Below are 113,953 nucleotides of genomic sequence, written 5' to 3' on the forward strand. Positions count from 1 at the left end.
GAGAAACCCGCGTGCGGCTCGGTTCCCCGGGCAGGGCCCTCTCGGCCAGCAGATGCCCGCCGATGCTGTAGACGGTCGAATCGTAGCTGGTGTTCATGTCGCGCAAGGCGCTGAGGCAGGAGAGCATTCCGCCGGTGCGGTACACCCGGTCGCAGGACAGCCCCGTGTCGGTACGTGACCCGTTGGGGCTGTCCAGGGGCGCCCAGGCGACCTTCCCGTAGTTATCGGTGGCTCTGGTGTCTCGGAAGACCACGGCGCCCTCCAGCGGGATTTGGGCGATGCCCTCCGGGTTTTGTTGCGCCACGATGGCGGGGGCCTGGGTTCGTTCCTGGAACCCCATGAACGAGTTCACCGCGAAGCCCCCGGCAATCAGGACGGCGACCACGACCAAGGCAGCGAGGATGTACTGTCGCTTGGATTTCACGTCGATTACTTCCCGACCACGTAGGAACCGAATGCGGCGACCGTCGTGGCACCCGTGGGTGCAGTGCGGACGGTGGCAACCATGCTGTCGTCCCCGAAGCCCAGCGATATGCTCTTGGCCCCGTCTGCCGCCGTCCCCCGGGTGGCAACCCAGCCACGCTTGGCCGCCTGGGCCTCGTAGTACTTCAGGACGGCCTCGACGCTCAGCGAGGTGCGGTAATTGACAGCGACCTGGACGTTGCGTCCCTGCGTATTCACGGAGGAATCAACGATGTGGGCGCCCTCCGGGATCGGCATGGCCTTGGTGGGGAATCCAGAAGTAAGTTTCCCCTTGGCTGTTCCCTCCTTGGGAACCGTTCCGGAAAGCACCGGGGCCTTTTTCACGGATTTCGGCAACGTGGTCACGCTGGGCTTGGTACTGGCCGGAACCTCGAGCCTTGGTGATTCGATCGCCGAGCCGGGCGCCGAGGTACTCGGCGCCTTCGAAGATTTGGGTGCTTTGGTCGAAGATGCTGGCGGCTGGGACGAGGGGTCCTTTTCGGTGGCCGCGATCGACGCGGAGGCACTTTCGCTGCCGGGAACCGTCACACTTGGACTTGCCGAATCGGTGGGTCCTGCTGCGCTGTTGGACGCACTGGGACTGGGTTGTACACCGGCTTGCGTTGCTGCCGGAGTACGCGCCGCAACATTGAACGCGAACGAAGCCCCCACGAGCACGACGATGACGGCGAGCGCCCAAGCCAGCCACTTTTTGTTCTGCATCATTCCCCACCAATGCGATTGGCCGCATTCGGTTTGCCACGGCCCCAAGCCCAATGTTCCCTGTGGTTAGCGTACAACCCGGCGCTTGCGTACGCCATGGCTGGTGCGCAATGGCGAAGCCCAAGCTACTTCACGACTGCGAAGAATGCACGACTGTCGTACTTCCCACCTCGGAGCGGATGACGCAATACTCGGTGGCGTCCAATGCTTGGTCCAGTACCTGATGGAGATATGGGAATCCAGCATTTGGAGACGTAAATCCCGTGATGGCGATTCGCAGCTGAGTCCCGACATCGCTGAGTTTCATGCCCGCTGTACCCCTTGCCCTGACTCTGTGGCCGAGGGTACCAGTCGTGAACTCTTTGCGGACCGCTTCCAGAAAGAATCTTGGAGTGGGTACCAGCGCTGGTTCGGTCGTGGTCGGCGTTGGAATCCTCGCTGAGCTGGGCAATACGTCTGACGGTCCAGGCGTTTGAGCTGCAACGGGCTTGATGACTCCCAGCGCACAGTAAGTGTTCAAGAAATCGCTCAAGGTCTTGGAACCGCAAGCCTTGTAGCTGAGCTGCGGATACTCGCTGCGCAGTTTGCTGCCCAAGGCCGCGGCATTGACCCTATGTGCAACTACGAGTTCAGGGGTTTGCTTGATGATTGCCAGAATCGCTCTGCGCAATTCTGATACGGCATCGATCTTCGTCTGTTGCACTGTGGAAGCCGGCTGAGCGTTCTTTTCATTTGGTTTTGACGCGCACTGCTTCTGCTTCGCAGTTTCGGCAATGTTCGAATGTTCTTTGGCTGACGGAGTGTTTACTGGTGGGTCCTCATTCATTGGCTGCCGTGGGTCCGTCATTGACTCCTGCGACATCTGTATCTGGTGGTATTCATCGGCGACCGATCTAAGCAGCGCGTTGACTCCACCGGATCTCGGGGCATTTGTTGACACCACGATCACATACTTGTTCATGGCATGTAGCCGCCGGACAAGAGGCACAAACCCGCCATCCCCGGTGGCGATCACGAACACATCTATCCATGGCGATTCATAGGCCACCGAGAGGACATCGACGCACAATTCGATGTCAGCAGCGTTTTTGATGTTCTTGTCGAATGAGAAAATCTGTACCGGTTCGACGCCATGCTCGAGTATCTCGCGTTGAAAGCCTGCCATCACAGGTCGCCCCCAATGCGCATAGGCTCGAACCATCGCTGAGCATGAGCCCATTCCGGATTCCCAAACAAGGTTTTCGATGCCCCAGACGAGCTCACCCAATTTCAGCCCGCTGGCACCAGTTGGAGTTCCTCCAACAAGGTTTTCCATGTCAAGAAAAACAGCGACATTGCGACGCGTTCGTCTGGCATCCCCCATGCCCAGCACCTAATTCCTCTTGTAGTCAAGTAATGAGTTTCTTACCCCAAGAACCCGTGTTAATGACTGATCGTTCCATTCATCTTGGCAGAGAACTACCAATAATTGGGCAGTCGGGACGAATTGAATCTGACGGGCCGTCGAGATTGAACGCTTAAGGCCTGCATGGGGAAATAGCAAAAACTGCTCGTCACTGGCGAATGTTCCAGCGCCGATCCAGGCTTTCTCAGCCGCGTCATACTGAATGCTGCGGAGCCGTTGAATCTGCCAACTCCCAGCCGGAGGTCAGTACGACGAACTAATGGAGCGAGCACATCTGGTGCTTTGACAAGGAAACGTCCCGTGGAGAAGTGTAATTTCCCAAGTCAGGGTACCTTTACCTTAAAGCGAAGCGCCACCGTGCGATGGTCAGTGAGTACCGATCAAAGAACTCACAAAGGACACACCACACGATGGCACCAGGCCAGTCTGCCCTGCTTGACCTCCTGCACCAACTCCGGGACACCGACGTGTCGGACCGGATCCGCACAGCGACCGAAACCCCCTGCCAGCAGCTCATCGACGCCGAGGCCACCGCGTTCATCGGCGCCGAGGCCACCGCGTTCATCGGCGCCGAGCCGTTCCAGCGTTCCGGGGACCGCACCGCCCAGCGCAACGGCACCCGCCCCAGGACGCTGAGCACCACCGCCGGGGACCTGAACCTGAAGATCCCCAAGCTGCGCACCGGCACGTTCTTCCCGTCCCTGCCGAGCGGCGCCGGCGGGTAGACTAGGCGCTCTACGCGGTGGTGATGGAGGCCCTACCCGCACGGGGTCTCCACCCGCAAGGTCGAGACCAAAGTCAAGGCCCTGGGCGCCGACACCGGCATCTCCAAGTCCGAGGTCTCGCGGATCTGCGAGGACCTGGACCACGAGGTTTCCGCGTTCCGCGCCCGGGACCTCTCGGCGATGGACTACCCGTACGTGTTCCTGGTGTTGAGCGCCGCGTTATTTGACGATGAAGCCGCCCCCGGGTTTGACGATGATCCGGTGATTGAAACGCCCCGCCAGGATGATCCCGGCGGGGCGTTCATGGTCATGGCGACGGCGTGATCCTCAGCAGTGCCGGACGGGTTATTCGCTGAATTCACTCACCGCCGACTGCGCCGCGGACTGATCTACGATCGCGTTTTGTGCCGCACGGGTCGCCATCAACGCGGCCAGCGCTAAATTGTTCACGGTCCGCGGATAGCCACGTGATGCTTGATGGATGACGGTGACGGCGTCCTCGGAAAACAACGGATCGGTGCGACCGGCGAATCCCAGATGCCCCTTGATGTAATCGGCAGTGTCCTCCATATTCATTGGATTGATCGTGTATCGGGTCCCGATACGTTGATCCAGGGCAGCGAGCACCGCCAGCTTCAACCGCCTGCGCAGCGTGGGTTGCCCGATGAGCAACAACGCGAAATGCGACTCCGTATCAAGGTTCACGTTGCTAAGCATCCTGAGCGCTTCGAGGTCCTCATTGGAAAGCAGATGCGCCTCATCAACGACGATCACCGGCAGGCGGGAACGCTCATCAAGTTCTCCGGCGAGCAGGGACGCTGCCTGGGCGGCCAACGCCCCGGAGAAGAACGAGGGCGTGGCACCCAGGGCGGTGACGATCGCCGAACGGATCCCGCGAATGCCGATCGTTGGATCAGGAATATAGATGATCTGGTGGCGTGAGGGTTCCAACTGGGCCAGGGCCGCGCGGGCCGCCACCGTCTTCCCGGCACCGACTTCCCCGGCGATCACTCCCATGCGGCGTTCCTGGATGCACCAACGGATACGGGCCACCGCTTCGCGGTGCCCGGGATGCTGGGTCAGCGACGCCGGCGGGATGTCCCGACCAAAAGGCAGGCGGGTGAACCCAAAGTGGGTTTGCAGGGTGGAAATCGAACTCATGGCTGGTCCTCTGTTTCCGGTGTCGTTTCGGGGATTTCCGGGGTGCTGCCCGGAGTCGGGTTCTGGGTGTCTGGGGTGGGGGTGTCGGCGAAGCTGATGGGTGCGCCCGTGAGCGATTCGAGGTGCCTGGTGGAGACCAAATCCAGGTAGTTGATGCCGGTGGTGATCAACGTGGCCGGGTCCTGATCTTTCACGGCGTTCAAGACCTTGGCGTGCACGTGACGCCCGATATCCAACGCCTTGGCGGTGCCGGCGGGTAGGCCCTGGTGATTGTTCACGGCGATGTCCCCGTCCAGGTCGAAGGGGTCATAGACCAGCTCGACCTTGGTGCCGGCCAGCAGCGGATCGACCTCGTAGGTGTTTGAATGCAAGGACACCGTCCCGGTCTTGGTGACCGTGCGGGTATCTGACCAGAGGAATGCCGCCCGGATCTCCTCCAGGGACTTGCGGACCGGTTCCCGGTGCTCCCAGGACGCATCCCAGCGGGCCAAGGGTGTTTGCCCGGTGGTGGTGTGTTGCTGGTGGTGATAGACCATGTTCACCCACGCGGTGAACAGCGTGTTCAGTTCCTCCAAGGAACTGATTTGGGAGCCAGTGGCCGGGTCGGTGCCCGGAAGCATGGGCGTGTCGGTGACGGTGATTTCCCCCAGGAACTGACTGGTGACCGTGTTGAAGATGCGCTCAATTTTTCCCCTTCCCTGGGGCCGGTACGGGGCGGAGTGAATCAGGCGGATGCCGAGTTTCGCGCAGGTCCGCTCCAAAGACTTGTCGATCATTGCGGCCCCGTTGTCGAGGTAGCAATTTTTGGGTATGCCGTAGGTCTCGAAGGCCGGGCGCAGGACCGCGCTCAGCCTGATGGCATCCTCGGCATAGGCCCAACGCGCGGCGGTGATCATCCGGGAATGATCATCCAGGAACGCGAACAAATACGTTTTCCGCCCATTGATCTTCGGCCCGTGCAGGGCATCTCCCACCCAGATTTCGTTGGAATGCTCCGCTTCAAAGCGGCCGGTGGCCACCGGCCGAACACCGGTGGAAATGTTCCTGGACCGAAAGTGGCGCAGCAACGTCGTCTCCGAGGGTGCCTGGCCCATGGTTTCGGTGATGATTCGTTTGACTTGGGCGGCGGTGCGGTTCGGTTTCTCGCGTTTGAGGGATTCGGCCAGCGCCAGCACCGTCGAATCGGTGACCGGGGTGCTGGCTCGTTCATCGGGTTTCAGCCCGTCGAAGCCGCGTAGTTGCCAGGCCTTGACCCAGCGGTCCAGGGTTTCGCGGGAGTAGCGGCGGGTGCCGCCGAAAGGCCACGGATGATCCAAGTCCGCCAGGGCGCGGACCATGGGCCCGCGTTGGCGGGTGCTCAGCGACGGATCTGCCGCACCGCGGATGAGTTGGTATCTGAAGAGGGCGATCTTCTCTCGGTGTTCCTTGCGCATCAACGGGGTGCCGGCTCGTGGGGCGGGGTTGGTCGGCACCGGGGAAACCCTCGGGCCTGCCTCCGGCAGGGAATGGTCCTCGAAAGTCGGAACCAGCGCGACCGGTGGTGTTGGCGGGGCAGGGTCGGGCTCGTGGGGCAGGTGGGCTGAGGCACTACTCATCGAAAAATCCTTCCGGCGGGGTGAAACATGGACCCGTGCCGCCGCCGGGAACCCGGAAACGACACGTATTGCCCACCTTCGCCCAGTTAGACTTCCGGCGGCAGGGCGGGTTGGTGTTGCACCCGATCGGGCCATCCCACGGTGCTGAAGAGCCACGGGCCATGGGCCATGAGTGCGCCGTGGTGCCACGTCACGTTGAGAACGGCGCCCGGCGCCCGGAGTTGGTGCACGTGGGCCAGGACCCGGGCGTGGGCCATCAGCATCCCCAACGCATTGGCGCCGACCGTATCCGCCGGGGCCGGCCAGAATCCCAGGGCCTCGGCGGTGGCCCGATGCACGCGGGCGGCGAATGCCGACAACATGTCCGTGGCCTTGGCTTTCACGACGCGTAACCAGTCCCTGACGGTGGTGGCCGGGCGATCCAGGTTCGCGGCGATCTTCTGGAACCCGAGCCCCGCAGCAATGTTCAGTTCCACGGCATGGGCGATCACGGCCGCCTCATCGGCCCGGCGGGCAGCAAACAGCGCGGGCAACAGGATGTGGGTGGTGGCGCACTCGTTGCAACGTCCCCGGCGCGGGGTGAAGCGTTGGTTTTTTACCGGGGTTCCGCACCGGATGGTTCGTTGGGTCCCGAAGCCCCACGGTTTCAGGACTCCGGGGCATAGGGGGCAGATAAGTTCACGGCCCAGGAGGCTGGATTCGACAGCGGTGGGATCGTGGCTTACGGTGAGCACAGCGCGACTCGTTTCGCGTTAGAGCGACCTGGTGCGGCCTTAGAAACTGGCACCGGGTCGTTCGTCTTTAAGATCCGGATCAAAAATCCGGGATCAAGGGTCTGTCGTCAGCCTGACGCCGCCAATGAAGAACGTCAAGAGCCGTGCAGGGAATTCCGGTGCGGGAAGCCTCGTCGTCAGGCACCGTGACTACCCACGGTCATCCACTGCGACGCGTAACACCTGGACGCCACCTACGTCCAAGGCGCGGGTGAACCGCCGCGTGGTTTCCCAGGCGATCGTGGTCGCCTTCGGGGTGGCCGCCGACGGGCGGCGGGAGGTGCTGGGATTCGACGTCGGGGACTTACGAGTTCGAGGCCTTCTGGACCGCGTTCCTGCGCTCCCTCAAAGCCCGCGGGCTCGGCGGGGTGAAGCTGGTGATCACCGATGCCCACACGGGCCTGAAAAAGGCCATTGCCACCGCGTTCCAGGGCGCCGCGTGGCAGCGCTGCCGGGTGCATTTCATGCGCAACGTGCTCGCCAACGTGCCCAAGGGCTCCGGAGGAAATGGTCGCCTCCATCATCCGCACCGCCTTCACCCTGCCCACCGCGCAGGAGGTCAATGAACAGTACTCGGAGGTCATCAAGATGCTCGGCTCCTCGCATCCCAAGGTCGTGGCGATGCTCCGGGATGCCCGCGAGGACGTGCTGGCCTTCGCCGGCTTCCCTCCGCGTCATTGGCGCAAGATCTGGTCCACGAATCCCATGGAGCGGGTCAACAAGAAGATCAAGTGGCGGACCAATGTCGTGGGTGTTTTCCCGAATCCCGAGGCCCTGCTGCGGCTGGCCGGCGCGGTCCTGGTGGAGCAGCATGACGAGTGGGAGGCCGGGGATCGGCGCTACCTTTCGGAGGGCTCCATGGCCGAGCTGATGGCCGTGGACCAGCAGGTCAGCGACTTGATTGGGGAAAAGATTTTGCTTCCCGAGCTCACGGCTGCATAATCAAATTACTGGCCCGCATGGTGTTGAGGAAACTCCACCACTCCAGGGGACGCAGCCATTCCTACTCGACATGCCGCTCCACCACCCAGTAACAATGCACGGGGTAGTTGCCCTACTAGGGGACAATGGCCAAATCATCAACGCATTTTTATCTGGGGGTATAAAGCATGACAGAACACAACGGTTTCCCAGCAGGGGATCCAATACGCGGTGCCAAGGCACAGGCAAAAGCGGACAAGGCGTACAAGAAGGCCATGCGCCCCTGGTTCAAGAAGAAGCGGGTCATCCTGCCGTTAGCGTTGGTGGCCGTCATCGGCATCGCTAATCTCGCTAACGGGGGCGGCGACAAAGAAACCGACGCAAACGGTTCTTCCGTGGGATCCACCGTCCAGCAGGCGGAGGCTGCGACTCCTTCAAAGAAGACGGAGGATGCTGCCCCTTCAAAGAAGGCAGAGAAGAAGGCTCCCGCGTTCCCGGGTGCCGAGGAATCCGATGTCATCGGTAATGCCGGTGCAGCGCTCAAGATGGGAGATATCACCGTTACCTCTGCCGCCTTGGAACAGGGGAAATCCATACTAGGCGCGACGTTGTGTACCGCCGTGAGTGTGAAAAACGGTTCGGACGAGACCATCGATTTCAACTCGATGGATTGGAAGCTGCAGTCTCCTGGCGGCACGATCAAGAACATCACGTTCGGGGGCAGTGATGACACGATCGGCGGAGGTGAGATCGCACCCGGGGGAAGCACCAAGGGCGATGTTTGCTTCGAAGCAAAAAACGAAAAAGGCCAGTACATAGTCCTTTACGAGCCGGTCTTCAAGTTCTTCTCTGACCGGGCTGCCTGGATCAACAAATAACCGCTTGGCACTTCCGATCAGGCGCAGTCTCCGGCATCCCGGGACTGCGCCTTTTGGGGTCGATATGGGAACTGTTCAGGAGGTGGCGGGGAGCCAGGGCTCCCCGCCAACAGGTCCCCGAGAGTCTCGAGGGCCTCGAGGACGTTCTTGCCCTGTTTGCGTGCGGCTGCCATGTAGGAGCGGGTGGCCAGGAAGTTGCTGGCTCCGTCCCACGAGCGCCAGGAACCGGAGAACTTCTGCTGCATCTTGACCATGCGGATGTCTCGCTCGGCCTGGTTGTTGTCCCACGGGCCCCTGAAGTCGGTCGCGAAGCGCAGGACCTCCTCCCGGTAGTCATCCAGACGCCTGAGCAGGGAGCGGACCGCGCCCTGGGTGGGTCGCCCGCGTTTGCCGGTCGGCGGCGGCAAGGGGTTGAGGCTGATGCCCTCGCTGATGAGTCGGTCGTAGCGGCGCCGGTAGCCGCGCAGCATCCTCTTGTTCAGGCCGGACGCGCCGGCGGCCTTGGCCTGGTTGACGGCCACCAGCATGTGAACCAGCAACTCCGACAACCCGGTGGGCCATTGCTGCCCGGTGGCCTCGGCGATCCCGGCCAGCTCTCGGACGATTTGGGCATTGCATAATCCGTGCCTGACCGGGAATTTCCGGCAGGCCGGCAACCCGTCGTTGACCGCGACGCCGTTGAATTCGTGCCCCAGGATCCCACCTGCCTCAATGGAATCATTGCTGCGCCCGGGTGCCAGGTATAGCAGCGTCAACCCGGGCGTGCAGGCGCCGTGCACCCAGCGCAGGGCCCCCTCCACGCGGCCGCCGGTCTCGTCGAAGTGCACCACCGGTGCGTGCCGCACCTGGTGCCGGAGGGTCTCGAGAAACGGTTCGAGCAGTTTCTCCGCCCGCGTTTGCAGGGAGGCGAGCCACCCGGTGGAGACTGGTGCGCCGAAGGCGTCGGCGAGCAGCTCGACAGTGCGTGCCACCGACAGCATGGCAGCATGGCAGCAGCCAGGATTCAGCATGGGCGCCAGGATGTCGAGGAACTTGACTGACTGATCGTATGTTCCAGCGAAAGTCACAGCCTGTTGCAGCTAGATCGACAATGGATGTTCCGGCTCTGCTCCAAGCCTTCCCGAATGCTCGGAATGGAAAGCTTCCAGGCCCCGCTCCAGTAGTGGTCCCCGGCGTAGATCCCCACGCACTTCTCTTCGCGTGTGAAAATCAGATATTCCAAGCACACGATGCTCAGCTCTACCCCACCATGGCATTGGCTGAAATCTGGGCATCACCCAATCGACGGTGGCTCAACAGGTCCAGTCAGGTAATGACGAGGCCCTCGGCGCACTCAAGACGTGGAGCAGTATCGGCCAAATGCGCGACGTCGATGTGCCAGTAGATGGCTTTGTTGAAGCAAGAAACTGCGCGAAAACAATTAATCTGGCTACCAACACACCAAGCAAAACGGATGCTTCTGCGGGTCAAGGTACACGCGGTAACTTTTGGACCCTACTCCCATCGAAGTCGCGCCCATCGAAAGCACCTCTATTTCAGCGATGTCAAGATCCTTGACCCTGACATCGATGTGGGCCTGTTGCGGATGCACATGCCCCGGCCATTCCGGTGCCACATAGGGATCCACCCTTTGAAATGCAATGGCCGGCCTGTTTGGAGCATCTCCGATACCAACCCAGTCAACATCATTCTCTACGCGAACCATACCCAACAGTTCCTCATAGAAGATGGCCAGTGTATCGGGGTTCTCACAGTCAATAACCAATGCTTGCCACGAGCCAACCATGACCGCATGTCCTTCCGGATTCTGGTGTGTGTAGGTTCTCTTGCCCCACCATTATGCGCCGGCGAATAGGTATCAGCCAGAGAAAGACGTGAGGGACGCCCTTGAATCGGGACTAATTATCAAGTCTCGGAATTCGCAAGGCGGCAACAACAAATCAATCTCGGCGGCGGATGTTGCCAGCCCGAACATCTTGGCCTTCAGCCAACAACGAGACTCTTTCGGACCAGCACCACAAACCCACCATTAAGTGAATCACTTCACAGTTGAATACCACTCGCCGTATGATTTGACGAAACTGCAGGCAACAAAAAACAATTCCGTCGGGGTCTTTACAGATTCCAGGATCTCTCCTAGACTCCAAACTAGATGCCAACGGTTGGGGAACCGTTTGGGGGGTCGTTACGGCGACGGGCATCGGATGGGGTCTAGAAACTTGGGGACCACTTCATTCCTCCATAATTTCTCATCAAGAATGATTCGCTGGGGGGCGATAAATTTCGCACCTTCTTGACGTAGAAACTGGAGAAACAACATGAACACCTTGCTCGCAAACATCTTCCTTGCCCTTCAGACCGTCGGTGACAAGCTTCGCCGCGAGGAAAAGGGAGCCACCGCCGTTGAATATGGCATCATGGTTGCCGGCATCGCCGTGGCAGTCATCGCAGTCGTATTCCTCTTGGGCAGCACGCTTGACGGAATGTTCGAAGGCGTCGAAGCATGTGTGGCGGCACCCGGGACAGTCTGCGTACCGTAAGGTCCGCAGGTCGCTTCCTATGGAGGCCTAGGGTGGGTGGGGCACGTCGCTGTGCCCCACCCCCCCACACACGCACACCAACTGAAATGACTTCAGTACCCACCTGGGGAGGGTAGGAGAATGTCAAAAACGGATCAAAGAGGAGCTTCGGCGGTCGAATTCGCCATTGTCCTGCCACTATTACTTACTCTATTGCTAGGGATAATCGAATTCGGATTTCTGTTTAATCAGCAGATATCGTTGACACAGGCAGCCAGGGAAGGAGCCCGGGCCTACGCTATCCACCACGGCGAACTAGGTTTCAATCTGACAACAGCCGCGCAGAACGCAGCGCCCTCGCTGGGGCCAGTCAATGCGGACGCGGGTGCGGGCTGTGATTCAGACAACATTGTTAGAGTCACCGTATCTCGTTCATACTCTTCAATTACGGGCTGGTTTGATTTCCTGAGCATCACGAAGCTCGAGGGCAAGGGAGCCATGAGATGCGGCGGCTAAACATGAAGTTTGAGCAAAAAATGTCTTCCAAAGAAGATGGTATTTCCAGCGTTCTCGTGGCCATCATGTTGGTAGTATTGCTGGGATTCGCTGCGATATCGATTGATGTTGGCAAACTCTATTGGGAAAAAGCCCAACTCCAAAACGGTGCTGATACCAGCGCGCTGTCCATTGCCGCGATTTGTGCAAAAGACTTCGCCGACCCATTGTGCGTTCCGGAATCCACAGTTGCGCAATTGCTCGCGAACAGAAACGCCAATGACGTTGCATCCACCGTTGAGTCCGTTTCAATCCTAAGTAACGAAGTAACGGTCACTACTGCTGCTTCAGAGGAGGGGGCTCCGGCCAATTCGATCTCCACCTGGTTCGCGAAGATCCTTGATCCAACTTTTGCAAGTTCGGAAGTTAGGGCCAGCGCAACCGCCATCTGGGGACCTCCAAAATTCCTTGGAACCAAATTCCCGTTAGCCTTCTCACAGTGCGAAATCGATTCATCGCCAACTTTCGACGGAAACTTGCAGTTTCTCATGAGTCACGGTGTCGATGACAAGGACAGTAAGAAGAATCCCGACGCTTGCCACAGCACCTCATCTGGGCATGAAATTCCTGGCGGCTTCGGTTGGCTCACACAGGAACCCTTGGATAGTTGCTCGGTTGATACGATCATCGGCGAGTGGGAATTTACCGATGTTGGCAACGATTTCAAGGACGGATGCATGCTGACCCTAAGCAAATGGAAGGACATGCTTGAGGCGGGCGAAACAGTCATTGCATTCCTACCGGTCTTCGATGATGTCAGAGGCACCGGTGCCGGCGGTGAGTTCAAGATCTACTCCTACGCGGCAATCGAGATTCACGGTTGGCATTTCAAGAATGACAAAAAGCCTGAAGCGGTGCTGGATTACCAGCCCCCTGCGGTAGCGAAAGTCATTAAGGACGGCGATTACAAGAACTCGGATCTGGGATTCGTTGGTCGATTCATCAGATACGTCTTCGACGATGAAGACGCATCGGGAGGAGGCGGCACGGATCACTACGGTGCTGGAGTTGTCAGACTCAGCAACTAGGGTAATAAGAAATTAAGCGACGGCTTCTTCCCGCCGCAAATAACGAATCATGACTGGGGGCAATTCATGAAAACACGGCTGCTGGGGGGCATTGCCGCACTAGTGTTGGCTGTAGTTGGTGCCGTACTCCTTTACACATATGTTAACGCCGCTGATGCACGCGCACAGGCCGCACTGGAACCTGTTCAAGTCTTGGTTGTCACCAAAGACGTACCTGCAGGAACGCTGGTAAAAGACTTGGGTCAATCCTTGACGGTAACGAGCCTGCCAGCTGCAGCAGTTTCGGACAGCGCGTTAAACTCGCTCAACGACCAAGACGGAAAGGTCGTCGCTCAAGACATGGTTGTTGGTGAACACCTGCTCGCGGCAAAACTTGTTCCCGCAGATTCGCTTCTGATTCCTGGAACTGTCGCTGTTCCCAAGGGCCTTCAAGAGGTGACCGTACTTCTGGATCCTGCACGTGTGGTCGGTTCGATGCTTCGGGCAGGAGATACTGTTGGAATTTTTGGTAGTTTCTCCGATGCCAAAGCCGAAGGTGAGACGACAGAATCGAGCAAGGTCACTAAGCTGCTCTACGACAAGGTCCTAGTCACAGCAATCCAGGTTGCTCCACAGACTCAGGACCCGCAGAGCAAGGATGTCGCGGCGTTGCCTTCAGGGTCCGCGTATGTGACCTTCGGAGTTGATTCGAACCAAGCTGCAAAGATTGTCTACAGTCAAGAGTTTGCAAGTATCTGGCTGACCAAACAAAATGAAGATACACCGGCCGGGAACACTAGTGCGGTCACTATTAAAGAGGTGCTCAAATGAGTCGCTTTCTCTTGCTCACCGATCTGCCTGACTTCGAAAAGGTTGTTGAACTGGCTATTCGTGGCGCGTTGCCAGGCAACCTGCAGAGGATACCAGCTGCAGCAGTGCAACTCACACCGGAAGAACTGCTCACCCGTAGTCTCGGTGAGATAACCGATGTCTTGTTGCTCGGGCCCGACGTAAATACAGCTGCGGCATTGGACTTGGCTACGGCAATGGACCTGCTCCATCCCGATATTTCGGTGGTTTTGACCGCGTCGGGAGACTCAGAATTGGTCATGACGGCCATGCGCGCCGGTATCCGCGACATTGCCGATCCGGGCGCCGAACCGGAACAATTGCGTGTCCTTCTGGAACGTAACTGCCTGATCACGGAAAGCCGACGTCGCCAAACCGGTGACGGCATCCATGAACGCCAACGCGGACGAGTCATCGCTGTCATGTCGCCAAAGGGCGGGGTAGGAAAAACCACGATTGCGACCAATCTAGCCGTTGGTTTGTCAAAGATCGCGCCTATGGGCGTGGTCATCCTAGATCTCGATCTACAGTTCGGGGATGTTTCTAGCGCACTCAATCTTGATCCTGAACATACGATTACAGATGCAGTGTTTGGAGCCGCAGCCCAGGATTCGATGGTTCTTAAAGCCTATCTCAGCGTCGGTGAAAGCGGCGTCTATGCGCTTTGCGGGCCCAAGAACCCTGCGGATGCCGATCTCATTACAGCTGAGCAGGTTGCCATCTTGGTGAGCCAGCTTGCGGCCGAATTCCAATACGTTGTCCTGGATACTGCGCCCGGGCTTGGTGAACACCTATTGGCTGCGCTGGAGCTGACAACTGATGCAGTTTGGGTATGCGGCATGGACGTACCAAGTATCCGCGGTCTAAACAACGGTCTTGCAGTTCTACGTGAACTCCAGTTGATCCCCGAAGGTCGCCATGTCGTATTGAACTTCGCCGACAAACGAAACGGGCTGACCGTTCAGGACATAGAGCTATCAATCGGTTTGCCGGTTGATGCCGTCATTCCAGTCTCGCGATCAGTCTCGTTGAGCACCAACAAGGGGATTCCGCTTCTCGCCGAGAAGACGAGGGGCCCAGCCTGGAGAAACCTCCATCGTTTTGCGCTTCGTTTCGATCCGAGTTCAAAGGATTCCCAGCGCAAAAGCGTGCATCGGCGGGAGGTGCTCCAGTGAACCTCTCGGATCGGCTTAATGCCATACGCAATGAAATCAATCCACCCTCAGAAGTTCCTGTTCCTTTGGCTGTGGACGAGGTTTCTATCGACCAAAATACAGTAGTGCAAGAGGCAACATCCGATGATACTCCCTTTGCGGAGCCGGTCGCTGACCCAACGCATCCCGAGACAGTTAAGCCAAACAGTATGATGGCTCGAATGAGCGGTACCGCAACCACGCCTACCCAACCACGCAACCACGTTGACGGCTTAGCCGCGCTCAAGTCACGTGCAGGTGAAGAGCTGTTCAGGCGGCTTGGTTCGCGTATCACTGATCCGTCCATGACCGAAGAATCTCTTAGGAAGATGGCGCGCGAAGAGCTTAGTCAGGTCATTGATGCAGAGAACGTTCCGCTGTCTCCTGAGGAACGCCGGCGGCTTATTCGGGACATCGGCGACGAGGTCTTGGGTATGGGACCCTTGCAGAGGCTGCTAGATGACCCGGAAATCACCGAAATCATGGTGAACCATTTCCAACAGATCTACATCGAGCGGAACGGCCAGTTGGAGCTGGTGGACGCCAGGTTCAGTTCCGAACAACAATTGCGCCGAATCATTGAGCGAATAGTTTCGCGCGTAGGCCGGCGTATTGACGAGTCTTCGCCACTTGTTGATGCGCGTTTGGAGGATGGTAGCCGTGTCAATGCCATAATTCCTCCCCTTGCAGTCAACGGTCCCAGCCTAACCATTCGAAAATTTGGCCGTGATCCATTGACCGTTCGAAATCTCATCGATTTAGGGACGTTAAGCACGGACATGGCTCACCTCCTTGACGCCTGCGTGAAGGCACGGTTGAACATCATTGTTTCTGGTGGAACGGGAACTGGGAAGACCACTTTGTTGAATGTACTCTCGGGCTTCATCCCCAATAACGAGCGTATCGTTACCATCGAGGACGCCGTTGAACTTCAGCTACAGCAGGAACACGTGGTTCGCCTCGAAAGCAGGCCGCCGAACATTGAGGGGAAGGGCGCCGTTAATATTCGTGACCTGGTCCGAAATTCACTTCGAATGCGACCAGACCGGATTGTCGTTGGTGAGGTTCGCGGTGGGGAAGCATTAGATATGCTCCAGGCGATGAACACCGGCCACGACGGTTCGGTGTCTACCGTCCACGCGAATACCCCTAGGGATGCGATAGCTCGGTTGGAAACCTTGGTGCTCATGGCTGGCTTCGACCTTCCGTTACGTGCCATACGTGAGCAGGTTGCTTCCGCAGTCGACCTGATTGTGCACCTGACTCGTATGAGGGATGGTACCCGAAGAGTCACCCATGTAACCGAAGTCCAAGGGATGGAGGGGGATGTCGTCACACTGCAGGACGCGTTTGTCTTCGACTACAGTGCCGGTGTGGATGCCCACGGAAGATTCCTCGGTAAACCAATTCCAACTGGTGTCCGTCCTCGATTCATAGAACATTTCCACAACGTTGGAATCTCGGTCCCGGCAGGTATCTTTGGAACGACGTTCACCGGTGGTAATGCCAACGCTATGGGGAGGCGATGACAATGCAGATATGGTTAGCCGTCGGCGGAATGGTTTCGGCTTTAGGTGCCGTCCTCTTGGTTGTATTCCTAGTCTTTCGGCCGGCCAGCGCCGGTATCTCGTTGAAGCGCCGCCGCCAAGGCAACGTGGATCAACGATACTCAATGCTGACCCGTTTTAGTGGTGCAGCTGTGGGCGCTGTTGAACGTGGTGTCGGTTACCAGGGTGGACGTCTCTTTAATCGTGCCGCGTTGGAGGAAGCCGGATTGAAAATGGCACCGGCAGAGTTCCTAGTGCTCTTGATATCCGGCTCTGTCGTTGCAAGCTTGCTTGGCTTCGTCGGAATGGGACCCGTAGGTGCAATTTTTCTTGCACTGTTGGTTCCTGTTATCGGCTGGGCCGTGTTGAACATACGAACTTCGAAGAGACGCAGTGCCTTCGATATCCAATTACCAGACCTCCTCATGACTCTTTCGGGTAGCCTCCGAGCAGGGCACTCTGTAATGCGTGCGCTGGATTCCGCGATTGCGGAGTTTGAGCCACCTATGTCAGAGGAGCTCAGCCGAATAGTTAATGAGGCCCGTGTTGGACGGGACCCTGAATCAACCATGATGGATATCGCTCAACGCATGGAATCCGAAGACTTTTCTTGGATTGCAGAAGCTATCTTGATCAACCGAGAAGTTGGTGGGGATCTCGCTCAAGTACTCGACCAAGTCGGCGAAACCATCGGCGAACGTGCCCAAATCAAGGGACAGGTTAGGGCCCTTGCAGCAGAAGGCAAGCTTTCGGCCTACATCTTGATTGCTTTGCCGATCGGGGTGTCGTTGATGCTTGGGCTGATCAATCCTACGTACATCGGTACACTCTTCATTCATCCCGTTGGAATCGTGATGCTTGTCGTAGGAGTGGTCATGCTGATCATCGGGTCCTTTTGGATGAGCCGCACTATTCAAATCAAGTTCTAAGTGGGGGACAATATGGGACTCGAAGTTATTGGTTGGGCAGCAATTGCACTTTTGGTGTTTCCAATGGCCTTTCTAGTTTGGGGCTTTGTCTCGGTGGACCGAAACCAACTTGTTCTCATCAAGAAAAACCTAAGTAGAACATTGCAGGGACCCGGCGAGGAAATCGAGCGTAAATCCGACTTTACGGCGCTGGCGCGCCATCTGACCTCCGGCTCGTATGCGGCCAAGCTGGATCGTCTGCTTGCCATGGCAGGCCGCCCAGCTTCATGGCCGTTGGATCGCGTGATTGTTGCCAAACCGATCACAGCCTTGGCACTGGGGGGAATCGGGATACTGTTGTTTTTAGCCAACCCAGTGCCGCAGCTATTTGTCATGGCAGTCGCTCTGCTTGTCCTTGGCTTTTTCCTGCCTGACCTGTTGGTCTACAATCAGGGAATCAAACGCCAGGAAACCATCCAGCTCGAACTGCCAAACGTCTTGGACCAATTGCTCATTTCCGTTGAAGCAGGGCTTGGGTTCGAGTCGGCTATGGCCCGTGTTGCGGCAACCAATCCTGGTCCAATGGCCCAAGAAATGAGTAGGGCGCTTCAGGAGATGCAGCTCGGACGGTCACGAGCAGATGCATACGCCGCTTTGGCCCATCGATCCTCAGTTGCAGATTTGAAGTCCTTCGTTCGGGCAGTGATCCAAGCAGATAGATACGGAATTGGCGTCGTGAGAGTATTGAAAGTACAAGCCTCACAAATGCGAATTAAGCGGCGTCAGCGGGCCGAAGAGAAGGCTATGAAACTACCCGTCAAGATCCTCTTCCCACTGCTATCATTTATCTTCCCAGTGTTGTTCATTGTCATTCTAGGACCCGCTGTTATCAACATTATTGAAAGCGGTTTTTTCGGTAAATAAGCAAATTTACTAACAATTATCCAATGAAGTTTCATGGTTCCGGAAACGACCGCATTAGAATGCTCGAGGGGTGCCTCCGATGAGATCCTAGCTCGTGGGTTTGTGAACATTCGACAACCCCTGAGCTGGGTTTCATTGACGTCCCAGCAATGTGGTTGACGTGGCGCTTTGACTTTATATCACGATTTCCCTGCCTATTTGATCACGTGATTTCTCGTCGGCAGTTTCAGGCGTAATCGGAATTCCAGATAAAGAGCATCGTATTACTAGTGGTCATCTTTCCGCTCTCGTGAAAGGCTAGGACAATTTTCCTGCCAGGTTCTCTACCGGCATCTAGTGCTCAGTCTCGTCAGCCGGGGACTGACACAGAATCTCCCCGCCGATCAGCGCCACACTAACACAGGCCCCCGAAAAGCGATCGATGTCTCCGGTGACTTGTTATTCAAGGCATCGGTATGACGCGCCGCGATTACTTATCACGTGGCGTGAACGGCGTCGATTCATCGATCCTAGATTCGGTGAAACAGGAAATTCGGGCAATCGACTTCAACAGGCTCATTATGAGCCTTGAAAAGTAGGCTGAGAAACCCCGCTCGAAATCTGCACTCGGTGTTGGTCCGCTGGCTTGTCACTCGTCCAGCGTCAAGCAATGTTCGGTACCTTCCCTAATTCACGGCCTTCTCAGCTGGGAAAGCAACTCCCTCACCGATGACTCGAAGGTTCAATTCCATGCCGGGGCGCGCCATCGACGCGTTCCAGTGGCGGATGGTGATGACCTCCCCGCCGCCAACCAGGCCTGGCACCGGGGAGAGCTTGATTCGCACCGTGGTCTCCGGCCCGAAGAACACCGTGTCCACCACGGTCCCCCTAATCGGTCCGTCCGCTGTGATCCGGATCTGCTCCGGGCGCAGCATCAGCCGCACCTGGCCCTGAACCGTTGCATGCCGCACGGGAATGCCACCCAGCGAACATGTGGCCAACGAACCTTGAAGCAGCGCGTCAAGCATGACCGCATCGCCCAGGAACTCGGCCGTGTCGAGGTCCGCCGGGCGGGTGTAGACGGAGAACGGCGTGCCGGTCTGGGCCAGCCTTCCCCCGCGCATGACCGCCACCTGGTCGGCGAACGACAGTGCCTCGCCCTGGTCGTGGGTGACCAGGATCGTGGTGATTTCCGCCGCATGCAGGACATCTGCCACGGCCTTGCGCGTGGCCACGCGCAGCCCGGCATCCAGGGCCGAGAACGGTTCATCCAGCAGCATCAGCTTGGGCTTGCGGGCCAGGGCGCGGGCCAGGGCCACACGCTGCTGTTGGCCGCCGGAGATCTCGTGCGGGCGCCGCTCCCCCATGGAAGCCTCCAGGGAGACCATCTCCAACAACTCGGCCACGCGCCGGGTATTCGCCCTGCGACCGGCAACGTTCCAGGAGCGATCCAGCCCAAAGGCAATGTTCTGGGCCACGCTCAGGTGCGGGAAGAGAGCCCCGTCCTGGGCTACGTACCCGATCTCCCGCTTGTGGGCAGGCACCCACGCGTCCCCGGCCACCGGGCGGTTGTTCAGTTCGATGGTTCCGGAATCCGGGTTCTCGAAGCCTGCGATCAGTCGCAGCAGAGTGGTCTTGCCGGATCCAGAGGGTCCGACGATGGCGGTGGTTCCGCCCTCGTTCAGGGCGAGGTCGACCCCCTTGAGGACTTCCTTGTTGCCAAAGCTCTTGACCAGGTTGCTGGTGCGCAGGAACTTGACGGCTGGCATGAGCCCGTAGAACTTGTGGGCCTGGGGAATTTGGGTGGTCACTGTCCGGCTGCTTTCTTTGACTGTTGGAACAGCAGGTAGGTCATGGGCAAGGAAATGAGGATCATCAACAAGGCATAGGGTGCGGCGCCCGCGTAGTCGATCTCGCTGCTCTTGGCCCAAAACGCGGTTGCCAAAGTGCGGGTGCCGTTGGGTGCCAGCAACAAGGTTGCCGTCAATTCATTGACGATGGCCAGGAACACCAGCGCCACTCCTCCGGCCGCCGCCGGGGCGCTCAATCGGAGGGTCACCCGGAAGAAGGCCAAGGCCGGGGACCTGCCCAGCGAGCGGGCCGCTTCTTCGAGTTCGCGCGGTGCCTGGGAGAGCCCTGCGCGCAGGTTCACCAGCGCACGCGGGAGGAACAGCAACACGTAGGCGGCCAGCAATACGTAGGCGCTTTGGTAGATCCCGGGGACCAAGCGGATGGCAACGGTGACAAAGGCCAAGCCGACCACGATCCCGGGCATCGAGCTGGTGATGTAGTTGGACAGCTCCAAGAGCTTGCTGAACCAGTTGGGGTGGCGCACGGCAAGGAACGCCATGGGGAAGGCCACGACGCAGGTGATCAGGGCGCCGGTGAGGCCGTATCCCATGGTCTGGGCCAGCGCCGGGAAGAACTCTGTCGGGTCCCAGATTGCCGCTCCCCCGGCGACCAGCCAGCGAACCACCGAATACAGCGGCACGCCCAGGGAGAGCACGAACAGCGCGAGCAATGCCAACTGGGCGGCAATCTCGTGGCGTCCCAGCCGCAAGCGTGTGGCCAGTCTCTGTGCCCCGACCCCGACGCGTGAGTACCTCGCGTTGCCGCGGGTCTTGGCCTCGGCCAGCAGGAGCAACATGCACAGCAGGACCAACACGCTGGCGAGCATGTTGCCTGCGGCACCGTTGAAGGTGGACTGGAACTGGATCATGATCGCAGTGGTGAAGGTGTCAAAACGGATCATGGCAAAGGCACCGTATTCCGAGAGCAGGTGCAGGGCCACCAGGAGCGAGCCGCCGGCCATGGCAATGCGAAGCTGTGGGAGCACCACGCGGAAGAACACGGCCCAGGGGCCCAGTCCCAGCGAGGCCGCGGATTGCTCAATGGCCGGGTCCAGCCGTCCCAGGGTTGCCGCGACGGGGATGTACACCAGCGGGAAATAGGACAGCGTGGCAATCAGCGTGCCGGCGCTAAGCCCGGCCAGCGAAGGAATGGTCGAGGCCCAGGCGTAGCTGTTGACGAACGCAGGAATCGCCAGCGGGGCGGCCAGTGCCAGCGCCCACCAGCGGTGGCCCTGCAGGTTGGTGCGTTCCACCAGCCAGGCACCGCCCACGCCCAGCACGAGGCACAGCGGCAGCGTGACGAGCACCAGCAAGATGGTGTTGAGCAGCAGCTCACCGACACGCGGGCGGACGATGAGTTCGACGACGGTGTCCCAGCCGGTGGCCACCGTCATGTAGATGACGTAGCCCAGGGGAACCAGGGAGAACAAGGCAATCAATGTTGCCAAGATGACGAGCGTTGAAACGCCCAATGGCGGGCGGGGCTTGGTGCCCCCGCCCGCCATCTTCGGTTCCCGGTATTTCGCGGGAACCAATTGAGTCTTGCTCATCTGGGTTACAGCAGTCCTGCCTTGGTCATGAGGTCGGTGACCTTGGCCGAGTCGAGCTTGGCCGGGTCAACGGTCGGAGCCTGGAGCTCGTTCAGTGGTACCAGTTTCTCATTGGAAGCCACCTCGGACCCAACGGCGTACTCAAACGAAGTGCCGTCCTTGAGGATTTCCTGGCCCTTCTTGCCGGTGACGAACTTCAGGAATTCCTGGGCCTGCTCAGAGTGCTTCGAGGAGGCGAGGACGCCGCCGCCGGAAACCGAGACGAATGCTCCCGGATCCTGGTTCTTGAAGTAGTACGAGGTGACGTTCTTTGAGTTTTCGCCGGTCTTGGCCTGGTCGCCATAGTAGTAGTAGTGGTAGATCAGCGCGGCGTCGATTTCACCGGCGTTGACTGCCTTCATGGCGGTGGAGTTGCCCTTGTAGGCGGTGAAGTTTTCCTTCATGCCCGCAAGCCACTGCGTGGTAGCTTCTTCGCCCTTGAGTTCCAGCAGTGCTGCAACGATGGCCTGGAAGTCGGCGCCGGTCGGTGAAGCTGCCCACTTGCCCTTCCACTCCGGCTTGGCCAGGTCCAGCATGGACTTGGGCAGCTGGTCTGCGCTGATCTTCTTGGGGTCGTAGACGAACACGGTCGAGCGTGCTGCGATACCGGTCCACTTGTTGGTGGACGGGCGGAACTCGGCGGGCACCTGGTCGATGGTGGCCTTGTCGATGTCTGAGAAGAGACCGGCATTCTCAACCTGCGTCATTGCGGGAGAATTCTCGGTCAGGAAGACGTCGGCCGGCGAGGCCTTGCCTTCCTGGATGATCTGGTTGGACATTTCGGTGTCCGAGCCGTTGCGTACGGTGACCTTGATGCCGGTCTCGGCGGTGAAGGCGTCAACCCATTCCTGGGTCAGGCTTTCGTGCTGTGCGTTGTAGACCGTGATTCCTCCGGCATCCGATTCTCCGGCGGCCGGTGCGTTTGCGGAGCATGCGGTCAAGCTGAGGGCGGCGGTGGCAATGAGGGCCATGCCAGCCAGCACATTTTTACGAATCGTCATGGATCGGCGCTTTCTTATGGAGTGAAGGTATCCGGCGGGTCAGAAAGATTCTTGAGCGAGCCCGCCCACCTAGCTTAGGTATGACTTACCTAATTCACCAAACAAAACAGGGGCCAATGCCCGTCGCGCAGGGAAGCCTGAGCCTAACCTAACGCGACAGGCTCGAAAACCCTTGCAGTGCGCTGAATTTGAGGAAGATTCCCATGCCTGAATTCAGCCTACTGAGCAGACCTTTTATACGAACCCCAAGGCCGCACTCCGAACACTTTGATTCACCAGCGAGCCAGCCTGTGAGGTGCACCACGCAACTTTTCGCGCTGTCACAATTTGCCGCAAACCACCGCTCAGGGCTGTTTGGCCCCTGAACGAACATAGCCCCCGGTGCCGAAAAGGCACCGAGGGCTATGTTCAATATGTGGTTTTCAGCGGTCGTCCGCCTGGCCGAGGCTTAGTGCTGGCGGAACTCGGTGATCATCGGGCAGTCAAACGGGTCGCGGGCCGAAAGGCCGACCTTGTTCAAGTACGTGATGACCTGCGCGTAGGACTGGGTTACGGAGGTGACCGTGTACGGGACCTTGAGCTCCAGGCAGTACTCGCGCACGATCTCGGCGACACCGGCGAGGTTGGCGCGGGGCATCGAGGGGAACAGGTGGTGCTCGACCTGGTAGTTCAATCCGCCGAAGACGTGTGAGAGAACGCGGTTGCCGAAGGTGGAGCGGGCCATGACGTTGCGGCTGGTCAGCACCTGGCGGGAGAAGAAGTCAATGCGCGACTCCTTGGGGATCAGCGGCATGCCCTTGTGGTTGGGGGCGAACGAGGCACCCATGTACACGCCGAAGACCGCGAGCTGCACGCCCAGGAAAGCCGAGCCGATGCCTACCGGCAGGAAGATGTAGATGGCCGCCACGTACAGGGACAACCGAATGATGATGGAGATGATCTCGCGCCGGCGGTCCTTGACCCGGTCGCCGGTGAACAGGTAGATCATCGACCGCATGTGCAGGTTGAATCCCTCGAGTGTCAGCAACGGGAAGAACATGTAGCCCTGGCGCTCGGTGAGCCACTTCAGGAAACCCTTTTGCCTTTGGGCATCCTCGGTCTGGAACGAAATGGTGTCCCACTCGATGTCCGGATCCTTGCCCACCGTGTTGGGCATCGCGTGGTGCTTGTTGTGCTTGTTCATCCACCACTGGTAGCTGATGCCGACCACGAAGTTGGCCAAGAAACGGCCGATCCTGTCGTTTGCCGGACCCGATGTCAGGATCTGGCGGTGCGAGGCCTCGTGGGCGAGGAACGCGAACTGGGTAAGAATGATGCCAATGGCAGCGGCAATAAGTAGCTGGAACCAGCTGTGCCCCAACAGAACAAAGCCTGTGACAGCACCACCAAGCAGGACCACCAGAACACTGACAAGCCCAAGGTAGTGGCCCTTGCGACGGCCCAGCAAACCGGCGTCGCGGACGCGGATTTTCAGGTGGCGGTAATTGTTGGCTCCGGCCGAACCACGCGATACACGTTGCTCCGGGGCCGAGGGGGACAAAGTGGAACTCATACTGCTCAAGGGTCACTCCCGATAAGCGAGTAGGGCGACGATTTCAGTCGAAAGAACTGAAAGTCTCGGTTCCTATGTGTATGAGCTTACGTGCTACGCATGTGAAGCACCTGATCGTTGCATGTTGATACAAAATATTTGGATTCAATTCGGGGTATGAACCCCGCACCAATATGGTCCAATAGGCGCTTTCGCCCGTGATTCAGGGATTTTTCGCAATCGCTTTGAATGCGCGACATATAACACCTGGGGCATTTGTTGCCTGGGTCACGTAACTGGAAATTGCTCCGCAACGAACCGAAGCACGGGTTGAATCCACCCGTGGTCCGGTTCCGATCAGCGGTATTCGAAAGACTTATTTTCGATTAGCGCGCAACACTTCCAAGCGCTGCCGGTACTCGGTCTCATCGATCTCTCCGCGTGCGTAGCGCTCGCGCAGCACGCCCTCTGCGCTCGTGGGATCGCCCTGGATGCGGTGGCGCCAATACATGCGCCGGCTGAAGAAGATAAAGAAGCCAATGAGCAGGATCCAGAAGATCGGGATCAGGATGAACCAGCCCGGTCCGTATCCCGGTCCCCAGGCATGTGCCGGCATGGCTGCCAGTGCGGGAAGAATCGTGGTTGTCATTTTGGGTTGCTCCTCAAAGCATCGATTGCGGATTGCGAGGCCATTTGCCTCATGTATCCACTTTCGTTCCTTGGGGTCCTTTGCCGCATCGGCCCGGTGGAGGCACCTTGGACTGCGCGGCGTACTCCACCCGGTGCAGTTGCCGGTGCCACCCGGATTACGGTCGGTCGCGTCGAGGCGCCTGCGTGGCCGGCAGCGCGCCGGGCGTGATCAGTCCGCTTTCGTAGGCGATCACCACAAGCCCCGTCCGGTCACGCACGCCCATTTTCCCGATGATCCGGGAGACATGGGTCTTGGCCGTGAGCGGGGTGATGAAAAGTTGCTCGGCGATTTCGGCGTTGCTCTTCCCGGTGCCAACGAGCAGCAACACCTCGCGCTCGCGTTCCGTCAGCACGTCCATGGCCGCAGGTCTCTTGGTGGTCGGCGGGGGCTGGGTGGCGGCAACCTGGGCCAGGAGCTTGCGGGTCACCGAGGGCGAGAGCAGCGAGTCCCCCGCCGCGACGATCCGCACGGCCTGGATCAGTTCCTCCGGTTCGGTGTCCTTGACCAGGAATCCGGAGGCCCCGGCACGGATGGAATCGAGGATGTAGTCGTCGAGTTCGAAGGTGGTGAGCATGATGATCCGGGTCTTGGCCAATGCCGGGTCCGCGGTGATTGCTGCCGCGGCCGTGATGCCGTCCCCCTGGGGCATGCGGATGTCCATGAGCACGATGTCGGGTTTCAGGGCGCGGGCCTGGGCCAGGGCCTGTAGGCCGTTGGAAGCCTGGCCGAGCACCTGCATGTCGTCCTCGGCGCCCAGCAGCGCGGAGAAGCCTGCCCGGATCAACGATTGGTCATCAACAATGAGAAGGCCGATCATGGGACTCCTTGGCTTCGTATCGTGGCGTGCCCAGGTTTCAGGCACGCGTCGTTCCCGGTGCCGGCAGCCAGGCGCTGATCCTGGTTCCGGGAGTCGGAGCCCCCGGGGCATTTGCCGCATCGATCGTCAATGTGCCGCCGTGTGCACCCAGACGTTCGCGCATGCCGCCGATTCCGTTTCCCTCGTTGCCAATGCCAAGACCAACTCCGTCGTCGGTTACGGTGACCGCGGCGTGCGCATCATCCAGGTGCACGGCGACCACCACGCGGCTCGCCTTGGCGTGCCGCACGACATTGGTCAGGGATTCCTGCACCACCCGGTAGAGGATGTTCTCCACTCGCTCATCGACCCACCCGGGCGGCGGCAACGCCGGCGGAGTGAAGATGATTGCCACGTTGGCGCCGCGGACCCGCTGCACCAGCTCGTCGAGTTGTTCAAGCCGCTGGCTGGGAACCCGTGGCGCGTCCTGGCGCAGGACGGCCAACACCTCACGCACCTCGGAGAGGGCTTCCTTGGAACCGGTCTTGATGTTTTCCAGGGCCTCGTACATGCCTTGGGTGTCGCCGCCATTCTTGGCCAAGTGAAGGGCCACGGAGGCTTGCACGTTGATCATCGACAGTGAATGCGCCACGACATCATGGATGTCTCGTGCCAGCACCAATCTTTCCTCGTCACGCTGGTGTTTTGCGCGTTCCATGGACGCCCTGCGGTACTCGTCCCGCCGAGTCTTGGCGCTACGCCCCAGCTCACCCACCAGCAATACGACTATGAGCCACACCAGCACAAAGAAGACCCGTGTGCTTTCACCATGCTGCATGGCCAGCAACAGGAATCCGACACCGGCAGCCGCAGCACTCCCCCACGCCCACCACCGGGCACCGGCAAGGACTGCCAGGACGAGCCCCACGGCAAAGGAAAGGGGGAAAGGCCCCCAGGGGAAACCTGCCGCTACGTAGCCGACGGTCACCAAGCCGATGCCGGCGACCATGGGGCCGGGGGCGCGTCGGCGCAAAAGCAGCAGGGCCGGACCCGCCAGCAGCAAAAGAACAGCGAACCAGGGAAGCGATTCGTTGAATCGCTGCGCTGCAAAGTGGGTGCCCACGACCTGGACAACCGCCACGGCCACCGGCAGGATGCCCAGCGGCGGACGGCGTCGATTGATCATGAGACGAGACTACTCGCAGTCGCTATCGGTCTTCATCCGGCTACGGCCGTAGCGGGACATACAACATGGGGAGTACATGCCACAGTGGATTTGGAAACCTTTCATGCATGGTTCCACGGACCGTTTCAACATCACGGCATCACGGGTCCCGCTGCTTGTTTCCGTTTCCGCTGACGCAATCGGATTTACGAGACGAGTTTCGCCATGCAGCGCCGGATCGCCAACCACATATCGTGGAAGGAATTACCTTCAGGCCCCGAAGCGGCAATAGAAGCACAGCGAAACCTTCTCAGGAATGCTGGCGGCGAAGCACCGATGGAGTCTTCACCGCGTGAGAGCGGTTCATTGGATCATGCGCGTGCCGAAGCAGGGAAGGCAGCTGAGTACGTCGGTCTTACTCAAGCAACACTCGAATTCCCTGGCAGGAAAGGACCCACGGTTCGGAATCTGTTTTCAGGGTGCAGTCTTCGCTCTGGACATATCTTCCCGTCCGGAAGCTGCTGTCGGGCAGTTCCGCATACATGAACCGCGAATGCGGAACCCAGATGGAGAGGACGTCTCCATCGACCGCACTGCGGTCCAGGAGTACCCGTTTGCCATCCGTTGCGGTGACCGGATCCATCGAACCCATCCCGGCACCCATCATGATGAGAAGGCACGCCACCGCCCAGATCAGCAACGCCACGATGCCCACGGCAAAGAGCAACAGCTGAACAATGACAAAGACTGCGGTGTTGCGTATTCGTGCGACTGGTGGCCCGACCAGCAGCAGCAACACCGTCCCGACGGCCAGTCCCCCGAGTACGAAAGCCAGTGCCGCGAAGTCCCCATCTTGCCAACCCAGGTAAAAGACCAGCCGGTTGCCCGACTCGTCGTGGATCCTTCGGTCAAACAACCAGCCGAAGACCGTGTAGCAAACCGCTGCGAACGCCAGCAGCCCGATGACCCACCGAAGGCGTTCCGGCGCGATCCGTCGAGGGGCCCGCGCGGTCTCGGTGGTCATGGAGCAATCCTATGCAAGGATCCTCGGCGTCGTTTCCATGAAAGTGCCCGGAGGGTGCCTCTCGGGTGTGCAGCGGCTACCGGTAGGTCGCCGTGTACGTTCCACTTGCCCCGGTGAAGATTACGTAGTCGACGCCCTTGATCGTTTCCCTGTCTAGGTCGATTGCCAGTCCCTCGGACCGGATACCGGTGAGCGTGCCTTGGTTCGACTCGATAGGCAGCATCGTCTTGAGCATGCCGTGCGTCTTTCCGGTGATATCCAGTTCGAACGACAACTCGCCATCTTCCCAATTCAGGGTCTTGAAGCTCGAAGCATTCCTGGCATCCGTCCATTCCAGGAGCTGCTTGGCGGAGATCATGGGTATGGAATGGCGGATGGCCATGTCCATCAGGTCGATATCGAAACCCGTGCTGAAATCCACGTGCGTTCCGAATGCTCCGTAGAAGCCCTCGGGACCCGTGGCACGTTCCAGCAGCTGTTCCACCGCCTCGGGATGATCCGCAAAAACCTCATCCACCAGGTGAGTCTCTTGCTGGTACACGTTGATGAGGTTTCCTTCCGGGTCGCTGAAACGCATCGGGAATCCCGATCCGGTCATGAATCCGGCCCGCTGCCGGATCCAGTCGCCCGGCCAGTAGTAGTAATTCATGTCGATGCGCATGCCCCAGCTACGCTCGGTGCTGGCTTGCGTCGACCACTGGCTCCAGGCGATGCAATGCAGCCGGTTTCCCGTTTGGGCAGGAAGTCCGGGGTACTTCTTCCTGAACTCCCCCAGGGATTGGGAGAACGCCAGTGTCAGCGACTTCGCGTCCCAGTCCTCACACCCCGTCGTCACATGTGCACCGACATCGAATCCACTATCGGAGTAAGACTCGGCGTTTGCGGGAGTCAGCCCCGATTCCGGATACAGCCACGATGTTGCCCGCAGGCATTCCCACTGTTCGACGGAACAGTCCTTCGGGCTCAGCTCGCTGAGCCGCTCAAACATCCTGCGCGTTCCATCTACTGTGCCATGGTCGTCCGCGGCCATGACCAATGCCGCCTTGGAAAAATTCGGGAGGTACCAGAATTTCGGCATGGGCCCGTTGCCCTGATTCACATATCCAATGAGGTTGGCGAGCAACCGCAGATGCTCGTCAGCCTGCGGGATGTGCACCTTCTCCAAGTCCAGGTAGTCGCTCTCATCGCCACCAAAGAACAAATCGTCAGGGCGTATGGGCGCGATGCCGTCCCGTTCCTGGCCGGCCCATTCGGGGTTCCCCTGCCGGGTCAGGACCGTTGACTTGGCCAGGTTGAAGGAATACGCGGCGACGGTGCCTCGCCCGTCGATCCCCGGCTTCACCGTGACCGCCGGGCGGCCGCCGGTACTCCACGCGGTGGAACCTTGCGAAGCGATGGCACGTGTGCCGCTCTTGAGCTCCAACCGCGAAGAGTCGCCGTGGAATTGGAGGGAATCGGATGCTATGCCCTTGCCCGGTGCTTGTGACGTGTCGATGTGGATGTATCCGTCGGAGACATCCGGTCCGTGGTTCACGACCCCGGCGAGCTCTGCGATCTGTCCGGTTGGTTCCATGGCAATGAGGTTGCCGTTTTCGTGTTCGACCCAGTCCGAGAACATCTTGGCCGTTCCCGCGCCCACCGTGCCGGTGGCCAGGATTACCAGCTCATGGGCATCCAGCAACTGCGGTGTGAGGTCCTCAACCGTGGTGGTTTCGAAGCTGTTCAGTCCCTCCATGCGGAGTATCTCGGCGTAATGTGCCGAGAATTCACTGGATTCGTCGACGACCAGCAAGATCGAGCCACCGGGCCCTTGGTCGAGGGAGGGTTTTTCCGGCACGGAAAAAGTCCATGTACCGAGCTCAGCGCCGCTTGCGGACGGTGCTGCCGTGGCATTCAGCGAGGCGAGGTAGCTTCCGGGGGCCAGTGCCGAGGCCGGTTCGAAGATGATCGATTCCCGATCGGCACCGACTTCGAGCGCACCATCAATCGCGTTCCCCTGCTGGTCCTGCAGCTGCAGGCCCAAATCACCGCTAACCTCATCAATCGGCCGGTCCATCCACGCCACCACATGGGCTGTCCGGGAAACGGACTTTGCCCCGTCACGGGGGAAATGCGACACAATCTGTGCTTCTCGCGGCTCTTTGGGGTACCCCGCGGTCCCGGCAATGACCGCCACGAATCCCAGGCACGCGACGATCAACAGCACAATGCGCTTTGTTGTTCCATGCAAATGCAGACTCATGACGTAATTTCCCCAAATTCACGACAAGCCCCGTCCCCCAAGGAACCGAGTCCCCTAGAGATTATCCACCGAACGCACAATTATCAACGTTGCGGCCAAGCTCATGAACGGATTCCGTCGATGCTTCGACCATCCCGGGAAGCTTAGGAACGGCGGAAAGCAAGCGGCCCGTGTGTGGTCCCCTTCAATTGAAGGGGACCACACACGGGCCGTTGTCGTTCCGTGGCGGACTTGTCTACAGTCCGGCCGCGCGCTCCGCGGACTCGACCACGTTGGCCAGCAGCATGGCACGGGTCATCGGGCCCACGCCGCCCGGGTTCGGGGAGATCCAGGAAGCCACCTCGTGGGCTGCCGGTTCCACGTCTCCGGTGACAACGGCCTTGCCGTTCTCGTCGTTGACGCGCGAGACGCCCACGTCCAGCACGATCGCGCCGGGCTTGAGGTCCTTGGCCTTGATCATGTGCGGTTGTCCCGCGGCGGCAACCACCACGTCGGCCTCGGCGAGGTGCTTGGCCAGGTCCTTGGTGCCGGTGTGCGCCAGGGTGACCGTCGCATTGATGTCGCGGCGGGTCAGCAGCAGCCCGATCGGGCGGCCAATGGTCACCCCGCGGCCCACGACCAGCACGTTCTTGCCGTTCAGGTCGATGCCGTGGCGCTCCAGGAGCACCACGCAGCCCTTGGGCGTGCAGGGCAGCGGCGAGGTCATCGGGCGGTTGACGTTGGCGACCAGGCGGCCCAGGTTCATCGGGTGCAGGCCGTCGGCGTCCTTGGCCGGGTCCATGGCCTCGAGGATGACGTCCGTATCGATGTGCGCCGGCAGCGGCAGCTGGACGATGTAGCCGGTGCATTCCGGGTTCTCGTTCAGCTCGCGGACCTTTGCCAGTAGGTCTTCCTGGGTGGTGTCCTCGGGCAGGTCCACGCGGATCGACTTGATGCCGACCTCCGCGCAGTCCTTGTGCTTGCCGCCGACGTACCAGGTGGATCCGGGGTCGGATCCGACCAGGATGGTGCCCAGGCCGGGGGTGACGCCGCGTGCGGCCAGGGCCGCGACGCGTTCGGTCAGTTCGGCCTTGATGGCCTTTGCGGTTGCCTTGCCGTCAAGGATCTGTGCAGTCATGGGTGGTGGTGCTCCGTTCGGGAAAGTGGTTGCGGGCGCACGCTGTAGCGGCGGCCGTGCCGGGTTGGGGGCCGGTGGCCGATTACCAGTCTTCGAGGCCCTCGTAGAGCGGGAAGGCCTTGGCCAGGGTGTCCACGCGTGCGGCCAGTGCGGCTTTGTCGGCGTTCTGCCCGTCGCGCAGTGCGACACCGATGATGTCGGCGACCTCGGTGAAGGCCGCGGCGTCGAAGCCGCGGGTGGCCAGCGCCGGGGTGCCGATGCGCAGTCCCGAGGTGGTCATCGGCGGGCGCGGGTCGAAGGGCACCGAGTTGCGGTTCACGGTGATCCCGATTTCATGCAGCAGGTCTTCGGCCTGCTTGCCGTCGAGTTCCGAGTTGCGCAGGTCCACCAGGACCAGGTGCACATCGGTGCCTCCGGTCAGCACCGAGACGCCCGCGTCGGTGACATCGCTGGCGGTGAGGCGCTCGGCCAGGATCTTGGCGCCCTCGAGGGTCAGGACCTGGCGCTGCTTGAATTCCTCGCCGGCGGCGATCTTGAAGGCCACGGCCTTGCCGGCGATCGCGTGCATCAGCGGTCCGCCCTGGTGGCCGGGGAAGACGTTGGAGTTGATCTTCTTGGCCAGGTCCGGATCGTTGGTCAGGATCAGGCCCGAGCGCGGACCTGCAAGGGTCTTGTGCACGGTGGAGGTGACCACGTCGGCGTACGGGACCGGGTTCGGGTGCAATCCGGCAGCGACCAGCCCGGCGAAGTGGGCCATGTCGACCCAGAGCTTGGCGCCAACCTCGTCGGCAATGGCGCGGAATTCGGCGAAGTCGAGCTGGCGCGGGTAGGCGGACCAGCCGGCGATGATGACCTGCGGCTTCTCGGCGATGGCCTGGGCACGGAGCTTGACCATGTCCACGCGGAAGGTTTCCGGATCGACCTCGTAGGCGGCGACCTTGTAGAGCTTGCCGGAGAAGTTCAGCTTCATGCCGTGGGTCAGGTGTCCGCCGTGGGCCAGGGACAGGCCCAGGATCTTGTCGCCCGGTTCGATCATGGCCGAGAGGGCAGCGGCGTTTGCCGAGGCGCCGGAGTGCGGCTGGACGTTGGCGAACTTGGAGCCAAAGAGGGTCTTCACGCGCTCGATGGCCAGGTTCTCGGCCACGTCGACGTGCTCGCAGCCGCCGTAGTAGCGGCGTCCCGGGTAGCCCTCGGCGTACTTGTTGGTCAGGACCGAGCCCTGGGCCTCGAGGACGGCGCGCGGGGCGAAGTTCTCGGAGGCGATCATTTCCAGGGTGTCGCGCTGGCGGCCCAGCTCAAGCTTGAGGACCTCGGCGATTTCCGGATCGATCTCTGCGAGGGACTGGTTGGTCACGGGATTCTTGCTCATTGTGTTGAACTCCAGTGGGTGAGGGTTGGTCTTCGGGCAGGTACACATTGCGAAACATTCAACCCCCGGACCCAGGCGCGCGGTCCGTGGTTAGCTCATGTGCCGCTCCCCGGTGGTTCATCCCACCCAACGCCAGTCGCGACACCATTCAATATTAGTCGGAATAGTCCCGCGGTTGGGACTGTTACACACTAAGAACGTTGAATCTTCAACTGATACGTCCTTGTAGGAGGGACCCGGGAATGCAGTCCACGAGCAAGCAAATGCGCACGGTAGTCATCGGTGCCGGGCAGGCAGGGCTCTCGGCGGCCCACCATTTGCGGCGCAAGGGCCTTGTTCCCCATGAGGACTTCGTGGTGCTTGACGCCAATGACGGGCCCGGCGGGGCTTGGCGCCACCGCTGGGATTCATTGACTTTTGACCGCGCCCACGGGCTGCACTCCCTTCCCGGCATGGACCTAGCCACCCCGGACCCACGCGAGCCGGCCGCGGCGGTGGTTGCCCGCTACTACGGGGCCTACGAATCGGCCTTCGCACTGCCGGTGATCCGGCCCTTCAAGGTGCGCAACGTCACCGGTTCCCTCGAAGACGGATTCACGATCATTTCCACCGGCGGACGCGTCATCCGGGCGGCCACGGTCATCAACGCCACCGGAACCTGGGACAAGCCGTACTGGCCGTTTTATCCCGGACAACGCGAATTCACCGGGCGCCAGCTGCACACCCACGACTTTGTGGCGCCGGAGCAATTCCTGGGACAACGCGTGCTGGTGGTGGGCGGCGGCACCAGTGCCGCCCAGTTCCTGCTGCAGCTTTCCACGCATGGCATTGACACCCTATGGTCCACCCGGCGAGCGCCGCAGTGGCGGGAAGCACCTATGGACAAGTCTTGGGGCATAGAGATCGAGGCGAGCGTCAACGCCCGCACCCATGTGGGCCTGCCGCCGCTGTCGGTGGTCGGGGCCACCGGACTGCCGCTGACCGACTTCTACCAGGAGGGTATCGATTCCGGGGTGTTGGTTTCCCATGGCGGCATCGACTCGTTCTCCGCCCAATCGGTCACCTTCACCGACGGCAGCACCGAGGAGATCGATGTGATCCTCTGGGCCACCGGGTTCCGGGCATCCCTTGACCACCTGGCGCCATTGGGCCTGCGCGAACCCGGCGGCGGGATCCTCATGGGCGAGGATTCGGTGAGCGTTCCCAAGGTGCCGGGCCTGTTCCTGGTGGGCTACGGAGCCTCGGCATCCACCATCGGGGCGACCCGTGGCGGGCGTGCCGCCGCGGTTGCCGCCGGCAGGCTCCAGGAAGCTGCGGCCGCCGAACACGCGACGGTCGATTCCCTGTAGTTGTGTCCGCATTCCCTTCGCCGGATTCAGCCGCGGCGATACCTGCATGTAGCGTGAATACGTGACCACCAACGAATTCATTGTCTCCCTGTCTTGTCCCGACCGTCCGGGCATCGTCCACGCCGTTTCCGGAGCCTTGCTGAGCGCGGGTTGCAACATCACCGAGTCGCAGCAATTCGAAAGTCCCGAGACCCACAACTTCTTCATGCGCGTCGCAGTGGCCACGGCCCAGGACCTCGATGCGGTGCGCAACGCATTGGGTCCGGTTCGCGAGGAATTCGGCATGGAACTGGGCATCACGGCGGCCGGTTCCCGGGTGCGGACATTGATCATGGTGTCCAAGGAAGGCCACGCGCTCAACGACCTGCTCTTTGCCCAGCGTGCCGGGACCTTGCCGGTGGAGATTCCGGTCATCGTCTCCAACCACTTGGACTTGAAGCCCATGGCCGACTTCCATGGCATCGAATTCATCCACATCCCGGTCACCGCTGCGACCAAGGCACAGGCCGAGGCACAGCTGCTGGCGCTGGTGGACGAGCACGACATCGAGCTGGTGGTGCTGGCCCGCTACATGCAGATCCTGTCGGACGATTTGTGCCGCGCGTTGAGCGGGCGGGCCATCAACATCCACCACTCGTTCCTTCCCTCTTTCAAGGGGGCCAAGCCCTACCACCAGGCCCACGCCCGCGGCGTGAAGCTCATTGGCGCGACCGCCCACTACGTCACCGCGGATCTGGACGAGGGGCCGATCATCGAGCAGGAGGTCATCCGGGTGGACCATGCCCGCACCGCCGGTCAGTTCGTGGCCATGGGTCGCGACGTGGAGGGTCGCACGCTCACCCGCGCCGTGGCCTGGCATGCCGAGCGCCGGGTCATGCTCGACGGCTACCGCACCGTGGTGTTCTCCTAAGTACCTTGGGTCCTCCAAAAGGCACGGGCCGACAACAAGATTTCTTCCTGCTGCCCGCTCATGCTTGCGCTGCATCTGGGTAGCGTTCATCTTCACCGACAACTCGCAATTATCCGGAAGGCGGGTCCCCGCCGTTTTCTCTGGTTCCCAGGCCGCCAGGAAATTCCGCAGACAACATGCCGATGGTTGTGACCAGCGTCTGCTTGTTCCCCGCGTTCAAAGGGCCCAACGGCCATGGACGGGGATCTCGTTCAAAGGAGCCCCAAACGACCCTCCAACCCGACCCACAAAACGTCCCAGCAAATCTCACTTCACTTGAGCCAGAAACTTCGCCCAAGTTAGACACCTGATCCGGAACAGGCGAAACCGCCGGTTTCACCGCAGCCAACGCCAACGCGCGGATTCAAATCCCAATCGAACCGCGCTCGCCGGTGGGCATGTCGCGAAGGTTGCTTTCGCAAGCGTCCTGCGAGACAGCGTTGTCAATAAGTTTGAGGGCAAGGGTACCGAGTCTGACTGCGACCTTGAAAAGGCTTCGCTCCATGGCAGGTAGCTAATTGTTGCAGGAGGGTGCTGTACTGGCCGGGCTTCGTGGCCATATCCGTGTCGTTGCTTATGCCCCGACACGGCGGTTTCTGTATGCGCGGCCAAGACGGCACCGCTCTATTTAGGGGTCATAGGGCTGAAGATTCTATGCACAGATAAATCGTGAGATGTGGACTTTGCTTTTTGCATGGCCGCACGTCCTGCATTCGCACTGGTAGCAGCACATGAGATAGGGCAGGAAGCACATGGAAATTTTGCCCGGTTGGGTGGTGAGCCAAGATTGGAGTGAGGATAGTGTGGTGCATTTTTGTGCCTCGGCCCAAGCCATGTCGATTCAACTCAGTCTTCATCTCCGATGCCATCCCTGACGCGTTCCACCTGTATCGGCACAGGTGACAACCCTAAATTCAAATCACGATCGAAAATAGGAGTGTCGTTGATGGGAGTACCCACTCATAACAGCGTGACCGGACACTCGCGAACCGGCCCGATGCGACCGGCGCCAGATACTCGCGCTGGATGGACGCACTTCCGGATTCCGCACCGAATAGTACAAATGGCACGACTCCACCAGTGTCTACGACATCAAGTGGCTGGCCAGCCAAGCAAACTGTAGCAAACGTATAAGGATCCGGTTGGATAAAATCCAACCGTAGCCTCACTTCGACTCACTGCAGAAAATACAAATGTTTCACTGTGTACAAGAGAATCCTCGGTGGCCTCTGACTCCAGTGACCGCTCTGATAACATGTGCAACTTTGCTAAAAGTCTGGTGGCTCTGATAAGGATCGTTAGGATTTGCTCGCTTACTGCTGTTAGATGGATAGAAGCGGTCTCTCCGCGCGGTAATTCTTTTAGCGCGCGGATCGTTGAGGGAATGGTGAATTTATGGGGAGTAGTGATTTTCCCTCCATGGATGCAAAGAAACTGCTACGGATCGTACGGAAGCTCGGTTACGCTTCAAATGGGAATGGTAAAGGTTCCCATGACGTTATGTCTTGTACAGGACGGCCAAATATTACGTGGGCGTTTCATGCAAGCAAAGAAGTCACCGGGGGACTTGTAAAAAAGGTCCTTATGAAGGAAATTGGTCTCACTAGAGAAGAAGCGAAGGAGGCACTTCGTGGTAAATAATGCGCAGATGATCATCACCCTATGGGGAAGTGATGTCGCATGTTCTGTTTCAAGCCCCCAGCTGCCTGGCATTGTGGCAGCCTATGATGAGCAGCCTGGCCCTTTGGAGCTCCATACTCTTGCTGTAACCGCCGGACTCAACCCCGGTGGAACTTTTGACGTACACGTTGAGTGCGCCATTGAAGTTGATGACGTTACTTACTTTGTCCGCTCTCGTAGCGATTACTATTCTAGGCAGCGTGCGAAAGTTGCCGAGTCGATTGCCACTGCCGTAAGAAATAACGCTGGCCTTCGTAAATATGCCGATGCGGATGACTTGGATGACGTATTGTTCATTGCTGCCTTACCGAGTGATCGGATCAAGGACGTCATGGCTACACGCTCCGAAGGGCAGCCCCTGACTGTCGGAATGGTCGATGACCAAGGCGTTTGGTCGTTCGTCGGGCTTTCCAGTGGCAATGACGAAACCGGACGTAGAAGCATGTCCGATTTTGGTCTTGGGCCGGAATCCACTGTTGGCGATCTTTTTGACCGCATTGAGGGTAAAGAAAATGGTCCGCTTGTGGACCGCGCCCGAGTAAGAGAGCACCTTTTAGTTTCAGCCTAAGAGCATTTGAACTACATGTGTCGGCGCTTCTTCGAAACATCGAAGAAGCGCCGACTTTGTTGCTCCTAGTGGCAGCCAGAACAAGAAGTACATGCACTCGGACACTTGACGTGCTCATCGACTTTCCTCTGCCTGCCGCGTAGCGGTCCGGTTCACAGCACCAGGTCAGTGCTCCACGTGCACGTATCCGCTGCCAAGCATTGCAAGCAGCCTTGCCTGTCCTACTTTTGGGTTTGCCCGGCGTCGCCGAGCACCACATGGACCTCGTTCGTGACGGGAGTACCACGTTCCACGGTCCGTGACACCGTGCAGTACTTCTCGTGCGAGAGGTCCACCAGTCGCTCGACCATGCCGGCGGCTTTGCGTCCCTCGGCGGTGTCCGGGAATGCCACGTTGAAGGACAAGTGCAGCCCGTCCACGCGGCTGGCACCGTCCTCAACCACCTTGCGGCCGGTGGCCGCCACCCGGAAGTCCGTGGGCTCGGCACTGCGGGCCGTCACGGTGTCGACGTCGATGGACGAACAGCCGACGATCGCCGCCAGCAGCAACTCCATCGGGTTCAGCAGCCCCTCGCCCTGGCCAAATTCGATTTCCGCGCCCGCGGCATTGCGCACCGTGTAACGGCCGGTGGCCGTGCGGGTCAGCTCGACGGAACGCAGCATGGGATCTTCGTTTTCGCTCATGGGTTCATCATGCCACCAGCGAACCGGGCGATTCCGTATGCGACATGCGGGGTGTGGTGCAGAATGACCCCATGGACGAACAGGCATCCGCACCGGCAACCGGAACATTGCGGCGCAGCATCTCGCTGGGCCAGCTCATTTTCTTCGGGCTCGTCTTCATCGGGCCCGCGGCCGCCGTGGGGATCTTCGGCACCCTGGACGCGAAGACGTCCGGCGCGGTGGCCACGGTGTACATCATTGCCACCCTGGTCATGGGTTTCACCGCTCTCAGCTACATGCGGATGTCCCGGGAGATCCCGCGGGCCGGTGCGGTCTTTGCCTACGCGGGTGCGGGCATCGGCCCGCGGGCCGGATATGTTTCCGGCTGGATGATCCTGCTGGACTACCTGCTCATTCCCTCCGTCGCCTACATGTTCACGGGGATCGCCCTGAATTCCCTGTTCCCGGCCATCCCCATCTGGGCCTTCGTGGCGGTGGCCGTTGTTGCCACCACGGCGCTGAACCTCGCGGGAGTGCAGCTCGCCTCCAAGGTGATCACCGGCGTCGTCCTGCTCGAGGTGCTCATCCTGTTGGTGGTGCTGGTGTGCGGTGCCTGGGTCTTGGCGACCCACGGGGCAACGCGGCCGTGGCTCAGTCCCTTCACAGGCATCGGCGACTTCTCGACCACCGCAGTGCTGGCGGCGGTGTCCATTGCCGTCCTGTCGTTCCTCGGCTTCGATGCGCTGGCCACCTTCGCCGAGGAGGCCAAAGGCGGTGCCAGGATGGTTGGCCGGGCGACCATGCTGTGTTTGGTCATCGCCGGTGTGCTGTTCGTGGCGCAAAGCTATGTCGGGGCGCTGCTCTCCCCCACCACCCCGGCCGAGCTCGCCGCCAACCCGGGGCTCGAAGGTGCCGCCTACTACAACGCCGTCGCCACCGGCATCGGGCCGTGGCTGCATTGGCTGCTGGCCCTGTCCAAGGCCGCCGGTGCGGCTTTCGCCGCCATGGTGGGGCAAGGAGCGGGCAGCCGCATCATCATGGACATGGCCCGCGAACGACGGCTTCCCGGATCCCTGGCCAAGGTGTCGGTACGGACTGGGGTGCCGGTGCGCAGCATCCTGCTCACCGCCTCCGGCAACATCGTCGTGGCCCTCTGGGCGGCCACCCGCGGCGACGGCCTGGATATCCTCAGCTCGGCCGTCAACGTCGGGGCTTTGAGCGCATTCATCATGCTGCACGCCTCGGTCATCGGATATTTCCTGATCAAGAAGCTGGCTCCCGGGCCGGGAAACTGGTTCCTGCACGGGGTGGTGCCAGCCATCGGGGCCGCATTGCTGGTGGTGGTCCTGGCGTCCGCCACGCCCCTTGCCCTGGGAGTGGGGCTCGGGTGGTTTGTGCTGGGTCTCGTGGTGGCCGCGCTCATGTACCGGCGGCGGACCGGCGTTGAAACCGTCGCGTGACGGACGGTTCCAAGGTCCGGGAATGCCGTGTAAACCCAACGGCAGTACGAGGCCTGATCCCCAGCTGTTCCGGTTAGCTTTCGGTGGTCCACTGTTCGTGTTCGTCCAGGTGGTGGCGTTCGCTGGCCTCCGGTTGTGTCCCGGTAGCCGCAAGTTCTTCCATGCGCGCCATCAGGTCCACCGCGACCGTCCAGGTTTCCAGCGTGGAGGGCGGATTGACGCCGGCTGCCCGGGCGATCTTGTTGCGCCACTTGTTGGTGAAGCCCAGGACCTGCTCGCCACTGATATTGCGGTCCCAGAGCCAACGGGCCAATTGCCTGGCCTTGGTCAGCCTGTTGGCCTCGGCGTGTGCGCCATGGCGGAACGGGTCGATGGCGGGCTTGGCGGCGGCCGGGGCGGGTTCAGCCGGTTCAGGTTCGGCCACCACGGGCTCGACCACTGCGGGTTCGACCGGAGCCAACTCGACTGTCTCGGGTGCGAGGTCCGGGAGACCCACCGCCACGATTTCGGCGCCTGTCTCGATGGTGCGGACCGCGCCTTGGATGATTCCTTCCAGCCGCTCGCGGACCTGGGGCGGAATGTCCTGCGACTGCCCCTCAAGGGTGCGCCGGAGTTCTGCGACCATCCGCTCGTAAACCTCAACCTTGTGCTGCGGCCACATTGTCCCGGCTGCTCCTATTCTGCTGTGTCCGATCCCCATGAAATACCCTGTAGTCCCATGGTGCGGAGCCAAGCATCAACACTATCTGTTTGCGCCGGTCGGTGGCCACCACGCACCGGTCCCGTGCATCCTGCCGACCGGGCATGACCGTCTGGCTACCCACCTGGCAACAATCTTGGGCGCATGGCCCCGGCGAGGTCTCCCCCGGTCCCGCATACGCCATCGAGTACGTCGTGTCGCGCAACCAAATAGCCCGCAGGGCACCGACTAGAGTGGGTGTCATGGCCCACATCATCACCATTGATTCAGTAACCCCGTCCGTCGATCCCACCGCTTTCGTGGCACCAACCGCAACGCTTTCCGGGGACGTGTCCCTGGGTGCGAACGCCAGCGCCTTCTACGGCGTCTCGGCCCGCGGTGACTCCGACACCATCACCGTCAAGGAGGGCACCAACCTCCAGGACAACGTGGTGCTGCACGCCGACACAGGTTTCCCCTGCACCATCGGCGAGCGCGTTTCGGTGGGCCACTCGGCCGTGGTCCACGGGGCCACCGTGGGCAACGACTGCCTCATCGGCATGAGCGCGACCATCATGAACGGTGCGGTCATCGGGGAAAATTCCCTGGTTGCCGCCGGCGCCCTGGTGCTCGAGGGCACCCAGGTACCGCCGCGCTCGCTGGTTGCTGGCGTCCCGGCCAAGGTGCGCCGCGAGCTCAGCGACGAGGAAGTCGAATCCCTGAAGGAAAACGCCGCCCACTACCTGGTGCTGGCGGCCAAGCACCGTGAGGCAAACGCCGCACGTTAGGTCCACCCACCCAGCCCAATACTGCATAGGGAGCACACTTACGATGGTTCGTTACATCCAGGCACCACCCGCCGCCCATTCAAGCGCCCCCTCACCAATCAGGGCCACGGGCCGCTCGCTGAACTGGGGCATTGTCTCCACCGGGCGCATTGTTGAAAATGTCATTGCAGACCTCCAGTCCCTGGAGGACGCCAACGTCATTGCGGTGTCATCCCGCAGCGAGGAACGCGCCCGCGCGTTCGCCGACGAGCATGACATCGAATGGGCCTACGGCTCCTACGAAGCCATGTTTGCCGAGCCGGAGATCGAGGCCGTCTACATCGGCACCCCGCACGGGCAGCACTTCGAGATCGCCATGGCCGCGTTGCGGGCCGGCAAGAACGTGGTGTGCGAGAAGTCCTTGACCATCAACGCCGCCGAGGCCCGCGCCCTGGTCGCCGAGGCCGAGGAACGCGACCTTTTCTTGATGGAAGCCGTATGGTCTCGCTTCACCCCGGTATTCGCCCGGGCCATGGAGATCCTGGAGTCCGGTGAGCTCGGCGAGCCGTCCTGGGTCCAGGCGGACCTGGGATTCCTGGCACCCTACGACCCGACCTGGCGCCTGTATGACCCGGAGGCCGGCGGCGGCGCACTGCTGGACATGGGGGTCTACCCCCTCACCTGGGCCATCGGGGCCATGGGCTTCCCGACCTCGGTGCAGGCCAGCAGCGACCTCAACGACGACGGAGTGGACATCCAGACCGCCATCACCCTGGGTTACTCCGGGGTGCGCCACGCGCAGCTGATGGTTTCACTGACCAGCTCACCGACCAAGGAAGCACGGGTGGCTTGCACCGGTGGCTGGCTGGGCACCAACGCCCCGCTGCACAACCCCACCAAGCTCTTCATCCACCCGGTCAACGGACCGGCACGGACCGAGGTCTTTGAACCGGTGGGCGCGAACTACACCTACGAGTTCCGCGAAGCGACCCGCTGCATCCAGGAGGGCTTGAACGAGTCCCCCACCATGCCGTGGGAGCACTCGGTGAACACCATGGCGATGTTCGACGGGATCCGCCACCAGCTGGGGATCCGCTACCCGAACGATGCCTACGTGAAGTAGCAGCAAGCAGGGCAAGACGGGGTTTCGCGGTGTCGGAGAATTTTTCGGCACCGCGAAACCTTTTCTTCCCGGTTCCCTCCCCGAAAAAGGAAGCCTCCATGCTGGCCCGTGACTACATCGGCGAGGAATTCCGTTCGCTACGCCTGCTGCGGCTCTTCCTGCCCGCCCATGACCACAGCGACGCCCCTCTCCGGTGGTCATCCTTGCTTCCGTCCGGGGCCGGGTTGGAGGCCTCGGCGGATTGCAACGAGCTGTGGAGCTCGTATCTGGAGGAGCATCCGGACGCCTATCCACCAGATGCCCCCCTGGGCCGGTTGGACCGGGAAACAGCCGCTGTCCTGCGTGAGATCTTGGGCGCACACCTGGGCACGGATTTGCTGCTGAACACCCGGAGCTGGGTCGGGCGCTCGCGGCCCTTCACACCCCAGGCCACGACCAGCAACTTTTACGGCCAGGAATACCTCCATGAAGACCTCTGCATCGAGGAAATCATTTTCCGCGGGGTCCGCGACCAGGTCCCGGATTTCGTCGAGGATCCCAACCATTCCTTTGCCTGGGGCACCGGCCTTTATCCGGATTCCCTGGTCATTGCCGCTTCGCCCGACTTGTTCCGGGCGTTGCACCAAGACCTTCGATTGGAAGTCGTGTCCATCGTTCCGCACCGCGACGTGTTGCCTGCACCGTTCGAAGGTTAACCGGGTCCGCAGGCTGGTCCCCGGCACCGACTCAGGGTACGGTCCGGGCCGGAAGCGGCTTGATCGCCGGGCCTTGGATGACGGTTCCGTCGGTGGTGAAGCGGGAGCCGTGGCAGGGGCAGTCCCAGGTGGTGTCTGCGGGGTTGAATTCCACGGTGCACCCCTGGTGGGTGCAGATGGCCGAGACCGCGTGGACGACGCCACGGGTGTCCTTGTAGACGGCGGTGCTGGAGTCCCCTGCCTCGATGACCCCGCCCTGCCCGGGTGCCAGCTCTTCGCTGCTGCGGATGCCGGCCTGTTCCGCAGCAGGTCCGGCATCAGCTGCCACGGGGTCCCGCCCGGCGGAGGCTTCCTTGGTGCCCTCGGGGAGGGTGCGGTTGCTGTTGAACATCGCCGCCCACGGATTGTCCCGGCCCAGGATGGCATCGGTGAGGATCAATGCCGCGGCCGTCCCGTTGGTCAGCCCCCACTTGCGCAGCCCGGTGATGACGTAGAGGTGCCGGGCCTCGGGTGACATGGGACCGACATAGGGCAGTCCGTCGATGGGGATGCCGTCCTGAGTCGACCACCGGTAGGCGATGCTTGCCGCTCCGAGCTTCTCGCGGGTGAACGTGGCCAGCCGGCGGTACCGCTCGGCCGAGTCCCCCGGTTCCGAGGCCCGGTGGCCCTCCCCTCCGGCGAGCATGTAGTTCTTGCCGTCCACGGCGACCGTCAGGATGGAACGCATGGGTTCATCTACGCTGATGAATGTCGCATCCAGCGGTGCGGAGTCGATAAGTCCGGCGACAAGGTAGGAACGGTGGGCGTAACACCGCTCATCGAAACGGCCGTGGTCGCCGAAGGGCACGTTGGTCGCGACGATGACGTCGTTTGCCCTGATGCTGCCGTCCTCCAGGGTAACAACGCACGGGGAACCTTCCTGGATGTCCGCGGCACGCGACTGCTCAAAGACAAAGCTGCCCTCCCCCTGCACCGCCCGGGCCAGGCCCTGCAGGTACTTCACGGCATGGAGCTGCGCCTGCCCGTCAAACCGCACCGCGCCCTTGGTCTCGAAGGGCAGCGGGACCTCGGTGGTGAACGTGGCGGGAAGGCCCAGTTCTTTGGCCAGCTCCGCCTCGGCATGCACCTTGGCCAGCGCGTCGTCCGATTCGGCGTAGGTGTAGTTGGCGACGCGGCGGAAATCGCAGTCAATGCCTTCGGCTTCCACCACCGCGGAGATGTGGCGCAGCGCCGCCTCGTTGGCCTGGCCGTAGGCGCGGGCGGTGTCGACCCCGTGGCTCTCGCGCAGTCCCGTGTAGGCAAGCCGCTGCAAGGAGGTGACCTTGCCGGTGGTGTGGCCGGTGACCCCGGTTCCCACGCGGGCGGCCTCAACGACCGCAACGCTCCGGCCGGCGCGCTTGAGGGCCAGTGCCGCGGCCAACCCGGCGATGCCTCCGCCGATCACCGCGACGTCCACCTCCACGTCCCCGCGCAGGGGCGGATAATCGGTGGTACCGCCGGTGGCCACCCAGAGGGAGACGGGTTCGCCTTCGGGCCGTTCACTGTTCGCTGCGGTGGTCACGGCGTCTCCTTCGGGTTGCCCTGCACAATTGAATGGATTCCAGGTTGTCGCGGGCCCCGGGGTGTTCCGCCCCCGGCCCGATGGGTGCCGGGCCAAGCCCTTGCACCTCATCGATTTCCCCGGGCACGTGAACCGATCGCGGCCTTGACCCGATCATGGCCCTTGGCCAGGGGTTTATCAATGGCAGCCCTGCTCCAGGCGTTTTCTACGGAACTCGACCGACGATACGTCGAACCCCCTCTGGTTGAATCATGGCACTGGCGCTTTTGCTTCTCATTCTTGGCCTGCTGCATTCCATGCATGTTCCCGTACGCGCACATCAGGCGTAGGCTGAAACCATGAAAAGGCGCTTTTTGGCAACAGTTGATGCGGTCGCCCAAGCCGTTCGCGAGGGCCGCAAGGACAAAGGCTGGACCCAGGCGCAACTCGCCACCAACTCCGGCGTTGGTCGGCGCTTCATCGTGGAATTGGAAGCCGGACACATGCGTGCTGAGCTCGGCAAGGTCCTGGCGGTTCTTGAAGCCTTGGACATCCATGCAGTGGCGCTCCCATCAATCCCCAGCGGGAAACGCCTCGAAGACGTAGACCTGGAACAGGTGGTAAAGCGCTTTGGCTGAGCTCTACGCCTTCTTTGGCAGGACACCCATAGGGCTGTTCCACCAATTTGGCGGGCGAATCACCTTTGAGTACGCCCCCGGGTACACTGGAACGCCGCTGTCCCTATCCCTGCTGCCGAATGCCGTGCATGCCCCCGAAGCAGCCCTCGCCTACCTGGACAATTTGCTACCGGACCACACGGAAACCCGGGAACGTTGGGCCCGCGCGCGGAGCCTTTCCAGCGCGGACCCCTTCACGCTCCTATCTGCATACGGCGAAGACGTGGCCGGCGCAGTGTCGCTTTCTTCAGATCCCGGCCTGCCGCAGCGCGAAGCGGAACCATTGATCGAGGCCACCCAGGACGATATCGCCGAGCGCATCGCCTCGCTGCGCATCAATGACTCAAGCTGGTCCGACCCACGAGTAAAGCCCCGCATGTCCCTGGCAGGAATGCAGGGTAAGTTCACCTTAACGAAGATCGGCAACCGCTGGTTTTGGCCAACCTACGAAACCCCGTCGACACATATACTCAAACCCCCCTCGAAAAAACACCGTTCGATTGAACGGTTCGAAAGCTTGGGGCTCGAGTTGGCCAGAGCGGTGGGTATCGAGGCATCCCGTGCTGAAACGGTGGAGTTCTTGGGGCAACCAACGTTCATTGTCGAGCGATGGGACAGAGAACCTGGCCTCAGGCTACCGGCAGAGGACCTCAATCAATCCCTGGGGCGCCGCACCTCGGAAAAGTACGGTGTCCGGGCCTCCGAGGTTGCTCGCCTGCTTGCACGTTTTGGCATGGAAAAGCGCTTCGTTCGCCAACTGGCGTTCAACGTCGCCTTCGGGAATTCCGATGCACATGCGAAAAACTACTCGGTGCTTCTTGCCGGAGAGCAAGTACAGCTGGCTCCCCTTTACGACACCGTTCCTGTGCATTTCTGGCCGGAGTTCGAGAATACTTTTGCCATGTCCGTGGGTTCCGCTCAGCACCCGGCAGAACTGGTCGAGGACAATTGGAGGACCTTTGCCAAGGACTCGGGACTCGATGGGGACATGGTTTGCCACGAGGCGTTCACCGTCATGTCCAGGGTGGCCGAACGATATGAGGACATCTTTGGCGAAGGTGGCACCGATCAGGCCCGCATGCTGAAGCTTGCGAAGCATGTGAAGGTACTTCGCCGCGCCATCCCCCCACAACCTCCTCAATAAAGGTGGCCCTGGCGGCAACACCTTCGGCGGCAAGGAAGATCGAGAATGGACACAGGGGCGGAACTGCATCGCAGGCTCAACGGGTGGTGCAAGGAGCACCGTTACGGGGTGCGCAGCCGCAAGCAATGGAAAAACATGGCCTACGGAGCAGCCCATGACATGCACCAGGAACTTCTCGACCTGGGCTTTGCCCCGCTCAGTGACAGCCACCTACGCAGGATCGCGACCAACGCCGAGCAGTGGTGGTGGAAGCAGAACTCCCGTAGCGCCTATGGGCGGGCACGCGCACGCCACAGCAAAGGCAACCCGTTGAAGCCGACAGCCTTGGATGACGGCATCGAGTAGGCGGGAAGCCAGCATGAATAGGGTGCCAATACCGCGGAGCCAGGCAGGATGCCACATTCCGTATTTCATTTAGCCCGGCGTTTTCATGGGATGGGTTGTCATTAAGCGTCTCTAACGAGGAAAAGGTGAGCTGATCTGGGAAAATAGAGGTACCACACCTTATATTCCACCAGATCAGGACTCACCTTTTCGATGCTTAACGATACCCGTGTTTTCCCCGCCGTTCCCGCAACCCTGACCGGCCAGTCGCTGGTCTCCCACGCCGGGCTGAACGTGCTCACCTCCTTCCTGGACGCGACCGGCTTCGGTGCCCTGTGCGAGGACCGGCTCTCCCAGTTCGTCCCCGAACAGGCCATCCACCGGCCCGGCGGGATCCTGGGCCCGCTGGCGGTGATGCTCGCCGGTGGCGGGGAACACGTCACTGACCTCGACACCCTGCGCGACAGCCCCGGCTTGTTCGGCCCGACGCCCTCGAACGCGACCGTGTCCAGGTTCGTGGCGCGTGCCGCCGAATCACCGGAGGCCTACGCCCACGGCTTCGCCACCCTCACCAAGGCCCTGCGCTCCAGGATCTGGGAAGCCTCCGGCCCACGGAACCCCGCCATCCTGGCCACTAGGCTGGACCCGCTGATCATCGATCTGGACGCGACCCTGGTGAATTCCCACTCCGAGAAGGAATGGGCCGCAGGCGACTTCAAGGGCGGGTTCGGTCACGCCCCCTTCGTCGCCAGCCTCGACTACGGCAGGAGCAACGGCAACGGCGAGGTCCTTGTCGCGGAACTGCGGGCCGGCAACAAGGGCGCTAACTCGGCAACGGACCACATCCGCGTGCTCGACAAGGCCCTGGACCAGCTCCCCGATGCGATGCGCGACCAGCAGGGGGAACTGGCCGCCGAGAAGATCCTGGTGCGCACCGACAGCGCCGGGGCCAGCCGCGAGTTCCTGCACCACCTGCACGACAGGGGGCTGCAGTTCTCCACCTCCTACGCCCTGCCGGTCCCCAACGAGCGGTTCATCCACTGGATCAACGACAAGACCCTGTGGGAGCGGGTCGTGGAGCAGGACGGGTACGAACGCCGCGACGCCTGGGTCATCGACGCAACCCAGGTCATAAAACTGAAGGATTACCCGCCAGGAACGCGCCTGTACCTCCGTGCCGAGCCGTTGCATCCCGGGGCGCAGGCCAGCCTGTTCGACGTGGACGGGCACCGGGTGACCGCGTTCCTCACCAACGCCCCGCGCTGGAACGTGGCGTTCCTCGACGCCCGGCACCGGGCCCGCGGGCGGTGCGAAAACCGCATCAAGACGCTCAAGAACAGCGGTATGGGGAAGCTGCCCTTCTTCGGGATCTCGGCGAACCAGCTGTGGACTGACCTCGCGGTGCTCGCCATGAACCTCGTGGCGTGGATGCCGTTGGCGATCCTGCCCGCCGGGCATGACGCCGGTTCCTGGGACATGAAACGCTGGCGCTACCGGTTGTTTTCGATCGCCGGGAAAATCATCAGCAGCGCGCGGCGGAAACGGCTGCTGATCCCGCAATCCGCACCCGAATCGCCGCTGCTGATCGCGCTCCTGGATGGGACCGCCCGTCTGCGCCAGCGCTGGCGGCAGGGGCACCTCGCGGCATAAGGACCCATGCCGCGAGAACCCCCTTCGAGAGAAAGAACAAGCCCTTTTCGGGAGTGGAACCCGACGCCCGGACCGGTGGCAGGTCTTCTTGCCGTGCCCGGAAACCGGTCGGGCCGCCGAATCCGGGAAAACCATGGATCCAGCGGCCCACCGGCATCACATGAAAAATCCGGGTTAGTCAGCCAAGGGAGCTTCGGAGTTCTCCTTGTCAGGCAACTCATGTGTCGACCCTTGAACTGCCTCCGGGCCCCATTCCAGAGTCACTTTGAGTTCCTGGCCCCAAGCGTAATCAGTTGTGAGACGCTGCGCTTGCCCCAAGACGATGCTCGGTGCAATACCCAGCTCGGATGCAAGTCCACGAACGGCTGCAATATTTCGACTTCGTGGAAGCCGATCTTGGAACGCAGCAGGGATCAGCGTTCTTGAAGCGAAAGCATCGGCTTCGGTCTCTGCAGTGTCGCGTGCACCTTGAACGAACACTCTTTTGTCACCGTGCAGCAGCACATGCCCCAGTTCATGGAAGAGCGTGAACCACAGTTGGTCATCTTTCTTGCCACGCACCGAAAGCTGCACCAGCGGATGACCGGCGATCCATCGGGTTGCTCCATGCACTCCGAACCCCGGGATCGGAGGGATCAAGCACATCGCGATGCCGACTTGCCCCAACAAGATCGTGGCTTCGTCAACCGCTGCAACCGGGTCGGGTGCAGCGGTGAGCGCACGTAGTTGTGGCAATAACGTCTGCAACCCGGACTTGTTATATTCCGGAAGATCGTTGCGCGGGAAGTGCCGCTCACCGAGAGCCAGCCAGGTGGCAAGCTCTCGGGTCTTGTCGTTCCCGAGCGTGGCCTTGCGATAGGCCACCTTGCCGTGAACCCATGTGGCGTCGAAAGCATCGAGGTCTGCAATGCCCAGGAGCGAGAGCAACTGACTGACCGTGCCCACGCGATCACGGGCCGGGGCTGTGATGAACTTCCACTTCCGCAGGTACGCGAGAGGGAATGCCTTGGCGCACTCATATTGCGCAGCAAGCTCGTAGGCTTCGGAGACTCGAGCGAGGTCGCTTCGGTAACCGGACTCATACAGGTTCCAGATCCGGGCCGCGATATTGGTCACGCGTTCAAGGCCCAAGGCAAGGGCTGGCCTGAGAGGTGCCTTGCCGGAGAGCAGTTCGGAGACGTGCTTGGGAGTAACTCCAAGGCGGCGGGCCAGCTCCGCCGCATTGATGCCTTCGTCTTCCATCCACTCGTCGAGGTGGTCACCGGTGGAGACGATGTAATCGGGGGTACTCATTGCTCTGCTCCTCTCTGCAGCTAGTGGTAGTCAACGATCTCAACGACAAGGACCGCAATTCGGCCATTTTCCTCGGTCTGGATGATAAGCCGCCAATTCGCGGTCAGCCTGCCAGACCACTGCCCCGCGCGGTCTCCTTTGAGTTCTTCCCATTTGCCTCCCATGAGCAATAGGTCAGACAGGTCCGCGGCCCTTCGAAGGTCGTCAAGGCGTAGTTTGAGCCGCTTTGCACGGTCGGGGCCGAGCTTGCGCTGCATGTGGCTTGCTTCGGTGCATTGGCGCTCAAGCTCGCAACTCGCATAGTTCAACTCCATAGTATTACCTAAATCGTAACACTTTTAGAGTAGGGCTGACGGCGTTTTTCGGCAATTGCCATCCCTCGAATCGTGTTCTCAGCATGCGGGAAAGGCCCAGACGCTGCCCGAACAGCGAATCACGCTGGCTGGACGCGCCCGCTACCCTCCGGATCACTATAAGGGCCATCGCCCACACTTTGATTCACTATCTTCGGCGTTGAGTAGAGCCGAGGCTCCCGGCAGCTTGCGCTTGCCCTTCCGCTCCGGGCCGAATGGGCTCCAGCAGGACGCTGCAAGCTCGTACTACCTTCAATACGCACGCGAGCGATTCCTACGTACCTACCCGAAAGGCAGGAGCCGTTCAATGCATTTTCGCGCTAAACGGCTCCTGCCTCGAACAAGTCGGAATCTACTATTCGCGCTCAGGCTCAGTTCCGGCAACGCCGCGTTCAGCGTCTTTCGCATATGAGCGGTACCGGTACAAATCAACAACCACGCAGAAGAGGTTGTGTCGGATCGACAACTCGGTACCCTGCAGCGCCGGCGCTATGGTGAAGAACTGTTTGCCTGGGCCCGAGGCCAACCCAAAGTTCTGTGTGCTGATTTCGCTGGCCATGACGAAGGGAATTCTTTGACAGTACGGCCACTTTCGGCATGCCAAGTCTTCGATGGCGCTTCCCAATCAGCTATCAAAGGAAGTTGCCGGGCCGACTCTCTTCAACCGTCTTGAGCTCATTCGCCCGATGTAAAAGAGCAAAAGTGCAAAAAGGCTAAATAAAATAACGGATTCAGTTTTCAAGTCAGGAGGAAAAAATACAAAGGCAATCACAACCAAGGCCGCTTGGCTAAATGCGGCAAACTCCCATGAACGCTCCCGGCGCTTTCTGTCCGCCGTGGCCCGCTCCCGGATTCCTGCGGCAACCTCTGCCTCCACCAGTCCCTGTAGCTTCGGCCCCATCGAGATCCGTCTCGCGTGGAGAGCTGCCAGTCGCTCGATCACTTCGATGCGCTTCATTTGCGGGTCGCGAAACAACGATATGAAGGCAGGACCCAGCCACGCGGACACTACCGCGACCAGCACCGCAGCGAAAATTTCCCACATGGAAACCCCTAATGAAGAAACCATCCAGATCCCACTACCCCACTAACCTTGAACAGAGAAGCAAAAATGATCCAGCCATGTCGGCGTTCCTTGACTCAAGATGACATAGGACGTTGCCGCGAAATGACACTGCGACGCCCCCTGAGCCTTTCTTTGAAGTTACTCGCTACTTGCCAACCAGCTCCGAATCGAGGGCCTCGCGCTCGGCGATCTTGGCGCTGCTGCGGCGCCAGTAGGCGGCGATGACCGCTCCGGAGAGGTTGTGCCAGACCGAGAACACGGCACCGGGCAGTGCGGCTTCCGGCGTGAAGTAGGTCTTGGCCAAGCCGGAGGCCAGGCCGGAGTTCTGCATGCCGACCTCGATGGCCATGGTCCGTCGGGTGGCGATGGGCTGCTTGAAAAGCTTCGCGGTTCCGTAGCCCAGGGCCACACCGCCGGCATTGTGCAGGATGACGGCCAGCAGGATCAGCGCACCTGCGCTGAAGATGGCGGCGGCACTGCCGGCCACCACGATGAGCACCACTCCGGTGATGGCGATGACCGAGACCCAGGGAAGGGCCGGGAGCACCTTGGCGACCAAGCGCGGCAGGATCACCCGGAGCACCAGACCCAGGACCACGGGGATGAGCACGATCTGCACGATCGACTTGGCCATCGACCCGGCGTCAACCGGCAGGTACTGTCCGGCCAGCCACAGTGTCAGCAACGGGGTAAAGATGGGTGCCAGCAGGGTGGAAATCGAGGTCATGGTCACCGAGAGCGCGACGTCTCCCTTGGCCAGATAGGTCACCACGTTCGAGGCGGTGCCGCCCGGTGCGCAACCAACCAGGATGACGCCGGCGGCCAGTGCCGGGGGCAGCTGCAGCAGCATCGAGATGCCAAGGCCAAGCAGCGGCATGATCACGTACTGCGCCACCACGCCCAGCAGCACCGGCAGCGGCTTGCGCACTACCAGTGCGAAGTCGGGAAGCGTCAAGGTCAGGCCCATGCCGAACATGATGACCATGAGCAAGGGGTTGATGGCCTTGGAGAATCCGCTGAAGGTTTCCGGGGAGAGCAGGGCGAACGCCCCGCCGGCCAGGACCAGCAGCGGGAAGAGAGTCACGGCAATCTTGGCGCTGCGCTCTTCGGCATCCAGTCCGGGCTTTGGTTGTACGTTTCGATCAGTTAACATGAATAGATCGTGGCAAACTGATCAATCGCTGTCCATTTGTGACAACAATTCGTTCATCGCTTGCCATTCATCGCAAACCACCTACCGCTTATCGCGGCATCGCGGCTTCATTTGCTTCACGAATTTCCCGCCGTCTTCGTCCCGGACGGGATTGCGGTGGTCCCTCCCCAGCCCCCTCAGACCTTCACAAGGGACCACCGCAAGTCTTTTTATCGTGCCCCGGCGTATTGGCGCGAGGCGTTCCGGGCTGCGGCCAGTCCGACCTCCAGGTCGGCGATGAGGTCCTCGACCTGTTCGATTCCGACGCTCAGGCGCACCAGGTTCCTCGGCACGGCCAGCGGGGTGCCGACCACCGAGGCATGGGTCATTTCCGCCGAGTAGCAAACCAACGACTCGACCCCGCCCAGGGACACCGAGAGCGCAAAGAGCTTCATTGATTCGGCAAAGGCCCGGGCCGCGGTCTCCCCTCCGGCAAACAGGATCGAGACGATCCCGCCGAAGCCGTTGGACTGCGTCTTGGCCAGTTCGTGGCCGGGGTGCGATTCCAGGCCCGGGTACAGGACGGTTTCGACTTCCTCGCGGGTGCCCAGCCAGTCGGTAAGGGTTGCTGCGTTGGAGCAGTGGCGTTCCATGCGCAGCCCCAGGGTCTTCAGCCCGCGGGCGGCCAGGAAACAGTCCTGCGGCCCGGCCACCGCTCCGCCGGCGAATTGCTGGAAGCCCACGGACTGAGCCAGTTCCTCGCCGCGGAATTCCTTCCGGGCCACGATCACCGCGCCCCCGAGCACATCCGAGTGCCCGCCGATGTACTTGGTGGTCGAGTGCACCACGGCGTCCGCGCCCAGGGACAGCGGGCGTTGCAGGAACGGGGTGGCGAAGGTGTTGTCCACGACCAGCAGGGCACCCGCAGCATGGGCGATCCTCGCCCAGCCCGCCACGTCCGCGATGCCCAGCAGCGGGTTGGACGGGGTTTCGACCCAGAGCAGCGCGGTCTTTCCCGGCTGGACGGCCGCTGCGACGGCGTCCAGGTCGGTGATGTCCACCGGGGTGTTGGTGATCCCCCATTTGCCGTGCAGGCGGTTGATCAGCCGGTTGGTTCCGCCGTAGCCGTCGGCACCGAGGACGATGTGGTCACCGGGTGCCAGCACCGCGCGCAGCAGCGCGTCCTCGGCGGCGATCCCCGATGCGAATGCGAAGCCCGCGTGTCCGCCCTCCAGGGCGGTGAGCTGGGTTTCGAATCCGTTGCGGGTCGGGTTGGAGCCCCGGGAGTACTCGTGCCCGTTGCGCAGCACGTTGATCCCGTCCTGCACGAAGGTGCTGGTCTGGTAGATCGGCGGGATGACGGCCCCGGTGAGCGGATCGGGCGCCTGGCCCGCGTGGATGGCTTGGGTGTTGAAACCCTGGTGGCTGGTGGTTCCCATGATGCTGCTCCCTGGTCCCTAGGCGTTGACGGTTTCGCGCGGCGCGTTGGCCACGGTTTCGGTGGTGTTGTTTTGGCCCAGGGCGTCGAGCCCGGCGGTGAGGTCGGCGATCAAATCGGCGGCGTCCTCGAGTCCCACCGAGAGGCGCAGCGTACCCGGTGCGATGCCTGCGGCTTCAAGCTGCGCATCGTTGAGCCGGCAGTGGGTCATCGCGGCCGGGTGCACGACCAGCGAGCGGGCGTCCCCGATGTTGGCGGCCAGGGCGAAGAGCTTCAGCGAATCGACCAGTTGCGGCACCGCTGCCGGATCCTTGAGGTCAAAGGAAAACACGCAGCCGGTGCCATTCGGGAAGTGTTCCTTGGCCAGCTCGTGGTCCTGGTGGGTGGGCACCGAGGGGTGGTGCACCCGGGCCACGGCCGGGTGCGCTCCCAGGGCCTTGACCAGTTCCAGCACGTTGGACTGGGCCTTGGCCACGCGCAGCGAGAGCGTCTCGATGCCGGTGAGGATGGAGCTTGCCGAGGCCGCCGAGAGAGTGGGGCCCAGATCGTGCAGGAACTTTGAGCGTGCGAGCATCAGGTAGGCCTTGGCTCCGTAGCGCCCCAGCAGCGAATCTCCGTAGTAACGCGCCTTGGGTCCGGCGATCTGCGGCCAGCGTGCGGCATCGGTGAAATCGAAGGTGCCGGCGTCAATGACCAGTCCCCCAAGAACCGATCCGTGGCCGGACAGGGCCTTGGTTGCGGAGTGCACCACGATGTCGGCGCCGAACTCGATGGGCCGGTAGGCGGCCGGGGTGGCCAGGGTGTTGTCCACGACCACCGGGATCCCGGCGGCGTGGGCCAGATCGGTGATGGCGCGCAGATCCACCAGGGTGGCCAGCGGGTTGGAGACCGACTCGAGCAGGAATCCGCGGGTCTTCTCGGTGATGGCCGCCGCCCAGTTGGCGGGGTCCTCCGGGTCGACGAACGTGACGGTGATGCCGAAGTCGGCGAAGGTGTCGGTGAGCAGGTCGACGGTGCCGCCGTAGAGCTTGGACGAGGCAACCAGGTGGTTGGGTCCCTGCAGCAGCGCCAGCAGGGACAGCGCGACGGCCGCCTGCCCGGTGGCCGTGGCGATTGCACCGATCCCGCCTTCCAGGGCGGCGGCGCGCTCCTCGAGCACCGCGACCGTGGGGTTGCCGGTGCGCGAGTAGGTGAAGCCCGGCTCCTTGAGCGAGAAGAGCTTTGCCGCGGTGGCGTAGTCGGGGAATTGGTAGGCCGCGGTGTTGTAGATCGGCACGGTCATGGGTCGGTGTTCTCCCGCCGGGGAGTACCCGGCGTGGATTTCGGTGGTGGCGCTTTGCCAGGAGCTGGAGGCCATGATCGTGCCTTTCGGGCCGAGAGAGGAAGAAGTGCGTGTTAGGGGAGGGTGTGCGGGTGCGGCACCGAATGGCTCGGTGCCGCACCCGCACACCCGAGTGCAAGCTAGACCGCGACGCCCAGGGTGGCGCGGGCGGCGACGGCGGCGGAGACCAGGTTGGCCAGCGAGGCCTCGGTCTCGGCGTAGCCGCGGGTCTTCAGTCCGCAGTCCGGGTTGATCCACAGCGCCTTGGGATCCAGCGAACCCAGGGCGATGTCGATGAGCTCGGCGACTTCCTCGGTGGAGGGAACGCGCGGGGAGTGGATGTCGTACACGCCCGGGCCGATGCCGCGGGAGTAGCCGTAGCTGGTCAGATCCGCGGTGACCTCCATGCGGGAACGGGCGGCCTCGATCGAGGTGACATCTGCATCCAGTGCGTCGATGGCCTCGATGATTTCGCCGAATTCCGAGTAGCACAGGTGGGTGTGGATCTGGGTGGCGTCCACCGCGCCGGCGGTGGCCAGACGGAAGGAGTCAACGCTCCAGCCCAGGTACTTGGGCTGGTCCGCGGCGCGCAGCGGCAGCAGCTCGCGCAGCGCCGGCTCGTCGACCTGGATGATGCCGATTCCTGCGGCCTGCAGGTCCGCGATCTCGTCGCGCAGCGCCAGGGCGACCTGGTTGGCGGAGATGGACAGTGGCTGGTCGTCGCGGATGAAGCTCCAGGCCAGGATGGTCACCGGTCCGGTGAGCATGCCCTTGAGCGGCTTGTTGGTCAACGAGGCGGCGTAGGAGATCCACGGGACGGTGAAGGCCGCCGGACGGGAGACATCTCCCCAGAGGATCGAGGGACGGGTGGCGCGCGATCCGTAGGACTGCACCCAGCCGTTCTCGGTCTCGGAGAAGCCGTCGAAGTTCTCGGCGAAGTACTGGACCATGTCGTTGCGCTCGGCCTCGCCGTGCACCAGCACGTCCAGGCCCAGCTTTTCCTGCAGCTCGACCACGCGGGTGATTTCCGCCTTGAGGAAGCCCTCGTAGCCGGCGTCGTCCAGGGTGCCGGCCTTGTGGGCGGCGCGGGCGGTGCGGACCTCGGTGGTCTGCGGGAAGGAACCGATGGTGGTGGTCGGCAGCGGCGGCAGCGCCAGGGCCGCCTCCTGTGCTTCCTTGCGGGTCTGCGCATCCGAGCGGGAGAAGTCGGCGGTGGTCAGGTTGGCCAGGCGCTCGCGCACCGCGGCGACGGTGGTCCCGGCGAAGCCGGCTCGGTGGGCGATGGCCGATTCGGCGGCCGAGAGCTCGGCGGCGATCGCCGATTCACCCTCGGAAAGGCCCTTGGCCAGGGTGATGACCTCGGCGACCTTCTGGTTGGCGAAGGCGAGCCATTCGGGAAGGTGGGCCGGAAGGTTGGCTTCCAGGGCGACATCGTGCGGGACGTGCTGCAGCGAGGTGGCGGTGCCCACGGCCAGGGCGCCGTTGGCCTTTTCGACCTCGGTGCGCAGGGACTTGAGGATGTCCAGCGAGGCGGAGAGGTTGTTGCGCCAGATGTTGCGCGAGTCCACGATTCCGGCCACCAGGGTGGAGCCGGCCAGCTCGCCGAGGAATTCGGCGGTCGGGAGGGCACCGCGGACCAGGTCGGCGTGCACGGCCTCGACACCGGCGCGGGCCAGCAGGCCCTGGGTGGCACCCGGGCGGGTCGGTTCCCCGGCGGTGCCGTAGCCGAAGGTGACCAGCAGTGCCGGTCGTTCGGTGGCGGCTGCGAGCTTGGTGTAGACGGTCTCGGCGAGTGCGCCGGGAACTGCCAGCTCGGCGCCACGGTCGGTGACCAGGCCCGGCTCGTCCAGCTGCACCCACGGTGCTCCGGCGGCGGCGAGCTCGGCGAGGATCTGTGCGTAGGCTGCCACGACCTCATCGATGCGGGTCAGCGGGTCGAAGCCGGCGGCTGCGCCGTCCTCGGCCTTGGCCAGCAGCAGGTAGCTGATCGGGCCGACCAGGGTGGGGCGGATGGTGGTGCCGTTGGCGGCGTGCGCCTTGAAGTTTTCGACAAGCACCGTGGCGTTGGCCTTGATCGGGGTGGTTTCGCCGATTTCCGGGACCAGGTAGTGGTAGTTGGTGTCGAACCACTTGGTCATTTCCAGCGGGGCGCGGGATTCGTCGCCGCGGGCCAGGATGAAGGAGGCGGCGGTGTCGATGGCGCCGTTGGCATCGGCCAGGTCGGCAAAGCGGGTGGGCAGGGCCGAGAGCGCGAGCGTGGCGTCCAGGACCTGGTCGTAGTAGGCGAAGTCGCCGGGCAGCGAGGCGTCGTCGGGCTTCAGGCCCAGGGCGGCAAGCTTGGAAAGGTTGGCCTTCTGCAACTGCAGGGCAGCGGCGTGCAGCGTGGCCTCGTCGGTCTTCCGGGCCCAGTGGGCCTCAAGGGCCTTCTTCAGTTCGCGGTTCGGCCCGATGCGCGGGTAGCCGAGGACGGATGCGGCGGGGAAGGTTGGCTTCGACATGGTGGATCTCCTTGGTGTTGTTGACGTTTTTTGAAAGTTGGGAAGAAGGTGTGGGTCAGACCGCTGCGCGGGTGGCCCAGGAGTTGGTGAGGGTGGCGCGGGTCCGCGGCAGCTCGAGCTGCTCGATCACGTCGAGCGAGCCGCGGTGGTCGTTGAAGGTGTAGAGGTGCACGCCCGGCGCCCCGTCGTCGAAGGCCCGGCGGGCCAGGTTCACGGCTGCGTCCACGCCGATGCGGTGGCGTTCGCCCTCCGAGCTTGCGGTTTCCAGGGCGTGGGCCAGGATCGGGTCCGGTGCCACCCCGGTCATCTTGGCCAGGCGGTTCAAACGTGGCAGCGAGTTCAGCGGGATGACCCCGGGGATCACCGGGATGGTGACCCCGGCCCGGCGGGATGACTCCACGAGGTTGGTGTACTCCTCGGGCTGGAAGTACACCTGGGTGATGGCGTAGTTGGCCCCGGAACGTTCCTTGGCCAGCAGCACCTCCACGTCGTGCTCGAAGGACGGGGATTCGGGGTGCTGGATGGGGTAGGCGGCAACGCCCACGCCCAGCCGCCCGCCGGCCAGTGCTGCAGAGTGGTCGGCCTCCACCTCGCGGATCAGTTCGATCAGGTAGCGGGCGAAGGGGAATTCCCCGCGCCATTCCTGCGGGTCGGTGGGCAAATCCCCGCGTAGTGCCAGCACGCCGCGGACCCCGAGGGAGATGAAGTGGCGAATCAGGTTCTGCAGCGATTCGCGGCTCTCCCCCACGCAGGTCAGGTGGGCCAGCGGACGCAGCCGGGTGTTTTGGATGAGGTGCTCGATCAGTTCCAGGGACGCGTTGCGGCGGGCCGGGGACCCCGAGTAGGTCACCGACACGTAGTCGGGATCCGTGGTTTCCAGTGCGGCGATGGTGTTGAAAACACCCTCGGAGGCATCGCGGTTCACCGGCGGGTACAGCTCGTAGGACAGTGACGGCGGTGCTGTTGTCGGTGCAATGCTCATTGAAATTACTCCTCGTCGACACGAGGGAGGCATCAAGGTTCGCCACAAAAGCCCCAGGCACCCGTCAACGGGTTTCCTGCGGCGATGTGAGAGAACGCTGAAAGCGGCTCCATCGCTTCTGGCCTTAGCACCCTCGCCGACGGAAAGTCCCCGCAAAGGGGGAAAATCCATCGGATGATGGTTGCTGCGGCGTCAACGAGCCAGATCTCTCAGCCGCTCTTGATGGTTGATGTATCCATCTTGGGCCAGCCGAAACCACGGATGCAAGGGGTCTGCCGGCCAAGCTGTCACGAACGGTTAAAACACTTCACATGACCGAGCGGCGTCATTTTCGATCGCCACCCGGGGTCACATTGTTACGGGAGGCAATCGGACTGCTTCCCTTGGCCTGCAAGGATTCGGGACTCGGATGTGACGACCAGGAGTTTTCCATGAAGCTTCCGTGACGTCCCGCGGCGCTGCCTGCCGGAACGCTGCCGGGGCCCCGGGCGGCGGCACATGGCCGCGGGCATGCCGCAATTGGGTGCGCGCCAGCCGCCGGCTTCCTCCTGCCGGAGGCGACCGAACCATGGCCGGCGGCGGGAAGCTTGGGGCAATCCCCGACACGGGTGCCCGGCGATTGGGCTGGTGGTTCGGCTTGGCCCGGGCAGCGTCAGGCGGTTTCGTCCGCCAGGAGCTTGCGGATCCGCTCCGCGGTCGGGGTGCCGGGCACCGGCACGTACATCACCAGGTGCAGTTCCGGGGCGTCCGAGGGCACCAGCCGGTGCTGCTCGAAGACCAGCTCACCGGCAACCGGATGCATGAACACGCGCTGCCGGGAGGCAAAGCGCTCCACGCCGCGGTCGGCCCAGAGCTTGGCGAATTGCCCGCTGGCTTCGCCCAGGCGCTTCAGCAGTGTCGTGTGGGCGGCCGATCCGAGGCGGGCGCCGGCCTCGGCACGGAACTCGGCGACAAAGTGCCGCGAGGTTTCTTCCCAGTCGGGCAGCATCTGGCGCAGGTGCGGGTCGGTGAAAATCAGCCAGAGCAGGTTCCGGTCCTCCGGGTCCACCGCGGCTATGCGCGTGTAGAGGCCCGCGTAGGCCCGGTTCCAGCCGGCGATGCCCCAATCGGGGGCGACGGCGAACGCCGGGAAGTCAAAGGCGTCGAGCAGCCGCTGCAGGTGGTCCGGGGCCTGCTCGATGGCCATGACCTCGGCGGAGGGGACGGGCGTGTATCCGCCCATGGCCAGCAGGTACGCCGTTTCGGCCGCGGTCAGGGTGAGCACGCGGGCGATGGATTCGAGCACCTGGCGGGAGGCGTTGATGTCCCGCCCCTGTTCAAGCCAGGTGTACCAGGTGACGCTGACTGCGGCGAAGGCCGCGATCTCCTCCCGGCGCAGTCCCAGCGTGCGGTTGCGCCCGATCGGCGGCAGCCCCAGTTCCGCACGGACGAGGTTGCCGCGCCTGTCCCGCAGGAACTGCCCCAGCTCCCGCCTGCGTTCAACACTCATGACCATAAATCTATCACTGCCACTACTAGTATTAGGAGCGTCTTCCGCCGCGTGGACGGTGCTGGTTGACTTGGATCATGCCTGAATTACGTTCACGAACAGTCACCCACGGCCGCAACATGGTCGGAGCACGCGCGCTGCTCCGAGCCGCCGGCGTCAAGGGCTCCGACTTCGGAAAGCCGATCATCGCCGTTGCGAACAGCTTCACCGAATTCGTCCCCGGACACACCCACCTCCAGCCGGTGGGCCGCATCGTCTCGGACGCCATCATCGAGGCCGGGGGAATCCCGCGCGAGTTCAACACCATCGCCGTGGACGACGGGATCGCCATGGGCCACAGCGGCATGCTCTACTCGCTGCCCTCGCGCGATCTGATCGCCGACTCGGTCGAGTACATGGTCAACGCGCACTGCGCCGATGCACTGATCTGCATCTCCAACTGCGACAAGATCACCCCCGGCATGATGATGGCCGCCATGCGCCTGAACATCCCCACCGTCTTTGTCTCCGGCGGCCCCATGGAAGGCGGCACCGCGATCCTGGTGGACGGCACCGTGCGCAAGCGCCTGAACCTGATCTCCGCCATTGCCGATGCCGTGAACGATGCGGTCTCCGACGAGGACCTGTTGAGCGTCGAGGAAGCAGCCTGCCCCACCTGCGGTTCCTGCTCCGGCATGTTCACCGCGAACTCGATGAACTGCCTCACCGAGGCCCTGGGCCTATCGCTTCCGGGCAACGGCACCACGCTTGCAACGCACACCGCACGCAAGGATCTCTACGAGGATGCCGGCCGCGCAATCGTGGAAATCACCAAGTCCTACTACTTCGACGACGACGCCTCGGTGCTGCCGCGCGCCATCGCCGGCCGTGCCGCGTTCGAGAACGCCATGACCATGGACATTGCCATGGGCGGCTCCTCGAACACCATCTTGCACCTGTTGGCCACGGCCCAGGAAGCGGAGCTGGATTTCACACTCGATGACATCGATGAGATTTCCCGCCGCACCCCGTGCCTGACCAAGGTTGCCCCCAACGGCGACTACCTGGTCGAGGATGTGCACCGCGCCGGCGGCATCCCCGCCATCCTGGGCGAGCTGGATCGCGGCGGCCGACTGCGCCACGACGTCCGCTCCATCCACAGCACGGACCTGCGCTCCTGGCTTGATGACTGGGATATCCGCGGCGGCAAGGCCACCGAGACCGCCATTGAGCTGTTCCATGCGGCCCCGGGCTGCGTGCGTTCGGCCGAGGCGTTCTCCCAGTCCGAGCGCTGGGACACCTTGGATGTGGATGCGGAAAATGGCTGCATCCACTCCATGGAAAATGCACACTCGGTCGAGGGCGGCCTGGCCGTGCTGCGCGGAAACATCTCGCTTGACGGGTGCGTGGTGAAGACCGCCGGCGTGGACGAGTCGATCTTCAAGTTCTCCGGGCCCGCGGTTGTCTTCGAATCCCAGGACGATGCCGTCACCGCGATCCTGAGCAAGGAGATTGTTGCAGGGGACGTCGTCGTGATCCGCTACGAGGGTCCGCGCGGCGGGCCGGGCATGCAGGAAATGCTCTACCCGACCTCGTTCCTCAAGGGCCTGGGCCTGGGCGCCAAGTGCGCGTTGATCACCGACGGGCGCTTCTCCGGCGGCACCTCCGGGCTGTCGATCGGGCACATCTCCCCCGAGGCCGCCGCAGGCGGCGCGATCGCGCTGGTGGAGAACGGGGACACCATCTCCATCGACATCCCGGCGCGCTCCATCACGCTGGAGGTCAGCGAGGACGAGCTGGCACGCCGCCGCGCGAACCTGGAATCCACCATCGGCTACCAGCCGCGTGACCGCGACCGCGTGGTCTCCCCCGCGCTGCGTGCCTATGCCGCCTTTGCGCAGTCGGCCGACAAGGGTGCGGTGCGGTACGTACCGGAGATTTCGGTTCCGCTGCCCGCGCTGGCTTAGCGGGAACCGCATCCACGCGTTGTCCCAGGTTTTCCCAACGGGTGCCCGTCGTTCAACGATGGGCACCCGTTGTTTTCTTCTGCCGGACAATGCCGGAGGCCGGATCGCCTATCTTCGGCACGATGGGCAAAGACATGCAAGACAGTTCCGCTTGAAACGGTGGGCAGTGCCGCAGAGAAGCGCCATTGGCGTTAAGCCGTTCCGGGGATTTGCGCAAGAATTAGCCGGGGAAGAGAAGTCCGCGCCTCGAAGTTCGGCTGATTCATCATCTTAGGCAAGGTTCAACTGTCGTGGTCCTAGCCCGTCGCAAGCCACTTCCACACAGCCTCACGGCCGAACTTCTATACGCCGGGTTGGTCCCCTTGCGACATCCAGTATTCGTTGAGCGCCTGGACGGCTTGCTCCTTAGTCATCTTGGCAACGAGTTCCTCCGCAATGCCCGCAGTGCGGGTTAGCTGCCAAACCAAAGCCAAAGGAAGCGCCATAGAAGGCTCGTGCACGGCCCCACGTGGGGGCAAAACCCCGCCTTCTACGCAAGCCCAAAACTCTTCCTCATCGACCATGAGTTGGTCTTGGAGAATGTGATTCCAAATGGAAGCCGAGTAGGTAGTCCGGTCAACCGGGCGAGAAATCCGAGTCCGCAGGATCCGCCCATCGTCCAGAACCAGCCGGTATGTTGCATGGTGTCGCACCGGTTTCCCGCGGGCATTCATCAGGAGTTCCCACCGTTCAGTCAGACAGAACTTCTCGTGGTCATCCCGTCCACCGAGCCGGCGGGCGCTCATGCCTCAGAACCGGTAAGCCAGGAAATCAATTGTTCATCTGAGGAAAGCCCCACCAACTGAACCAAGGCCCAATTTTCGCGATGGTTAGGCGCGACATGCAAATGGTCTTCCCAATCTTCAGCATATTCTCGCAATGCCTCAACGAAGTCCACCAGAGCATCCTCCAGTTCCGTGGCCTCCGTGGCCAAGGGCTGCCCTTGCATGAAGACCACCCAGGCACCATCCTCGTTCACTACCTGAACGTTAGGAACAACAGTTAGCGCCAGATAGCGGCGAAGACTCTCACCATTTACCACGGCGGCTGGTGTCCGGTCTGGACGGCTGATCATGGACAACCCGCCCCGTTCACTGAAATCCAGAATCGCTTTCAGCGATTCCCTCGCCTGGGTATACCCGTAGGCGTGTGTGCCGACGCTTTCATGTGTTGGGGTGCTCATACGACCCATGATCCTCAAGATCTTCACGTACGTCAAGTACGTCAAGTACGCGGTTTTTATGCGCATCTCCTGCGATCCCGTCTAGAAGCAACCCCGGTTGTCACACACCTCTGTACTTCCGAGACTCATACTCGAAGCTCGGCGGTTGCAGACGAGAACGATGACAAAATCCGCGAAATCGAAGGTATCCGTCGCACAAAACAGCCGCACTGGCGCACGGGATTGTCCGACCGTACCTGTAGCAAATGAAGTCGTTGAACCAAATATTGAGTGTCATCCTTCGGATACGCCGTGAGTCGCCGGTTGCTCGCACCATGTGCCCACTAAGCTGGTGCGCACCATGGAATACAGGAACACGACACACCTCAGCGGCGGACGGGACCGGGCCATCGCCGAGGAATCGCGGCCCGGCGAAGACGAATTCCGTGTCGACATCGAACGCATCCGCTTCTCCCCCTATTTCTCCCGGCTCTCGGCGGTCACCCAGGTGATTCCGCAGGCAGGCACCGGAACCGTGGTGCACAACCGGCTCACCCACTCGCTGAAGGTCTCCGCCGTGGCCCGCTCCATCGCCATCGGGCTGCGCAACGCCGACGAACCCACGCAAAGGCTCGTGGAGACACTCGGCGGCTGCGACCCGGTCGTGGTGCAGGCCGCGGCTGCGGCCCACGACCTGGGCCACCCGCCCTTCGGCCACCTGGGCGAACAGGAACTGGACCGGGCCGCCCGCCAGATCCTCGGGCTGCCCGACGGGTTCGAGGGCAACGCCCAGTCCTTCCGCATCCTCACCGCGCTGGACAGCTGCGACGCTTCCGCACGCGGGCTGAACCTGACCCGGGCCGTGCGGGCCGCGGTGCTGAAGTACCCGTGGACCCGCAACGAGTGGCGCTCGTTGCCTTCCCGTCCCCCGGAACTATTGCCGCGCGGAGTGGGTGCCGGTGGCGGCAGCCCGGCGGCGAAATACTCCGCCTACGACATCGAGGCGGCCGAGATGCGCGATGTGCTCTCGGTCTTCCCGCAGATCGCCGACCACCAGCAGACCCTGGAATGCTCGGTCATGGACATCGCCGACGACATCGCCTACGCGGTGCACGACCTGGACGACTTCTACCGTGCCGGGGTGCTGCAGTACTCGCTGGTGTCCGCGGAGCTGCGGCGCTGGCTCGATTCCGGTTCCGCGCTGTCCGCCGTGCATGCGCGCGATCTCGACCTGCGCATCCCCGGCCACGCGCTGGAGCGCACCTGGCGGAAGGTGTTGGCCAAGGACCCGTGGATCGCCAACGCCGAGGCCTTCCGCGCCTCCGTGGAACGCGTGGGCCACGACCTGGTCGAGGGCCTGCTCGCCCTGCCCTACGACGGCGGCCTTGATGCCGACCGTGCCGTCACCGCCTTCACACGGCGCTGGATCAACCGGCTCCAGGCCTCCATCGCGGTGGAAAAGGACCCGGTGGTCCGCAGCGGGCACGTGCGGCTGGCCGACGAGGCCTGGCACGACGTGGTGGTGCTCAAGTTCGTGCACGAGCGCTTCGTGCTCGAGCGCTCCGACCTGGCGCTGTACCAGCGCGGGCAGACCCGCATCATCAGCTCGCTGGCCGAGGGGCTGGCTGCGTGGCTGGATGACCCGCAGGACGCCGCCCGGGCCCCGCGCCGGCTGCTGGACTCCGTCGAGGCCGCCACCGGCGAGTACCGGCGGCTGCATGCCGAGTCCCCCAGGCTTTTTGCCGAGGCCTCGCGCGGGGAGATCGAGCGGCTGGGCCGGGCCCGGGCCATCGTCGACTACATTGCCTCGTTCACCGACGCGCAGGCTGCCTCCGTCAATGCCCTGCTCACCGGGACCTCCGAGGGCATCTGGGAAGTGGGACGCGGGCTGTAGGCACTATGCCTGCGTCACGGCGAGGCGTCCGGCGATGGTGCGGGCGGCTTCCCCGGCATCCATGGCGGTCGTGTCCACGACGTGGGAGAGCGAACTCAGCCAGGAGCGGTTTTCCAGGTAGCTTTCCACGTGGTCCAGGCGCCATTGGCGCGCACCGGTTTCGATGGTGTCGGTCTCGATCCGCCGCACCAACTCGTCTTTCCGGACATCGAGCAGGACGTGGTGGTGCTCGATGCCGCGGTGCGACAGGCCGTCCAGGATCTCGGTGAGGTAGTTCCTGCGCATCACTGTCATGGGTGCCACCAGCACCCCGCCGTAGTGCTTGAGCATTTGGTCGGCAACCTGCGGGACCAGGGCCCGCCAAGCGGGCCAGTCCTGGAAATCCGGTACCGGTTCGCTGATGTAGTGGCGCAGCATGAACCCGACGATCTCCGGGTCAAAGGTGCGCGCGCCGGGAATGAGTTCCACCAGTTCGTTCGCCGTGGTCGTCTTGCCGGAGCCGAACGCCCCGTTGAGCCAAATGATCTGTGCCATGGGCACGAGTATGCCCCGGAATCTCCAACGCGCTTGTCCGCAAAACGCCGACGGCGGGCAGCGGATGCGGGCCGAGGGCGGGGATCAGGCGTCCCTGGGCCGGCGCGGCGAGGCGAGTGATTCCGCCACGAGTGCCGCGTCGAGGCCCACCCCGAACAGCAGCGCCGACCGGCGCACGCGCATGAAGTGCACGCCGCAGAAGAACAGCCCGGGAACCGGACTCGTTCCTGCCTCGGTGATCGGAAAACCACTCTCGTCGCACACCGGGAAATCGATCCACCCGTAGTCCGGCCGGTAGCCCGCGGTGAAGATGACAACCCCGATGTCGTTGAGGTCCAGGTCCGTCACCGGATCGTAGCGGAACGCGTCCTCGATCGGAGTCCCGGGCACCTCGTACCCCTGCGCCGGCAGTTCGGCGGCCAGCAAGGCCCGCAACTCGGCCCAGCGCGCATCGCCAAAGGCCACCGACGCGCCCAGGTCATCCACGAATGACGCGCGGTGCCCGTCCACGTGCGCCAGGTGCCCCAGCAACACGACGCCAAGCCGTTGCAGCGTGCGGAAATCGAGGTCATGGCCACCGGCCGCGCCGGTGTTCTGCGGGTTCGCCAGCAATCGGGCCCCTGGCGAGGGCAGGGAGGCCAGCGGCAGGTCGAAGAAGCCGGTCCGCGACAGCCAGGTGACTATGTCAATGCCGTCGAGCCACCTGGGCATCCGGGGCGCGCGGCCACAGGACAGGAACACCTCGCGCCCGGCAAGAAAGAGTTCCTCGGCAAGCTGGCAGCCGGTCTGCCCGCTTCCGATCACCAAGACCTTGCCCGGCGGGAGTTCGGCGGGGTTGCGATACTCGAGCGCATCGATCGCCGGCAGCCCGGGCGGCAACATGCCAACCGGTGGCCGGTGCGGCTTGCTGAACGATCCGGTGCACACCACGACGTTGTTCGCGTTGATCGGACCGAGGGAGGTGGCAAGCTCGAAACGCGATTCGGTCCCGGCCAGTAGCGAGTTGACGTTGATGCCTTCCCTCACCGGCACGTGCCATTTCGAGCGGTAGTCCTCCAGGTAGCCAACGATCTGGTCGCGCGGCACGTGGCCCTCGGGGTCAGCTCCGGAGTAAGGGGAACCTGGAAGGTCCATGGTCCAGTTGGGGGTCACCAGCGTGAAGCTGTCCCACCGCTCGCGCCACGACTGCCCGACGCGCGAGCGCTCCAAGACCGCATGACCGATCCCGCGGATCCCGAGTTCACGACTGACCGCAAGTCCCGCCTGCCCGGCTCCGATCACGACCGTATCAATTTTCTCCGGCATCGTTTCCACCCACTCACACCGTGCTTGCTTCAACGCCTGGGCCTTGGGTTCAATCTTGGCACCGCCACGGGTGCACGGCAAGAGCTCAACGGGCATGCCCGGGCCCGGATCCGGGGCCTTGGGCAAACGCCGACGGCGGGCCGCTTGCCTCCCCGGAAAGGGAAAAGCAGGCGACCCGCCGTCATGCGTTGAGTCAGGCGCGAAACTACTTCTTGAGCAGTTCCAGTGCGGTGTTCAGCGTGGCGCTCGGGCGCATGATGTCAGCAACCTTTTCCTCGACCGGGCGGTAGTAGCCGCCCAGGTCGACCGGGGTGCCCTGCACGGCTGCGAGCTCGGCCACGATGGCTTCCTCGTTGCCGCCCAGTGCCTCGGAGACGGCCTTGAAGGCCGCTGCCAGCTCGGTGTCCTTGGTCTGTGCCGAGAGCTCTTCGGCCCAGTACTTGGCCAGGTAGAAGTGGCTGCCGCGGTTGTCGAGCTCGCCGACCTTGCGCTTGGGCGACTTGTTCTCCAGCAGGAAGGTGCCGGTTGCGGCATCCAGGGTGTCCGCCAGGATCTGCGCACGCTTGTTGTCCGAGGTGTTGGCCAGGTGCTCGAAGGAGACGGCCAGGGCCAGGAACTCGCCCAGGGAATCCCAGCGCAGGTGGTTTTCGCTCACCAGCTGCGAGACGTGCTTCGGGGCCGAGCCACCGGCACCGGTCTCGAAGAGCCCGCCACCGGCGATCAGCGGCACGATGGAAAGCATCTTGGCGCTGGTGCCCAGTTCGAGGATCGGGAACAGGTCGGTGAGGTAGTCGCGCAGCACGTTGCCGGAGACCGAGATGGTGTCCTCGCCGCGGCGGATGCGCTCGATGGTGTACTGGGTTGCGGCCTCGGGCGAGAGGATCTCGATGACCAGGCCCTCGGTGTCGTGGTCGCCCAGGTACTCATTGACCTTGGAGATCAGCACGGCGTCGTGCGCGCGGGTCTCGTCGAGCCAGAATACGGCCGGGGTGGCCGAGGCGCGGGCGCGGTTGACGGCCAGCTTGACCCAGTCGCGCACCGGCACGTCCTTGGTCTGGCAGGCGCGCCAGATGTCGCCCGGGAAGACCTGGTGCTCAATGAGCACGCCGCCGGTGGCGTCCAGGACCTGGACGTGGCCGGCTGCCTTGATCTCGAAGGTCTTGTCGTGGGAGCCGTATTCCTCGGCTGCCTGGGCCATCAACCCGACGTTCGGGACGGTGCCCATGGTGGTCGGGTCGTAGGCGCCGTTGGCACGGCAGTCGTCGATGACGACCTGGTAGATGCCCGAGTAGGAGGAGTCCGGCAGCACGGCCAGGGTGTCGCGCTCCTTGCCCTCGGCGTCCCACATGTGGCCCGAGGAACGGATCATGGCAGGCATGGAGGCATCGACGATGACGTCCGAGGGGACGTGCAGGTTGGTGATGCCCTTGTCGGAATCGACCATGGCGATGGCCGGGCCGTCTTCGAAGCCCTTGGCGATCAGTGCCTCGACGCCTGCGCGGACGTCGTCGGAGAGCTCGTCGAGCCCGCCGAGGATTGCTGCCAGGCCGTTGTTTGCGTTCAGGCCGGCTGCCTCAAGCTGCTCGCCGTAGGTCTCGAAGAGCTCGGAGAAGAAGGCCTTGACGACGTGTCCGAAGATGATCGGGTCCGAGACCTTCATCATGGTGGCCTTCAGGTGTGCGGAGAAGAGCACGTCCTCGGCCTTGGCGCGGGCGATGGCTGCCTTGAGGAAGGCGTTCAGCGAGGCCGCGTGCAGCACGGTGCCGTCGATGATTTCGTCCTTCAGGACCGGCAGGGACTTCTTCAGGACCTTGACTTCACCGTCTTCGCCGACGAATCGGATGGACAGGGTCTGGTCCTTGGCGATGACAACGGACTTCTCGTTGGCACGGAAGTCGTCTTCGGCCATGGTGGCGACGTTGGTCTTGGAGTCCGCGGTCCAGGCGCCCATGGAGTGCGGGTTCTTGCGGGCGTAGTTCTTCACGCTCAACGGTGCGCGGCGGTCCGAGTTGCCTTCGCGCAGGACCGGGTTCACTGCGGAGCCCTTGATCTTGTCGTAGCGGGCGCGGATGTCGGTTTCCTCGTCCGAGGACGGGTTGTCCGGGTAGTCCGGCAGGGCGTAGCCGGCGGCCTGCAGTTCCGCGATGGCGGCCTTGAGCTGCGGGATGGAGGCGGAGATGTTCGGCAGCTTGATGATGTTTGCATCCGGGCTCTTGGCCAGGGCACCAAGCTCTGCCAGGGCGTCGGGGATCTGCTGCTCGGCGGTGAGGTAGTCGCCGAAGGTCGAAATGATGCGTCCAGCCAGCGAGATGTCTCGGGTCTCGATCTCTACACCCGCGGTCGAGGCATATGCTTCGACAATCGGCAGGAACGAGTGGGTTGCCAACATCGGTGCTTCATCGGTGTGGGTATAAATAATCTTGGCCATAGGTGAGGCGTCTCCCTGAACGGTCTTATCGGATATGTGTGGTCCGAACTGATCTCAACGTCCCCAACTTACCCGATCTTCCGCCCGTAAACACTTTTTGTGGCAGGGATCCCGTTGCCCCGAGGCCCCTTTTCGCCGCGAATTGGCGGGGCAATCGTCGCCTCCGCGCCCGGCCGGCGTTAAGTTAACCCTTCGTAACTGAACAATGCGTTCGGCCCCCGCTCAGCCGGCCGGCTGGAAGAGTTGCCCCAGTTCCCGCGCGGCCTCGTCGAAGTGGTCCATCGGGTTCGAGGTGATTCCCGCCAACTCGTCACGGGCAAAGGACTGCCAGGCCACGCGCCACACTGCCGTGGCCACCTCGGCGAGAAGCATCGCCCGGGTCGGCGGAAGCTGGTCGAGTTCGATGAGGGAAGCGCCCAGCGCCTCGACCAGGTCTCGTTCCTGCCGGGCCACGAAGCGCATCAGCTCCGGTTCCTTGACCAACAGGCGCGTGATCCTCCGGAAGACACCGCTCGCGACTTCAAAGGCAAAGTTTTCCCGGAAGGTTTCCACCAGGTCGGCCAGGATCCCGGCGGCGTCCACCCCGGCTGGCTTGACCTCCGTCATCGAGGCGACCAGCCCGGTCTGGGCCGGCATCAGCGCGTCTTCCTTGGAGGCGTAGTAGCGGAAGACGGTGCGCTCGGAAATCCCCACGCGGGAGGCGATGTGGCTAATGGTCGTGGCGGCCAGCCCCTGCGCTTCGACCAGGTCCAGGGCTGCATCCCGGATGTCGCGGAACATCTGCGCGCGGTGTCTTTCACGGATTCCCACGTTTGGCTCTTTCCTGCTGGCTGGAGGTTTCCCCGTCGCCGGGGCAGGGAACCACCAGTCTATATTTTCGGTCACACTTCGTTCCGCTTCGCTTACGAAAACATGTCACACTGTGACACTATTTGGTGTTCCAGTTCCCACCGAAGAGGTTTTCCCATGCCCAGCCCCCTGTCCGAGACGATCCCTGCGCCGGCCGTCCAACCCCGGCCGGAACCGCCCGCCCTGCCAACGAGGCAGCTCACCGGCATCATCGGGGCCCTGGCCCTGGCCGCGTTCCTGATGATCCTGAACGAAACGGTGCTCAGCGTCGCACTGCCGGCCATCATGGCTGACCTGTCCGTCTCCGCGGCCGCCGGGCAGTGGTTGACCACCGGGTTCCTGCTGACCATGTCGGTGGTCATCCCGACCACCGGCTTCCTGCTGCAGCGTTTCAGCACGCGGGCCCTGTTCATCTTTGCCCTGTCCAGCTTCATCGTCGGCACGGCCATCGCCATCGTTGCCCCGAGCTTCGCGGTGCTGCTGGTGGCCCGCATCATCCAGGCGGTGGGCACCGCCATCGTGCTGCCGCTGCTGATGACCACCACGCTGCAGCTGGTTCCCGTGCACAAGCGCGGAGCCGTCATGGGACTGAACTCGATCGTGATCTCCGTGGGCCCGGCCGTGGGCCCCACGGTTTCCGGCGCCATCGTCAACTCCTTCAGCTGGCATTACATCTTCATCCTCATGGCCCCGCTGGCCGTGGTCATCCTGGTGCTGGGCATCGTTTTCATCAAGCTCCCGTCAACGGCCCGCAAGCTCCCGGTCGATGCCCTCTCCGTCGTGCTCTCCGCCATCGCCTTCGGCCTGCTGGTTTACGGCATCTCCACCCTTGAGCATGCCGCCGAGAACCCGGTGCTGGCCATCGCCTGCTTCGTCGTCGGCCTGGTGTCCCTGGCCCTGTTCATCACCCGCCAGCTCCGCCTCACCCGCGACGGCAGGGAACTGCTGAACCTGACCCCGTTCAAGTCCCGTACCTTCACCTTCTCGGTTCTGCTGATCATGATCGCCTTCGGCACGCTGCTGGGCACCATCGTGATGCTGCCGATCATCCTCGAATCCGGCGCGGGCATCGGCACGCTGGCCATCGGGATGATGTTGCTGCCCGGCGGTCTGGCCCAGGCCGTTGTCGCACCGATCTTCGGACGCATCCACGACCGATTCGGTCCCCGCCCGGTCGTGATTCCGGGTGCGGCAATGCTGGCACTTGGCCAGTGGCTCTACGTGAGCGTGGATTCGGACACCGCACTGTGGGTGTTCATGCTCAACCACATCATCTTCTCCATCGGCCTGGCCCTGCTGATGACCGGACTGATGACCTCGGCCATGGCCAGCCTCGAGCCCCGCCTGTACGGCCATGGCTCGGCCATCTTCAACACCGGCCAGCAGCTCGGCGGCGCCATCGGCACCACCGTCTTCATCACCGTCATGTCACTGCTTTCCACGGCAAGGCTTGAAGCGGGGTCCGACCTGGCCCACGCACTGTTCTCCGGAGCCCACGTGGCCTTCATCGTTGGTGCCGTCCTGGCGACCATCGGCCTGGCCATTTCGTTCTTCGTCACGGTCGACAAGCGGCGCTGAGGGAACGGTCCCTGACGCGAACGAAGCCAACTTCGCCCGGGGAACCGTGTACAGGACAGCTCATTGCTGCTTGTGGGTCATTGCCCTGGGGTGTGAATTCGGAGTCGTGGCAAATGCGTTGGCATGGCCTGTTTGCGCCTCCGGGAGCAAACCAGAACCATGACTGAAACTTCCAGCTCCATGGGCGTTGCCGAGCCACGTGCCGGCCTCTCCGACGCCATGAGCCGGGCCGCCTTTGGCCATGAACGCATCGTCATCACCCATCGCGGCAAAATCGCAGCCGTTCTCATCGGACCGGAGGACCAGGAAAGCCTGGAACAGCTGGATGACCGGCAGGACCTTGTTGCCCTTCGCCAAGCCCGCGAGGAGGACGACGGTGAAAGGATCGGCCTGGACGAAGTCCTGGCCGCGAATGGCATGACCCGTTGAGTCGCTTCACCGTAAGCTTCACCCCTGTTGCCCTCAAAGAGCCAAGCAAGCTCGACAAACCGCTCCGACAACGCCTCCTGAACACGATCGCTTGACTGGAGGAGAAGCCGAGGCCCGATGGCACACTTCGCGCCAAGCGGCAACGACGGTCAAAAATCAAAAAAGCTGCCGCCGGCATTCCCCGCGAGGGGAAACGCCGGCGGCAGCCTTGTCACTGGCTGGCCAGTGGAGCTTTTCCTAGTGGAAGAAGTGGCGTGCACCGGTGAAGTACATGGTGATGCCTGCCGCGTTGGCAGCGGCAATGACTTCCTCGTCGCGAACCGAGCCGCCGGGCTGGACCACGGCGCGCACACCGGCATCCAGCAGGATCTGCAGGCCGTCGGCGAACGGGAAGAACGCGTCCGAGGCGGCAACCGCGCCGCGGGCGCGCTGCTCGGAGACGGCATCGCCGGTTCCCGAGGCGCCGCCTGCGGCGTCCACCTTGGACTCGATGACCACACCCAGGGTGTTGGCGCGCTCCACGGCAAGCTTGCAGGAATCCACGCGGTTGACCTGGCCCATGCCGATGCCCACGGCTGCGCCGTTGTTGGCCAGCAGGATGGCGTTGGACTTCGCGGCACGCACCGCGGTCCAGGCGAAGGCCAAATCGGCCATGGTCTTCTCGTCGGCTGCCGCGCCGGCTGCCAGGGTCCAGTTCGCCGGGTTGTCGCCGTCGGCGTCGACCTTGTCGCTGAGCTGGACCAGCACGCCGCCGGAGACCTGGCGGATTTCGGCCGGGTAGCGGCCGTAGCCCTCGGGCAGGGCCAGCAGGCGGATGTTCTTCTTCGCCGAGAGGATGGCCACGGCTTCGGCCTCGAAGGCCGGGGCGATGACCACCTCGGTGAAGATGTCCTTGACGGCATTGGCCATGGCCACGGTCACGGTGCGGTTCGCGGCAATGACGCCACCGAAGGCCGAGAGCGGGTCGGTGGCGTGGGCCTTGGCGTGTGCGTCGGCGATCGGGTCCACGGCATCCGGGGAAGCCACTGCGACGCCGCACGGGTTGGCGTGCTTGATCACCGCGACGGCCGGGACGTCGAAGTCGAAGGCTGCGCGCAGCGCGGCGTCGGCGTCGACGTAGTTGTTGTAGCTCATGGCCTTGCCGTGCAGCTGGTCGGCCTGGGCGATGCCGGCCGGGGCGGCCTTGTCCACGTAGAGGGCCGCCTGCTGGTGCGGGTTTTCGCCGTAGCGCAGGACCTCGGAGCGTTCCAGGGCCAGGCCCGAGTACGCGGGCCAGTCAATGACCCCGTCGCCGTCCTCGTCCAGGAACTGGGCCGCGGTCCAGGAAGCAACCGCCGTGTCGTAGGCGGCGGTGTGTGCGAAGGCCTTGGCGGCCAGGCGCTGGCGGGACTTCAAATCGAAGCCGCCGGAGGCTGCCGCGGCGATGACCTCGGTGTAGGAGGCCGGGTCAACCACGATGGACACCGCGGCGTGGTTCTTGGCCGCCGAGCGGACCATGGCCGGTCCGCCGATGTCGATCTGCTCGACCACGGCGTCGTTCGCGGCGCCGGAACGCACGGTCTCGACGAACGGGTAGAGGTTCACCACGACGAGGTCGAAGGCCTCGATCTTCATGTCGGCCAGGGTCTGCATGTGGGCCGGGACGCGGCGGTCGGCCAGGATGCCGCCGTGCACGCGCGGGTGCAGGGTCTTGACGCGGCCGTCAAGCATCTCCGGGGAACCGGTGACTTCCTCGACCTCGGTGACCGGGATGCCCGCGGCGGCAATGCGCTTGGCGGTGGAACCGGTGGAGACCAGGGCGACGCCTGCTGCGTGCAGGCCCGCAGCCAGTTCCTCCAGTCCGCTCTTGTCGTAGACGGAAATCAGGGCCCGGCGAATCGGGACGAGATCAAGGACGGTCTGGCTCACAAAAGTCTCCCAGGGTGCGGAATTGAGGGGGGTGCACTGCCCATCTTATCCCGCACCGTTGGGAGCGACCTTTTCCGTGTGGTGCGGGAGTTACTTGACCAATTCCCCCGCGGGCGTTGCCACGTACCAAACGTCCTTGAGTCCCTGGCCCTTGACATCCCCGGGTTTGGTGTCCTGGGCGAAGTAGTACAGCGGCATGCCATTGAGCGTGAGCTGCTTGGCGCCGTCGGGGCTGGTGATGGTTCCAACCTTGCCGGTCACCCCTTCCACCGTCGGGGTGGCGTTGGTGGTGGTGGCGATCGGCCAGGCATCGAGGCAGTCAGCGGTGCAGGCACTGGTGGTGGTGTCCTTGGCGTCCTTGGTGAAGAAGTACAGCGTCATGCCCTTGGAATCGACAACGATGTTTCCCAAGGAGGTCGATGCGGTCTTCAGGTCCGTCGCTGCAGCAGCGGGGCTCGAGGCCGGGGCACTGGATGTCGGTGCCGCGTATCCGTCTCCACCTGCGGCGGAGGTGGCGGCGGGGCTTTGCGCCGGGGTGGTGCTGTTGCCGCAGCCGGCCAGCAGCAGGGCAGCACCCAGGAGCACCGCGGCGGTGGAAGCGAATTTCGGGTGGTTCTTCCGGATCATGATGCAATTCCTAACACTTTGGGGGCGAAACGTGGGCCCCGGTGGTCTTCGGGGCCAGGGATCCCCCGGGGCACCAAACCGGTGCATCCGGGAAACCTCTCACCGGCTAAGACGCACCAAAGCGCAAGAGGGTTCATGGTGTTGCAGACTTTTCTGCGCATACTTGGAGGGTGCTTGAACCTTTTGCCGTCCCGATGCGTCTGAATGGGTGAACCCATGTTCCCGAGAAGACCCAATGGAGCCCATGTGCCGCTAGATGCGCAAGTGGTGTCGGATATCTACCGCGACCACGGAGATGCCCTGCGCCGCTTCGTGTTGCGTGTGGCCGCCGACCGCGACGAGGCCGACGACGTGGTGCAGGAAACCGTCCTCAAGGTGTGGAAGGCTGCGCCTGAGTTGACCGGTTCGCTGCGCAGCTACCTGTTTGCCACGGCCCGCAACGTGATCATCGACCGGCACCGCCGGGCCGCGGCACGGATTTCGGCCACCGGACTCGGCGAGCAGGACCCGGAATCCGCCGGGGCATTCGCGGGCATGGAAGCCGTCCTGGACAAGATCCTCATGGAAGAGGCCCTGATGCGTTTGACCCTTGAGCACCGGCAGGTGGTGGTCCACCTGCACTACCTGGGTTCCACGGTGGCACAGACGGCCACCAGCTTGGGGATCCCCCAGGGAACGGTGAAATCACGGGCATACTATGCGATGCGGTCCCTGCGCGGGATCCTGGCGGAAATGGGGGTCGAGCAGTGAACGAACATATGGACTTGGGCGCCTACGTGCTGGGCGGACTGGATTCCGAGGCGGCCCGGAACTTCGAGGCGCACCTCGAATCGTGCGCCCAATGCCGCAGGGAGCTTGCCTCTTACTCCCCGGTGACGATGCGCCTGGGTGCGTTGGACCCGCAGGCCGCCCGGGCGATGCTTGAGGCCGAACCGGCGGCGCCGGTGGCCGCACCCGGGATGGAGCTGCTGGACCGGCTGCGGGCCAGGCGCCGGACGCGCCGGGCCGTGTGGGGCTCCGCGGCGGCGGTTGCGGTTGCCGCGTCCGTTGCCTCGGGCGTGTTCCTGGCACCGGTGCTGAATCCCGCCCCGGCACCCGATGCCAGCTACCAGGTCGTCTCGGCCGCCGGGCCGCGAGTGGATGTGGGATTGAATGCCAAGGCATGGGGCACCGAGCTGCAGTTCAGCGGCACCGACCTGCCCACCAACGGGACCCTGTCGTTGTGGGTCATCGATAGTTCCGGCCAGGTCGACCGGGCAGGATCCTGGAGTGCGACCACGACGGGTACGGCCCGCCTGAGCGGGGCCGTACCCACGCAAATGGGGCACATCTCGGCGATCCAGCTGCGCGACGTGGATTCAAGGATCCTCGCGCAGCTCAACCTTTCGGACGGGTCCGCGCAACTGCCTAGCTAAAGTGCCAGTTCCGGGAAATGCTTGGCCAGCTGCGCCTCGGTGAGGCACCTGCGCAGCAGGGCATCGCCGTGGTCGTCATCCGAGAGGTAGACGACAACGTCCTTGTTGCGTCCCTTGGCCAGGGTGTTGCGCAACGACTCGGTGACGCGGATGAGCATCTCATAGTACAGGCGGTTGGTCTTTTCCCACCCGTGGTCCTTGGCGACGTTGGTCAGCGCCTGGCTCCACAGCTCGGTGGCCGACTCGTCGAAGAGCTCGATGGGGCTCCACTGCCAATCGGCGGGGTTCCACTTGGACGAGTAGTAGCCCTGCTCGGCGCCGGAGGTCAGCGCGTCGAATTCCTTCAGGACCGCGTCGATGTCTTCATCGTCGTCGTCCTCGTCGGTGGCTTCGCCCTCGTCCTCGTCGTCATCGTCCGAGTTGCTGTTGTTGACGTCGCGATTCAGGTCCCTGTCGGACCCGTCATCGTCGGCGTCGGCACGTTCCTCGAAGTCCTCTTCCTCGTCCTCGTCCTCGAAGTCCTCTTCGTCGTTTTCCTCGTCGTCACCGGCGAGGGAGCGGGTCAGGGCTTGTTCGGAGTTCAGGGCCAGCACGGGCAAATCGATGTGGTCGGTTTCGTCCGCGCTCACCCCGTCAAGGGCAACGGCATAGAACATTTCGTCCGGGTGACGGTCAATTATTTCTTCCGCCTGGCGAAGAGCCGACACCCGTATCGCCTCTTCGAGAGCGGTCCAATCTACTCCCATAACCAGAGCCTACCCCGGGTTGCCCCGCACCGGAACAGCCCCGGCACATGGGCCTTCACCGGATGAGCCGGGGCCGGAATGATGCGGATCGACGCAACACGAAGCCACAAAAAGTCAAGGCCTATTCTGTGTATTTCCGTTGCACCGCGTAGCGTTGTTCACGGCAGGCACGGTAGGACTTCCTCCATGCTGCAGCATTTGCCACCATGTTGTCCTGGCTGTACCCCGTCCCGCGTCGGTCCGCACCTTTCCAAAGGCCAATCCCTGATGAACAATTTCCTGAAGCTTCCCACCGGCGAATCGGTCGTCCAGAACCTTCCGTGGAAGTGGGGTGTGCAGGGAAGGATCTTCATCATTGGCGGGCTGGGATTCATGTTCGACGCCTGGGACGTTACGCTCAACGGCGCATTGATCCCCCTGGTTGCCGCCGAATGGGGACTGGACCGGACCACCGCCGCCCTGCTGGGCACCGGCAACCTGGTGGGCATGGCCCTTGGCGCGTTCCTCTGGGGAACCATTGCCGACAAGATCGGGCGCAAGAAGGCCTTCACCTGGACACTGCTGATCTTCTCGATCTTCACAGTTGCCGGGGCCCTGGCCCCGGGCTTCGGATGGTTTGTGGCCTGCCGCTTCATTGCCGGGGTGGGCCTGGGCGGCTGCATCCCGGTGGACTACGCGCTGGTCGGCGAGTTCACCCCGGCCAGGCAACGCGGGAGGGTGCTCACCGCGATGGATGGCTGGTGGCCGGTTGGTGCCGCGCTGTCATTCTTTGTTTCGGGCTGGGTCCAGGCGACCACGGGAAACTGGCGGCTGATCCTGGTGGTCATGGTGCTGCCGGCGCTACTGGTGTTCTGGGTGCGGCGCAGCGTCCCGGAATCCCCGCTCTACCTGGTCCGCAAGGGCCAGCGCGACGCGGCGGCCAAGGTCATCGACGACCTGGTGGCCCGCACCGGAGCCACCGCGGCGCCCTACACGCTGCCCGAGCCCCAGTCCGTGCCGCGCCTGTCCGCGGGGTCCTGGCTGGAGCAGCTGGTGAAGATCTGGCGCTTCAGCCCGCGGATCACCATGGTTTCCTGGTCGTTGTTCCTGACCATCCTGCTGGTCTACTACCTGGCTTTGACGTGGATGCCGTCCATCCTGGCCGACACCGGCATGGTCCAGTCCACGGCGTTCTTCATGACCTCGGTGATGGCGCTAATGGGGTTGATCGGCGTCGGCATCGCCGCGCTGCTGGTCGAGCGGGTCGGGCGCAAGTGGCTGCTGGGCATCACCGGGCCGCTGTCCGCGATCATCCTGGTGATGGTCGCGGTGACCATCAATGCGCCCACCCTGGCGCTGATCTGGCTGCTGGTCTTCGGCGTGGTCGTGCAGATCGCCGTGCCGGTGCTCTACACCTACGTCTCCGAGCTGTACCCCACCGAGCTGCGCGGATCCGGCTTTGGCTGGGCATCCTCGTTCAGCCGGCTGGGCGCCGGGTTCGGGCCGCTGGCCTTTGCCGCGCTGTGGCCCGTGGTGGGCCTGGGCAACCTGTTCCTGGTGGCCGGGGCCATGGTGCTGGCCGCTGTCATCCTGATGGCGTTCTTCGCCCCCGAGACCAAGGGCCGCGCCCTGCAATAGGCCCGGCCGGGTCCCTCCGCCAAACAACTGCGGCCTCCGGCCTGAGCTGCCTTGCAACCCGGTGCAGTACGACGAAAACGACGACTTGTCCTGAGCTACATCGCGTGCAACACTGGAAGTGCCCACCATTGCGATGGATTGGGAAGAAGGCCCTTGAACCCCAGCCGGACGACTGGATCTAGGGTCTTTCGTCTTTAATTGAATCTTCAGTAGTTGAGTTGTAGACCACGAAGTCCTTGAGAGCGTCATAATATTCGCTAATCCCCTTGTGATTAGCGTTGATTGCACCCAGGAATATATCGGGAATCCAAAGAAGTGGCTCATCTCCACCTCGGCGATGAGTGATATCGAATTCTGGCGCGACAAATTTCTTCTGTCGAAGTGTCAGAAGATGAGCCACATCTTTCTTGCCTTGGTTCTCCATGCGTGATTCACATGTCACCTGATGAATTCCCATCCCAGAAAGTGCGTAGTAGATGGTTTCCAAGCACTTGCGACGGAAATGCTCAGTCTTCCTGCGAGGCTGGCTCATGTGGGTGACTACTGCTGTCATGGGTGTAAGCTCCGCAACCGCGGAAACGATCTTCCGTCGTCGTGCTTCATCCTCATCAGTCCAATGAAGTTTTTTCTGGCCCTTGAGCTTAAGGGGAAGCAGTTGCTCCCTCACTTCGTCAGCAGATTCAAGGGGAATGATGGCAGCGCAAACGAGGTACTCTTGGCGGTCCTCCGAACGGATGGCCGAGGATTCGTCTAGGAATGCTGAGTAGTCCGGTTGCATGGGATTCCAAAATTACCCCACTACGCGCTCTTCCCAGAAACAGGGGCCTCATCATGCCAAACGTACGTTCGCAAATAAGTAATCCATCATGACCGACGGTCAGCACGCCTGAGCCAGACATAAGGAAACCCGTGTGCGCCGTGGGCAATGTACTGCTCGCAGTACCCTCCGGCCCCCGTTGACGGGGGCCGGAGTGCACTGTTGCTTACGTCCTTGGCTAGGCCGTGGTGGCGGGCATGGGACTGTGGTCGGAAATGAACTTCGTCCCTTCCACCGGGTCGAGAACCAGGAAGCGGATCTCGATCAGTCCCATGTCTCCCAGGGCATGGCGCAGCATCTCCTGGTAGACGGGCTGGTGCATGCCCAGGCCGCCGCCGATGATGACCGGCCCTTGGGTTTCCAGCAGTGCGGAGAGGTCCGAGAGCATTTGGCACACATGCTCGACCGCCTCCCCAACGATCACGGCGCTGTCCGGGTCCCCGGTTGCGAGGGCCTCGAAGACCAGCGGGGACTGCTGGGCCCAGTAGCGGCGGTCGGTGTCGCCGTGGAAGAGCGCAATCAGCTCGTCCGGGGAGGAAACCCTGTTGGCCGCGAGCACGCGCCTGCCCAGCTCGCCCGGGGCCAGTCCCCGGTTGAATTCGCGCAGCGTGTGGCGCACCGCCTCGCGGCCCATCCAGTAGCCGCTGGCCTCGTCCCCCAGCAGGTAGCCCCAGCCACCGGCCCGGCCTTCCTTGCCTTCGGCGTTGACGCCCCAGGCCGCCGAACCGGTGCCCAGGATGACAGCCATGCCGGTGGAGGCGTGGCCGGCGGCCAGGACCAGCCGGGTGTCGTGGACCACGAGGATCTCGGCATCCGGGGCGTGGACGGCGATCAGGGAACGCAGGAACCCGGCGTCCGCCTCGGTGTCGATGCCGCCGGCACCGGCCACGACCCGGTCGATGTGCCCGGCGCCGAGCGCGGCGAACACCTCGGCAATGTTGGCCTTGGCTGTCTCGACACTGACGTTCTGCACGTTGGCGCTTCCGCTCTTGGCTTCGGCGAGCCGTGTCCCACCGCTCCAGGCCATGGCGTGCGTCTTGGTTCCGCCGATGTCCAGGCCCACCAGGGCCAGCGGTTTCTGCCGGGAGCTACTCATGAATGTTCCTTCTCGTGGGTGACGCCAGTGCATCGCCGGGGTGGTGGTCCTTGCCCATTTTCCCCCGGCTGCCTGGTGCCCGGGCCGTTCACGGACAGGCTGAACGGCGGCATGTCCGCGGCTCCCGGCCAGACACGGTCGGTTCGGCGGGCCTTGCGGCAACGACCGTCGCTTGCGGGTGAAAGCCCTGATTCATGATGGCATCGTATCCGCCATTGCCTGTCCTTGCCCGTCCGCCACGGTGGACGGCTGCCGTCCCCTTGCGGGACATCGCTGCCCGGGCACCACGTGTTTCCCTCCGGGACACGCCCACCTGGCGGTCCGGCACCCGAAACCCCGGGGAGCCGTCTCCCGCGTTCCCGCCCCCGGGCGGGGGCACGTTCGGCACGGCCTCCCGTTGACCTGGACCGGACCTTCCGGGACGGTGGAGGTCTTCTCGGATACGCTGACAAGACAGGTCAACGACGAAATCCTTGCAGAGCACCCCCCGCCCGGCCCCTTGGACACCATCCTTCGGGCCGCGGCCCCGCGAAAGGCATTCTTCATGCATGACGACATCCCCCTGACCCTCGGACGTGTTGGGCGGGTCCTTGGGGAACGCATCCGCCCTGCCATCCACCCCGTTGCCCTCCCGCTGGAGGTTCAATGGCACGAACTTCCCGGCGAGCCCATCGCGCCGGCCGAAGCCATGGGCCTGGACTACACCGATTATTCGGTCGGCACCGCCTGGGGCGCGGCGTGGGGAACGACCTGGTTCCACCTGCGCGGCACCGTCCCGGCCGCATGGGCCGGCAAGCGCGTCGAGGCCCTGGTTGATTTGGGCTTTGACAAGAACATGACCGGCTTCCAATGCGAAGGCCTGGTCCACCGGGCCGACGGCAGCACCGTAAAGGCCATCAACCCGCGCAACCAGTGGATCCCCGTTGCCGACGCCGCCGAGGGCGACGAGACGGTGGACTACTTCATCGAGGCCGCCGCCAACCCGGTGCTGCTGGACTACCACCCGTTCCTTCCGACCCGGGAAGGCGATATCCAGACCTCGTCCTCGCGCAGGCTTTACACCACCGCACGCATGGACCTGGCGATCTTCGAACCCGAGGTCCACGAGCTCTCCCTGGACCTGGAGGTGCTGCTCGAGCTGCAGGCCGAGCTGCCCGCGGGCCCGCGCCGCATGCGCATCCTGCAGGCCATGGACAACGCCCTTGACGTGCTGGACCTGCAGCGCATCACCGAAACCGCGCCCGCGGCCCGCGCCGAACTGGCCGGGGTGCTGGCCGCGCGCGCCGACGAATCCGCGCACCGCATCTCCGCCGTGGGCCATTCCCACATCGACTCGGCCTGGCTGTGGCCGGTGCGCGAGACCATCCGCAAGGTCGCCCGGACCTCGTCCTCCATGGTGGAAATGCTCGATGACGATGAGGATTTCCTCTACGGCATGTCCAGCGCCCAGCAATACGCCTGGCTCAAGGAGCACCGTCCCGAGGTCTACGTCCGGGTCAAGAAGGCCGTGGCCTCCGGCCGCTTCCTGCCGCTGGGCGGCATGTGGGTCGAGTCCGACACCGTGATGCCTTCGGGCGAATCCATGGTCCGCCAGTTTTATTACGGCCAGCGCTTCTTCCGCGAGGAATTCGGGATCACCTGCGCCGGGGTCTGGCTGCCGGACTCCTTTGGGTACTCCCCCGCGCTGCCGCAGCTGATGAAACGGGCCGGCTTCGAATGGTTCTTCACCCAGAAGATCTCCTGGAACCAGCAGAACGTATTCCCGCACCACACCTTCAACTGGGAGGGGATCGACGGCTCGCGCGTCTTCAGCCACTTCCCCTCGATGGACACCTACAACTCGCAGCTCTCCGGCGAAGAGGTCGCCCGTGCCTCGCGCCAGTTCCGCGAGTCCCGCCACGCCACCGGCTCCATCGCACCGGTGGGCTGGGGAGATGGCGGCGGCGGCACCACCCGCGAGATGACCGGCAAGGCACGCCGCCTGGCCGACCTCGAAGGCAGCGCCAAGGTGAAGTGGGAACACCCCGACGAGTTCTTCAGGCGCGCCAAGACCGAGCTGGAGAACCCGCCGGTGTGGGTGGGCGAGCTCTACCTGGAACTGCACCGCGCCACGCTGACTTCCCAGCACCGGACCAAGCAGGGCAACCGCCGCACCGAGCAGCTGCTGGTGGAGGCCGAACTCTGGTGCGCCACCGCCGCCGTGTACTCAGGCTTCGAGTACCCGCACGAGGAAATCGACGCGCTGTGGAAGCAGGTGCTGCTGCACCAGTTCCACGACATCCTGCCGGGCACCTCGATCGCCTGGGTGCACCGCGAGGTCGTTGCCGAATACGCACGGGTCGCCACGGCTGCCGAGGCCATCATCGCCGCCGCGCAGGCGGCACTGGTCGACGCGGGCGAGACCCCGATCGCGCTGAATGCGGCCCCGTTCAACCGCTCGGGCATCCGCACCGGCGCCGGCGTGTCGGTGGCCGAGCTGGCCGCGGTCACCGACACCGTGAGCGCCACCGAGTCGGAGGAGGGCTTCGTGCTCTCCAATGGCTTGGTCACCATCGTGATTTCCCGCGGGGGCCTGATCACCTCGGCGATCGAGAACGCCACGGGCCGCGAAACCATCGCGGTGGGCGCCGAGGCCAACCTGCTGCAACTGCACCAGGACTTCCCGAACAAGTGGGATGCCTGGGACGTTGACAGGTACTACCGCAACCAGGTCACCGACCTGCGCGAACTCGAGGCGATCGCCCTGTCCACCGATGCGGACGGCACCGCCCGCGTCATCATCGAACGCAGTTTCTCCGCGTCGACCCTGCGCCAGGAACTGACGCTTTCCCCTGGCTCGCGGGTGCTGCAGATCGAGCAGGTCACCGACTGGCACGAGACCGAGAAATTCCTGAAGGTCTCCTTCCCGCTGGATATCCGCGCCGAGCACGTGATCGCCGAGACCCAGTTCGGCCACCACAAGCGCGTCACCCACGTGAACACCAGCTGGGAGGCGGCAAAGTTCGAAACCTCGATGCACCGCTTCGTCCTGGCCGAGGAGCCGGGCTTCGGTGCCGCGTTGGTCAATGACTCCATCTACGGTTTCGATGTCACCCGCGATTCCACCGATTCCGGCGTGATGACCAACGTGCGCCTGTCGCTGCTGCGTGCCCCGCGCTTCCCGGATCCGGAGACCGACCAGGGCATCCAGACGCACCGCTACGGCCTGGTCATCGGCGCCGACATCGCCTCGGCCACCGAGGCCGGCGCCCTGCTGAACTCCGCGGAGCGCACCCTCACCGGCGCCCACGGGTTCGACCCGCTGGTCACCGTCGAGGGTGCGGGCATCGTGCTCTCGAGCGTAAAGCTGGCAGGCGACAAGTCCGGCGACCTGGTCGTGCGCGTCTACGAGTCGCTGGGCCGCCGTGCCACGGGCACCGTGAACATCCACCACCCGGTGGCAAGCGCCTCGGCCATCACGCTGCTGGAGGATGACATCGAGGGTGACGGCGGCATTGCCGAACACACCAACGGGACGGTAAAGATTTCCTTGACGGCCTTCGAGGTGCGAACCTTGCGCTTCAGCCTCAGTCGCTAGCATTGGATTCATCGTTTTGGCTCAGGTCCCGAAGGGCGATGGCCGGTGGGGTCAGGACCAGCAGTGACGACGTGGACAAGTGGATGCGTTCCATCAACGCGAAGCTCGGCTTCCTCCCCGCTGAAACGGAAATGATCATGAACAAGGAACGCGCCCGGGACCAACGATGATCCACGGTCACGGCAACGAAAAAACGCCCTCTTTCCTCACCGGCGGAGGCCGTCCCCGCCAGGCTTCCGCCGCCGGGCCTGGGATCGTCGTCACCACGCGTTCGGACATCGCAGGAGAAACGGTGCATACCCCGGGAACGATCACGTTCTGGCGGGCGTCCCCGGTCCAAACCAGAGCGTGAGCGCGTCAGCAAGCCCTTGATCGGAGCCTTCACCCACCCAGGCGACATAACCGTCCGGGCGGACCAGCACCGCGGCGGGGGCTGCCACCTCGCCCAGCAGCGGAAGCATCCAGCTGCCGGAGAACCGGGCTTCGACAGGCTTCACCCGATCTGCCCACGGCGCGGTCTCGAGGCTGTTCGACTCGGCCAGGCTGAGCAGCACCGGCCTGGCCTCATGGAGCAGGGCGAAGACCCGTTCGGGGCCGTTGGCCGTGTCAAGGTCAAGATCGGGCATGCGTCGTCCGAGCAGCGGGTGCCCTTCCCCGAGGTCGTAGGCGATGTCCAGGCCGTGGATCAGCGCCGCGAGATGACGGCGCGGTTGGTCCATGTGCATCAGCTCGTTGACGGTCTCGGCGAGCGCGGCGGTGCGTGCGTCATTCCGTTGCAGGGCCGTTTGTGCCATCGAGTGCTTGAGCGCGCGGAGCCCCACGGGATGGCGCTCCGCGTGGTAAGAATCCAGCAGGGAATCCGGCGAGAAGCCCTTGAGGACCTGTGCAAGTTTCCAGCCAAGGTTGACGGCGTCCTGCAGGCCCAGGCCGATCCCCTGGCCGCCGGCGGGATAGTGCACGTGTGCGGCGTCCCCGACGAGCAGCACCCGTCCCTTGCGGTAGGTTGCGGCCTGCCGGGTGGCGTCGGTGAACCTGGAGATCGAGGTTGGGCTGTGCACTCCGAAGTCCGTCCCGTACGCCGCGGTCAGGGAATTGGACAGGTCACCCAAATCGGGGTCGTTGCGTGAACCGAGCTGCCGCTCCGTGGTGATGACGCGGTAGGTGCGCCCGTCGTCGAGCAGGCTGAAGCCGTGGACCCCCGCCGCATCCAGTAGCGTCCCGGCGGGCGGCTCCTCGGACACTTCCACTTCGGCGATCAGGTTGCTGCGGGTCGCCTCCCACCCGGGGAATTCGATGCCGGCCGCCTTGCGGACCAGGCTGCGTCCGCCATCGGCCCCCACCAGATACGTGGTTCGGAGTTTGGCGCCCTCGGAGGTCTCGACGGTGACCCCGGTATCGTCCTGGTCGAAGCCAATGACCTCCCGCCCATGGTGCACGGGCACGCCGAGCTGGTTGATCCAGTCTTCGAGGATTGGTTGTATCTGGCTCTGCCACAAACCAAGCCCATAGGGGTGCCGCGTCGGAAAGTCACTGATGTCCAACACCGTGTTGCCGAACCGGGCGGTTTGCACCGTTTTTCCCGCCTTCAGGAAGCGATCGGCGATCCCACGCTGATCGAGGACCTCGATGGTGCGGCAGTGGAAGCCGCCGGCGCGGGATTCGGCCAGCTCCCCCGACAGGCGCCGCTCCATGATCGCCACATCGATGCCTGCCAATGCCAATTCCCCGGCCAGCATCATTCCGGCCGGGCCACTGCCCACAATCAGCACATCCGCCATGTTCTTCCCTCCCGGTGGCGCCCCGCCAAGGGGTGCACTTTCGAGCAGTGTATGGCACGCCGCGGGGCTTGCGGCAAGCCCCATGGAAGGCGATATCCTGAAAATGCAAAGCATCGCCAACATCGGCATCCTCGACCTCTTCAAGGTGGTCCACGATGCCGGATTGGTTGCCCGCCGCCTCCGAATTCCCTGCGTCCTACCAGTTCTGGCGCTCTCGATCACGCTGGTCGAGGGGTGCAGAGTCCTGTCGCCGTGCCACCTCCCGGAAAACCTGCAAGCTTCGCCCCGAACCCGTGCCCTGGAACGTCGAGAAGCGTATATTTGCAGCATGCCGATCCTTCCCAAGGAGCGCGATCCCCGGCTGGTCACCCTCCGTCGCGGGGGCACACTGAGCGATGAACACCACCGGCTGCTTGCCGCCTGGGCGCTGGACTGCGCCGAGCACGTGCTGCCGCTCTTCGAGGACAGGCAACCTGGCGATTCCCGACCTCGGCACGCCATCGAGGTCGGCCGGGCCTGGATCCGTGGCGAGGTGCCGATGCGCGAGGCACATAGGGAGGCTTTCCTGGTCAATGCCGCGGGGCGTTCAAGGCCCGACCCGGTGAAGTTCGCGGCCCTTGCGGCCGGGCAGGCCGTTGCCGTCGCCCACGTGGCAGCCCACGACCTGGGAGCCGCCGCCTACGCCATCAGGGCGGCCGGAGCGGATGTGGACCCCCGGGATGCCGCGGCGGCCCGTGCAGCTGAACGGGAATGGCAGCGCTCCCAACTGCCTGCAGCGGTCCGTGAACTGGTTCTCGATGACCAGAAGCACCGCAATGCCATTTGTTGGAACGCCTTCACCGATTGACTCGGCAGGTGGACCTCGGTATCGAGGCCGGGAGCCTCTGGAGCCCTTACGCAGCACTCATCAATATTCCCAGGCAGAAGTATTCACCAACCATGTATCAATAGTTTTGTTCCAGATACAATTGATACATGGATCTCTACACGACCGCCATGGCATCCGAGGAGCTTGGCATCACCCCGGCCGCCGTGCGACGCCTGGTGGATAGCGGTCGGCTCCAGGCGACAAAATTGGCTGGCACGCTTCTTTTCGAGCCGGCATCCATCCGCAGGCTCCAACGCTGTTCACGGGCCCCGGGACGTATTTGGTCTCCGAGAACCGCATGGGCAGCGCTGGAAATACTGCACAACCGGCAGACGGAACTCATCGACCAGCCCCGTCGGTCGAGGCTCACCAGGCAGTTGCGCTCGCTGGAGGCTGCTGAGTTGCACCGTTTGGCACGCAACCACAGCCAGCTGAGGCGGTTCAGTGCGGGCCCGCGAGTTCGGTCCGGTCTTGCCGGGAACCTGGTGCCAACCGGCATAAGCTCGATCGCCGAAGACACCGTTGCCGACAGGTTCGGCTTGGCCGGAGTTTTGGAAGAGGACCGCCTGGAAGGGTATTGGGTCGGTTCCATCGAGTCACTGCTTGATCGAGTTCCGATGGCCCTCGACGAGGTTGGCGGAGTGCTTGTCAGGTTCGTGGACAGCCCGGATCTGATTTCGGGCGCAGTGGGTTCCGACGCTGTCATTGCGCTGGATTTGATGGACTCCGACGATATCCGCGAACGCGGGGCAGGACGGGATACCTTGCAGAGGATAATCGACAATGCCTGAGCAACGTCCCCGCCAAAGCGTACGTGTCCCCGGAGACCTCTGGCCTTCGCCCTGGCCAAATGTCTTCGAACTGGCCGATGCTGTCCCAAGCCGGCATTGGTCGTTGATCGGCGGCTTGATGGTCCAGTTGCACGTGATTGCCGCGGGCAAGCGGCCAACCAGGCCAACAAGTGACGTGGATGCGCTTATTCACGTTGAGCTCCCGGGCGACAGCATGTCCGTGTTTGGCGATGGACTGAAGCGCCTCGGCTATCGACTGGAGATGCACATCGCTACAGGCGAGGCAACGACCAAGTCGATTTCTTGGTCGCGGACCATTTAGCTCCATCAATCCTGCAACGGTTCAAGCCTCGGGGCGTCGTCCAAGCTCCTGGCGGCACAAACGCCCTGCGAAGAACCATTGAATTCGAATTGGTTCATGCCCAAGGGTCGTCGATCGTCTCGGCCCCGGATATCGTTGGTGCGCTGATGCTCAAATCCGATGCCTACCGAGCAGACTCCAGGGATTCGCAAAGACACCCGCAGGACGCCATTTCCCTGGCGGTGCTGCTTTCCAACACGAACCGTGGGCAAGCGCTCTTTGGCAGGGGTCTCTGGCGCATCAGGCGCCTCATCAAGGACCTCGGCTCGCAGCATCCTCACCGCCTCGGCGTAGGACAAGATGAACTTGCCGATGCAGTCCATGCCCTGCGCGAGCTGCTCAAGCACGAATGAGGCAGTTAGACCTGCAGGCCGACCCCCACAAAACCAGAAAGCCCGCCCGGAACCAAGCCGGGCAGGCCTCCTGCTTCGAAAAGCCGGGTGCTACTTCCCGGCCAAATCGGCCAGCGTGGCGATGAGCAGGCGGCGCTCGACGACCTTGATGCGCTCGTGCAGCGACTCCTCGGTGTCGTCGTCCTCGATCACCACCGCTTCCTGACGAAGGATCGGACCGGTGTCCACCCCGGCGTCCGCGATGTGCACGGTGCAGCCGGTGACCTTGACCCCGTAGGCCATGGCGTCCCGCACGCCGTGGGCACCGGGGAAGGACGGCAGCAGGGCCGGGTGCGTGTTGATGTAGGTGCCGTCGAAGGCGTTGATGAATTCCTCCCCGACGATGCGCATGAAGCCCGAGGAGACCACGTAGTCCGGCGTGTAGGAAAGGCACTTTTCGGTCAGCGCGTGGTTCCATTCGGCGCGGTCGTCGTAGTCCTTGAAGTTCACCACGAAGGTGTCGATGCCGGCGGCCGCGGAGCGTTCCACCCCGTAGGTGCCGTGCTTGTCGGCGCCGACGGCGGCGATTTCCACGTTTTTCAGCGAGCCGTCGGCGACGGCGTCGATGACGGACTGGAGGTTGGACCCGGTGCCGGAGACAAGAACTACGATGCGCATGGGTACCAGTTTAGTTGTACGTGTCAGGGGAACTTGCATCCGTGATTGCCATGACGCATACCCACCCGTGGTTTGGTTTTCTTGTTCCTTGGCCAGCGGCAGGACCTCGGCTCCGGGCAGGGAAGCCAGCACGGCGCCGGAACACAGGATCTTCGATGCGCGGATCCCGCTGCCGATGACCAGGTGCCCGGCCGCGACCACCAACCCACGGTTCACCGGTGCGGAAGCGAATTCCAGCAATCCCGGTTCCATGCCAGCCACCCTACGGGCTCGGCGCCAGCTCCTCGCCCAGGTCCAGCGAACTGGCCACCAGCTCGGCCGTGTAGGGATGGGCGGGGTTGTTGTAGATCTGTTCGGTGTCCCCGGACTCCACGATCCGCCCGTCCTTCATCACGATGACCCGGTCGCACAGGTGGCGCACCACCGACAGGTCGTGGGAGACCATCAGCAGCGTCAGCGCGTACTCGTCCACCAGGTCCGCGATCAGGTTCAGCACCTGGGCGCGCACCGAGACATCCAGCGCGGAAACCGGCTCGTCGGCCACCAGGATGCTCGGGCGGTTCACCAGGGCCCGGGCGATGGAGATGCGCTGGCGCTGCCCGCCGGAGAACTGGTGCGGGTAGCGGGACGCGGATTCCGGCTCCAGGCCCACGAGCCCGAGCATCCTGTGCACCGCGGCCTCGCGCCCGCGGGCATCCAGCGTCTGGCCGGGCACCAGCAGCGGCTCCGCGATGATGTCGGAGACCTTCATCCGCGGGTCCAGCGAACCCATCGGGTCCTGGAAGACGATCTGCAATTGGCGGCGCAGCGGCGCCAGGTCCGCCTCCCTGGCCCCGGAGACCTCGGTTCCGGCCACCACGGCGCTGCCGGTGCTCGGGGCGTCCAGCCCGGCCAGGATGCGCAGCAGCGTGGACTTGCCCGAGCCGGACTCCCCCACGATGCCCACCCGTTCCCCGGCAGCAATGCTGAAGCTGACATCGTCCAGGGCCTTGACCACGGGGCGCGGGCCAAAGGCCCTGGTGCGGGCGCGGTGGTAGGTCCGTCCCAGGTTCGTGGCGGTGATCAGCGCGTCCCCGGCGGGCCGCACGGAACGCCCCGGCGCACCGGCGGCGGTGTCCTTGGCAACCCCGGTGCGCAGCGCCGGGGGCACGTAGCCGGCGGCGGTGTCCACGGTGAACAGCCGGCCGCGTGCATCGGTGGCCGAGATGTCGCTGGCGGCCAGCAGCGCCCGGGTGTACGGGTGGGCCGGGGCCGTGAAGATCTTCTCGATGTCCCCGGATTCCACCAGCCTGCCCTTGCTCAGCACCAGCACCCGGGTGCACATGTTCGCGACCACGGCCAGGTCGTGGGTGATGAACAGCAGCCCGGTGCCGCGCTCGGAAACCTGGGCGGAGATCAGCTCCAGGACCTGTGACTGCACCGTGACATCCAGCGCCGTGGTCGGTTCGTCGGCCAGCAGCAGCTGCGGGTCGTTGGCCAGGGCCATGGCGATCATGACGCGCTGGCGCTGCCCGCCCGAGAGCTGGTGCGGGTAGGCCCCGGCGGCCTGCGCCGGATCGGGGATCTTCACCGAGGCCAGCAGCTCGATGGCGCGTTTTCCGGCCGCGGACCGGGTGGGCACCGTGCGGTGCACCAGCATCACCTCGGCGACCTGCGCGCCGATTTTCATCAGCGGGTTCAGGGCCGAGAGCGGCTCCTGGAAGACCATCGAGATCTCATCCCCGCGCAGCCCCCTCATGGCCTTGTCACCGGCGGTGAGCAACTCCGGGGCGAACCCGCGCAGGTGCGCGCTGCCGCTGGGCGTCAGCTCCTCGGGGAGCAGGCCCAGCAGGGCCGTGGCGGTCAGGGACTTGCCGGACCCGGATTCGCCGATCAGCCCGATCCGCTCGCCGGCGGCCATGGAGAAGGACAACCCGGAAACCAACGGGGTGTCCCCGGCGGCGATGCCCAGGTTTTCGACGCGCAGCAGCGGCTCTTCTTGGATTTCGTTGCCTTGGCTCATGCCTTGCCCCTGCCCAGCTTCGGGTCCAGCCAGTCGCGCAGCCCGTCCCCGAGCAGGTTGAAGCCCATCACGGCCAGCGCGATCGCCAGCCCGGGCCAGATTGCCATGGCCGGGAAGGTGCCCCAGTACTGCTGGGATTCCTGCAGCATCCGCCCCCAGGAGGGCACCGGCGGGGGCGTGCCCAGGCCCAGAAAGGACAGCGCCGCCTCGGCCAGCACCGCCAGGGCGAAGGTCACCGAGCACTGGATCAGCAGCATCCCGGTGATGTTCGGCAGCACGTGGCGCACGGCGATGCGCACCGGGCGCTGGGCCGCGGCCCGGGCCGCCAGCACGTATTCGGCGTTCATGACCTGCAGCGTCCCGGCGCGGGCCACCCGGGCGAAGCCGGGCACCGAGGCCAACCCGATCGCCGCCATCGCCGAGACGGTGGAGGCGCCGTAGACCGCGGCGAACATGATGGCCAGCAGCAGCGCGGGGAAGGCCAGCAGGATGTCGGCGCCGCGCATGGTGATCTCCTCGACCGCGCCGCGCTTCATCCCGGCCCAGATGCCGACCGGGGTGCCGATGAGCACCGCGATGCCGACCGAGACCACCCCGACCAGCAGCGTGATCCGTGCCCCGACCAGGATGCGGGAGAGCAGGTCGCGGCCCAGGTTGTCGGTGCCCAGCCAGTGCTGCGGGCCGGGGCCCTGCAACCGCGCCGGCGCGTTGACCTGCAACGGGTCAAAGGGCGTATAGATAAAAGAGAGCAGGGCCGTGGCCGCAATCAGGGCCACGATCGCGGCCCCGACGAGCAGGGCCGGGGTGGGTCGGGCGTTTCTCATCTCTCTCCCTGGGCGGCTGCGCGGATGCGCGGGTCAACGATGGTGTACAGCACGTCCACCAGCAGGTTGACGACCAGGGTGATGGCCACCAGCACCATCACCACCGACTGGACGGTGAGCAGGTCCCGGTTTCCCACCGCGGAAAGCAGCATCGAGCCAAGTCCCGGGATCACGAAGACCCGCTCGATGACCACCGCGCCGATGATCAGCGCGGAAAACTGCACGGAAGTCACCGTCAGCACCGGGATCGCGGCGTTGCGCAGCCCGTGCCGCACCAGCGCCCCCAGCGGGGACAGGCCCTTGGCCCGGGCGGTGCGCAGGTAGTCCTCGTGCATGACCTCCAGCACCGCGGAGCGCACGTAGCGCACCAGGATCGCGGACTGCACCCCGGCCAGCGCAATGACCGGCAGCACCAGCCGGGCCAGGAATCCGGCGAAGTCGTCCCCGGGGGCCACCCAGCCGTTGGCCGGCAGCCAGCCCAGGCGCAGCGCAAAGAAGGAGACCAGCACGATGCCCAGCAGGAAGCCGGGGATCGCGATGCCCAGCTGGCTGGCCGCGGAGATCACCGCGCCGGAGGGCTTGTTGTGCCACACCGCGGCAATGGTCCCGGCCGGGACCGCGATCGCCAGCGCGAGCACCATGGCCAGGGTCACCAGGATCAGCGAGACCTGCGCCTTGTCCGCCACCAGCGGCGAGATGTCGGTCCGGGTCACATAGGAGACCCCGAAGTCCCCGCGCCAGAGCCCGGAAAACCAGTCCCAGTACTGCACCGGAAGCGGCCTGTCGGTGCCGAATTGCTTCGCCAGGCCCGCCACCACCTCGGGGGTCGCGTTTTCCCCGGCGGCGATGGCCGCCGGGTCCCCGGGCAGCACGCGCATCAGCGCGAAGACCGCCAGGGTGGCCGCCAGCAGGGACAGCACGAAGCGTGCGAGGTTCCCCGCAATGCGCACCAGCATGTGCGCCGCCCTAGGACCAGGCGATTGGCGCGAGGTTCAGCGCCTCGGTGACCGAGTTGGCCCCCAGCCCGCTGATCCCCGCCTTGGCCACCGAGATGTTCGGGAAGATGAACAGCGTGTCCACCGGTGCATCGTCCACGATGGTGCGCACCACGTTCTTCATGCCCTCGACGTAGTTCGCCTCGTCGCTCGCATCCGCCGCGGCGGCCTCGTCCTTGATCTTGGAGTTGTCGTAGCCGATGTAGTAGTTGGGGTTGTTGAACATGGTCAGCAGGTCGCGGGCCTCCACGGCCAGGATCACCGACATCTGGTAGTCGTGGCGCGTGAAGACCTGATCCAGCCACACGGCCGGGAACTCGGCGGAGGCGATCTTCGCATCGATGCCCACGTCGCGCAGCTGCGACTGGACGATCTCCGAGACCGCCGTGGCGTACGGGCGGGTGGGCACCGTGAAGGTGATCTTCAGGTCCTGGGCCCCGGCGTCCTTCAGCAGGGCCCTGGCCTTGGCCGGGTCGAAGGGGTAGCGGTCGTTGAGGTCCTCGTAGTACGGGTCGGTGGGCGGCACCGGCCCGCCGACCAGGGTGCCCAGCCCGTTCCAGGCGGTGTCGCGCACGGCCTTGCGGTCGATGGCGTAGAGCACCGCCTGGCGCACCCGCTTGTCGTTGAAGGGCTTGGCCTTGTTGTTCATCGAGAGGATGACCTCGCCGTTGGAGGTGCCCTCGAGCACCTGGTAGGCGGGGTTGGACTCGAAGGAGGAAAGCAGCTCGGGGGCCTGCATGTTGTAGATGACATCCACGTCCCCGGAGGACAGCGCGTTGGTCGTCGCGATGGCGTCGGCGAAGTAGCGCAGGGACACGTCCTTGATGCCAGGTGCCGCGCCCCAGTAGTCGGGGCGGGCGACCAGGTTGATCGATTCCCCGCGCGCCCAGGAGGCAAGCTTGTAGGGTCCGGTGCCCACCGGGTTGTTGGCCAGGTCGTCCACGCCCGAGGGGTCGAACATGGCCCCGACCAGCGTGGTCATCGAGTACAGCCAGGCCTGCGAGGGACGGGCAAGGTTCACCGTGACCGAGGTCGGCGAGTTGACCACCACGTCCTGGACATCGTCCATCTTGGACTTGAGCCCGTTGAGCCACGCCGAGGACTTGACCCGTTCGATGGAGAACTTCACGTCCTCGGCGTCGAAGGCCGCCCCGTTGGAGAACGTCGCGCCCTCGACCAGGGTGAAGGTGTAGGACTTGTTCATGTTGCTGGTTTCCCACTTCGTGGCCAGCAGCGGGCGGATCGCGCCGGTCTGGTCCAGGGTCACCAGGCCCTCATACACGTTGGCCATCATGGCCTGCGGGATCGCTGCCCCGGCAGTGGTGGTGAAGTCCAGGTTCACCGGCTCGCCGGTCAGCGCGACCACGAGCTTGTCCTTGTCCGCCGGTGCCCCGCCGGTGGATCCAGCGCTGCAGGCCGCCAGCATCAGCAGCGCAGCAAGCACGGCGGCGAGCCGTGCGCCCCGCCTGCCACGTCGGGCCGTCAAGATTGCCTGCATCGAACCATCATTCCTTTGAGCTACCCGGGGTGGGTCGGCGCCGGGCGCCGCCCGTGGTGCGAATGCACCGCTGACAAACCATTATCGTACGCACAGGGCCCCGGTGCTAACCCATTCCCTGTATCGATCGGGGCCATCGGGTCTAGTGTGGAAGATATGGGCAGCAACACCACCACTGGGGCATCCGATCCCGCGCGCCCGCTCCTTGCCTGGGTCGCGGCCACCATAGCGGCCATGGCCTGTGCACTGTGCTTCTGGTACCTGCCGCTGCCGTGGCGGCTGGGCGGGTTGCCCTTCGCTGTGGCCGGAACCGTCGTCGGGGCCATCACCTGCGTGCTGGCATGGCGGAACCCCGCCGCCGGCATGCTGCGGATAGCCGCCCCCGTCGCGACGCTGGCCTGCGGGCTCTTCGCGCTGCCGCTGGCCGGGCAGCTGGCCTTCTACGGGCCGGCCCTGCACTACCAGCAATGCCAGCGCGACGCCCTGACGCTGCGCTCGGAGGCGGCATGCACCCAGGAATTCAAGAAACAACTGGACCCAAGTGAATTGAGGATCTTGAAATGAGCGAACAAATCATGCCCGACACCAAGGACTGGACCCTGGTGCTGAACGAAACCTGCAACGAGTGCGGGATCGATGTGCGGGCGCTGAGCACCGCGCAGGTCGCCGCCTTGGTGCGCGAGGCCTCCGGGCGCTTTGCCGAGGTGCTGGGCTCCCCCGGCGCGGGCACCCGGCCCTCGCCGATGGTGTGGAGCGCGCACGAATACGTGGCCCACGTGGCCCAGATGTACCGGGTGATGACCGAGCGCCTGGCGCTGATCGTCGAGAAGGACGCCCCGTTGTTTGCGAACTGGGACCAGGATGCGGCGGCCGTCGCGAACGACTACGCCTCGATCCCGGCCCTCGAGGTCGCCCGGATGCTCGAGGAAGCCTCGCTGGCCTTCGCCGGGGCGTTGGAGGCGCTGACCGATGCACAGCTCCCGCGGATGGGCACCCGGTCCAACGGCGCGGTGTTCACCACCGCCACGCTGGCCCAGTACGCCTGGCACGACGCGGCCCACCACCTGCACCACGATCTGGGCGTGGCCCGCAACTAGGGCGGATCTAGCCGTCGAGCACCGGGTCGTGCTCCAGCAGCGGGGAGATGAGGTATCCAATGGCGGTGCCCAGGGCGACCTCGGCGGCCAGCAGCAGCGCGGTCATCAGGACATCCGGCCCCACCTCGGTGAACCGCCCGATGCCAAGCGAGCCGCCGGCCAGCCAGGAACCCACCAGCGACAGCGCCCCGGCGAAGGCGCCGACGAACACGCCCAGGGCCACGGTTGACAGGCCCAGGGAGGCCCAGCGGGAGCGGATGCGCTTGGAGACCCAGTCGTCCAGGTGGTTCTCCCCCACCCGCAGGAAGTACCAGCCGGCCAACATCCCGGCCAGCACCGGCAGGCCCATGAACGCCCAGGCGTAAGCCAGGTCCCCGGAGGGCAGCGCCGCGAGAACCGGGACCGCCGGCAGCGGGCCGACGGTGGTTTCCAGCGTGGACAGCGTGCTGCCCACCCCCAGGGTGAAGCCGCCGCCGGTGATCCAGGCCAGGGTCCACAGCGCCAGGTTGGGCATGATCCCCAGCTGGCCCAGGGTCAGCACGGCCGAGCCGATGGCCCCGGGGCGCAGCTGCTGGTAGACGTTGGAGACATCGACCCAGTGCACACCCAGGTTGATGGCCAGCAGCAGCGAGGACAGCGCAAAGGTGAACATGTAGGCCAGGGTGCCGCCGCACAGCACCGCCCACACATAGGACCCGGCCCAGCGCGAGTGCTGCGAGGTCTTGGAGATCCAGGCCGCGGCGTCGAAGCCGATCAGCCGGCCCCAGGATCCGGCCTCGCGGCGGGCGCCGATGACCACCCCAGCGCCTGCAGGGATGGCGGGGATGAGGGTGGCGGCCAACAGCGAAACCGAGGCTTCCTCGTTGTTCACCAGGAACCCGGTGAACAGCCCGCAGAGCAGGTAGACGCCCAGCGCCCCGAGGATGCCCTGCCACAACGAGTCGGTGTAGGAGGCCCGCGCGATGCGCCGCCCGGCGCGCCAGCACAGGAAGAACGGGATCAGCGTGAGACCCAGCGGGGTGAAATCCAGCAGCCCGGAGCCCTGGGAGGGGTCGGCGCCGGTGCCCACCTGCAGCAGGTGCAGCGGGACCGCGTGGATCAGCAGCCAGATCTGTCCGCCCATCTTCAGCACCGATTCGATGCTGCGGTCAGCGAAGCCGCCGCTGAACCACACGGCGAACCACGGGATGACCACGAGGAAGGCCGAGAACAGGGCGGCCTGCAGGAACTCGAAGGCACCTTGCAGGAACAACGGCATGGGCCAGCCGGTGCTCAGCCGTTGGCGTGCCGCGTTCAATGCCGCCGCGGCGGGCGGCTGCTTTTTCTTCTCACTCATTGCTTCCAATCGTGCCATCGATGCGTGCCCGCGGCCCTGATTGACGCGTTTGCGCGCACCCCGGCGTTAAAGCGCGCGCAATCCGCTGACCAATGCCGTGACGGCACCGAAGAAGGCAAAGCAAAGCACGAAAAATCGTGCGTGCCGGTCGGTGACCACGCGTTGGACCTGCTCGCCGATGAGCACCCCGGCACCGATGAACACGGCAACCGCGATCCAGGCCCATCCGGGCAGCGGCGGCAGCTGGTCGGGGGTGGTGATGAACTTCATGGCCACGGTGACCGCTCCGGTCACCACGAAGAAGGGCTGCAGGGTCGCGGCGAAGGGGCGTTGGGGCCAGCGGGCGAGCACCGCGTAGGCGCTCACCGCAGGTCCCCCGACCCCGGCCAGGGCATTGGTGAGCCCGGAGAGGAACCCGGCGCCGGCCTTGGGAACCTGCCCGGCGACGGTCACGTTCGCACGCACCAGGATCAGGGAAAGCAGCAGCGCGGCGAGCACCGTGGCGCCGACCACGATCGACAGCGGGGCCTGGGGCAGGCCCCCGGCCAGCAGTGCGCCGGCCACCGATCCGACGACGCTGAAGGAGCACAGCCAGCGGAACATCGACCAGTCGATGTCCTTCCAGACCCGGGGGACGATGATCGCCGAGGAGACCACTCCGCAGATGTTCACCAGGAACACCCCCTGGTGCGCGCCCAGGGCGAGGACCAGGAACGGGGAGATGAGCATCGCGAAACCGAGTCCCGCCACGCGCTGGGCGATGGCACCGAGCACAACCATGCCAAGCACGAGCAAGATGAGGGGAAGTTCCATTCGATCGAGCCTATTCTCTTGTGGCCGCGCGCTTGTGACGGCCGGTCGGCTTCCAGCTGACCGGTCGGCGTCGCCGGATCTGAAATCCCGGGTCGGCCGATCTAAATTCTTTCGATTTTACGAACTGCCAAAAACCCCGCAATCCCGGGCTTGGATCAACCTTGATCTAAAATGTTGGTTTTACGGATCTAAATTGTTGCCGACTTTGCGCCGGACGCCAAGCACCTCCCAGGCACCCATGCGGGAACACGTTGCAAGCGGCCCCGCACGAGGACCGAACCTCCGAACAGGACCGCTTGACTGGTGTTCCGGGGCGCTGCCCGGTGTGGTCAGTAGCTGGCCGGGGCCCCGGCCTGGCTTCCGGCGCTGGGCAGGAACTTGGCTGCCAGCGCCTCGGTGCCGCGGGCCAGCAGCGCCACGTCGGCCCCAACCCCCACATAGTGGGCCCCGAGCTCGATGTAGCGGTGGGCCGAGGCTTCCGCGAAGGCATTGACGCCAACGTACTTCCCGGCGGCCCGGCCCACGGCAATGGCCCGTTCCACCGCGGCGACGACGTCGGGGTGGTCCTGCTGACCGATCACGCCCATCGAGGCGGCCAGGTCCGAGGGACCGATGAAGATACCGTCCACGCCCTCGGTTTCCACGATCTCCTTGACGTTGGCAACGGCCTCGGCCGATTCGATCTGCACCATCAGGGTCAGCGTTTCCCCGGCGCGGGTCAGGTAGTCAGGGACGCGGTTCCAGCGGGCCGAGCGGGCCAGCGCTGAACCGACGCCGCGCACACCCATCGGCGGGTAGTGGCAGGCGGACACCGCGGCGCGGGCCTCGACGGCGTTGTTGACCATGGGGATGATTAGCGACTGCACGCCCAAATCGAGGTACTGCTTGATCATCACGGTGTCGTTGACCGGCGGACGTACCACCGGGATGACCGGGTATCCGCGCACCGATTGCAACTGGCCCAGGATCGATTCGAGCCCGTTGGGCGAGTGCTCGGCATCGATGAAGATCCAGTCGAAGCCTGCACCGGCGCAGATCTCGGCGACCAGCGGGGAACCGGAACATACCCAGATGCCGGCCAGCGCACGATCGGCGTGGTGCAGCGCGTCCTTGAAGGACGGGTCGGGTTCTATGAGAAATGGCATGTCACGGTCCCCATTCGTCCGTAGTCGGCAAAGACAGTGTCTCCCTTGTCGACCCACATCGGGCGGGTGAAGGAGCCGGCCAGGATGATCTCCCCGGCGTTGAGCTTGTCGCCGTGGGCGGCGATCTTGTTGGCCAGCCAGTAGACCCCGGCCGCCGGGTGGTTCAGCACGCCGGCGGCGACGCCGGTTTCCTCGACGACCTGGTTCTTGTACAGGATCCCCGAAACCCAGCGCAGGTCGATGTCGGCCGGCTTCATCGGGTTCCCGCCGATGACCATCGCTCCCATGGCCGCGTTGTCCGAGATGGTGTCCACGATGGTGCGCCCCTCCATCTCGATGCGCGAGTCAAGGATCTCCAGGGCCGGGATGACGTACTCGGTGGCATTGAGCACGTCGAAGATGTTGGCGTTGGGGCCTTCGATGTCCTTGTTGAGCTTGAAGGCCAGTTCCATTTCCACGCGCGGGTGGGTGTACTTGTCCCATTCGAAGGTGCAGCCCGAGTCCAGGACCATGTCATCGAAGATGATTCCGTAGTCCGGTTCGGTGATGCCGGTGGCCATCTGCATGGCGCGGGAGGTCAACCCGATCTTGCGGCCTGCCAGGGTGCGTCCGTTGGCCTCGGAGCGCCGCCGCCAGAGGTTTTGGACCTTGTAGGAGTCCTCGACGGTCATTTCGGGGAAGCGGGCGGTCAGTCGCTTGACCGGAACGCGGTCGTGACCCGCCTGCACGAGCTCGTCGGCTATCTGGGTGATGGTCTCTTCATTGAGCATGCTGGACTGGGCCCTTCCGGAGATCTTGTTTTGGTGCTGTGGCCGCTTCGAGATTCCGGGGCCACACGTGAACATGCTAGCCAATGCGTAGCCCAAGTCACATTCCGTCCATCCGCGTGTCAAGGCCGGATGCAGCGCTGCGGACGCCCCCGACGACCCGGGAACGTCCGCAGCGCGGTCGATCCAGGTGCTATCGGGCCAGGGCCAGGGCTGCGGCCGCCGCGGCGACCAGCTCGGGGCTGGTCACGTCGAATGCCGATTCCCCGCCGCCGGGGCCCGAGGCGCCCCGGGTGCTTTGGGTGCGCGCCGAGAGGTGGATGCCGTCCAGCGAAGCCAGGGCGGGGATGTCCTCGATCCGCACGCCGCCGCCTGCCTGGATCTGCGGGTTGCCCGCCGCCTCGGTGCGCAACAGGTGCAGCACCTCGGCGCCGGCGCCCGAGGCCGGAGCCCCTCCAGAGGTCAGGATCCGGTGTGCGCCCACGGTGCGCAGCTGCGCAACGAGCTCGGCAATCGGCATGCCGTTTTCCAGCAGCACGTCCACGCAGCGGTGGACGGTGATTTCGATGTCCCGGTTCACCAGGTGGGCGGCGGCAACCAGCGTGGAGAGCACCGAAAGGTCCAGCGCTGCGTCGCCCTCGGCCAGTGCGCCGATCACGATCCCGGCGGCCCCGGCGTGTGCGGCGTGGGTGATGTCGCTGGCCATCAGCTCGATTTCGTCCGGGGTGTAGGTGTAGCCGCCGCCGCGCGGGCGGATCAGCACATGCACGCCGATTCCGACGGTGACCACCGCCTCGATGGTGCCCAGGGTGGGTGTCAGCCCGCCCATGCCCAATGCGGTGCACAGCTCGACGCGGTCCGCTCCGTTCTCCAGGGCGATCCTGGCTCCGGCCGCATCCTGGACCGCGATTTCAAGTTTCGCCTGAACTACCAAGCGGCCAGACTCGGATTCCATGCCGCCCTCCAAACGGGTCAAGTCCCCGGCGGGGTTTTCGATGCTCATGGACACTGTCGCTCGATTCTCGTATCTGTGCTTGGTTCCGGGTGGTAGGCATGGGCCAGGGGCATCAGCCGGCTACCCAGGACCTGAAAGATTCTGCCCCCGACCTCCAATTGCAAGGCTATCGGGTCGCTGCGTTACAACTGCCCGTCGTCCGGCAGTGCCGGGACCGAGGACTTGGGCTTGATGATCCGCGGCAGGACGACCAGCAGGAAAACCGCCGCCAGCATCACCAGCCCTCCCACCAGCGCCCCGGCCGCCGCGCCGTAGAGGACCTGCACCACGAACCACACGCACCCGGCCACCAGGACGCCGACCCCGATGATCACGATCTTGGAAATCAGGTGGCCCATGCGCACCGTGGTGACCTTGACGCGCTGGCCGAAGAAGTGCCGGTGCACAGCCACCGGGGTGACCAGCAGGACGATGAGCAGTGCGGAGAACACCAAGAGGACCAGGTAGAAGGTCCGTTCCGGATGTCCCAGCGAGGCGAAGCCGGTCTGGAACGGCAGCACCACCAGGAACGCGGCAAGGATCTGGGCTCCGGTCTGCATGACCCGCAGCTCCTGCATGAGCTCGTTCCAGTTCCGGTCCAGACGCTCCTCTACACTTTCATTGCGCCCGTTCATTGCGCTCCCTCCCGGGCTACCAACCCATGGACCGGGGCCCGAAACGGGTCCGGGAGGTCCTGCCGGATTCGTCTTTTGCCCTCTTGACTTCCCAACCTACCGAAGAAGCCGCCCCGGGGGCAGAAGAAAAGAAAAACGGCAGGCGCATTCGCCGGCGAACGCGTCTAAGCTGGCTAAATGAGCGCCCACCCATTCGACCTGCTGACCGTTGACCAACTGCGCCAGACCGGATCGCTGAAGTGGTCCGAATACCGCGGATCGCTGGGCGCCTGGGTGGCGGAAATGGACTTCGGGACCGCTCCGGGCGTCATCGCGGCGGCCCAGGAAACCCTGGCCAACGGCCTGATCGGCTACGCGCCGACCCGCCTGGTGCACGACATGCAGCAGGCCACCGCGGCTTGGCTGGACAACCGGTTTGTCTGGAAGGTCGACCCCGAGCAGGTGCGGCCGCTGAACTCCGTGGCCTCGGCCCTGGATGCGGCGATCATGCATTTTTCCCCCAGGTACCGCCCGGACGCACCGCTGGTGCTGCTCACCCCGGCCTACATGCCATTCATTTCCACGGCCTCGCGCTTCGGGCGGGATTCGATCCAGGTGGCCATGGTTCCCACGCCAACCGGCTGGGAGATCGACTGGAGCGCCCTGGAGCGCGCCCTGGCCGGCGGCGCACTGCTGGTGCTGGTCAATCCGCACAATCCCCTCGGCAAGGTCTACACGCGCGAGGAACTGCTGGGGATCGCCGCGCTGGTCGAGGCCACCGGTTCGCGGGTGTTTGCCGACGAGGTCCATGCGCCGCTGGTGTTCGACGGCGCCACGCACATTCCCTATGCCACGGTTTCCGATGCGGCTGCGGCGCATTCGATCACGGCGGTCGCCGCCACCAAGGCGTTCAACCTGCCGGGGCTCAAGTGCGCGCAGCTGGTGCTGACCAACGACGTGGACCGCATGGTGTGGGCACGGGTGGGAGATGTCCCCGAGCACGGGGCGGCAAACGTGGGCCTGGCGGCCACCACCGCCGCCTACCGCACGGGCACCGGTTGGCTCGATTCGGTGATCAGCTACCTGGACGAATCGAGGATGCTGCTGGCCGGGATCATCTCCGAGCACCTGCCGCAGGTTCGCTACACTCCCCCGCAGGGCACCTACCTGGCCTGGCTGGACGTTTCCCGGCTGGTGCTCGAGCCCGGGCCTGCCCAGTTCTTCCTCAAGGAGGCGCAGGTCGCGCTGATCAACGGAAGCGCCTGCGGCAGCGGCGGGCGCGGATTCGTCCGGTTGAACTTCGCCACCCCGCACCCGGTCCTGGGCGGGATGATCCACCGCATGGGGGCCGCGGTCGACGGCTGCGACAACAAGGACGCAACCGACCCGGAGTTCGCCCAGTGATCCGGGTATTTTCCGCCTAGCCGGCCTGGATGTTTGCCAGCAGCTGCTCGAACGGCAGCGAGGTCATGTTGTCCCGCGGGTTCGCGGTCTCGCTCACGCGCGGCGCGATCGAGCGGGTGTCGCCCAGGTCCTGGGTCCGGGCGGCCGATCCGCCGGGCCCTGCAATGGCTTGGGCCAGCTCGACACCGGCCCGGCGCTCGCGTTCGGCAAGTGCCCCGTGCCCCTGGTCCGCTCCCCAGTCCTCGGGCGAGGCAAAGATGGAGGTGGGCATGATCCGGGCGCGCAGGTAGGCGAAGATCGGGCGCATCGCGTAGTCGACGACCAGGTTGTGCCGTGAGCTTCCGCCGGTGGCGGCCAGGATCATCGGCTTGTCATCGAGCGCGGCGGGATCCAGGACGTCGATGAAGGACTTGAAGAGCCCGGAGACCGAGGCGGTGAAGACCGGGGAGACAGCGATCAGCCCCGCGGCGCCGGAGACCGCTTCGATGGCCTCGGCCAGGCGCGGAGGTGCGTACCCGGTGAGCAGGTTGTTGGTGATGTCATTGGCGTAGTCACGCAGCTCCAGGACCGTCAAATCGGCCTGGATGCCCTTGGCAGCCAGTTCCCGCACGGCGGATTCGCCCAGCTGCCGGCCCAGCAGGCCGGAGGTCGATGGCGTGCCCAGGCCGCCGGAGATGACTACGATGTTTTGGCTCACGGTGTGTGGCTCCCTTTCATGGAGTACATGTGTTTGCATGTAAAACCACGAGGGTCGCCAATTCATTCCCGGGCGGTCTCTTGGACCTTTTCCACCGATTCCGCATCGATGGCCGACAGCGCGCATGCGTCGCCGAAGCAGCGCCCGCGGATGGCTGCGAGCAGGGAATATGCTGCAGCGGCAGCGGCGCCCAGGGCCGCCACCCATGCGTCGGACCACAGTGACGCCGCCATGGCGGCAAGGACCACGCCGACCACCAGCCAGATCAGCCGATCCCGCATTCCACCACGTCCCTGCCATTGCGCCCCGGGGGCTCGGGAAAGCCCGAAACCTATGCCCCCAAGGGTATCCCGGGGTGTGGTGGGGCCGCTACGCGGCGCGGCGCCTGACCCGACTGACCCACAAAACCCCCGAGCCGACAACTCCGATGACCATGGCGATCAGCACCACATAGAATCCGACTGAGTAGTACCCGTTGGGACTCGTGTTCGGGTCCAGGAACGGATAGGGATACCACGGCTTGTCGGTGCGCGGGTCAAGAACCATTACGCCGCGCGCCAGGGTGTATCCCGCCCACAGGAGGGGGAAGGCGACGATCCCCCAGAGCGCCTTGGCGTGCAGCCGCCGGCGCCCGGGGGCGATGAGCCAATCGAGCACCATGACGGCGGGCCCCACAACGTGGAGGATTTCATTGGACCAGGGAACGGTGGCGCCCTGGGGAAGCTCGATGCCGCGCAACAGCAGGTTGTAGACCACTCCGGTGGTGGCCATGTAGGCGGTCACCGCCGCCCGGAACATGCTCCAGCCGCGTGGCTCGGGGCGGCCGGACAAGGTGAAGATGCCCACGAACAGGACGATCGCCGCCAGGACATTGGATTCGATGGTGAAGAACGAGAAGAAGTTCTGGATGACAAAGCCGACTTCACCCTGGCCCGACCCCTCATTGGTGATGCTTCGTTGCAATTGCACAACCACGGCGGCGGTGATGGCGATGCTTCCGCCAATGCGCAGCAGGTAGGCCAAGACGCGTCTCATATCAGGTGAAGGTCCCTTTCTAGGTACTGCTGCCAGCCTAAACCGCCACGGCGCTACACCATGGCCAAGACACTTTGGCTTCGGCAAGATCTTTCCCTGCGCCGGGCAGGGAAAGGCCACCGTTCGGACCGGTGAGTGCCAAACGGTGGCCTTTCGCGATGGTGTGCCCGGACGACGTTATGCCGTCGGGTGCTTGTGCTCCGTGTCGCCCAGGCCGAAGGCCTCGGTGCCGCCCACGAGGCGGAAGACTCCGAGCAGCGCGACCAGGACGCCGATGATGAATCCGATCCACAGCGGGCTGACCACATCGCCCAGCGTGGCGCCGCCGGTGATGATGAACAGCAGGAAGAGCAGTGCGGTGAGTGACCCTCCTACGATGAATCCGCGGGCGGGGTGCCTCTTCGGAATCCTCGGCGTTGCCTCGGGTTCCTCACGTGGTGCCGGAATGTGTGCATCTTGAGTCATGACTTTTCACTCCCTTCAGGTTTTCCAGGCCGGATGTTGCTGCCGCTCGCGCCCTTCGGGCGCGAGGCCTCCGCCACGATGCGGGGCTACCCCGCGTCGAAGCGGTTTTCGTCGTCAAGTTCCGGATGCTTGGGCGCGTCGTTGCCCGAGCCGTCCGGCAGTTCGTCAGGCGACAGCCTCCTGGGCCGGGCCTCGGCGGAGTCGCCGGGCACGACGTCGGTGGCTGGCTGGATCTTGGTTTCTTTGCTCATCACGCGCTCCTTAGTCGCCAAAGCAAGGCCAATGACTTTCGGTGTTGGTTTTCGGGCCGTTCGGGGTCGGTGCCGGCGTTCGGTCCCGCCATGGATTCAAGGCCATGGGCCGGGGATTCTTTCGGGGCCAAGGCGCTGCGCCAAGGAAGGAAGCCGCAAGAGCCAAGGCTCGAACGGGGGGCCAATGTTGCGCACACCCCGAGCCTGGCTACGGCCGGTTGGCCGTCGGCACCGAGTTCTTTGCGTCATCCATATGCAGTTCCCGCGTTCCCTGGGGTGGCCGATTGAGCACACTTCCGCCACAACGACCTACATCCGAGACTACGCCGATGTGACCGGGGTAGCTAGGTTTTCGGGTGCCGCATGGCGTGGATCAGGCCGGTACGGCGATGGCCAGCGGCAACGTCCCGCAACGGCCGACGGCGACCTCGCCAAATCCAAGGTCCTTGTCGACAACCGGCAGGCTGGCGGCGTCGGATCCCTGCCACCCACGAACCAGCAGCGCCCCGGCGGCCAGTTGCGGATCGGCCGAGACGATGACGCGGCCGCTGCCGCTGACCAGCGTGGCCCTCGGGTCGATGTCCTTGGCCCGATTCCATGGGGACGCTGAACCATTCGCGTCGCGAATACGTCTCGCCGGCCGATTCAATGGTGGGCATGAGCAGGCACTCCCTGGCCTGCCCCTGCCACCAGGCCATGTGCCACGGCGTACCGGCCAACGCGTCCCGGGCGGCAACGAACCCGGCACCAACCAGCGGCAGCTCCCTACGATCCAGGAACTCGCCGACCAGAGGATGGATCGCCGCATCGAATTGCCGCGGACGGGGGCTCCGTCGTGGGATTCAAAGACCTCGCTCATCTTTCCGGCCCATTCGTGAAGGTCCTGGAGCAGGGATTCGAAGAAGTAGGAAACATCGTCACCGGTGCCGTTGCCGGTGGTTTTGCCTTGGTTCATGAGGTCCTCCGCACAGGGCGTTCGGGTTTGGTCTTCTCTGGCTTCGCGGCCGGGATCGCGGCTCGGGCCTGGTCGGCGATGAGCCAGACGACGCCCTCCCGGACGTAGTCGCCTACCAGTTTTCGCGCCATGGCCGGATCCCTGGCGGAAATCGCATCAAGAATGTCACCGCAAAGCTGGATCATCCGGGCGTCAAACTCCGGGTCGGCGTGCGCCAGGGCCAACAACGAACCAATGTCCATGGGCAGCCTGACTGCTCACGCGTGATCCGCGCCGACTGGCTCAGCGGCCAGCTCAAGCAGGAAGCCACCCACCACTGTTCCGCGTGCGCCATGGCCCTCCATCCTGCCTTCCAGCACCTGACGCCGGATCACCACGTCGTGTTCATCGGCGGCATTCGCCGCAAGCTCGGCCTCCGTGGAGGCGATGGCCATGTAGTGGATCGCCAGGTCCCGCAATTCAACCCGGCTCATGGCCGCCAGCCGGTCTTGCAGGATGCTGGTCCGGTCGCCCCGGGGCAGCGTGATGAAAGTGCCGACCTCACGTCCTCGGGTGGTCTTCACCAGTCCCCGGGCGCGCAGGGAGACCAGCACTTCGCGTGCTGTCATGGTGGCCACCCCGAGGGAGGCAGCCAGCTCGGACTCGCTGGGCAGCCGGTCCCCATCGAGCAGGCTGCCTGCGGCAATACCCGAAACCATGCGGTCCTCGACGCGCTTGGCACGACCCTCGTCTCCCAGCGACGCGAAGACGGAGGAGAGCCGGCGCTGGTACGCAGCAGGCCAGGTTCGGTCGCTACCAGGATCGGATTTGCCGAGGCCGGCCACTTAGCCAACCGAAAACTGGACGCGCTGCCATCCGCTGGATCCATTGGGTGCCGGGTTGGCCTGCTCGCTGGTTTGCATTTCACCCTGCCCGTCAAAGGCCCGGACGCTGACCACATGGTTTCCCGAGGATCCGCCGTCCCACACATAGCGCCACTGGCGCCAGGTGTCCACGGAGGCCTCGGCGCCCAGTTCCGCGTCCGTCCAGTCTCCGTCGTCGATTTGCACCTGGACCTTGGAAATGCCGCGGGTCTGCGCCCAGGCGGTTCCGCCCATGGCAACCTTTCCGGCCGGGACGCGGGCGAAGGACCGCGGCACGTCGACCCGCGAGGAAAGCTTGATGGGACCGTGGTCGGACCATCCACGCGTGGTCCAGTAGGCGACCTTGTCCGCGAATCGGGTGACCTCCAGGTCCACGACCCACTTGGTGGCCGAGACGTATCCATAGAGGCCGGGAACCACCATGCGGACCGGGAACCCGTGCTCCAGCGGCAGCGGTTCCCCGTTCATCCCCACCGCCAGCAGTGCCATGCGGTCGTCGGTGAGCACCTCCAGCGGTGTCGAGGCGCTGAAGCCGTCAATCGAGGTCGACAGCACCATGTCCGCGCCGTCCCGGGGCACCGCCCGCTCCAGCAGCCTGCGCAACGGGTAACCCAGCCACTTGGCGTTGCCCACGAGCTGGCCGCCGACGGGGTTCGAAACGCAGGTCAGCGTCAGGTAGCTTTCCACCAGGTCCTGGGCCAGCAGTTCCTCGAAGCCCATGGTGAATTCCTTCTCCACCATCCCGTGCACCCGCAGCGACCAGTCGGCCGGGTTGATCCTCGGCACCGAAAGTGCGGTGTCGATCCGGTAGAAATCCTTGTTCGGCGTGATGAATTGCGGCATGCCCGCGACCTCGACCTGTGCGTCGGCCGGCGGCGCCTTGACCGGAACCTTGGCCACGGGCAGCCCGAGGGCGGACCGGGCCGAATCCGCAATGTTCCTTGCCGTGGCCAGGGATTGCCCGACCCCGGCGGCCACGGCCGCGCCAATCAGGGACAGCGCGGTGCCCAGCAGGAAGTTCCGGCGCGAGGAGCCCGCGACCGGAACCGCCCCGGAAACCGGCGCCCGGTCCTTGGCAACAAGCGTGGTCAGCCAGCGCAGACAGGCCAGGCCCGCAACCGCGCCCAGGATGATGGGGGTCAGGTCGACAAGCCCGGTGGCGGGCCGGGACAGGACCGCACCTCCAATGGCCACGGCGAGCAGCACGATGCAGGCGGCGGCCGCGGCGAAACTGCGTTTGGCCAGGATCCCCAGGAGGACCGAGGCGACCGCCACGACAACGCCGATGGAGATGAACAACGCCAACTTGTCGTTGGTGCCGAAGACGGAGATGGCGAAGTCCTTGAGCCATGGCGGGGTCAGGTCGATGAACGTCGAGCCCATGGCCACCAGGGGAGCCGAGGCGGTGGCGAAGAAGGCCGACACCAATTGGGCCACGGAAAAAAGCACCGCGGCCGAGGTGAAGCCCGCGAGCCCGTAGGCCCCAGTGCCCCGCGGCCTTGTCGCTGGAAACTTGGTCATGATTTCACCCACCCATACGTTGTGATGCTTTGTCCCCTGCGTTCGAGGGGAACAGCCAACCACTACGTATTCGGAACGCTACCACCGGCGGATTGGAAACAACCCATCATTTTCCGGCGGCAGGTCAGAGTGCCTGGACCAGGATCGGGTCGGACGTCGGTGCCGGCGAGCCGGATGCCGGTTCCACCGTGATCCCGAAGTGCGTCACGCCCTGCATCGAGCCGGAAACCATCACCATGCCATCGGCCTTGGCACCGTCGACCATTCCCGCGGAGACGGCTCCCGTGCCGGAGATCAGCCAAAGCTCATACCCCTTGTCGCTGGGCAGCGCGGGCAAACCGGCGGTGGTCACCGCCATCATGCCCTCGGTGGCCGAGTAGGCCAGGGTGACCCTGGCCCCGTTGTCAAGTTCCTGGGTCTTGGACCTGACATCCGCGGCACTCAGGATGCGCGTCAGCTCGGCCTGCTTCGTGTTCAGCGCGGCCAGTTGGTCCTCGAGTTTTTGCTGCTGGGCGTTCTGGTTGGCCACCACTCCGCCCAAGGCGCCGGCGGCAACCAGCAGCACGCCGGCCGCCAGGGCAAACATCCGCCGGCTGCCCCTCGCCGGGGCGGGTGGCGAGATCCGCGGGAGTGGATCGGGGCCGGTTTCCGTCGCGGATTCCGGGGCGTGGTCCGTTGCGGCCTCGGCGGCCGCGTCCTGAGCCTGGTGCGGGGCGGCAGCGGGCGGCAGCTGCGGGGTGTTGCGGATGGCGGACATGATGTTCGCCTTGACCCGGGCCGGGGGTGCAACGGGTGCGGCGGAAAGCCCCAGAAGCGCGGCGGTTTCCTGCATTGCCTCCACTTCCTGGCGGACGTCCTGGGAGGCTTCGGCGTCCCGGAGCAGTTCCTCGCGTTCCGCATCATTCAGGGCGTTCAGGGCGAAGCTGCCGGTCAGCTCGTTCTTCTGCTTGTCCATCACGCCACTCCCATCAGGTCTCGAAGTTTGTTCATTCCGTCGCGTATTCGTGTTTTCGCGGTTCCCACCGGGATCTTGAGCAGCTCGGCCACCTCAAGGTGGGTGTAGCCGCCAAAATATGCCAGTTGGATGGCATCGCGCTGATTCTCGCTGAGCTGCTCCAGGGCCCGGACCACGCGGCGGCCTTCATCGTGCGCGATCGCCGTTTCCTCAACGTCATCGTAGCTCGCCTGGAAGTCCTTGATGCCTTCGCGCAGGTCACGGTCCTTGCTGGCTTGGCTGGCCCGAACCCTGTCAACCGCCCGGCGGTGCGCCAGGGTCAGCAGCCAGGTGATTGCCTTGCCGCGGGCCGCGTCAAAGCGCGCCGCCTGCTGCCAGGCTTCGACAAACACCTCTTGGGCCACTTCCTCGCTTTGCGCCTGGTCCTTCAGGATCCGGCGAACCAGGCCGAAGACCTGGGGTGCGTGGCGGTCGTAGAGTTCCTCGAAGGCGTTCTCGTTGCCTGCCGCGATCCGGAGCATCAGGTCTTCGGTGGAGGGCGCGGCGGTTTGGTCCGTTCCCCCGGGTAGATGTGAGCTCATGCGATAAAGCGTCTCATGCATGCCATTTCCGATCCCTCATCCCTTCTGGTGCGGCGGGAAAGAATTCTTCTTTCCGTCGCGCCGAATCTCCCCGTCGAATCCGGACGACCGCTGGGGGCTGCCGATGGACGCGTCCATCGGCAGCCCCCAGCGGTCTGTTGCCGTGCCCTTGTGCGGGGTGCGGTGGCTACTTCTTGGCCGGGGGCATCAGCACGGTGTCCACCAGGTAGACGGTGGCGTTGGCGGTCTGGACGCCTCCGCAGATCACCGATGCGCCGTTGACCATGAGCTTGTCGCCGCTGCCGGTGACCTTGAGGTCCTGTCCTTCGACGGTGGTGTGGCTGCCGGCGATGTCGCTCGGGGCGATCTGGCCGGGAACCACGTGGTAGGTCAGGATGTTGCTGAGCATATCGGCGTCGGCGACCACTGCCTTGAGGTCCTTGTCCGGGATGGCGGCAAATGCCTCGTCAACCGGGGCAAAGACGGTGAACTCGCCGCCGTTGAGGGTGTCGACCAGGTCGACCTTCGGGTTGAGCTTGCCTGACACCGCCGCGGTGAGGGTCTTGAGCAGCGGGTTGTTCGAGGCTGCAACGGCCACGGGATCCTTCGCCATTCCGGCAACCGACCCCTCTCCACTGGGCACGGCCTTCGCGTAGGCGGCGCAGCCGGAGCCCACGAGGTTGGCTGCCGGGTCCATGGCCGACTCGCTGGCCATCGTCGAGCTGCTGGGTGCGGGCGCTGCACTGGAGGATGCCGCCGAGGAGGACGGTGCCATCGACTCGCTGGTCCCGGTGCCTGCCGAGCAAGCGGTCAGTCCCACGGTGGCAATCGCGATCAGTCCAAGTGCTGCGGAAAACCTGCTGTTCATGCGCTTCATGTCATGCTCCTTGCTTGGCGTCGGCCTCCTGGGCCTCCGCGCCGTCCCGACCGCTTTTGGTTCGGGCTGTCATGGAGCATTCGGTGCCGCGCGGCAAACGGATTGGAATCATGCCAAGAAAGTTTTCCGCCAGCGAAAGGGATGCGATCCCGCTTGTCGGCGGACATGGAAGAAGCGGAGAAGATGTCTGTTCTTCTCCGCTTCCCTTGAAGATATCTCCAATCATCAAGTTGCTCAGTGTTTCTTGATGTGGGTTACCTGCTCGGTGTCTGACTCCGGTGCGTTCTTCGAGCGCTTCTCCGCGCGTCGCGCCTTGATCGACTTGCCTGCAGGCTTTTTGTGTTCGTGTCTATGTGGTGATTTGTCTGGCATCAATTACCTCTCACCCTGGGGCGGGGATCGCTTATGACCGATGCTGGTCTCCCAAAAATCACGATACTCCTGAGCCCGCGCGGAATCCAGCATTTTTTGAAAATGCCCGGTTCCCCCCGTCCCGGCCTTCCAATTCACTGGCAGCTGCGGGCCTTAGCCCTTTACCGCGCCAACATCCGGCCATAGGCTCGGCACTATGCCGGTGATGCTCAGAACCATCCAAACAGCCGTTCCGCCCACCATCCTGTACCAAGACAAGGCCAGGGACGTTTTTGGTGCCCAACCCGGGTTGACCCGGTTGGGCCAGCGCCTGATCAACACGTCATTTGATTCCGCCCAGATCTCCACCCGGCACACCGCGGTCACCGAGTTCACCACCGAGACGGTGGCCGAGAACCCGCTGTTCTTCGATGCGGAATCCGGGCTCCTGCTCAGTCCCAGCACCAAGGAACGCAACGAGGTCTTTGTGGCCACCGCCCCGGGGCTCTACATCGAGTCGGCGCAAAAGGCCCTCGATGCCTGCCCCGACCTCGGCCCGGAGGATGTCACCCACGTGATCACGGTGTCCTGCACCGGCTTCTACAACCCCGGCCCCGACTACCAATTGGTCAGGGCGCTGGGCCTGCGCCCCTCCACGCAGCGCTACCACCTGGGATTCATGGGCTGCTACGCCGCGTTCCCGGCCTTGCGTGCGGCCAAGAGCTTCTGCGAGGCCGACCCGGACTCCGTGGTGCTGGTGGTCTGCGCCGAGCTGTGCTCGATCCACGTGCGCAGCTCCAACGACCCGGACGCCATCATGGGCTCGGCACTTTTCGCCGACGGGGCCGCCGCGGCCATCGTCACGGCCCGCCCGCATTCCGGGGCGGGCCTGCGGCTGGACCACTTCGAGACAGTGCTGACCCCGGTGGGCGAGGAGGCCATGGCCTGGAACATCGGTGACGAGGGCTTCGAGATGGTCCTGGGGACCTACGTCCCGCACATCATCGACGACCACATCATTGGCGCCCTGGCTCCGTTGCTGGCCCTCGACGATTCGGTGGGCCCCGACTACGCGGACATCGAGCACTGGGGCATCCACCCCGGAGGCCGGGCGATCCTTGACCGCGTGCAAAAGCGCCTCGAACTGAGCGACGGGCAATTGGTGCCGGCCCGCCGGGTGCTGAACGACTACGGGAACATGTCCAGCGCCACGGTGATGTTCGTGCTCAAGGACATCATGGACGAAAACCTCTCCAAGGAATCGGCATCCGGCCAGCGTGTCTGCTCCATGGCCTTCGGCCCCGGGCTCACCGTCGAGACCGCGCTGATGACCCTCGACACCGGGCAGCGGGGCTAAGCCGACCACATGCAACGGGACATCGCGGCAATCGAGGAAATGGAGCGCCCCGACGCGGATCCCGCCCTGCTCGAACGCACCTACGCCCAGTTCCGGCTGGTGAACCTCGTCGTTTCCGGGTGGCGCGGCGTCTATGTGCGCCTGGTCCGCCCGCAGCTGCCGCGCCGGGGAACCGGCACCATCCTGGACATCGGATGCGGCGGCGGGGACATCGCGCTGGCGTTGCTGCGCTGGGCGCGGGCCGACGGCTACGACGTCAGGGTCCTGGGCATCGACCCCGACGCCCGCGCCCACGATTTTTCCACCCGGGCAGCGGCGTCCGCCGGGTGCGGGGAACCGGGGGTCGAATTCAGGCGCGCCACGAGCTCGGAGTTGGTGGCCGAGGGTGCAAGCTTCGACGTGGTTGTCTCCAACCATGTGCTGCACCACCTCGATCCCCCGCAGCTGGCCGGCGTCCTGGCCGACAGCCAGCGCCTCGCCCGGGGCCTGGCGATCCACAGCGACATCCGGCGCCGGCGCAGCGCCCTGCTCCTGTTCGGGCTGGCCACGTTGCCGCTGGCGGGTTCCTCCTACATCAGGCGCGACGGGCTGACCTCCATCCGGCGAAGCTACACCCGCGACGAGCTTTCGCGCGTGCTGCCGCCCGGTTGGCAAGCACACCCCCAGGGCCCGTACCGGAACCTGGCAATCTGGCACGCCGAGGCACGGATGGCACCATGATCGATGTGGCCATCGCCGGCGGCGGGCCCAGCGGCCTGGCCCTGGCGATCCTGCTGCTGGAATCCGGACACCGGGTGAAGGTGATCGAATCCAGGACCGCGATCGGCGAGCACTCCCGGGCCATCGGCATCCATCCCCCGGGCCTGGCGGTGCTTGACCGGCTGGGGGTCGGTGCCGATGCGGCGGCACGCGGGGTGGCGATCGGGCACGGGGTGGGCATCTCGCGCGGCCGGATCGTGGCCGAGCTGTCCTTCGGATCCATCGACGCGGAGCACCGTTTCGTGCTCTCGCTGCCGCAAAACGACACCGTCGCGCTGTTGCGGGCACGGCTGCGCTCGCTGGATCCGCAAGCACTGGCAACCGGAACCGCGTTCACTTCCCATGAGGTGCACGACGGGCGGGTGCTCGCGCACACGCGGGACGCCGACGGGAACCGGGACATCGTGCGGTGCCGCTTCCTCGTCGGGGCCGACGGCACGCGCTCGGACGTGCGCCGGGTTGCCGGGGTTCCGCTTGCCGGCCGCCGACTGCCGGACACCTACCTGATGGGCGATTTCCCCGAGAGCACCCGATTCGGGTCCATCGCCGCGTTGTTCCTGCACGAGCACGGGATCACCGAGTCCTTTCCGCTGCCCGGCAACATGCGGCGCTGGGTGTGCTGGATCCGGGATTCGGAGACCGCGTCGCTGCCCGAGCTCATCATTCGGCGGACCGGGCACACTGTGGATGGGGACCGGAACTCGATGCTCAGCCGGTTCAAGACCGCAAACCTTGCGGTTCACTCCATGAATCCCGGGGACGTCCTGCTCATCGGGGACGCAGCCCACGAGATCAGCCCCATCGGAGGGCAGGGCATGACCCTTGGCCTGCTTGATGCAGCCGGCCTCGCAGGGATCCTGGATGCCGCATTGGGCGGGCGGATATCCGGGACCGGCCTCCGGGAGGAATTGGATGCCTTCTCCCGGGTCCGGTTGGCCGCGGCCCGCCGCGCAGCGCTGCAGGCTCACGTGAACATGGGGTTGGGCAGGCCGTTGTGGCGTCCGGCAACGGGTGTGCGCGATGCCCTGGCACGGGCCTTGTTTGCCTCGGACAGGTTTTCCGCCGCGGTTGCCTCCACTTTCACGATGACCCGCGGCCAGGGCGGCCGGTAACCAGCGCTCCGGCACTCCTGTTGAAGGGACGGCAGGCAAGACAACCGTTTGGGCGGTGCGAACCCGGCCAGGGGAAAAGTTCGAAGGCCGTGGACAAGTTCCGCAGTCCGGAAGGTGTTTTCTATCCACACAGCGGAACATTTTGGGTAGCTTTGGGGGATGGGGGTTTCCGGATGCGGAAAAGCCCGAGCGCCGAACCGAGGAGGAGACCATGCAGGCACCACGCCCCATGCCTCCTGCCACGCGGTTCATCCCCGCCGTCCAAGCGGTCACCGAACGCTCCGGGGTCACCGTCGAGGTGGTGCCCCACAACCAGAACCTCTTCTGGGCCGTCGTGCGGACCCAGGCCATCGAGGTGGTTGGCCAGCGGTGCGGGGTGCTTCCCGTCCACGAATCCGGGCACAAGCTCGGCGTACTCATGGCGCACATCGACAAGGCCATTCGTGCGGTGCGTTGCAACGCGGCGGAATCCGTCTTTTGCGACAATGTGCTGCTCGAGGGACATTTGAGGTTGCCCGAGGCGCTGGCACGGATGGGCTTCGAGGTCTCCGAGCAATTCCGGCCGCTGGTTG

General features: G+C 63.8%; 107 protein-coding genes, 2 pseudogenes and 2 riboswitches (2 of these 111 running past the window's edge). Of the genes and pseudogenes, 43 read left to right on the forward strand and 66 right to left on the reverse strand.

What is annotated here, in order from left to right; translation table 11 throughout:
- Positions 1-424: the 5' portion of a TolB-like translocation protein gene (locus JOF46_RS19730; protein WP_209910449.1), read on the reverse strand. The gene continues 593 nt to the left of window position 1, outside the view; 424 of the gene's 1,017 nt are visible here — the first part of the coding sequence; it begins with the start codon at positions 422-424; its stop codon lies beyond the left edge, outside the window.
- Between the two features lie 5 nt (positions 425-429).
- Positions 430-720, reverse strand: coding sequence for a hypothetical protein (locus JOF46_RS19735; protein WP_209910451.1), 291 nt, complete (start codon positions 718-720; stop codon positions 430-432).
- Positions 721-754: 34 nt separating this feature from the next.
- On the opposite strand from JOF46_RS19735, the gene JOF46_RS19740 reads away from it, so the two are divergent.
- A complete protein-coding gene (locus JOF46_RS19740; RefSeq protein WP_209910454.1) occupies positions 755-1,255 on the forward strand; it encodes a hypothetical protein in 501 nt (166 codons plus the stop codon).
- Between the two features lie 60 nt (positions 1,256-1,315).
- Here the strand turns inward: JOF46_RS19740 and JOF46_RS19745 are convergent, their stop codons facing one another.
- A complete protein-coding gene (locus JOF46_RS19745) occupies positions 1,316-2,548 on the reverse strand; it encodes an NYN domain-containing protein (protein WP_281070115.1) in 1,233 nt (410 codons plus the stop codon).
- A 452-nt stretch (positions 2,549-3,000) separates the two neighbouring features.
- Here JOF46_RS19745 and JOF46_RS19750 point away from each other — a divergent pair.
- Positions 3,001-3,639 (forward strand): annotated as a pseudogene (locus JOF46_RS19750) (transposase).
- 21 nt (positions 3,640-3,660) lie between these two features.
- Here JOF46_RS19750 and JOF46_RS19760 read toward each other — a convergent pair.
- The 3 genes from JOF46_RS19760 to JOF46_RS19770 form a co-directional block, all read right to left on the reverse strand.
- The gene (locus tag JOF46_RS19760; RefSeq protein WP_209910460.1) at positions 3,661-4,332 is read right to left on the reverse strand and encodes an ExeA family protein; all 672 of its coding nucleotides are present in this window, start codon (positions 4,330-4,332) and stop codon (positions 3,661-3,663) included.
- A gap of 140 nt (positions 4,333-4,472) precedes the next feature.
- Positions 4,473-6,071 (reverse strand): DDE-type integrase/transposase/recombinase, encoded by a 1,599-nt coding sequence (locus JOF46_RS19765; protein WP_209910463.1) that lies wholly within the window; start codon positions 6,069-6,071, stop codon positions 4,473-4,475.
- Positions 6,072-6,157: 86 nt separating this feature from the next.
- Positions 6,158-6,805, reverse strand: a complete 648-nt coding sequence (locus JOF46_RS19770; protein WP_209910466.1) for a hypothetical protein — start codon at positions 6,803-6,805, stop codon at positions 6,158-6,160.
- Positions 6,806-7,027: 222 nt separating this feature from the next.
- Between JOF46_RS19770 and JOF46_RS19775 the strand changes: the two are divergent.
- Both JOF46_RS19775 and JOF46_RS19780 read left to right on the forward strand, forming a co-directional pair.
- Positions 7,028-7,786, forward strand: a pseudogene (locus JOF46_RS19775) (IS256 family transposase); the annotation flags it as partial.
- A 167-nt stretch (positions 7,787-7,953) separates the two neighbouring features.
- Positions 7,954-8,643 carry a DUF4352 domain-containing protein gene (locus tag JOF46_RS19780; protein WP_209910469.1) on the forward strand — a complete coding sequence of 230 codons (690 nt, stop codon included), beginning with the start codon at positions 7,954-7,956 and terminating at the stop codon, positions 8,641-8,643.
- 17 nt (positions 8,644-8,660) lie between these two features.
- On the opposite strand, the gene tnpC is transcribed toward JOF46_RS19780, so the two are convergent.
- Positions 8,661-9,653, reverse strand: a complete 993-nt coding sequence (gene tnpC / locus JOF46_RS19785) for an IS66 family transposase (protein WP_342592518.1) — start codon at positions 9,651-9,653, stop codon at positions 8,661-8,663.
- Between the two features lie 419 nt (positions 9,654-10,072).
- Positions 10,073-10,429, reverse strand: coding sequence for a VOC family protein (locus JOF46_RS19790; protein WP_209910475.1), 357 nt, complete (start codon positions 10,427-10,429; stop codon positions 10,073-10,075).
- 532 nt (positions 10,430-10,961) lie between these two features.
- Here JOF46_RS19790 and JOF46_RS19795 point away from each other — a divergent pair.
- From JOF46_RS19795 to JOF46_RS19830, 8 genes are all read left to right on the forward strand, one after another.
- Positions 10,962-11,183 carry a Flp family type IVb pilin gene (locus tag JOF46_RS19795; RefSeq protein WP_209910477.1) on the forward strand — a complete coding sequence of 74 codons (222 nt, stop codon included), beginning with the start codon at positions 10,962-10,964 and terminating at the stop codon, positions 11,181-11,183.
- A 120-nt stretch (positions 11,184-11,303) separates the two neighbouring features.
- Positions 11,304-11,678, forward strand: coding sequence for a TadE/TadG family type IV pilus assembly protein (locus JOF46_RS19800; protein WP_209910480.1), 375 nt, complete (start codon positions 11,304-11,306; stop codon positions 11,676-11,678).
- 2 nt (positions 11,679-11,680) lie between these two features.
- Positions 11,681-12,745 carry a pilus assembly protein TadG-related protein gene (locus JOF46_RS19805; protein ID WP_209910482.1) on the forward strand — a complete coding sequence of 355 codons (1,065 nt, stop codon included), beginning with the start codon at positions 11,681-11,683 and terminating at the stop codon, positions 12,743-12,745.
- Positions 12,746-12,811: 66 nt separating this feature from the next.
- Positions 12,812-13,555, forward strand: a complete 744-nt coding sequence (cpaB, locus tag JOF46_RS19810; RefSeq protein ID WP_209910486.1) for a Flp pilus assembly protein CpaB — start codon at positions 12,812-12,814, stop codon at positions 13,553-13,555.
- Complete coding sequence (locus JOF46_RS19815) at positions 13,552-14,748, forward strand: CpaE/TadZ family protein (RefSeq protein WP_209910488.1); 1,197 nt, start codon at positions 13,552-13,554, stop codon at positions 14,746-14,748. Before cpaB ends, JOF46_RS19815 begins: the two co-directional genes overlap by 4 nt.
- Before the next feature lie 191 nt (positions 14,749-14,939).
- Positions 14,940-16,295 (forward strand): TadA family conjugal transfer-associated ATPase, encoded by a 1,356-nt coding sequence (locus JOF46_RS19820; protein WP_245348732.1) that lies wholly within the window; start codon positions 14,940-14,942, stop codon positions 16,293-16,295.
- Positions 16,292-17,242, forward strand: coding sequence for a type II secretion system F family protein (locus JOF46_RS19825; RefSeq protein ID WP_209910491.1), 951 nt, complete (start codon positions 16,292-16,294; stop codon positions 17,240-17,242). Before JOF46_RS19820 ends, JOF46_RS19825 begins: the two co-directional genes overlap by 4 nt.
- A gap of 12 nt (positions 17,243-17,254) precedes the next feature.
- Positions 17,255-18,145, forward strand: coding sequence for a type II secretion system F family protein (locus JOF46_RS19830; protein WP_209910494.1), 891 nt, complete (start codon positions 17,255-17,257; stop codon positions 18,143-18,145).
- A 665-nt stretch (positions 18,146-18,810) separates the two neighbouring features.
- Here the strand turns inward: JOF46_RS19830 and JOF46_RS19835 are convergent.
- The 11 genes from JOF46_RS19835 to glyA form a co-directional block, all read right to left on the reverse strand.
- Positions 18,811-19,893 carry an ABC transporter ATP-binding protein gene (locus JOF46_RS19835; RefSeq protein ID WP_209912085.1) on the reverse strand — a complete coding sequence of 361 codons (1,083 nt, stop codon included), beginning with the start codon at positions 19,891-19,893 and terminating at the stop codon, positions 18,811-18,813.
- Between the two features lie 38 nt (positions 19,894-19,931).
- Positions 19,932-21,479 (reverse strand): ABC transporter permease, encoded by a 1,548-nt coding sequence (locus JOF46_RS19840; protein WP_209912087.1) that lies wholly within the window; start codon positions 21,477-21,479, stop codon positions 19,932-19,934.
- Between the two features lie 50 nt (positions 21,480-21,529).
- The gene (locus JOF46_RS19845; protein ID WP_209910496.1) at positions 21,530-22,564 is read right to left on the reverse strand and encodes an iron ABC transporter substrate-binding protein; all 1,035 of its coding nucleotides are present in this window, start codon (positions 22,562-22,564) and stop codon (positions 21,530-21,532) included.
- Positions 22,565-23,012: 448 nt separating this feature from the next.
- On the reverse strand, positions 23,013-24,116 hold the full coding sequence (locus tag JOF46_RS19850) for a fatty acid desaturase family protein (RefSeq protein WP_245348208.1): 1,104 nt from the start codon (positions 24,114-24,116) through the stop codon (positions 23,013-23,015).
- A gap of 355 nt (positions 24,117-24,471) precedes the next feature.
- Positions 24,472-24,744, reverse strand: coding sequence for an SHOCT domain-containing protein (locus JOF46_RS19855; protein WP_209910500.1), 273 nt, complete (start codon positions 24,742-24,744; stop codon positions 24,472-24,474).
- Positions 24,745-24,901: 157 nt separating this feature from the next.
- Positions 24,902-25,603, reverse strand: a complete 702-nt coding sequence (locus JOF46_RS19860) for a response regulator (protein ID WP_209910502.1) — start codon at positions 25,601-25,603, stop codon at positions 24,902-24,904.
- A 37-nt stretch (positions 25,604-25,640) separates the two neighbouring features.
- Positions 25,641-26,768 carry a sensor histidine kinase gene (locus JOF46_RS19865; protein ID WP_209910504.1) on the reverse strand — a complete coding sequence of 376 codons (1,128 nt, stop codon included), beginning with the start codon at positions 26,766-26,768 and terminating at the stop codon, positions 25,641-25,643.
- A 394-nt stretch (positions 26,769-27,162) separates the two neighbouring features.
- Positions 27,163-27,771 (reverse strand): hypothetical protein, encoded by a 609-nt coding sequence (locus JOF46_RS19870; RefSeq protein WP_209910506.1) that lies wholly within the window; start codon positions 27,769-27,771, stop codon positions 27,163-27,165.
- Between the two features lie 76 nt (positions 27,772-27,847).
- Positions 27,848-30,013 (reverse strand): Ig-like domain-containing domain, encoded by a 2,166-nt coding sequence (locus JOF46_RS19875; protein WP_209910509.1) that lies wholly within the window; start codon positions 30,011-30,013, stop codon positions 27,848-27,850.
- Between the two features lie 235 nt (positions 30,014-30,248).
- Positions 30,249-31,130, reverse strand: coding sequence for a bifunctional methylenetetrahydrofolate dehydrogenase/methenyltetrahydrofolate cyclohydrolase (locus tag JOF46_RS19880; protein ID WP_209910514.1), 882 nt, complete (start codon positions 31,128-31,130; stop codon positions 30,249-30,251).
- 82 nt (positions 31,131-31,212) lie between these two features.
- Positions 31,213-32,499: a serine hydroxymethyltransferase gene (gene glyA / locus JOF46_RS19885; protein ID WP_209910517.1), complete on the reverse strand. Its 1,287-nt coding sequence runs from the start codon at positions 32,497-32,499 to the stop codon at positions 31,213-31,215.
- Between the two features lie 62 nt (positions 32,500-32,561).
- Positions 32,562-32,649, reverse strand: a riboswitch (ZMP/ZTP riboswitch).
- 92 nt (positions 32,650-32,741) lie between these two features.
- On the opposite strand from glyA, the gene JOF46_RS19890 reads away from it, so the two are divergent.
- From JOF46_RS19890 to JOF46_RS19905, 4 genes are all read left to right on the forward strand, one after another.
- Positions 32,742-33,848 (forward strand): NAD(P)-binding domain-containing protein, encoded by a 1,107-nt coding sequence (locus tag JOF46_RS19890; RefSeq protein WP_209910520.1) that lies wholly within the window; start codon positions 32,742-32,744, stop codon positions 33,846-33,848.
- A 61-nt stretch (positions 33,849-33,909) separates the two neighbouring features.
- Entirely contained in the window at positions 33,910-34,758 is an 849-nt protein-coding gene (gene purU, locus JOF46_RS19895; RefSeq protein WP_209910523.1) for a formyltetrahydrofolate deformylase, read from the forward strand.
- Positions 34,759-36,216: 1,458 nt separating this feature from the next.
- Complete coding sequence (locus JOF46_RS22925; protein WP_209910526.1) at positions 36,217-36,438, forward strand: type II toxin-antitoxin system HicA family toxin; 222 nt, start codon at positions 36,217-36,219, stop codon at positions 36,436-36,438.
- Positions 36,428-37,045 carry a hypothetical protein gene (locus JOF46_RS19905; RefSeq protein ID WP_209910529.1) on the forward strand — a complete coding sequence of 206 codons (618 nt, stop codon included), beginning with the start codon at positions 36,428-36,430 and terminating at the stop codon, positions 37,043-37,045. The genes JOF46_RS22925 and JOF46_RS19905 overlap by 11 nt, the downstream gene beginning before the upstream one ends.
- Before the next feature lie 221 nt (positions 37,046-37,266).
- On the opposite strand, the gene JOF46_RS19910 is transcribed toward JOF46_RS19905, so the two are convergent.
- On the reverse strand, positions 37,267-37,728 hold the full coding sequence (locus JOF46_RS19910) for an OsmC family protein (RefSeq protein ID WP_209910530.1): 462 nt from the start codon (positions 37,726-37,728) through the stop codon (positions 37,267-37,269).
- A 71-nt stretch (positions 37,729-37,799) separates the two neighbouring features.
- On the opposite strand from JOF46_RS19910, the gene JOF46_RS19915 reads away from it, so the two are divergent.
- Entirely contained in the window at positions 37,800-39,167 is a 1,368-nt protein-coding gene (locus tag JOF46_RS19915; RefSeq protein ID WP_209910533.1) for an APC family permease, read from the forward strand.
- A gap of 73 nt (positions 39,168-39,240) precedes the next feature.
- Here JOF46_RS19915 and JOF46_RS19920 read toward each other — a convergent pair whose 3' ends face one another.
- The gene (locus tag JOF46_RS19920) at positions 39,241-39,792 is read right to left on the reverse strand and encodes a hypothetical protein (protein ID WP_209910536.1); all 552 of its coding nucleotides are present in this window, start codon (positions 39,790-39,792) and stop codon (positions 39,241-39,243) included.
- A 317-nt stretch (positions 39,793-40,109) separates the two neighbouring features.
- On the opposite strand from JOF46_RS19920, the gene JOF46_RS19925 reads away from it, so the two are divergent.
- The 3 genes from JOF46_RS19925 (at position 40,110) to JOF46_RS19935 (ending at position 42,431) form a co-directional block, all read left to right on the forward strand.
- Positions 40,110-40,634 (forward strand): gamma carbonic anhydrase family protein, encoded by a 525-nt coding sequence (locus tag JOF46_RS19925; protein WP_113764163.1) that lies wholly within the window; start codon positions 40,110-40,112, stop codon positions 40,632-40,634.
- A 43-nt stretch (positions 40,635-40,677) separates the two neighbouring features.
- A complete protein-coding gene (locus JOF46_RS19930) occupies positions 40,678-41,736 on the forward strand; it encodes a Gfo/Idh/MocA family protein (RefSeq protein WP_209910537.1) in 1,059 nt (352 codons plus the stop codon).
- Between the two features lie 98 nt (positions 41,737-41,834).
- Positions 41,835-42,431, forward strand: coding sequence for a hypothetical protein (locus tag JOF46_RS19935; protein WP_209910540.1), 597 nt, complete (start codon positions 41,835-41,837; stop codon positions 42,429-42,431).
- Positions 42,432-42,462: 31 nt separating this feature from the next.
- Here the strand turns inward: JOF46_RS19935 and JOF46_RS19940 are convergent, their stop codons facing one another.
- A complete protein-coding gene (locus JOF46_RS19940; RefSeq protein ID WP_342592519.1) occupies positions 42,463-43,992 on the reverse strand; it encodes an FAD-dependent oxidoreductase in 1,530 nt (509 codons plus the stop codon).
- A gap of 338 nt (positions 43,993-44,330) precedes the next feature.
- On the opposite strand from JOF46_RS19940, the gene JOF46_RS19945 reads away from it, so the two are divergent.
- The 4 genes from JOF46_RS19945 (at position 44,331) to JOF46_RS19960 (ending at position 47,766) form a co-directional block, all read left to right on the forward strand.
- Complete coding sequence (locus JOF46_RS19945; RefSeq protein WP_209910546.1) at positions 44,331-44,609, forward strand: type II toxin-antitoxin system Y4mF family antitoxin; 279 nt, start codon at positions 44,331-44,333, stop codon at positions 44,607-44,609.
- Positions 44,602-45,792, forward strand: coding sequence for a HipA domain-containing protein (locus JOF46_RS19950; RefSeq protein WP_209910549.1), 1,191 nt, complete (start codon positions 44,602-44,604; stop codon positions 45,790-45,792). The genes JOF46_RS19945 and JOF46_RS19950 overlap by 8 nt, the downstream gene beginning before the upstream one ends.
- 45 nt (positions 45,793-45,837) lie before the next feature.
- Complete coding sequence (locus tag JOF46_RS19955) at positions 45,838-46,137, forward strand: hypothetical protein (protein WP_209910552.1); 300 nt, start codon at positions 45,838-45,840, stop codon at positions 46,135-46,137.
- A gap of 192 nt (positions 46,138-46,329) precedes the next feature.
- Complete coding sequence (locus JOF46_RS19960) at positions 46,330-47,766, forward strand: IS1380 family transposase (RefSeq protein WP_209910554.1); 1,437 nt, start codon at positions 46,330-46,332, stop codon at positions 47,764-47,766.
- Between the two features lie 174 nt (positions 47,767-47,940).
- On the opposite strand, the gene JOF46_RS19965 is transcribed toward JOF46_RS19960, so the two are convergent.
- The 10 genes from JOF46_RS19965 to JOF46_RS20010 all read right to left on the reverse strand — a co-directional run bounded on the left by JOF46_RS19965 (position 47,941) and on the right by JOF46_RS20010 (position 59,338).
- A complete protein-coding gene (locus JOF46_RS19965; protein ID WP_209910557.1) occupies positions 47,941-49,059 on the reverse strand; it encodes an ImmA/IrrE family metallo-endopeptidase in 1,119 nt (372 codons plus the stop codon).
- A 20-nt stretch (positions 49,060-49,079) separates the two neighbouring features.
- Positions 49,080-49,373, reverse strand: a complete 294-nt coding sequence (locus JOF46_RS19970) for a type II toxin-antitoxin system RelE/ParE family toxin (protein ID WP_209910560.1) — start codon at positions 49,371-49,373, stop codon at positions 49,080-49,082.
- Positions 49,374-49,767: 394 nt separating this feature from the next.
- Complete coding sequence (locus tag JOF46_RS19975; protein WP_209910563.1) at positions 49,768-49,971, reverse strand: hypothetical protein; 204 nt, start codon at positions 49,969-49,971, stop codon at positions 49,768-49,770.
- Between the two features lie 66 nt (positions 49,972-50,037).
- Positions 50,038-50,457, reverse strand: a complete 420-nt coding sequence (locus JOF46_RS19980) for a hypothetical protein (protein ID WP_209910565.1) — start codon at positions 50,455-50,457, stop codon at positions 50,038-50,040.
- Between the two features lie 166 nt (positions 50,458-50,623).
- Positions 50,624-51,631 (reverse strand): bile acid:sodium symporter family protein, encoded by a 1,008-nt coding sequence (locus JOF46_RS19985; RefSeq protein ID WP_209910568.1) that lies wholly within the window; start codon positions 51,629-51,631, stop codon positions 50,624-50,626.
- A gap of 209 nt (positions 51,632-51,840) precedes the next feature.
- Positions 51,841-53,049: a cystathionine gamma-synthase gene (locus JOF46_RS19990; protein ID WP_209910570.1), complete on the reverse strand. Its 1,209-nt coding sequence runs from the start codon at positions 53,047-53,049 to the stop codon at positions 51,841-51,843.
- 18 nt (positions 53,050-53,067) lie between these two features.
- Positions 53,068-54,405, reverse strand: coding sequence for an O-acetylhomoserine aminocarboxypropyltransferase/cysteine synthase family protein (locus JOF46_RS19995; protein ID WP_209910573.1), 1,338 nt, complete (start codon positions 54,403-54,405; stop codon positions 53,068-53,070).
- 104 nt (positions 54,406-54,509) lie between these two features.
- Positions 54,510-56,867, reverse strand: a complete 2,358-nt coding sequence (metE, locus tag JOF46_RS20000; protein WP_209910576.1) for a 5-methyltetrahydropteroyltriglutamate--homocysteine S-methyltransferase — start codon at positions 56,865-56,867, stop codon at positions 54,510-54,512.
- Positions 56,868-56,922: 55 nt separating this feature from the next.
- A complete protein-coding gene (locus tag JOF46_RS20005) occupies positions 56,923-57,849 on the reverse strand; it encodes a methylenetetrahydrofolate reductase (RefSeq protein ID WP_209910579.1) in 927 nt (308 codons plus the stop codon).
- A gap of 106 nt (positions 57,850-57,955) precedes the next feature.
- Positions 57,956-58,078, reverse strand: a riboswitch (SAM riboswitch).
- A gap of 423 nt (positions 58,079-58,501) precedes the next feature.
- Positions 58,502-59,338, reverse strand: a complete 837-nt coding sequence (locus JOF46_RS20010) for a helix-turn-helix transcriptional regulator (RefSeq protein WP_209910581.1) — start codon at positions 59,336-59,338, stop codon at positions 58,502-58,504.
- Between the two features lie 77 nt (positions 59,339-59,415).
- On the opposite strand from JOF46_RS20010, the gene ilvD reads away from it, so the two are divergent.
- The gene (gene ilvD, locus JOF46_RS20015; RefSeq protein WP_209910584.1) at positions 59,416-61,284 is read left to right on the forward strand and encodes a dihydroxy-acid dehydratase; all 1,869 of its coding nucleotides are present in this window, start codon (positions 59,416-59,418) and stop codon (positions 61,282-61,284) included.
- 781 nt (positions 61,285-62,065) lie between these two features.
- On the opposite strand, the gene JOF46_RS20020 is transcribed toward ilvD, so the two are convergent.
- Positions 62,066-62,506: a hypothetical protein gene (locus JOF46_RS20020; protein ID WP_209910587.1), complete on the reverse strand. Its 441-nt coding sequence runs from the start codon at positions 62,504-62,506 to the stop codon at positions 62,066-62,068.
- 340 nt (positions 62,507-62,846) lie between these two features.
- On the opposite strand from JOF46_RS20020, the gene JOF46_RS20025 reads away from it, so the two are divergent.
- Positions 62,847-64,379 (forward strand): deoxyguanosinetriphosphate triphosphohydrolase family protein, encoded by a 1,533-nt coding sequence (locus tag JOF46_RS20025; protein ID WP_209910589.1) that lies wholly within the window; start codon positions 62,847-62,849, stop codon positions 64,377-64,379.
- Positions 64,380-64,382: 3 nt separating this feature from the next.
- On the opposite strand, the gene JOF46_RS20030 is transcribed toward JOF46_RS20025, so the two are convergent.
- The 4 genes from JOF46_RS20030 to JOF46_RS20045 all read right to left on the reverse strand — a co-directional run bounded on the left by JOF46_RS20030 (position 64,383) and on the right by JOF46_RS20045 (position 69,456).
- Positions 64,383-64,913, reverse strand: a complete 531-nt coding sequence (locus JOF46_RS20030) for an AAA family ATPase (protein ID WP_209910591.1) — start codon at positions 64,911-64,913, stop codon at positions 64,383-64,385.
- Between the two features lie 84 nt (positions 64,914-64,997).
- Positions 64,998-66,218 carry an NAD(P)-binding domain-containing protein gene (locus JOF46_RS20035; protein ID WP_209910594.1) on the reverse strand — a complete coding sequence of 407 codons (1,221 nt, stop codon included), beginning with the start codon at positions 66,216-66,218 and terminating at the stop codon, positions 64,998-65,000.
- 205 nt (positions 66,219-66,423) lie between these two features.
- Positions 66,424-68,646, reverse strand: coding sequence for an NADP-dependent isocitrate dehydrogenase (locus tag JOF46_RS20040; protein WP_209910597.1), 2,223 nt, complete (start codon positions 68,644-68,646; stop codon positions 66,424-66,426).
- A 222-nt stretch (positions 68,647-68,868) separates the two neighbouring features.
- A complete protein-coding gene (locus JOF46_RS20045; RefSeq protein ID WP_209910599.1) occupies positions 68,869-69,456 on the reverse strand; it encodes a TetR/AcrR family transcriptional regulator in 588 nt (195 codons plus the stop codon).
- Positions 69,457-69,612: 156 nt separating this feature from the next.
- Between JOF46_RS20045 and JOF46_RS20050 the strand changes: the two genes are divergently transcribed.
- A complete protein-coding gene (locus tag JOF46_RS20050) occupies positions 69,613-71,073 on the forward strand; it encodes an MDR family MFS transporter (protein ID WP_245348209.1) in 1,461 nt (486 codons plus the stop codon).
- 159 nt (positions 71,074-71,232) lie between these two features.
- Entirely contained in the window at positions 71,233-71,502 is a 270-nt protein-coding gene (locus JOF46_RS20055; RefSeq protein WP_209910602.1) for a type II toxin-antitoxin system Phd/YefM family antitoxin, read from the forward strand.
- A gap of 237 nt (positions 71,503-71,739) precedes the next feature.
- Here the strand turns inward: JOF46_RS20055 and purH are convergent, their stop codons facing one another.
- Positions 71,740-73,410, reverse strand: coding sequence for a bifunctional phosphoribosylaminoimidazolecarboxamide formyltransferase/IMP cyclohydrolase (purH, locus tag JOF46_RS20060; protein ID WP_209910604.1), 1,671 nt, complete (start codon positions 73,408-73,410; stop codon positions 71,740-71,742).
- Between the two features lie 90 nt (positions 73,411-73,500).
- Complete coding sequence (locus JOF46_RS20065) at positions 73,501-74,037, reverse strand: COG4315 family predicted lipoprotein (protein WP_209910607.1); 537 nt, start codon at positions 74,035-74,037, stop codon at positions 73,501-73,503.
- Between the two features lie 246 nt (positions 74,038-74,283).
- Between JOF46_RS20065 and JOF46_RS20070 the strand changes: the two genes are divergently transcribed.
- Positions 74,284-74,787 carry a sigma-70 family RNA polymerase sigma factor gene (locus tag JOF46_RS20070; protein WP_209910611.1) on the forward strand — a complete coding sequence of 168 codons (504 nt, stop codon included), beginning with the start codon at positions 74,284-74,286 and terminating at the stop codon, positions 74,785-74,787.
- Positions 74,784-75,452 (forward strand): zf-HC2 domain-containing protein, encoded by a 669-nt coding sequence (locus JOF46_RS20075; protein ID WP_209910613.1) that lies wholly within the window; start codon positions 74,784-74,786, stop codon positions 75,450-75,452. Before JOF46_RS20070 ends, JOF46_RS20075 begins: the two co-directional genes overlap by 4 nt.
- Here the strand turns inward: JOF46_RS20075 and JOF46_RS20080 are convergent.
- Positions 75,449-76,081 (reverse strand): hypothetical protein, encoded by a 633-nt coding sequence (locus tag JOF46_RS20080; RefSeq protein ID WP_483428553.1) that lies wholly within the window; start codon positions 76,079-76,081, stop codon positions 75,449-75,451. The genes JOF46_RS20075 and JOF46_RS20080 overlap by 4 nt on opposite strands.
- Positions 76,082-76,465: 384 nt before the next feature.
- On the opposite strand from JOF46_RS20080, the gene JOF46_RS20085 reads away from it, so the two are divergent.
- Positions 76,466-77,815, forward strand: coding sequence for an MFS transporter (locus tag JOF46_RS20085; protein ID WP_209910619.1), 1,350 nt, complete (start codon positions 76,466-76,468; stop codon positions 77,813-77,815).
- A 178-nt stretch (positions 77,816-77,993) separates the two neighbouring features.
- On the opposite strand, the gene JOF46_RS20090 is transcribed toward JOF46_RS20085, so the two are convergent.
- Entirely contained in the window at positions 77,994-78,593 is a 600-nt protein-coding gene (locus tag JOF46_RS20090; protein WP_209910623.1) for a hypothetical protein, read from the reverse strand.
- 217 nt (positions 78,594-78,810) lie between these two features.
- The gene (locus JOF46_RS20095; RefSeq protein ID WP_209910626.1) at positions 78,811-79,728 is read right to left on the reverse strand and encodes an N-acetylglucosamine kinase; all 918 of its coding nucleotides are present in this window, start codon (positions 79,726-79,728) and stop codon (positions 78,811-78,813) included.
- A 544-nt stretch (positions 79,729-80,272) separates the two neighbouring features.
- Between JOF46_RS20095 and JOF46_RS20100 the strand changes: the two genes are divergently transcribed.
- Positions 80,273-83,305: an alpha-mannosidase gene (locus JOF46_RS20100; protein ID WP_209910629.1), complete on the forward strand. Its 3,033-nt coding sequence runs from the start codon at positions 80,273-80,275 to the stop codon at positions 83,303-83,305.
- A 311-nt stretch (positions 83,306-83,616) separates the two neighbouring features.
- Here the strand turns inward: JOF46_RS20100 and JOF46_RS20105 are convergent, their stop codons facing one another.
- Positions 83,617-85,083: an FAD-dependent monooxygenase gene (locus tag JOF46_RS20105; RefSeq protein ID WP_209910633.1), complete on the reverse strand. Its 1,467-nt coding sequence runs from the start codon at positions 85,081-85,083 to the stop codon at positions 83,617-83,619.
- A 328-nt stretch (positions 85,084-85,411) separates the two neighbouring features.
- On the opposite strand from JOF46_RS20105, the gene JOF46_RS20110 reads away from it, so the two are divergent.
- The 4 genes from JOF46_RS20110 (at position 85,412) to JOF46_RS20125 (ending at position 87,456) form a co-directional block, all read left to right on the forward strand.
- The gene (locus JOF46_RS20110; protein ID WP_209910636.1) at positions 85,412-85,930 is read left to right on the forward strand and encodes a putative immunity protein; all 519 of its coding nucleotides are present in this window, start codon (positions 85,412-85,414) and stop codon (positions 85,928-85,930) included.
- 128 nt (positions 85,931-86,058) lie between these two features.
- Positions 86,059-86,742: a helix-turn-helix domain-containing protein gene (locus JOF46_RS20115; protein WP_209910638.1), complete on the forward strand. Its 684-nt coding sequence runs from the start codon at positions 86,059-86,061 to the stop codon at positions 86,740-86,742.
- Positions 86,735-87,064 (forward strand): hypothetical protein, encoded by a 330-nt coding sequence (locus tag JOF46_RS20120; protein WP_209910641.1) that lies wholly within the window; start codon positions 86,735-86,737, stop codon positions 87,062-87,064. Before JOF46_RS20115 ends, JOF46_RS20120 begins: the two co-directional genes overlap by 8 nt.
- Before the next feature lie 89 nt (positions 87,065-87,153).
- A complete protein-coding gene (locus tag JOF46_RS20125) occupies positions 87,154-87,456 on the forward strand; it encodes a hypothetical protein (RefSeq protein WP_209910644.1) in 303 nt (100 codons plus the stop codon).
- Between the two features lie 90 nt (positions 87,457-87,546).
- Here JOF46_RS20125 and purN read toward each other — a convergent pair whose 3' ends face one another.
- From purN to JOF46_RS20150, 5 genes are all read right to left on the reverse strand, one after another.
- Positions 87,547-88,113: a phosphoribosylglycinamide formyltransferase gene (purN, locus tag JOF46_RS20130; RefSeq protein WP_209912090.1), complete on the reverse strand. Its 567-nt coding sequence runs from the start codon at positions 88,111-88,113 to the stop codon at positions 87,547-87,549.
- A gap of 262 nt (positions 88,114-88,375) precedes the next feature.
- Positions 88,376-90,115, reverse strand: a complete 1,740-nt coding sequence (locus JOF46_RS20135; protein WP_209910646.1) for a dipeptide ABC transporter ATP-binding protein — start codon at positions 90,113-90,115, stop codon at positions 88,376-88,378.
- Complete coding sequence (locus tag JOF46_RS20140; RefSeq protein WP_209910648.1) at positions 90,112-90,939, reverse strand: ABC transporter permease; 828 nt, start codon at positions 90,937-90,939, stop codon at positions 90,112-90,114. The genes JOF46_RS20135 and JOF46_RS20140 overlap by 4 nt, the downstream gene beginning before the upstream one ends.
- The gene (locus tag JOF46_RS20145) at positions 90,936-91,895 is read right to left on the reverse strand and encodes an ABC transporter permease (protein ID WP_209910651.1); all 960 of its coding nucleotides are present in this window, start codon (positions 91,893-91,895) and stop codon (positions 90,936-90,938) included. Before JOF46_RS20145 ends, JOF46_RS20140 begins: the two co-directional genes overlap by 4 nt.
- A gap of 10 nt (positions 91,896-91,905) precedes the next feature.
- A complete protein-coding gene (locus JOF46_RS20150) occupies positions 91,906-93,432 on the reverse strand; it encodes an ABC transporter substrate-binding protein (RefSeq protein ID WP_209910654.1) in 1,527 nt (508 codons plus the stop codon).
- Positions 93,433-93,588: 156 nt separating this feature from the next.
- Here JOF46_RS20150 and JOF46_RS20155 point away from each other — a divergent pair, with 156 nt between their 5' ends.
- Positions 93,589-93,996, forward strand: coding sequence for a hypothetical protein (locus tag JOF46_RS20155; RefSeq protein ID WP_209910657.1), 408 nt, complete (start codon positions 93,589-93,591; stop codon positions 93,994-93,996).
- Positions 93,993-94,529, forward strand: coding sequence for a DinB family protein (locus JOF46_RS20160; RefSeq protein ID WP_209910659.1), 537 nt, complete (start codon positions 93,993-93,995; stop codon positions 94,527-94,529). Before JOF46_RS20155 ends, JOF46_RS20160 begins: the two co-directional genes overlap by 4 nt.
- 7 nt (positions 94,530-94,536) lie before the next feature.
- On the opposite strand, the gene JOF46_RS20165 is transcribed toward JOF46_RS20160, so the two are convergent.
- From JOF46_RS20165 to JOF46_RS20190, 6 genes are all read right to left on the reverse strand, one after another.
- Entirely contained in the window at positions 94,537-95,865 is a 1,329-nt protein-coding gene (locus JOF46_RS20165; RefSeq protein WP_209910662.1) for a cell division protein PerM, read from the reverse strand.
- 66 nt (positions 95,866-95,931) lie between these two features.
- Entirely contained in the window at positions 95,932-96,678 is a 747-nt protein-coding gene (locus tag JOF46_RS20170; protein WP_209910665.1) for a sulfite exporter TauE/SafE family protein, read from the reverse strand.
- A gap of 329 nt (positions 96,679-97,007) precedes the next feature.
- The gene (locus JOF46_RS20175; RefSeq protein WP_209910668.1) at positions 97,008-97,823 is read right to left on the reverse strand and encodes an aldolase/citrate lyase family protein; all 816 of its coding nucleotides are present in this window, start codon (positions 97,821-97,823) and stop codon (positions 97,008-97,010) included.
- Entirely contained in the window at positions 97,808-98,593 is a 786-nt protein-coding gene (gene hpaH, locus JOF46_RS20180) for a 2-oxo-hept-4-ene-1,7-dioate hydratase (protein ID WP_209910671.1), read from the reverse strand. The genes JOF46_RS20175 and hpaH overlap by 16 nt, the downstream gene beginning before the upstream one ends.
- Before the next feature lie 190 nt (positions 98,594-98,783).
- Complete coding sequence (locus tag JOF46_RS20185) at positions 98,784-99,593, reverse strand: copper homeostasis protein CutC (protein ID WP_209910672.1); 810 nt, start codon at positions 99,591-99,593, stop codon at positions 98,784-98,786.
- Positions 99,594-99,727: 134 nt separating this feature from the next.
- Complete coding sequence (locus JOF46_RS20190) at positions 99,728-100,219, reverse strand: DUF6328 family protein (protein WP_209910675.1); 492 nt, start codon at positions 100,217-100,219, stop codon at positions 99,728-99,730.
- Positions 100,220-100,396: 177 nt separating this feature from the next.
- Here JOF46_RS20190 and JOF46_RS20195 point away from each other — a divergent pair, with 177 nt between their 5' ends.
- Positions 100,397-101,602: a MalY/PatB family protein gene (locus tag JOF46_RS20195; protein ID WP_209910678.1), complete on the forward strand. Its 1,206-nt coding sequence runs from the start codon at positions 100,397-100,399 to the stop codon at positions 101,600-101,602.
- A 16-nt stretch (positions 101,603-101,618) separates the two neighbouring features.
- Here the strand turns inward: JOF46_RS20195 and JOF46_RS20200 are convergent, their stop codons facing one another.
- From JOF46_RS20200 to JOF46_RS20255, 12 genes are all read right to left on the reverse strand, one after another.
- Complete coding sequence (locus tag JOF46_RS20200; RefSeq protein WP_209910680.1) at positions 101,619-102,299, reverse strand: CE1759 family FMN reductase; 681 nt, start codon at positions 102,297-102,299, stop codon at positions 101,619-101,621.
- A 62-nt stretch (positions 102,300-102,361) separates the two neighbouring features.
- On the reverse strand, positions 102,362-102,580 hold the full coding sequence (locus JOF46_RS20205; protein ID WP_209910682.1) for a hypothetical protein: 219 nt from the start codon (positions 102,578-102,580) through the stop codon (positions 102,362-102,364).
- Positions 102,581-102,668: 88 nt separating this feature from the next.
- A complete protein-coding gene (locus tag JOF46_RS20210) occupies positions 102,669-103,334 on the reverse strand; it encodes a Pr6Pr family membrane protein (RefSeq protein WP_209910685.1) in 666 nt (221 codons plus the stop codon).
- 177 nt (positions 103,335-103,511) lie between these two features.
- Positions 103,512-103,799, reverse strand: a complete 288-nt coding sequence (locus tag JOF46_RS20215; protein WP_209910687.1) for a hypothetical protein — start codon at positions 103,797-103,799, stop codon at positions 103,512-103,514.
- Positions 103,800-103,885: 86 nt separating this feature from the next.
- Positions 103,886-104,050 (reverse strand): hypothetical protein, encoded by a 165-nt coding sequence (locus JOF46_RS20220; protein ID WP_209910690.1) that lies wholly within the window; start codon positions 104,048-104,050, stop codon positions 103,886-103,888.
- A gap of 373 nt (positions 104,051-104,423) precedes the next feature.
- A complete protein-coding gene (locus tag JOF46_RS20225; protein WP_209910693.1) occupies positions 104,424-104,699 on the reverse strand; it encodes a hypothetical protein in 276 nt (91 codons plus the stop codon).
- 302 nt (positions 104,700-105,001) lie between these two features.
- Positions 105,002-105,247, reverse strand: coding sequence for a hypothetical protein (locus JOF46_RS20230; RefSeq protein WP_209910696.1), 246 nt, complete (start codon positions 105,245-105,247; stop codon positions 105,002-105,004).
- Positions 105,248-105,262: 15 nt separating this feature from the next.
- Positions 105,263-105,829 (reverse strand): GntR family transcriptional regulator, encoded by a 567-nt coding sequence (locus JOF46_RS20235; RefSeq protein ID WP_209910699.1) that lies wholly within the window; start codon positions 105,827-105,829, stop codon positions 105,263-105,265.
- Positions 105,830-107,389 carry a molybdopterin-dependent oxidoreductase gene (locus JOF46_RS20240; protein ID WP_209910701.1) on the reverse strand — a complete coding sequence of 520 codons (1,560 nt, stop codon included), beginning with the start codon at positions 107,387-107,389 and terminating at the stop codon, positions 105,830-105,832.
- Between the two features lie 124 nt (positions 107,390-107,513).
- Positions 107,514-108,344, reverse strand: coding sequence for an anti-sigma factor (locus JOF46_RS20245; protein ID WP_209910703.1), 831 nt, complete (start codon positions 108,342-108,344; stop codon positions 107,514-107,516).
- Positions 108,344-108,925 (reverse strand): ECF RNA polymerase sigma factor SigK, encoded by a 582-nt coding sequence (gene sigK, locus JOF46_RS20250; protein WP_209910706.1) that lies wholly within the window; start codon positions 108,923-108,925, stop codon positions 108,344-108,346. Before sigK ends, JOF46_RS20245 begins: the two co-directional genes overlap by 1 nt.
- Positions 108,926-109,112: 187 nt before the next feature.
- The gene (locus JOF46_RS20255) at positions 109,113-109,802 is read right to left on the reverse strand and encodes a fasciclin domain-containing protein (RefSeq protein ID WP_209910709.1); all 690 of its coding nucleotides are present in this window, start codon (positions 109,800-109,802) and stop codon (positions 109,113-109,115) included.
- A 568-nt stretch (positions 109,803-110,370) separates the two neighbouring features.
- On the opposite strand from JOF46_RS20255, the gene JOF46_RS20260 reads away from it, so the two are divergent.
- The 4 genes from JOF46_RS20260 to JOF46_RS20275 form a co-directional block, all read left to right on the forward strand.
- Positions 110,371-111,510 carry a type III polyketide synthase gene (locus tag JOF46_RS20260; RefSeq protein ID WP_209910712.1) on the forward strand — a complete coding sequence of 380 codons (1,140 nt, stop codon included), beginning with the start codon at positions 110,371-110,373 and terminating at the stop codon, positions 111,508-111,510.
- 9 nt (positions 111,511-111,519) lie between these two features.
- Positions 111,520-112,230, forward strand: coding sequence for a class I SAM-dependent methyltransferase (locus JOF46_RS20265; RefSeq protein ID WP_209910714.1), 711 nt, complete (start codon positions 111,520-111,522; stop codon positions 112,228-112,230).
- Complete coding sequence (locus JOF46_RS20270; RefSeq protein ID WP_209910717.1) at positions 112,227-113,381, forward strand: FAD-dependent oxidoreductase; 1,155 nt, start codon at positions 112,227-112,229, stop codon at positions 113,379-113,381. The genes JOF46_RS20265 and JOF46_RS20270 overlap by 4 nt, the downstream gene beginning before the upstream one ends.
- 211 nt (positions 113,382-113,592) lie before the next feature.
- Positions 113,593-113,953 carry the start of an RNase H family protein gene (locus JOF46_RS20275; protein ID WP_209910720.1) on the forward strand. It continues 599 nt past the right edge of the window, so the window shows 361 of its 960 coding nt (coding positions 1-361); it begins with the start codon at positions 113,593-113,595; its stop codon lies off the right edge, out of view.

It is taken from the genome of Paeniglutamicibacter psychrophenolicus, assembly GCF_017876575.1.
GTDB classification, from domain to species: Bacteria; Actinomycetota; Actinomycetes; order Actinomycetales; family Micrococcaceae; genus Paeniglutamicibacter; species Paeniglutamicibacter psychrophenolicus.

Bases quoted from the DNA above. Each gene is read 5' to 3' on its own strand.
- metE (WP_209910576.1), bottom strand. From the start codon at position 56,867: ATGTCGAAGCCAACCTTCCCCGCCGCATCCGTCCTCGGCTACCCGCGC.
- JOF46_RS20110 (WP_209910636.1), top strand. From the start codon at position 85,412: ATGCCGATCCTTCCCAAGGAGCGCGATCCCCGGCTGGTCACCCTCCGT.
- JOF46_RS19880 (WP_209910514.1), bottom strand. From the start codon at position 31,130: ATGACTGCACAGATCCTTGACGGCAAGGCAACCGCAAAGGCCATCAAG.
- JOF46_RS19860 (WP_209910502.1), bottom strand. From the start codon at position 25,603: ATGATCGGCCTTCTCATTGTTGATGACCAATCGTTGATCCGGGCAGGC.
- JOF46_RS20260 (WP_209910712.1), top strand. From the start codon at position 110,371: ATGCCGGTGATGCTCAGAACCATCCAAACAGCCGTTCCGCCCACCATC.
- JOF46_RS19910 (WP_209910530.1), bottom strand. From the start codon at position 37,728: ATGAGCGAAAACGAAGATCCCATGCTGCGTTCCGTCGAGCTGACCCGC.
- JOF46_RS20185 (WP_209910672.1), bottom strand. From the start codon at position 99,593: ATGAGCATCGAAAACCCCGCCGGGGACTTGACCCGTTTGGAGGGCGGC.
- JOF46_RS20050 (WP_245348209.1), top strand. From the start codon at position 69,613: ATGCCCAGCCCCCTGTCCGAGACGATCCCTGCGCCGGCCGTCCAACCC.
- JOF46_RS20145 (WP_209910651.1), bottom strand. From the start codon at position 91,895: ATGCTGGTGCGCATTGCGGGGAACCTCGCACGCTTCGTGCTGTCCCTG.
- JOF46_RS19965 (WP_209910557.1), bottom strand. From the start codon at position 49,059: ATGAGTACCCCCGATTACATCGTCTCCACCGGTGACCACCTCGACGAG.
- JOF46_RS19815 (WP_209910488.1), top strand. From the start codon at position 13,552: ATGAGTCGCTTTCTCTTGCTCACCGATCTGCCTGACTTCGAAAAGGTT.
- JOF46_RS19875 (WP_209910509.1), bottom strand. From the start codon at position 30,013: ATGAGTCTGCATTTGCATGGAACAACAAAGCGCATTGTGCTGTTGATC.
- JOF46_RS20105 (WP_209910633.1), bottom strand. From the start codon at position 85,083: ATGGCGGATGTGCTGATTGTGGGCAGTGGCCCGGCCGGAATGATGCTG.
- JOF46_RS19840 (WP_209912087.1), bottom strand. From the start codon at position 21,479: ATGGCGGGCGGGGGCACCAAGCCCCGCCCGCCATTGGGCGTTTCAACG.
- JOF46_RS19995 (WP_209910573.1), bottom strand. From the start codon at position 54,405: ATGGCCTCCAGCTCCTGGCAAAGCGCCACCACCGAAATCCACGCCGGG.
- JOF46_RS19795 (WP_209910477.1), top strand. From the start codon at position 10,962: ATGAACACCTTGCTCGCAAACATCTTCCTTGCCCTTCAGACCGTCGGT.
- JOF46_RS19980 (WP_209910565.1), bottom strand. From the start codon at position 50,457: ATGTGGGAAATTTTCGCTGCGGTGCTGGTCGCGGTAGTGTCCGCGTGG.
- JOF46_RS20100 (WP_209910629.1), top strand. From the start codon at position 80,273: ATGCATGACGACATCCCCCTGACCCTCGGACGTGTTGGGCGGGTCCTT.
- JOF46_RS20120 (WP_209910641.1), top strand. From the start codon at position 86,735: ATGCCTGAGCAACGTCCCCGCCAAAGCGTACGTGTCCCCGGAGACCTC.
- JOF46_RS22925 (WP_209910526.1), top strand. From the start codon at position 36,217: ATGGATGCAAAGAAACTGCTACGGATCGTACGGAAGCTCGGTTACGCT.
- JOF46_RS19850 (WP_245348208.1), bottom strand. From the start codon at position 24,116: ATGAGTTCCACTTTGTCCCCCTCGGCCCCGGAGCAACGTGTATCGCGT.
- JOF46_RS19985 (WP_209910568.1), bottom strand. From the start codon at position 51,631: ATGTTAACTGATCGAAACGTACAACCAAAGCCCGGACTGGATGCCGAA.
- JOF46_RS20115 (WP_209910638.1), top strand. From the start codon at position 86,059: ATGGATCTCTACACGACCGCCATGGCATCCGAGGAGCTTGGCATCACC.
- JOF46_RS19825 (WP_209910491.1), top strand. From the start codon at position 16,292: ATGACAATGCAGATATGGTTAGCCGTCGGCGGAATGGTTTCGGCTTTA.
- JOF46_RS20165 (WP_209910662.1), bottom strand. From the start codon at position 95,865: ATGAGTGAGAAGAAAAAGCAGCCGCCCGCCGCGGCGGCATTGAACGCG.
- JOF46_RS19760 (WP_209910460.1), bottom strand. From the start codon at position 4,332: ATGGGAGTGATCGCCGGGGAAGTCGGTGCCGGGAAGACGGTGGCGGCC.
- JOF46_RS20265 (WP_209910714.1), top strand. From the start codon at position 111,520: ATGCAACGGGACATCGCGGCAATCGAGGAAATGGAGCGCCCCGACGCG.
- JOF46_RS20150 (WP_209910654.1), bottom strand. From the start codon at position 93,432: ATGCAGGCAATCTTGACGGCCCGACGTGGCAGGCGGGGCGCACGGCTC.
- JOF46_RS20215 (WP_209910687.1), bottom strand. From the start codon at position 103,799: ATGACTCAAGATGCACACATTCCGGCACCACGTGAGGAACCCGAGGCA.
- JOF46_RS20005 (WP_209910579.1), bottom strand. From the start codon at position 57,849: ATGAGCATTGCACCGACAACAGCACCGCCGTCACTGTCCTACGAGCTG.
- JOF46_RS20155 (WP_209910657.1), top strand. From the start codon at position 93,589: ATGGGCAGCAACACCACCACTGGGGCATCCGATCCCGCGCGCCCGCTC.
- JOF46_RS19915 (WP_209910533.1), top strand. From the start codon at position 37,800: ATGGACGAACAGGCATCCGCACCGGCAACCGGAACATTGCGGCGCAGC.
- hpaH (WP_209910671.1), bottom strand. From the start codon at position 98,593: ATGCTCAATGAAGAGACCATCACCCAGATAGCCGACGAGCTCGTGCAG.
- JOF46_RS19935 (WP_209910540.1), top strand. From the start codon at position 41,835: ATGCTGGCCCGTGACTACATCGGCGAGGAATTCCGTTCGCTACGCCTG.
- JOF46_RS20035 (WP_209910594.1), bottom strand. From the start codon at position 66,218: ATGCCGGAGAAAATTGATACGGTCGTGATCGGAGCCGGGCAGGCGGGA.
- JOF46_RS19735 (WP_209910451.1), bottom strand. From the start codon at position 720: ATGCCGATCCCGGAGGGCGCCCACATCGTTGATTCCTCCGTGAATACG.
- JOF46_RS20030 (WP_209910591.1), bottom strand. From the start codon at position 64,913: ATGGCACAGATCATTTGGCTCAACGGGGCGTTCGGCTCCGGCAAGACG.
- JOF46_RS20270 (WP_209910717.1), top strand. From the start codon at position 112,227: ATGATCGATGTGGCCATCGCCGGCGGCGGGCCCAGCGGCCTGGCCCTG.
- cpaB (WP_209910486.1), top strand. From the start codon at position 12,812: ATGAAAACACGGCTGCTGGGGGGCATTGCCGCACTAGTGTTGGCTGTA.
- JOF46_RS20170 (WP_209910665.1), bottom strand. From the start codon at position 96,678: ATGGAACTTCCCCTCATCTTGCTCGTGCTTGGCATGGTTGTGCTCGGT.
- JOF46_RS19865 (WP_209910504.1), bottom strand. From the start codon at position 26,768: ATGATCAATCGACGCCGTCCGCCGCTGGGCATCCTGCCGGTGGCCGTG.
- JOF46_RS19960 (WP_209910554.1), top strand. From the start codon at position 46,330: ATGCTTAACGATACCCGTGTTTTCCCCGCCGTTCCCGCAACCCTGACC.
- JOF46_RS19945 (WP_209910546.1), top strand. From the start codon at position 44,331: ATGAAAAGGCGCTTTTTGGCAACAGTTGATGCGGTCGCCCAAGCCGTT.
- JOF46_RS19820 (WP_245348732.1), top strand. From the start codon at position 14,940: ATGGCTCGAATGAGCGGTACCGCAACCACGCCTACCCAACCACGCAAC.
- JOF46_RS20135 (WP_209910646.1), bottom strand. From the start codon at position 90,115: ATGAGCCAAGGCAACGAAATCCAAGAAGAGCCGCTGCTGCGCGTCGAA.
- JOF46_RS19890 (WP_209910520.1), top strand. From the start codon at position 32,742: ATGCAGTCCACGAGCAAGCAAATGCGCACGGTAGTCATCGGTGCCGGG.
- JOF46_RS19990 (WP_209910570.1), bottom strand. From the start codon at position 53,049: ATGGGAACCACCAGCCACCAGGGTTTCAACACCCAAGCCATCCACGCG.
- JOF46_RS19930 (WP_209910537.1), top strand. From the start codon at position 40,678: ATGGTTCGTTACATCCAGGCACCACCCGCCGCCCATTCAAGCGCCCCC.
- JOF46_RS20040 (WP_209910597.1), bottom strand. From the start codon at position 68,646: ATGGCCAAGATTATTTATACCCACACCGATGAAGCACCGATGTTGGCA.
- JOF46_RS20065 (WP_209910607.1), bottom strand. From the start codon at position 74,037: ATGATCCGGAAGAACCACCCGAAATTCGCTTCCACCGCCGCGGTGCTC.
- JOF46_RS20230 (WP_209910696.1), bottom strand. From the start codon at position 105,247: ATGGACATTGGTTCGTTGTTGGCCCTGGCGCACGCCGACCCGGAGTTT.
- JOF46_RS20195 (WP_209910678.1), top strand. From the start codon at position 100,397: ATGAGCGCCCACCCATTCGACCTGCTGACCGTTGACCAACTGCGCCAG.
- JOF46_RS20160 (WP_209910659.1), top strand. From the start codon at position 93,993: ATGAGCGAACAAATCATGCCCGACACCAAGGACTGGACCCTGGTGCTG.
- purN (WP_209912090.1), bottom strand. From the start codon at position 88,113: ATGCGCATCGTAGTTCTTGTCTCCGGCACCGGGTCCAACCTCCAGTCC.
- JOF46_RS19835 (WP_209912085.1), bottom strand. From the start codon at position 19,893: ATGCCAGCCGTCAAGTTCCTGCGCACCAGCAACCTGGTCAAGAGCTTT.
- JOF46_RS19800 (WP_209910480.1), top strand. From the start codon at position 11,304: ATGTCAAAAACGGATCAAAGAGGAGCTTCGGCGGTCGAATTCGCCATT.
- JOF46_RS19745 (WP_281070115.1), bottom strand. From the start codon at position 2,548: ATGGGGGATGCCAGACGAACGCGTCGCAATGTCGCTGTTTTTCTTGAC.
- JOF46_RS19925 (WP_113764163.1), top strand. From the start codon at position 40,110: ATGGCCCACATCATCACCATTGATTCAGTAACCCCGTCCGTCGATCCC.
- JOF46_RS20245 (WP_209910703.1), bottom strand. From the start codon at position 108,344: ATGGACAAGCAGAAGAACGAGCTGACCGGCAGCTTCGCCCTGAACGCC.
- tnpC (WP_342592518.1), bottom strand. From the start codon at position 9,653: ATGCTGAATCCTGGCTGCTGCCATGCTGCCATGCTGTCGGTGGCACGC.
- JOF46_RS20140 (WP_209910648.1), bottom strand. From the start codon at position 90,939: ATGAGAAACGCCCGACCCACCCCGGCCCTGCTCGTCGGGGCCGCGATC.
- JOF46_RS20095 (WP_209910626.1), bottom strand. From the start codon at position 79,728: ATGAGTAGCTCCCGGCAGAAACCGCTGGCCCTGGTGGGCCTGGACATC.
- glyA (WP_209910517.1), bottom strand. From the start codon at position 32,499: ATGAGCAAGAATCCCGTGACCAACCAGTCCCTCGCAGAGATCGATCCG.
- JOF46_RS19780 (WP_209910469.1), top strand. From the start codon at position 7,954: ATGACAGAACACAACGGTTTCCCAGCAGGGGATCCAATACGCGGTGCC.
- JOF46_RS20020 (WP_209910587.1), bottom strand. From the start codon at position 62,506: ATGAGCACCCCAACACATGAAAGCGTCGGCACACACGCCTACGGGTAT.
- JOF46_RS20055 (WP_209910602.1), top strand. From the start codon at position 71,233: ATGACTGAAACTTCCAGCTCCATGGGCGTTGCCGAGCCACGTGCCGGC.
- JOF46_RS20085 (WP_209910619.1), top strand. From the start codon at position 76,466: ATGAACAATTTCCTGAAGCTTCCCACCGGCGAATCGGTCGTCCAGAAC.
- JOF46_RS20205 (WP_209910682.1), bottom strand. From the start codon at position 102,580: ATGCGGGATCGGCTGATCTGGCTGGTGGTCGGCGTGGTCCTTGCCGCC.
- JOF46_RS19870 (WP_209910506.1), bottom strand. From the start codon at position 27,771: ATGACCACCGAGACCGCGCGGGCCCCTCGACGGATCGCGCCGGAACGC.
- JOF46_RS20175 (WP_209910668.1), bottom strand. From the start codon at position 97,823: ATGCCATTTCTCATAGAACCCGACCCGTCCTTCAAGGACGCGCTGCAC.
- JOF46_RS19920 (WP_209910536.1), bottom strand. From the start codon at position 39,792: ATGGTCGCAGAACTCCGGCGCACCCTTGAGGGGCAGTCGCAGGACATT.
- JOF46_RS19975 (WP_209910563.1), bottom strand. From the start codon at position 49,971: ATGGCCAGCGAAATCAGCACACAGAACTTTGGGTTGGCCTCGGGCCCA.
- JOF46_RS19845 (WP_209910496.1), bottom strand. From the start codon at position 22,564: ATGACGATTCGTAAAAATGTGCTGGCTGGCATGGCCCTCATTGCCACC.
- sigK (WP_209910706.1), bottom strand. From the start codon at position 108,925: ATGAGCTCACATCTACCCGGGGGAACGGACCAAACCGCCGCGCCCTCC.
- JOF46_RS20220 (WP_209910690.1), bottom strand. From the start codon at position 104,050: ATGAGCAAAGAAACCAAGATCCAGCCAGCCACCGACGTCGTGCCCGGC.
- JOF46_RS20090 (WP_209910623.1), bottom strand. From the start codon at position 78,593: ATGCAACCGGACTACTCAGCATTCCTAGACGAATCCTCGGCCATCCGT.
- JOF46_RS19765 (WP_209910463.1), bottom strand. From the start codon at position 6,071: ATGAGTAGTGCCTCAGCCCACCTGCCCCACGAGCCCGACCCTGCCCCG.
- JOF46_RS20025 (WP_209910589.1), top strand. From the start codon at position 62,847: ATGGAATACAGGAACACGACACACCTCAGCGGCGGACGGGACCGGGCC.
- JOF46_RS19855 (WP_209910500.1), bottom strand. From the start codon at position 24,744: ATGACAACCACGATTCTTCCCGCACTGGCAGCCATGCCGGCACATGCC.
- JOF46_RS19955 (WP_209910552.1), top strand. From the start codon at position 45,838: ATGGACACAGGGGCGGAACTGCATCGCAGGCTCAACGGGTGGTGCAAG.
- JOF46_RS20255 (WP_209910709.1), bottom strand. From the start codon at position 109,802: ATGAAGCGCATGAACAGCAGGTTTTCCGCAGCACTTGGACTGATCGCG.
- JOF46_RS19805 (WP_209910482.1), top strand. From the start codon at position 11,681: ATGAAGTTTGAGCAAAAAATGTCTTCCAAAGAAGATGGTATTTCCAGC.
- JOF46_RS19790 (WP_209910475.1), bottom strand. From the start codon at position 10,429: ATGGTTGGCTCGTGGCAAGCATTGGTTATTGACTGTGAGAACCCCGAT.
- JOF46_RS20190 (WP_209910675.1), bottom strand. From the start codon at position 100,219: ATGAACGGGCGCAATGAAAGTGTAGAGGAGCGTCTGGACCGGAACTGG.
- ilvD (WP_209910584.1), top strand. From the start codon at position 59,416: ATGCCTGAATTACGTTCACGAACAGTCACCCACGGCCGCAACATGGTC.
- JOF46_RS19830 (WP_209910494.1), top strand. From the start codon at position 17,255: ATGGGACTCGAAGTTATTGGTTGGGCAGCAATTGCACTTTTGGTGTTT.
- JOF46_RS20010 (WP_209910581.1), bottom strand. From the start codon at position 59,338: ATGAGTGTTGAACGCAGGCGGGAGCTGGGGCAGTTCCTGCGGGACAGG.
- JOF46_RS19970 (WP_209910560.1), bottom strand. From the start codon at position 49,373: ATGGAGTTGAACTATGCGAGTTGCGAGCTTGAGCGCCAATGCACCGAA.
- JOF46_RS20240 (WP_209910701.1), bottom strand. From the start codon at position 107,389: ATGACCAAGTTTCCAGCGACAAGGCCGCGGGGCACTGGGGCCTACGGG.
- JOF46_RS20210 (WP_209910685.1), bottom strand. From the start codon at position 103,334: ATGAGACGCGTCTTGGCCTACCTGCTGCGCATTGGCGGAAGCATCGCC.